Here is a 111,044-nt window from a genome sequence, read left to right as displayed (position 1 = left end):
TCGCGCTCGACGTAGAGGCGCTCGAGCGCCCGACGCTGGCCGTCGGACGGCGGGACCGCCACGAAGGCCGACCAGAGCTTCAGGACGAAGAAGCTCGGGTGCAGCGGGTGGGCGACGCAGGCGTCGACGACCGCCTCGGGCCGGTAGCGGTCGCGCCGCGCGAAGAGCTCCTTCTCGCCGTCGTCGTGCCGGGCGGGATCGAAGCGGAAGTCCTCGTAGCCCCGGTCGGGGTGGTAGGAGGACGCGTAGCCGGTGAGCCCGCGCGCCGCCTCCCGCACGTCGCGCTCGGTGTAGGCGCCGCGGTCGGGGCCGAGGGCGTAGAGCTCCATGAGCTCCCGCGCGTAGTTCTCGTTCGGCCGGCCTCGCTGGTTGTCGTCGCCGTCCAGCCGCACGAGCATCGCGCCGTCGCCGGTGACCGCGAGCAGCAGGTCCCGGAACGAGCCGCGGCCCACGCGACGGAAGAGGTCGACGTGCTCGCGCATGAGGGGCCACGAGCCGACGAGCTCGTCCGAGACGCCGAACCAGTCGTGGAAGAGCAGCGCGAGGCGCTCGAGGAACGGCTGGTCGGAGCGGACCATGCGATCGAGCCAGACGAGGTGGTCGTACGGGAAGCGCGCCGGATCGATCGGCTCGCCGAGCTCCGTGACGGGCTCCGGCCCGACGAGGCGCGCGGGGCCGGTGACGCGCGTGAGCGCCGCGACGGCGCCCTCGAGGCCGAGCGCGGCGAACGCCGGGGCCTGCCCGCGCAGGGGGCCGAAGCCGGCGCGCCAGAGCAGCCGCTCGGCCTGCCGGGGACCGAAGGGCCCGCGGTAGCGCTGCACGCCCTCCGGGACCGGGTCGCCGGACGGCGGCGGGACGTCCGGCGGGGGCGGAGGCGGCGGGGGGTCGGGCAGTCCCGGGACCGGCGTTCCCGCCGGCAGGGTGGGAACGCCCTTCGCGGGAGGCGACGGCGCGGGGGCGCTCGGCGTCGGCTTCGCGGGCGTGGACGGCCTCGGCTTCGGCTTCGGACGAGCGGGCTTCGGGCGTGGCCGCCGGGGCTTGGGCGCCGGGCGGCAGACGCGCTGCCGACGCCCGCGGACCCGGCGGGTCCGGCACCGGCGGGCGCGGCGGGAGGGGGTCGCGCGCCGCCGCCGGCGCGGCTTCGTCTTCGTGGCCATCGCGGCGCGACGGTAGGTCCGAGCGCGCCTCGGTCGCATCGGGGAGGTCCCCATGCGACACCGGGCACTGGACGGACGACCGGCGACGCCGCCCGCCGGTGTCCGCTCGCGGGCGACCGCCGGGCGCGTCCCGCTCGCGACGCCCGCCCGCCCGCCGCGGCGCGGGACCGCCGCGCGACCACGAGCCGTGCGCCGCGACGACCGCGAGCGGCGGACCCCGGTCGCGGGCCCTGCGCCTCCCTCGGCCTGCGAGGATCCGCCTTCGATGTCGCCCCGGCTCGCCCCGTCCCCGGTCCTCCGGCGCCTGCTCGCGGTCGCGCTCGGCGCCGCGCTCGTCGTAGCCCTCGCCGTCGCCGCGCTCGGCGGGCGCGCCGCCGCGCAGGACGAGCCGGTCGAGCGCTTCCCCGAGGGATCGTGCAGCCGCGCCGCGGTCCGCTTCGGCGTCGTGGTGCCCGACGGCGGCGAGGGCGGTCGCGCCGCGGCGCAGCGGCTGGCCACCGACCTCGGCGAGCTCCTCGCCTGTCCGGTCGAGCTCGTCCTGCGGCGGGACCCCGGCGAGCTCGTCGCCGGTCTCGCGCTGCACCAGATCGACCTCGCCCAGCTCGACCCCGAGGCGCTCGTCGTCGCCAACCGGGTGGCCGGGATCGGGCCGATCGTCGCCTACGGCACGGGACTCGGCGAGCCCGCGCGGGGGTCGGCGGCCCGCATCTGGGTGACCCGCGACGGGGCCCGCCGGCTCGCCGACCTCCGCGGGGGGCGGGTCGCGCTCGGCGTCCCCGGAACGGCGGGCGGCGACCTGCTGCCGCGCCGCGCCCTGCAGGCGGCCGGGCTGCGGGCCGGCGCGGTGACCGGTGCCGGCGACGTCCGGCTCGCACCGCCCGCGACCACCGACGCCGAGGCGCTGGCGCGCGTTCGCCGGGGGCGCGTCGACGCCGCCGTGACCACGGGCCCGGTCGCCGACGCCGACGCGCGGGGCCTGCGCGCCGCCTGGAGCTCGCCGCCGCTCCTTGGCGACGTGCTCGCCGCCCGGCCCGGGCTGCCCAGCGCGCTGCGGCGCCGGCTCGGGGCGGCCCTGCGAGCGCTCAGCGGCGTCTCGCTGCTCCCCCTCGCGCGTCGGGCCGGCATCGACCAGCCGACCGGTCTCGTCAGCGTGCCGCTGGACCTCTACGGCCCGATCGCGGACGCCCTGGACCACCTCACCGCCGCCGGCCTGCGGCCCTAGGGCGCGCCGGCTCAGCCGTCGCCGTCGGCGCGCAGCAGCGCGAGCACGGCGAGGACGCGGCGGTGGTCGCCGGACGACGCCGGCAGGTCGAGCTTGCCGAGGATGCTCGTGACGTGCTTCTCGACCGCCCCGTCGGTCACCACGAGCGCCTCGGCGATGCCGCGGTTCGAGCGGCCCTCCGCCATGAGCCGCAGGACCTCCTGTTCCCGCGGCGTGAGCGTCGCGAGCGGATCGTCCGCACCGCTGCCCGCGCGCCGCCGGACGACGAGCTGGGCGACGACCTCGGGGTCCAGCGCCGTCCCGCCGCCCGCGACCCGCTCGCACGCGCGCACGAACTCGCCCGGCTCGGCCACGCGGTCCTTCAGGAGGTAGCCGATCCCGCCGCGGCCGTCGGCCAGCAGCTCGGCGGCGTAGGTCCGCTCGACGTACTGCGAGAGGACGAGCACCGGCTGCTCGGGCCGCCGGGCGCGCAGCTCGAGCGCGGCGCGGACGCCCTCGTCGGTCTGGGTCGGCGGCAGGCGCACGTCGAGCAGCGCGAGGTCGGGCTCCAGCGCCGTGCCGCGGCGCACGATCTCCTCCGCGGTCTCGACCGCCGCCACGACCTCGTGGCCGTGGTCGCGCAGCAGGCGGGTCAGCCCGTCGCGCAGCAGGGCGTGGTCTTCGGCGATCAGGACGCGCACGGCGGGAGCTTCATGGCAGGCAGGGGATCGTCGCCCGCAGCACGGTCGGACCGCCGGCGGGGCTCGTGACCTCGAGCATGCCATCGACGGCGGCGACGCGGTCCCGCAACCCGGCGAGCCCGCCGCCCGGGGCGACGACGGCCCCACCGGCGCCGTCGTCGCGGATCTCCACCTGCAGGATCCGCTCCGTCCCGCGGACCGTCACGGAGCAGGCCGTCGCGCCGGCGTGCTTGGCGGCGTTCGTCAGGGCTTCGGAGACGACGAAGTACGCGGCCGTCTCGGCGCTGGCCGGCGGACGACGCTCGAGCGCCACGTCGAGCGCCACCGGCAGCGGCGAGCGCGTCGCCAGGGCGGTCAGCGCCGCGTCGAGCCCGCGGTCGGCGAGCACCGAGGGCGCGATGCCGCGCACGAGGTCGCGCATCTCGGCCAGCGCGCGACGCGCCTCGTCGCGCGCGCCGCGGACGAGCTCGCGCGCCTTCTCGGGGTCCTCCTCCAGCCGCTCCTCCGCCATGCCGAGGTCCATGGCCACCGCGACCATCCGCGCCTGGGCGCCGTCGTGGAGGTCGCGCTCGATCCGCTTCAGCTCGGCGGTCGCCGCGTCGACGGCTCCGGCGCGGGTCTCCTCGAGGTGGCTCACGCGGCGCTGCAGCTCGACGCGCTCGTCCCCCAGCAGCGCGCGCTCCAGCGCGAGCGAGACGATCGTCGCGCCGCGGCAGAGGCCGTAGACCGGGACGATCGCGACGAGGCCCAGCGGGATGCCGAGCAGCGCCGACGGCAGCGCGTCGACGTGCGACCCGGGGATCGCGAAGACGTCGACGCCGTCGGGCACCGCCCAGTACCAGAGCGGCAGCGTCAGCAGCCCGAGCGGCAGCGCCCAGAGGCTCGAGGCGACGAACGCCGCCACGGAGACGGGGAACTGCAGCACGAGGTAGGCGAGGTCCTTCCAGCGCCGGGCGTCGCCGGCCATCGCCTGCGCGGCGCCGAGCCAGCCCGCGCCCCGCACCGGGCGGTAGGCCCCGCGGATGGGCTCGGGATCGACGATCAGCGCCCGCCGCCGCTCGATCTCGGCGCACCAGCGCAGGACCTCGCTGGAGAGCATCGCGATCGGGATGCCAACGATGAGCACCAGCAGGCCGATCGAGAGCGAGAAGAGGGTCACCGCGATGCTGAAGAACGCGGTGCCGGTCGCCATCCCGAGGAGGAGGTAGGCGAGATCGCGCCAGGCGCGGTCGGCGTGCGGCCGCAGGCGGCGCCCGGCGGCGGCGAGCCGCTCGTCGATCGTGGGCGGGTCGGGGTCGAGGGCCATGGTCGTCGCGGTGGGCGGGTCGGGCGGGGAGGCCATGCCCCCACGGTGCCGAGCATCGCACGCGCTGTCGCTGCGGCGCCCCTGCGAGTCGGGGTGGGGTTCTCCCCCGGGTCGGCGCGGTCCGCGGCGGCGCCTCGCGTGCGGGCGTGCCGGTGTCGGCGCGGGCGCGCTCCCGGTCGCGGGATAGCGTAGGCGTCGTGAGCGCGACCGACCCGCCCCTGCCCTTCGGCCTCTACCAGTTCGAGGTCTACGCGAAGGGGCTCGGGGCCGAGCGCCCGGAGCTCGCCACGACCTTCGACGCGCTGCAGGAGCAGGCGCGCGCGGAGCTCCCCGAGGCCGCGTACGCGTACGTGGCGGGCGGCGCGGGCGAGGAGCGCACGATGCGCGACAACCGCGCGGCGTTCGACCGCCACCGCCTGCTGCCGCGGCTGCTCGGGGAGGTCGCCCAGCGGGACCTGCGCACCACCGTCTGCGACACGCAGCTCAACGGCCCGGTGATCCTCGGGCCGGTCGGCGTGCTGTCGATCGTGCACCCCGACGGCGAGCTCGCCGTCGCGCGCGCGGCGAACGAGCTCGGCGTCTGCCACGTGCTCTCCAACGCCGCCTCGACGACGATCGAGGACGTGGCGGACGCCTGCCCCGACGCGCCGCGCTGGTTCCAGCTCTACCCGCCGAACGACCCGGAGGTCCGCCGGAGCCTCGTGCGCCGTGCGGAGGCCGCCGGCAACGAGGCGATCGTCGTGACCCTCGACACGCTCACGATGCCGTGGCGCCCGCGCGACATCGCGCAGGCGTACCTGCCGTTCCTCGTCGGCGAGGGGATCGCGAACTACCTCGCCGACCCCGCGTTCCGGGCGAAGCTCGAGCGGACGCCGGAGGAGGACCCGCAGGGGGCCGTCGGCATGTGGGCGCAGACGTTCCCGAACCCCGGCATGACCTGGTCGGACTTCGCGGCGCTGCGCGAGGAGACGTCGCTGCCCCTGATCGCCAAGGGGGTCCTGCACCCCGACGACGCGCGGCGCGCGGTCGACCTCGGCGCCGACGGGGTCGTCGTGTCCAACCACGGCGGACGGCAGGTCGACGGCTCCGTGGCGTCGCTGGATCAGCTCCCCGACGTCGTGGCCGCCGTGCCGGACGAGACGGCGGTCCTGCTGGACAGCGGCGTGCGGACCGGCTCGGACGTCCTGAAGGCGCTCGCGCTCGGGGCTCGGGCGGTGCTCGTCGCGCGGCCGTGGGTCTGGGGTCTCGGCCTGCGCGGCCAGGACGGCGTGCGCGAGGTCGTGCGGTCGCTGCTGGCCGACGTCGACCTGACGCTGGCGATGTGCGGCCGCGCCTCGCTGGAGGACGCCGCGTCCCTGCTGGCACCCGGCCACGACCGCGACTGACCAGCCGACGCGCGGGGCCGCGCACGGTCGTGCGATAGCGTCCGGCCCCCGTAGGTACCAGCGGGTACCGCCGATTTCGAGGAGCACCGATGCAGGCCCAGCAGATCACCGAGCTCACCGGTCCGGACACCGCGCTGACGCTCGCCGACCTGGACGAGCCGACGGCGCCGCTGCAGGGCGGCGAGGGCGTGATCATCGACGTTCGCGCGGCCGGGGTGTCGTTCCCGGAGCTCCTGCAGTCCCGCGGCGAGTACCAGTTCAAGGCGCCCCTCCCGTTCGTGCCCGGCAGCGAGGTCGCGGGCGTCGTGCGGACCGCGCCGGAGGGGTCCGGCTTCGCGCCCGGCGACCGGGTGGCCGCCTTCACGTTCCTGGGAGGGTGGGCCGAGGTCGCCGCGGCGCAGCCGGCGATGACCTTCCCCATCCCGGACTCCTGGTCCTTCGCGCAGGGCGCCGCGCTGATCCTGAACTACCACACGGCCTACTTCTCGCTCGTGACGCGCGGACGCGTGCAGTCCGGCGACTGGGTCCTCGTCCAGGGCGCGGCGGGCGGCGTGGGCACCGCGACGCTGCAGGTCGCCAAGGGCCTCGGCGCGCGGACGGTCGCCGTCGTGTCCAGCGACGCGAAGGCCGAGGTGGCCCGTGCCGCCGGCGCCGACGTCGTGGTCCGCAGCGACGGCCCGTGGAAGGACGAGGTGCTCGACGCCACCGATGGCGGCGTCGACGTCGTCATCGACCCGGTCGGCGGCGATCGCTTCACCGACAGCCTCCGGTCGCTGCGACGCGCCGGGCGCCTCGTCGTCGTCGGCTTCACCGGCGGGGAGATCCCGACGGTGAAGGTCAACCGCCTGCTGCTGCGCAACACGGAGGTCATCGGCGCCGCATGGGGCGAGTGGTTCTTCGCCGAGCCGTCGATCGGGCCGCGGATCGGCGCCGCCCTGCAGCCGCTGATCGACTCCGGGGCGATCGACCCGCCGGTCGGGGCGACGTTCGGGCTCGCCGACGCCGCCGAGGCGCTGCGGACGCTCGACGAGCGGCGCGCGACCGGCAAGGTCGTCCTCGAGCTCGGCTGACCGCGCAGCGACCGCGGTCGCTGGCGGCGCTAGCGCCGGCGGCCGCGGATGCGGACGCTGCGGCGCCGAACCGCACGCGAGCCGTCGGCCTGACGGACCGCGACCTCGAGGGTCGCCGCCGTCGCGCCGCGCACCGCGCGCACCGCCGCGCGGGTCGTCCCGTTGCGCGGCCGCAGGCGCAGGCTCGTCGCGCCCGCGGCCAGCTGCCGATCCTGCCGCGCGACGGTCACCGTCCGCAGCCGGCCGTTGCGCCGCACGCGCGCCTTCAGCACCGCCGTCACCGCGACGGGGCCCGCCGCGGTCAGGCGCACCCGCAAGCCGTCCTGCAGGAGCGCCGTGCTGGAGATCGCGCTCGCCGCCGTCAGGCCGAGCAGCGCCGGGTCGACCGGCGCGGGGCCGCCGCCGGTCGGCCGCGCGGTCCGGAACGGGCCGGAGATCTCGTAGACCGCGCCGACGCCGCCGGCGCGCTGCGAGCCGAAGTACATCCGCGACCCGTCCGGGGAGAACGCCACGCCGGTGATCTCGCTCTCCAGCTCGCTGGGCAGGAAGTGCTCGCGGCCCGTGAGCTTGCAGAAGCGCGCGACCTCGCCCTCCGGCGTGATGAGGCAGACGTCCATCGCGTCGGGGTCGTTGTCGTAGCTGTCCTCGCAGACGTAGACGTCGCCGGAGCGCGAGACGGTGACGTTGTCGACGCCCTGCAGCGGCGAGCCCGGCGCGTCCGCGCGCCGGTAGAGGATCGAGATCCGCTGCGTCGTCGTGTCCAGCGCGTGGATCGTCTCGTCGCCCGTCGTGGCGACGTAGACCGTGCCGGCGTCGAACCAGATGCCCTCCGCGCGCTCGAACCGCGTCGCGCCGGCGACCTGGTCGCGAGTCGCCCTCCCCCGTGCCGCCGGATCGGGCAGCGGCGTCCAGGACACGCTGCCCTCGCCGCCGGTCCCGGTGACGGTCGCGACCTCCAGCCGGCCCTGGGACAGGTCGGGGTAGTGGTCGGGGACGAACCGGTAGAGGCAGCCGTCACCGCGGTCCTCGGTGAGGTAGACGTGCTCGTGGACCGGATCCACGCAGGCGGCCTCGTGCTTGAAGACGCCCATCGCCGGGCGGACGACCGGCTGCGTGCGCCCGGTCGGGTCGCACTCCCAGACCCGGCCCTCGTCGACCTCCTCGCAGGACAGCCAGGTGCCCCAGGGCGTCGGGCCGCCGGCGCAGTTCGTCGACGTGCCGGTGAGGATCCCGTAGGCGTCGACGATCCGGCCGTCCTTCGCGTAGCGGATGGCGGACGCGCCGCCGATGAGGGGCACCTCGCTGTTGACGACCTGGATCCAGCCGCCGTCGGGCGTCGGGAACGTCGCGCTGCCGTCGGGGAAGAGCGGCAGGACGTAGCTCGTGCCGGGGACCGGCTGCAGGCTGCGCGCGACGACCCGCGAGCGGAAGCCCTTCGGCAGCCGCACGCCGTTGGCGTCGGGCGCCAGCAGCGGGCCGTACGGCCCCGCGCCGGTCTGCGCCGAGGCCGCCGTCGCCGTGGCCGAGCGCCAGAACGCGGACCCGAAGCCCGCCGCGAGCGTCGCGGCGCCCGCGGCGAGGAGCGCCTCGCGCCGACGGAGCGTCGCCGTCATCGGCCCCGGCCTCGGAAGATCCGGGCCGCCCGCGACGCGGTGCTCGGCAGCGCCTTGCGCGCGAGGCGCTCGGTCCGGAAGGGGCCGCGCAGCAGGACGGCACCCGGATCGGTCGACTCGGGGCTGTCCACGCCGAGCCGGATCCAGAGGACGCCCTTGCGGCGCGCCCGGACGGTCGTGGCCACGCGCGGGCCGTCGGCGTCGCTCGCGCAGGCCAGCGCGCGGTCGCCGGTCGGCCGGCCGCGGAACGCCGTGACGGTCGTCGCGCCGCCCGCGACGGCCAGCGCGTAGCGCCCGGCCTTGCGGATCCGCACCGTGCGCCAGACGGCGGCCTGCGAGAGGCAGCGGGGCTGGGCCGGGTCGCCGCCGACGAGCGTCGCGCCGCGCAGCGCGACCGACGAGGGACGCCCGAGGCGGATCGACGGGGCCGCGGCCGGCTCGAGGCCGCGCGGTGCCTCCGCGAGCCGGACGGTGCTCTGCGCGAGGGTCGTGACGACGTCCTCCGGCGCGTCGCCGTCGCGCCACCCGACCTGCACGAGCACGGCTTGGCCGGCGCCCACGACGGCCGTCGCGCCGGCCGCCTCGTCGCCGCGGCTGCCGTCCCCGACGGTCTCGCGCCCGGCGCAGGTCGTCGGCTCCGTCGTCACGTCGCGGCGCCCGGCGGGCTGGACGTAGAGCGCCAGGTCGGGCACCGCCGTGCTCATGCTCGGCGCGGCCTCGACGGTGATCCGGCGAGCCGCGTCGGCGGCCGGGACGATCGCCCAGGCGGTCCGGGCGAAGCTCCGCGGACCGAGGCATCGCGGCGCGGCGTCCGGCCCCGCGCCGTCGAGGCGCAGCACGCGCTGCCGCGCCGCGACGGGGCCGTTCTCGGCGGTGACCGGCTCGAAGCTCAGGGCGCCCGCGGCGTCGTCGCCGGGGACGGCCGCGCCGGCGACCGCCGGCACGGCGAGCGCCGCCAGCGTGGCGGCGGTCGGGATCAGGACGGTCGTCCTCATGGGGCGCTCCGGGTCGTCGTCGTACGGGTGCCGGCGCGGGAGCGCGCGCGGCGGGCGCGGGCCTCGGCCGCCTCCCGGCGGCGCGTCGCGTCGCGCTGGGCCGCCCGGGCCACCGCGTCGCGGCGGCGGGCCAGGGCGCTGCCGGCGGGCGCCGGCGCGTCGGCGGGATCCTCGCCGAGGATCCGCGCGCCGCGGATCCCGCTGCGCGTCGCCTGCTCGAGCCGGTTCTCGCCGGTCCGCTGGACGAACGTCGCGAGCGTCCGCGACGGCGCGCGGTCCTTGCGGATGTCGGACACGCGGTACTCCACGCGCAGCTCCCGCGCGTCGGCCCGGGCGATCGCCCAGCCGTGCAGCGCGCCCTCGAGGAAGGAGATGTGCGGGTTGACCGTGCGGATCACCGGCGCCGCGATCCCGTTGAGGCTCTCCGGGATCCCCGACGAGGTGACGGAGCCGCCGATGTACTCCGTGGCCACCGAGCGTCCCTGGTGGACGAGGTGGTTGGCCATGTAGATGTGGATGTCGCCGGTGAGGAAGGCGACGTCGTCGATCCGCTTGCTGGCGAGGTGCGTGAGGATCTCGGTCCGGTCGGCCGGGTAGCCGTCCCACTGGTCGGGGTTGACCGTGAGGCCTTCCGCGCCGGTCAGCACGACGCCGAGCGGGGCGATCATGTCGGGGTTGCCGACGAGCTTCCAGCGCGACGGGCTCGTCTGCAGCCGCGCCTTGAGCCACTCCATCTGGCGACGCCCGAGGATCGTGGGCGGGCTCACGGGCCGGCCCTCCTCGCTCGTGCGGTACTGGCGCTCGTCGAGCATGAGCAGCTCGGCGGTGCGTCCCAGGCGCAGGCCGCGGTAGACCCGCTGGCGGTCCCCCGCGATCCCCAGCCGCGGCAGCCACTCCGTGTGGACGCGGTAGCCCGCCGCGCGCTGCTGGCGCGATGGCGCGGGGTCGCCGTCGGTGTAGTCGTTCTCGACCTCGTGGTCGTCCCAGGTGTGGACGACGGGGTGCAGCCGATGCAGCTCGCGCAGGCCCGGGTCGCTGCGGTACAGGCGGAGCTTCGCCCGGTAGCTCGCGAGGTCGTTCGACGCGGGATCGACGTAGCCGGGACGGTTCAGGCGCGAGGACTGGTCGTTCTTCGTCTCGTCGTACTCGTACGTGTAGTCGCCGAGGAACGCGTAGAGGTCGAGGTCGTGCGTCAGCGCGTCGTGGTGCGCGTTGAAGAACCCCGTCGGCAGCTTCTGGCAGCTCGAGAACCCGAGCGCGATCGCGGTGGCGCTGTCGGCCGGCGGGGTCGTCTTCGTGCGGCCCACCGGCGAGACGTCGTCGGCGGACTGCCAGGCGTACCAGTAGTGGCGGGCCGGCTCGAGGCCGTCGATCCGGGCCTTCAGCGTGTGGTCGACCGCCGCGGAGGTCGGCACGACCGTCGTGGCGACGACCTGGCGCAGCTCCGCGTCGCGGGCGACGACGAGCCGCGCGGCGCTGCGGGGGCGGTCGGTCCGCAGCCTGCTCCAGAACGTCACCGCGGTCGGGCCCGGCTCGCCGGACGCGACGCCGTCGGCGAACCGGCCGCGCCCGAGCGTGCGCGCCCCGCCGCCCGGCAGGAGGCGGGCGTGCGCCGGGGTCGTCCAGGCGAAGGTCGCGGCGAGCGCGGTCCCCGTCCCCGCGACGACGAGCTCGCGACGGCTGCTGCCCCGCGTCATCGGCCGCTCCGGGCACGGTCGGCGCGCAGGGCGCGCTCGGCGGCGCCGCCGCGGGCGCGGCGCTCGAGGTCGCGGGTCGCGGCGCGATCGATCCGGGCGGCGCGCGCGGCGAGCGGGGTGCCGGGCGCGACCGGCGCACGGGCCGGGTCCTCGCGGAACGCCCGGTCGCTGGCCCGGGTCGCCCCGGCCACCTGGGTCACGCGGTTCTCGCCGCGATCCTGGCGGAAGCGGGCGAGCGTCCGGCTCGGGGCGCCGCTGACGACGGAGTCGCTGGCGCGGAACTCGATCTCCAGCCGCTGGTCCGAGGCGCGCGCGACGGCCCAGCCGTGGTGCAGGCCGTCGAGGAACCTGATGTGCGGGTTGATCCCCCGGACGACCGACGCCGTCGTGCCCTCGAGGACGTCGAGGCCCGGCGAGGTCACCGAGCCGCCCATGTACTCCGTCGCCACCGATCGACCGCCGATCATGAGGTCGTTGGCCATGAACATGTGGACGTCGCCGGTGAGCAGCGCCACGTCGTCGATCCGGCTGGCGACGAGGTGCTGCAGGACCTCGGTCCGCTCGTGGGGGTAGCCGCCCCAGCCGTCGAAGTTGATCGGGTCCACCAGCCCCTCGCCCGTCGGGTTGAGCCCGAGCGGGGCGAAGAGGTCGGGGTTGCCGAGGAGCTTCCAGCTCGCGTCGGTCGTCGCGAGGCGCCCCTTCAGCCACTCCATCTGCCGGCGGCCGAGGATCGAGCGGCCGACGACCGCGACGTCGCGGTACTGGCGCTCGTCCAGCATGAGGAGCTCGACGGTCCGTCCGAGACGCAGCCCGCGAAAGAGCCGGAAGCGGTCGCCCGGCACCGCGATCCGCGGCATCCACTCGAAGGACGCGCGGTAGCCCGCGTTGCGCTGCTGCGCCGACGGCGACGGCTGGCCGTCGGTGTAGTTGTCGGCGACCTCGTGGTCGTCCCAGGTGTGGATCACCGGGTGCAGCCGGTGGAGCTCCCGGAGCGCCGCGTCGGCGCGATAGAGCCGCAGCTTGTCGCGATACGTCCGCAGGTCGACGGAGGCGAAGTCGACCCCGCCCTTGCCGCGCAGGTCGCCGTAGTCGCCGAACGCGTACTCGTACGTGTAGTCGCCGAGCTGGACGTAGAGGTCGAGGTCCTGCGCCGCCGCGTCCGCGTGCGCGTTGAAGAAGCCGTGCGGGTAGCTCTGGCAGGACGAGAAGCCGACGGCGACGGCCTGGCGGCTGTCGGCGGGCGGCGCGGTCTTCGTGCGTCCGACCGGCGAGACGTCGTCGGCGGACTGCCACGCGTACCAGTAGTGGCGGCTCGGCTGCAGGCCGCCGACACGGGCCTTCAGCGTGTGGTCGACCGCCGAGGAGGTCGGCACGAGCGTCGTGGCGACGACGTCGCGCAGGCCCTCGTCGGTCGCCACGACGAGCCGCGCGGCGCTGCGTGGCCGGTCGGTCCGCAGGCGCCCCCAGAAGGTCACCGCGCTCGGCCCCGGCTCCCCGGACGCGACGCCGTCGGCGAAGCGGCCGCGTCCGAGCCCCCGGACCTTGCCGGTGGCCAGCAGCCGGGCGTGGGCAGGGGTGGTGAGCGCACCGGCGGCGCCGAGCGCGAGCAGACCGGCGCCGGTGGCGACGAGCTCGCGCCGGGTGGCACCGGAGCGGGGACGTGATGAGCGATCCATGGAGGGCAGCGGCGCGGGACCTCGCGCCACCGACGGCGGAGTCTCCCCGCCGGCCAAGTTACAGGGGTGAACGTTCCGTTGCCGAGCTTTTGCGCGCCACCGCCGGAACGGCCGCCCGGTGCCCGCCCGCCGGCGGGTCGTAGGCTCCGCGTCGTGAGCGACGGCCCCGCGTCACGCCCCGAGAGCCGGTGGACCGCCGGACCGCTGCGGAGCGCCGCGGTCGTCGGGCTGCTGCTGGTGGCCGTCGTCCTCGTCGTCGGGGGGCTGCGGGCGCGCGACGACGACGACGGCGGTCCGCGGCCCGGCTCGCGCGCCGGCAGCGGGCAGACGCTGCAGCTCGTCGCGCTCGGCGACTCGCTGAGCCGCGGCGTGCAGCCCGGCGAGCGGGGCCAGCGGATCACGGGCGAGGGCTACCCGCGCCAGCTCGCGACGCTCCTGCGCCGCCGCGGCGTGCCGGTCGAGCTCGTGGAGGCCGGGTGCGGCGGCGCCACCGCCGCCAGCGCGCTCGTCGGCGGGCGGTGCGCCCCGGCGGGGCCGGTGCCCTACGCCAACGACGCGCCCGCGACGAGCCAGGTCGCCTGGGCCGTGCGGCACGTCCGCAGCCGGGACGCCGCCCCGACCCTCGTGACCCTCGACCTCGGCAGCAACGACGTCCTGCGCTGCGTCTCGCCGGACGCCGCGCGCGTCCGCGCGTGCCTGCGGGCGACCGGGCCCGGCCTGCGCCGGCGGCTGCGGGAGATCGCCCAGCGGATCGCCGCCGCCGCCGGGCCGGACACGGTGCTCGTGGCCGCCACGGTCTACGACCCGTTCGTTGCGCTGCTGCGCGGCGGGGCGCTCGACACGGCCGGGCTGCGCGCCGCGGTCGCCACCGTCGACCGCTTCGTGATGCGCGAGCTGAACCCCGCGATCCGGCGGACGTTCACCGCTCAGGGCTGGCTCGTCGCGGAGGTCGGACCGGCGATGGGCACCGACGGCACGCGCGGCCCCGCCGACGTGGACCGGGTCGACGCGATCTGCGACCTGACCTGGATGTGCGCGCGCGCCGACGTCCACCTCAACCGGGAGGGGTACCTGCGCGCCGCCCGGGTCTTCGAGCGGACCGCGCGCCGGTCCGTCGAGGCGCTGCGGCTGACGACCCGCTGAGCCGACGCCCGTCCCGCGGCCGGGCTGCCCGCCGCGGCCCGGACGGTCTCCGACGTCGGGCTCAGGCGTCCAGGCGGACGCGCAGCGCATCGGCGGCGCGCCCGGCGAGCGCCCCACCCACGACGACGCCGGGGACGAGCGGCAGCATCGCCCACGCGTCGATGGCCGCGGGCGACAGGACGACGAGCTCCGCCGACGCCGCGGCTCCCAGCAGGGCACCCACGACCGCGCCCGCCGCGAGCGCGAGCGCGAGCGCCGCGGCCGGCGGCAGCAGGAGCGCGAGCACCGCGCGCACCGGATCGGACGCCGTCGCCCGCCACGCGCGCCGCGCGGCGGTGCGCGGACCGACGTCGTCGTGCAGCGCGATCGCCGGCCAGAGGCTCAGCCGGGTCGCCCCGACGACGAGCAGGACGAGGCCGACGACGAGCACGACGGCGTGGAGCTGGAAGCGCACGCCGCCGGCCAGCGACGCGAGCAGCGCGAGCAGGAGGACCGCGGCGCCGAGCGCCCAGAGCTGGACGACGAGCACGACGAACGCCAGCGGCCACGCGCGCCACGCGTCGCGCACCGCGCCGGCCGGCGAGGCGCGCCGGACGTGCGGCCCGCCGGCGACGAGCGCGGCGGCCACCACGGCCGCGACGGCGGTGGCCACGACGAGCGCCAGCAGCAGCAGCGAGCGGATCCCGTCGCCGTCCGGCCGCGCGATGAGCACGTCGCGGCCGTCGCGCGGCCCGCCGACGAGCAGCCCCTGGAGCGCGACGTCGCCCCCCGTCCGCAGGACCCAGTCGGCGGCCAGGACGAGCGGCAGGAGCGGGAGGAGCAGCGCGGCGACCGGCGCGAGCGTCGCCACCGGCGAGCGGCGCAGGTCCGCCAGGCCGCGCCGGAGCGGCAGGAGCAGGCTGAACGTCGTCGCGGGCGCGTCGGAGCGGCCGGCGCGGCCGGCGGTCGGGCTCGTGGCGGGCGGGGCGGACACCGACGGGGACGCTACCGGCGTCCAGGCCTTCCCGGACGACGGCTGGACGTCCGCCCGGGGAGGGGGCGCGCGCCGCCCGGCTCGCGTCCGGAGGCCCACTACCCTTGCGCGAGTGCCGCGCGAGCGTTCAGGCACGGCCTCGCGCCGACGACCGGCCGCCCGCACGGCGGCCGCCCTGGCCGTGCTCTGCGCCCTCGTCGTCGCCGCCTGCGGCGGCGACGACGGCGACGACCCACGGGCCCTGCACCTCGTGTCGCTCGGCGACTCGCTCGCCGTCGGCGTCCAGCCGGGCCTGCTCGGCGGCGGTCGCGAGACGCGTCAGGGATACCCGCGCCAGCTCGCGGACCTCCTCCGCGACGACGGGACCCCCGTCGTCCTGCACGAGCTCGGGTGCGGCGGGGCCACGTCCGCGTCGCTGCTGGCCGGCGGACGCGACTGCGCCCCGGAGCGCGACACGCCCTACGCGAACGAGGACCCCACGACGTCGCAGGCCTCCCACGCGATCGGGCTCCTGTCGCGCCTCGGCGACCGCCGCCGGGCCGTGCTGCTGGACATCGGCGGCAACGACGTCGGCGACTGCCTGCGGGACGGGCGCGTCGACCCGGCGTGCCTGCGCCGCGTGGGCGCCGCGCTGCGCGAGAACCTCGACGAGCTGCTCGGCCGGCTGCGCGACGTCGCCCCGGACGTCCCGATCGGCGTCCTGACGCTCTACGACCCCCTCCTGGGCCTCTGGGACGAGCATCCCGACGCGCGCCCCGCCCTGCGCCGGCTGCACGTGCTCTTCCTCCGCACGATCGATCGGACGATCGTCGACGTCACCCGTCGCCACGGGGCGACCGTCGTGGACCTCGCCGATGCGATGCACCAGTACGCGCCCTTCCGCCCCACCGACCGACGCCGCCCGCAGGCGGTCGCCGCCATCTGCGACCTGACGTGGATGTGCGTGCGCCCGCCGCGGACGCCGGACATCCACCTGCGCCGCGAGGGCTACCGCCTGGCCGCCGAGGTGGCCCGGCGGGCCCTCGGCGGCGCCCTGCGCAGCTCCCTGACCGTGCCCTCCTCCGTCACCGCCGCCGCCGCGCGGCCCGCGCCCCGGCCGTGATCGGGCTCCTCACCCGGATCCTCGACGGCGCCCGGCATCGGGTCGGCCTCCAGCTGTCGCTCTCGGCGCTCGTCTGCTTCCTCGCGCCCGCGATCCTCCTGGCGGCGCTCGGCGAGCTCGAGCAGCGCGTCCTGAGCTGGGTCCTCTACGGCGTCGCGCTCGCCTACCTGCTGACCTGCCTGCTGATGGTCGTGGAGGCGAACCTCGCCGTCCGCCGCCGCGCCCGCGAACGGCCCGCGGCCCCCCGGGACGGCTGGGCGCCGACCGTGACGATGATCGTCGCCGCGTACCTGCCCAACGAGCAGGAGATCATCGAGCAGACCCTGCGCCACCTCTGTCACGAGGCCGGCGTGCCGGCCGAGCGGCTGCAGGTCTTGCTGGCCTACAACACGCCGGAGGACCTGCCGGGGATCGAGGACCGGCTGCGCGCGCTGGCGGCCGCGACGCCGCAGCTCGACGTCCTGCGGGTGCCGGGCAGCACGTCGAAGGCGCAGAACATCATGGGCGCCCTCCCCCACGCTCGGGGCGAGGTCACGGTCATCCTCGACGCCGACCACCACCTCGAGCCCGGCGCGGCCGACCTCGCGGTCCGCTGGCTCGACGCCGGCTACGACGTCGTCCAGGGCCGCTGCGTCATCCGCAACGCCCGGCGCAACCTCCTCACGCGGATCGTCGCCGCCGAGTTCGAGGTCATCTACGGCATCAGCCACGCCGGCCGGTCCCTGCTCACCGACACGGCGATCTTCGGCGGGGCCAACGGCTGGTGGCGCACCGACGTGCTGCGCGCGCTGGGCGTCGACCACCGGATGCTCACCGAGGACATCGACGTCTCGATCCGCGCGCTGCTCTCAGGCCGCCGCCTCGTGCACGAGCGCGACATCGTCTCCACCGAGCTCGCGCCGACGACGTTCGCCGCCTGGTGGAAGCAGCGCACGCGGTGGGCCCAGGGCTGGTTCCAGGTGACGCTGCGCCACACCGCCGACGTCCGCCGGTCCCGGGTGCTCTCCCCCGCCGTGCGGATCTACTGGCTCATCCTCCTCGTGTGGCGGGAGATGTTCCCGATCGTCTCGCTGCAGATCTTCACCGTCCTGGCGGCGCAGGCCCTCATCGGCGTCCCCTTCGGCGGCATCCGCGACCCCTTCCTCATCACCTCGACGGTCGTGACGGTCCTCAGCGGCGTCGGCCTCGCGCTCGCGGGCGCGCGCGTGATGTCCGACACCGCCCGGCGGGACCTCGGGTGGGGCTGGATGCTCGCGTACGCCGTGCTCACGGCCCCCTATACGATCCTGCGCAACGCGGTCGCCCAGGCCGCGATGGTGCGGGAGATCGTCGGCGACCGCCGCTGGATGGTGACCCGCCGCGACCAGGCCGTCCGTCGCGGCCCGTCGCCGGGGGACCGGCCGCCGGGCGGCGGGACCCGCGACGGGCTCCGGGGCACGGCCGCACGCACCGAACCCGTGTCACCCGCGGCCGGCGGCCGCAGCGCGAAGACCACATGAACTCAGGATCCGCACCCCCAGCCCGGCCTCGCCGCGCGCTCCTCGTCGCGCTCGGCGCGAGCCTCGCCCTCGGCGGGCCCCTGGTCGTGGGCCCCGCGTCCGCGGCGACGCGCACCGCGCTCACCGGCCCCGACGACGCGCTCGTCGAGCTCGACGGCGGCTACGACGCCTGGAGCGGGACCGTCCCGATCCCGCCGCGCTGGCGGACGGTCGGCGGGACCCTCCGCCTGCGGTGGCGCGCGTCGCCCCAGCTCGTGGCGCCCTCGGCGCTGCAGGTGCGCATCGGCGGGCGGATCCTCGGCTCGGTCCCGCTGAGCCCCGGCGCCGGGGGCGTGACGGTGCGCCTGCCGCCCCAGCGCGTCCCGCGCGGCGTCTCGAGCGTCCCGCTGACGCTCGTGGCGCGGATGGCCACCCGCGCCGACCGCTGCCCCCCGCCGGACGACCCGAGCGCGTGGCTGCAGCTCGAGCGCAGCTCCGCGCTGACCGTCGACGGCGCGGGCTCGGCCGCGGCGCCCGCGCTGCGGACGCTGCCCGGCGCGCTCCTGACCGGCGTGGGACGGCAGCGCTCGCAGCTGCTGATCCGCTTCGGCTCCCCGGTGACGCCCGCGCTGCTGCGCGCGGCGACGGTCGCGGCCGGCGAGGTCGACGCGTCCGGTGACGCCCGCGGCGTGCGGATCCGCGCCGCGCTGCCCGGGACGGCCGTCCGGCGCCGCCCGGGCGAGGCCGCGATCGAGCTCGTCGCCGCCCCGGGCCCGCTCACGATCCGCACGCGCACCGTCGGGGCGGACCGGTCGCCGGTCGTCCGCCTGCAGGGCCCCGAGGACGAGCTGCTGCGCGCGGCCGGCGCGCTGCGGCGCAGCGTCGCCCGGCGCCTCTCCGGCACGGTCGCCGACGCGTCCCGCCTGCCGGCCGTCACCCCGACCGCGCGACCGACGTTCCCGCGCCGGATCCGCTTGCCCGACGGCAGCGCCACGGGCCTCGACGGCCAGCAGGTGTCGCTGCCCTTCGACATCCCGGTCCACCTCGAGGCGCTCCGCGGCGCCCGCCTCCGGCTCGCCGCGACGTACCAGGCGCCCGCCGGGGGCCAGGCGACCGTCGCGATCAACGGCCGCGCGATCGCCAGCGAGTCGCTGCACGCGTCGGGCCCGAGCCGCCTCTACGTCGAGGAGGAGCTCGCGGGGCGCGGTCCCGCGACCCTGCGCGCCGACCTCCGGGCCGGCGAGAACGTCGTGACGGTCAGCACCCGTCTCACGCGCCCGCGGGCCCTGCGCTGCGCCCCGGCCGACGCCGAGGGCCGGCTGCAGGTCACCGACTTCGGATCGGTCAGCCTGCTCACCCGCGCCCGCCCGGTCAGCGCGACGCTCAGCGTCTTCCCGTTCCCCCTGAACCGGCGCTCGGGCTGGTCCGGGACGACGGTCCAGCTGCCCGAGCGCCCGACCGAGGCCGAGCTCGGCGCCGTGCTCGGCACGCTCGCCGAGGCGCGTCGCGTCACCGGCGAGCTCGTCCTGCCGGCGTTCCGGCTCGGCGGCGACGTGCCGGACGGCAGCGCGCTCGTCCTCGCGCGGCCCGGCCGGGTCCCCGAGGAGCTCGTGAAGGACGTCCCCGGTCCGAAGGACGCCGGCGTCCTGGCCGCGCGCAAGGACGGAGACGCGGTGCGGATCCTCGCGATCGGCGCGAAGGCCCTCGTGCCGCTCGCCAACGGCTACCGGGTCGGGAAGGTCCGCGGCCGCGTGGTCGAGTCGCTGAACGCCGACGACGCGGCGATCCGCGTCGGGGACGCCGAGGCCGTGACCGCCGTCCAGCGCGGCCCCGTGCCGTGGCGCTGGCCGCTGCTCATCATCGGCCTGGCGATCCTCGGCATCGCCGTCGTGGCCCTGCGCGGCGCGCTCGTCCGCTTGCGGCGTCGCACCGACGGCGCGGTCCCGCCGAGCGACGAGCCCGGAGGCGGCGAGGGTGAGCGCCGGAGCGACTGATCCGGCGCGGGCGGCCGCGGCGACGCGGCCGCTCGGGCCCGACGACGCGGCGCCGGTGCTCCCGGACGCCGCCACCGCCAGGAAGGCCGCCGCGGCGAAGAAGGCGGCGGCCGCGAAGCGGCGCAAGGCCGGCCGCCTGCAGGAGCTCGACGCGATCCGCGCGCTGATGTTCCTCGTCGTGACGTTCCACGCCTACCAGGCGTCGGGCGGCGAGACGAGCCAGTACGCGCTGCGGGACTTCTCGACCGCCGGCATGCTCGTCGGCAACATCGACGTGCTGCTGCCGGTGTTCTTCCTGCTCTCCGGCTTCGCGATCTACTACCAGATGGTCGGGGCGCTGCTGCTCGGCCGGTCGCTGCCGCCGAGCGCGGCGTTCCTCGTGGCCCGGGCGCTGCGCCTGCTGCCGGTCTACGTCGTCGTGTTCCTCGTCGTGTGGTTCTGGCGCTACGGCGGCGGCAGCGCGCAGTGGCTCGACGTGCTCTGGGGCCTGACGCTCATGCAGTCCTGGAGCACCGAGCACATCTTCCGCACGATCGATCCGGGCTGGTACCTCAGCGTGGAGTGGCAGTTCGCCGTCTTCACCGCCCTGGCGATCCTCCCGTGGCTGCGGCTCGTCGGCCGCTGGCCGCTGCGCAGCCGGCTCGTCGGGGTGCTCGTGCCCCCGCTGGCCCTCATCGGCCTGACGATCTGGTGGAAGTCCTCGCTCCACGCCCACGGCGTGCCGCGCACGGAGTGGGGCAGCTGGTTCGCCCCGCCGGCGTGGGCCGCGCTCTACGGGCTCGGCATGCTGCTCGGCCTCGCGCTGCTGCTCCGCGAGCCGCTGCGCTGGCGCTGCCCGAAGCCGGTGCCGACCCTCATCTTCGTCATCGCCAGCGCCTGGCTCGTCTGGATCCAGTCGCTGCGCGGCGACTCGTCGTTCGCGACGCTCTGGTACTTCGAGCTCGGCGCGCTCGGCTGCCTCGGCTGGATGGTCGCCATCGTCACCGCGGACCCCGACGGGCGGGTGCGGCGGCTCCTGCGCTCGCCGCTCGTGCAGCTGCTGGCGGCGGCGTCGTTCAGCACGTACCTCGTCCACGCGCCGATCCTGCGCTCGATGGCCGCGCGCGACATCCTCCCGATGGACGTGCCGGAGCTGTGGCCCTACTCGACGGCCGCGATCGTGATCCTGTCCCTCGGCGTCGGCGTCCTGGCGTTCCGCTGGATCGAGCAGCCGCTCGCGTCCCTCGATCGCCTGCTGCAGCCGCGCCTGCGCCACGAGCTGAAGATCGCCCGCGCGACCGCGGCGACGATCGAGCCCGGGTCCCCGCTGCCCGACGTCACCGTCCGGCTGCGCGACGGCTCGCCGTTCCCGCTGCGGACGCTCGGGTCCCGCCGGCCGGCGCTCCTGCTCGTCCACCCCGCCGAGCCGGTCCCCGAGGGCGACCCCGCGCTGCGCGGGCTCGGCCCCGCGCTGCGCGCGATCGACGGCGCGCGGTCGGCGGCGGCGGGTCTCGACGTGGGGCTCGCGACGCTGTCGCCGCGGCTGCCGCCCTCGACCGACGCCGGCGCGCCGCCGCACCCGCCCGGGGTCCCGGTCGACGACGTGGGGCAGATCACGCGGCTCGAGGACCCCGAGGCCCGCGCCGCGCGGGCCCTCGGCGTGCGGACGGTCCGCACGGCGGTCGGCGTCCACCAGCCGGAGATCGTCCTGCTCGCGATCGACGACGCGGGACGGGTGAGCGCCGTGCTGCGCGACGAGGACCCGCACCGCCTCCTGCGCGCCGGGCTCGAGGCGCTGCGCCCGCCCGCGGCGCCCGCCCGCCCGGCGGTCGCCCCCCGCCCCTCCCCGGCCACCTGAGCCGGCCCGGTCCCAGGCGACTCGAGTCACCGAGGACCGGAATCCCGTCCCCAAACGACTCGAGTCACCCAGGACCGGAATCCCGTCCCCAAACGACTCGAGTCACCCAGGACCGGAATCCCCTCCCCAGACGACTCGAGTCACCCAGGACCGGAATCCCCTCCCCAAACGACTCGAGTCACCCAGGACGGGCGGGTGAGGGCACCGGCCGGATGCGGGAGGATGCGGCGGTGCCTGCCGCGGACCCGGAGATCGTCGAGCTCGACACGCCGCGCGGACCGGCGCGCGTCCACGTGCACGCCGTCGCGACGCCCCGGGCCTGGCTCCTGCTCGGCCACGGCGCGGGCGGTGGCGTGCACGCTCCCGACCTGCGGACGTCGGCCGGTGCGGCGCTCGATCGGGGGATCGGCGTCGGGCTGGTCGAGCAGCCCTACCGCGTCGCCGGCCGGCGCTCGCCGCCGCGGCCGCCGGCGCTCGACGAGGCCTGGCTGGCGATCGTCGCCGGCCTCCGGTCGGGCCCGATCGGCGACGCGCCCCTAGTCCTCGGCGGCCGCTCCTCGGGGGCCCGGGTGGCCTGCCGCACCGCGACGGCGACGGGCGCCGTCGGCGTCCTCTGCCTCGCGTTCCCGCTCGAGCCGCCGCGCCGGTCCTCCCCCGCGCCGAGCCGCCTGCCGGAGCTCGAGCAGCCCACGGTGCCGGTGCTCGTCGTCCAGGGCGAACGGGACCCGTACGGCATGCCGCCCGCCGCGCCGGGCCGGACGGTCGTGCCCGTCCGGGGCGACCACGGCCTGAAGCCCGAGCAGGGCCGGATCGGCGAGGTCGTCGGCGGCTGGCTCGACGACCTGCTCGCCTGACGCCGCCTGCCGGCTCAGACCTCGGTCGCGTCCGCCGGGGCGTCCATGACGACGCCCTCGCGCAACGCGCGCAGCGCGGCCTTGCGCTGCTCCTTCGGCGCCCGGTCGAGCATGAGGACCCCGTCGAGGTGGTCGATCTCGTGCTGCAGGCGCCGCGCGTAGGGCCCCTTCGCCTCGATCGTCAGCTCGCGTCCGCTGAGGTCCAGCGCGCGGACGCGCACCGCCACGGGCCGCTCGACGTCGACCCACACGCCCTCGAGCGACAGGCAGCCCTCGCTGGCGACGTCGGTCTCCTCGCTCTGCCACTCGAGGCTCGGGTTGACGAGCGTGATCGCGTCCCCCGCGCCGTCCTCGCCCTCGCGCAGGACGACGTAGCGGCGCATGATCCCGGCCTGCGTCGCGGCGAGGCCGACGCCCAGGGCGGCGTCCATGATCGCGATCAGGCGGCCCGCCTCGGCGACGAGCTCCCCGTCGATGTCGGCGGGGTCGATCGGCTGGGCGACCGTGCGCAGGGCCGGATCGCCCCACTGGCGCACCTGCTGCAGCGCCTGCCGGCGCCGCTCCCAGGTCTCCTCCGAGATCTCGCGCTGCGCCATCGTCAGACGAGGGCCGGGACGGCGTCGACGGCGGTCGGGCGGACGAGGCCCCGCTCGTGCAGGACCTTCGCGAGCTGGATCGTGTTCGTCGCCGCGCCCTTGCGCAGGTTGTCGCCGACGACGAAGAGGTCGAGCGCCTGCGGGTTGCCGGGATCGCGGCGGATCCGCCCGACGAGCACGTCCGGGCGGCCGTCGGCCTCGGTGGCCAGCGGGTAGACCGCCGCGGCCGGATCGTCACGGACCTCGACGCCGGGCGCAGCCGCCAGCAGCTCCCGCGCGCGCTCGGGGGACAGCGGCTCGCGCGTCTCGACGTTGCAGGTCTCGGAGTGCCCGTTGAGGACCGGGACGCGCACGCAGGTCGCCGACACCCGGATCGTCGGGTCGCCGAGGATCTTGCGCGTCTCGTTGATGAGCTTGTGCTCCTCGTCGGTGTGGTCGTCGACGAACGAGCCGGCGTGCGGCAGCGCGTTGAACGCGATCTGGTGCGCGTAGCTGCGCGGGGCGGGCACCGCGGTCCCCTCGAGGACCGCGCGGGTCTCCTCGAGCAGCTCGTCGACGGCCGCCTTGCCGGTGCCGGAGACCGCCTGGTACGTCGAGACGACGAGGCGCTCGATCCCGGCGGCCTGCTGGAGCGGTCGCAGGGCGACCATGAGCTGCATCGTCGAGCAGTTCGGGTTGGCGACGATCCCCTTGTGCTCGTCGAGCGCCTCGGGGTTCACCTCGGCGACGACGAGCGGGACGTCGTCGTGCATCCGCCACGCCGAGCTGTTGTCGACGACGACGGCGCCCGCGGCGACGAACCGCGGCGCCCACTCGCGGCTGGTGGACCCACCGGCGCTGAACACGGCGAGGTCGAAGCCCTGGATCGTCTCCTCGGTCAGCGGCTGGACCTCGAGCCCGCGCAGCGTCGTGCCGGCGGAGCGGGCGGAGGCGAACGGCACGATCTCGCGGATCGGCAGGCCCTCGCCGGCGGGCGGGAAGCCCGCGCGACCCTCGCGGACCGCGGCGAGCGCCTGGCGGTCGTCGCCGTCGCGCTTCACGCCGAGCTCGTCGAGGAGGACGCCACCGACCTGGCCGGTGGCGCCGACGACGGCGATGCGGTACCCGCTGCTGGCGCTCATGCCCCAAGGGTACGACGCCCCGGCGTCCGGCCGCCGCGTCGCGCCTCCGCGCCACGCGCCCGACCCGGGATGCCGCGACGCGACGCGCCGCGCCCCGCGCCATCACCGCCCGGCGCGGGTCGACCCCGGCGTCACCGGGCCGCGAGCTCGGCCGCGCGCGCGGCCACCCGCTCGGTGAGCCCGGCGAGGACCTCCAGCAGGCGCTCGTGCTCGCCGGCCGGGAGCGCCATCGCGTCCCCGATCGCGACGGGCACCGCGGCGGCGCGCGTGCGCAGCGCATCGCCCGCCTCGGTCAGCGCGATGAGGACCGACCGCTCGTCGTCGGGCCGGCGGGTGCGCTCGACGAGGCCCGCCGCCTCGAGCCGCTTCAGCAGCGGCGACAGGGTGCCGTAGTCCAGGCGGAGCGCGGTGCCGAGCTCCCCGACCGGCACCGCCCCGCGCTCCCACAGGACGAGGAGCACGAGGTACTGCGGGTACGTGATCCCGAGCGGCTCCAGCAACGGGCGGTAGAGCTGGGTGACCGCGCGGGACGCGGCGTAGAGCGAGAAGCAGAGCTGGTCGTCGAGGCGCTGCGACGTGGTGGCGGGATCGGGGGCGGCCATGGCGGTCTTCCGCGGACGGTAGCAGTGGGACCCGATCTCATCGCCGACAATTACATTGCGCACAATTTTATTGTGCGATAGCTTCCCTAGGGCACCGCACCTCCCAGACCCCGGAGCACCGACATGACCAGCGCCACCGATCCGACCGTCGTCCTCGAGCCGGCCGCCGCCGCGTTCGCCCGCGACACCGCCACCCCGCCGTTCCTCTTCCAGCTCCCCGTCGCCGAGGGCCGCGAGACCGTCGAGGGCGTTCAGGCCGAGCCGCCGTTCGTGCCCGACGCCGACAGCGAGGACCTCCGCGTCGACAGCGGGCACGGGGAGATCCCGGTCCGCGTCCTGCGGCCCCGCGGCGCGACCGGCCCGCTGCCGGTCGTCCTCTACGTCCACGGTGCCGGCTGGGTCTTCGGCAGCCGCCACACGCACGACCGCCTCGCCCGCGAGCTCGCCGTCGGCACGGGCGCCGCCGTCGTCCTGCCGGACTACGATCGCGCCCCGGACGTCCGCTTCCCGGTGCCGCTCGAGCAGTCCTACGGCGTGGCGCGCTGGATCGTCGCCAACGCCGCCGAGCAGGGCTTCGACGCCTCGCGGCTCGCGGTCGCCGGCGACTCCGTCGGCGGGAACATGACCGCGGCGATCACGCTCCTGGCCAAGCAGCGCGGCGAGCTCGACCTCGCGGCGCAGGTGCTCTTCTACCCGGTCACCGACGCGTCGTTCGACACGCCCTCGTACCACCAGTTCGCGGAGGGCTACTTCCTGCGCCGCGACGGGATGCAGTGGTTCTGGGACCAGTACACGACCGACGAGGCCGAGCGGGCGCAGAGCATCGCCTCGCCGCTGCGCGCGACGGACGAGGAGCTCGCGGGGCTGCCGCCGGCGCTCGTCATCACCGGCGAGGCCGACGTGCTGCGCGACGAGGGCGAGCGGTACGCGGCGCGGCTGCGCGAGGCCGGGGTCGCGGTGACGGCGACCCGCTACGCGGGCATCATCCACGACTTCGTCATGCTCGACGCGCTGCGCGGCACGGCCGCCGCCGAGGCCGCGATCCGCCAGGCGGTCGACTTCCTCTCCGGCGCGCTCGGGACCCGCGAGCGCTGAGGCGCGCGGGCCGGTCGCGGGCCGCCGAGCGCCCCGCGGCGTCGACGCGCCCGAGGTCGCCGGTGTTCCGCGCCGGCCGCTCAGCGGAACTCGCCGAAGGGCTGCTCGGGACGGATCGTGTCCTCCCCGGTCAGCCCGAAGGCGGCGTGCAGCGCGCGCACGGCCTCCGGCACGCGGTCGCCGGCCACGACGCAGCTGATCTTGATCGGCGACGTGGAGATCATCTCGATGTTGATCCCCTCCTCGCCGAGCACGGTGAAGACCTTCGCCGCGACGCCCGGGTGGGTCTTCATCCCGGCGCCGACGATCGAGACCTTGCCCATCTCGCCGTCCGTGCGGACCTCGGCGATGCCGAGCTCCTGCGCGAGCGGGGCGAGCGCCTCCTCGGCGGCGCGGACGTCGTCGCGGGGGACCGTGAACGACATGTCGGCGCGCGCGGCGTGGGGGTGGGTGGCGGGAACGGACTTCAGCGGCTCGTTCTGGATGATCATGTCGACGTTCACCTCGGCCGTCGCCAGGGCGCTGGCGATCCGGCCGGCGGCACCGGGGGTGTCGGGCACGCCGACGAGGGTGATCCGGGCCTCGACCGTCGAGTGGGTGACGGCGGTGATCAGCGGGTTCTCCACGCTCTTCTCCTGGTGCTCCTGGGCCTCGGTCTCCGACACGACCCACGTGCCGTCGCCTTCCTCGAAGCTCGACCGGCAGTGGATGCGGACGCCGTGGTTGCGCGCGTACTCGACGCTGCGCAGCTGCAGGACGCCGGCACCGGACGCCGACATCTCGAGCATCTCCTCGAACGAGACGACGTCGAGCTTGCGGGCGTGCGGCTCGATCCGCGGGTCGGACGTGAAGACGCCCGGCACGTCGGTGTAGATCTCGCAGACGTCGGCGCCGACCGCGGCCGCCAGCGCGACGGCGGTGGTGTCCGAGCCGCCGCGGCCGAGGGTCGTGACGTCCTTCGCGGTCGAGACCCCCTGGAAGCCCGCGACGAGGACGATCCGGTCCTGGTCCAGCGCCTCGAGGATCCGGTCGGCGCGGACGTCGAGGATCCGCGCCTTCGTGTGCGAGGTGTCGGTGACGATCCCCGCCTGCGACCCGGTCAGCGAGATCGCCTGGTGCCCGAGGTCGTTGATCGCCATCGCCGCCAGCGCGCAGCTCACGCGCTCGCCGGTCGAGAGGAGCATGTCCATCTCGCGCGGCGCCGGCCGCTCGCTGATCTCGAACGCGTCGGCGATCAGGCGGTCGGTCTCCTTGCCGCGAGCGGAGAGGACGACGACGACCCGCTGGCCGGCCTCGCGCTTGCGCACGATCCGCGCGGCGGCCCGCTTGATCCGCTCGGCGTCGGCGACCGACGTGCCGCCGAACTTCATCACCACGGTGCTCGGTCCGCTGCTCATGCGCGCGGCTGATCCTACGGGCTGCGGCGTTCGGCGGCCCTCACGGTCGACGCGCGCGGCCGACCGCGGCGACGCGCGCGCGGCGTTCCGCGCCCCGCCCCCTCCGGAGGAGGCGGGACGGCACGCGATCGGCGACGCCGCGCGCGTCCCCGGTCAGGCCGCGTAGAGCGCCGGCTGCTCGACCTTCGGGGCGGCCTGGGCGATCCGCACCGTCAGCGTGCGCAGGTCCGGCAGGTGCGGCGCGAGCGCGGGCTTGCCGCTCGTCACGAGCCCGACGGCGAGCTCGCGCCGCGGATCGGCCCAGCCGAGGACGTTCGTGAACCCGAGGTGCCCGAACGCCATCTCGGTGTCGGGCCCGTAGAGGCTCAGCTGCTTGGCGCCGAGCATGTAGCCCGACGCGTGCCGCAGCGGCGCCACGAGCGACAGGTCGACCTCGTGGTGGGAGCGCTCGATGATCGCCCGCCGGATCGTCCGGGGCTCGAGGATCCGCACGCCGTCGAGCTCGCCGCCGGCGCGCAGCAGGTCGAAGAACCGCGAGAGCTCGTTCGCGGTCGAGACGACGTTGCCCGCCGGCACGATCGCGCGGAGGAACCGCGGGTCGTTCGAGATCTCGGTCACGGCGTCGAGCGGCAGCCCGAGCGCGCGGTCCAGGACGGTGGAGAGCGGCGGCAGCGGCGGCGGGCCGGTCGGCGAGGCGAGCCCGACGGCGTCGAGGTCCTGCGGCGCGACGCCGTAGTTCGTCCAGCGGAACCCGAGCGGGTCGAGGAGCTCCTCCTGCAGGACCTGGCGGAGGTCCTTGCCCGTGACCCGGTGGACGATCTCGCCGAGGACGAAGCCGCCGGAGACCGCGTGGTAGGCGAGGCGAGACCCCGGCCGCGTGCGGACCATCGCGTCGGCGATCTCGCCGAGGAGGAACGCGCGGTCGCCGATCCGCTCGAGATCGATCGCCTCCTTGCGGATGTTCGGGATGCCCGCCCGGTGCGACAGGACGTGGTCGATCGTGATCCGGTGCTTGCCCCGTCCGGCGAACTCCGGCACGTACTCCGCGACGCGGTCGCCGATGTGCAGGACGCCGCGCTCGTCGAGCAGGTGCACGACCGTCGCCGTGATCGCCTTCGACGCGCTGAAGATGCAGTAGGGGACGTCGGGCGTCGCCGGCATCCGGTCCGCCTCGGGCACGTCGGACCCGGGACCGCCGCCCCGCGCCCAGCCGATCGAGCGATCCAGGACGACCCGGCCCTCGCGCCGCACGCAGAGCCCGATGGCGGGATGGACGCCGTGGCGGTAGAGGCGCTCGACGGCGTCCCAGATCCGCTCGACGCCCTCCGTCGTCATCCCCGCGGACGCGGGGTCCTCCTCGTGCGCGGACCGGTGCACGAGCGGCGCCAGGTCGCGCGGGACGCGGATCCGCCGCAGCGGATCGGGGCCGATCGGCGACCGCGGCAGGCGGAGCGGGAGCAGCGGCGGCGTCGGCAGCACGCGCGCAGCCTACGCCGTGGTAGGTCGGCGCGCGAGCGGGTCGGGTGCGGCGCGCGTCAGATCGTGCGTCGGCCGGCGAAGGCCCGGCCGAGGGTGACCTCGTCGGCGTGCTCGAGATCCGCTCCGACGGGCAGGCCCGACGCCAACCGGGTGACGGTGACGTCGGGGCTGCGCCGGCGCAGCTCGGCGGAGATGTGCAGCGCCGTCGCCTCGCCCGCGGTCGTCGGGTTCGTCGCGACGACGACCTCGCGCACCGGCGGGGTCGCGTCGACGGGCGGCGGCTGGTCCGGGTCGCCGGCGGCGACGCGGCGGTAGAGCTCCTCGAGCCGCAGGTCGCGGGGGCCGACGCCGTCGACCGGCGAGAGCGCGCCTCCGAGCACGTGGTAGCGGCCGCGGTACTCGTGGGTGCGCTCGATCGGCAGGACGTCGGCGGGTCCCTCGACGACGCAGAGCAGGCCGGGATCGCGGCGCGCGTCGCGGCAGACCTCGCACAGCTCGCCCTCCGCGAGGTTGAAGCAGATCGAGCACTCGCCGATCCGCTCCTTCACCTCCACGAGCGCGTGGGCGAGCGCCCGTGCCTCCTCCTCCGACCGCGTGAGGACGTGGTACGTCAGGCGCTGCGCCGTCCGCGGCCCGATGCCGGGCAGGCGGGCGAAGGCCGCGGAGAGGCGCTCGATCGGAGCCGGTTGCACGCAGGGCAGGGTCGCAGACCGCCCGGCGGGGCCGGTCCTCGCGGGACGGCGTCCCGCGCGGACTGCCTACATCCCGGGGAGACCGCCGAGGCCGAGCGCCCCGAGGTCCATGCCACCGGTGACGCCGCCGAGGCGCTTCTCCGCCAGCTCCTGCGCCTGCCGGATGGCCTCGTTGAAGCCGGCCGTCAGGGTGTCCTGCAGCATGTCGGCGTCCTCCGGGTCGATCGCGTCGGGATCGATCGTCACCGCGCGCACCTCGAGGCCGCCGGTGATCTTGATCGTCACCATGCCGCCGCCGGCGGTGACGTCGATCTCCTCGTCCTTCAGCCGCTCCTGCGCGGCAGCCATCTCCTGCTGCATGCGCTGGACCTGCTTCATCATCTGCTGCATGTTCGGCTGACGCACGATCAGGCTCCGTCTCCGTTGGGGGTGGCGGCCGCACCGCCGGGCTCGCCGATCTCCTCGGCGTCGAACTGCTGGACGACCCGCCGCAGGACCTCATCCTCCGGCAGCGGCTCCTCGACGGCCACGGCGACCTCGGCGCGCTCCTCGGCGCGCACCTGCACGGCGATGCCGTGGAGCTCGCGGATCGCGTCCGCGATCCCGCTCCGCACGTCGTCGCGGTTGAGGAGGTTCGCCGCGCTCGTGGCGCCCTGCGGCACGCCGAGCACGAGCTGGCCGTCGCCGAGGCTCACCGTCGAGGCCTTCGCGAGCGCGAACGCCGCGGGCCGCGAGAGGCTCTCGCCGATCTGCGGCAGCAGCTCGTCGATGTCGGACGGCGCGATCGCCGTCGCCACGGCCCCGGCGTGCCCGCCGTGCGTGGCGGCCGGCGCCTGGACGGCCGGGCCGGCGTGACCCTGGACCGCGGCGTGGGTCGCCGGCGGCGGCTGGTGCGCGGGTCCGCCGCCGGGGGTCGTCACCGGTCCGCCGGCCGACGACGCGCCCCAGTCAGCGGAGGGGGCGGCCGACGGCGACGGCGTGCCGCCATCGGGGGACGGCGCGGACGCGGGGGACGCCGGCTGCGACGACGCCCCGTGGCCGCTGGACGGCCCGGCGGTCGGCGACGCGCCCTGCGGCGGGGTGCCCCAGTCGTCCGGCGTCCCGCTCCCGGCGGACGTCGCGCCGCCGCGCGGAGGCGCGCTCGCGGCCTGGGGCGGTCCCTGGGGCGGTCGCCCCGAGGCGTCGGACGACCCCGTCGACGGGGCTCCTCGCTCTCCGCCGACGGCGGCACCCGCGGCCGCGGGCCGCGCGTCCCAGTCGCCCGCCGGGGCAGGACGCGGCGTGGGCGGCGCCGGGTTCGGCGGCGGGGGCCCCGGGATCGGTTCGGGACCGGGCGTGGGCGGCGCCGGGTCGGGCGACGGCGGACCGGGGATCGGCTCGGGACCCGGTGTCGGCGGCGCCGGATCGGGCGAGGGCGGACCCGGGATCGGTCCCGGACCGGGCGTGGGCGGTGCCGGGACGCCGCCCGCGGGCGGGGCCGGCGCGGCGGCGGGCGGCGCGGGCAGCGACCCCGAGGCAGACTGCTCCAGCCGCGCGATCCGGGCGGCCAGCGCCTTCGTCTGCGGGTCGATCTGCGGCAGCGCCGCCCGCACGAGCAGCAGCTCGAGCTGGGTGCGCGGGTCGGCGCCGTCGCGCACCGCCGCGAGCGCCGCTGCGACGAGGTCGAGGATCCGGATGACGGTCGCCCCCGGCAGCCGCTGCGCCTGCTCGATCGTCCGGCGGTCGCGGTCGTCGGTGATCCGCAGCTCCGCGGGCAGGTCGCCGGTCATGCGCACGAGCAGCAGCGCGCGGGCGTGGCTCTCGAGGTCGCGGGTGACCTGCGTCAGGTCGCGGCCCTGTGCGGCGAGCTCGGCCGCGACCTGGATCGCGAGCGCCCCGTCGCCGGCGGCGATCGCGTCGACGGCGCGGAAGAGGAGCTCCGCGTCGGCGACGCCGAGGACCGAGAGGACGTCCTGGTTCGTGATCTGCTCGCCGGCGTACGTGACGAGCTGCTCGAGCGTGCCGAGCGCGTCGCGGAACGAGCCGGTCGCGTGCCGGGCGACGAGCGCGGTCGCCTCGGGGTCGATCGCGATGCCCTCCTGGACCGCCACGCGATCCAGGACCCGCTGCAGCTGGTCGGGCGTCGGCCGGTGGAAGTCGAACCGGTGGCACCGGTCGACGACCGTCGGCAGGACCTTGTTCGCCTCGGTCGTGGCGAGGACGAAGATCGTGCGCGGCGGCGGCTCCTCGAGCGTCTTGAGGAACGCGTTCCAGGCCGCCGACGAGAGCATGTGCGCCTCGTCGAGGATGTAGACCTTGCTGCGCCCGCCGACCGGGGCGAACGCGACGGCGTCGCGCAGCTCGCGGATGTCGTCGACCGAGTTGTTCGAGGCCGCGTCCATCTCGACGACGTCGATCGACGTCGCGTCGGCGATCGAGCGGCAGGCCTCGCACTTCCCGCACGGATGCGTCGTGGGCCCCACGACCCGCTCGGCCGGCGGCAGGTCCGGGTCGCCCTGGCAGTTCAGGCAGGCGGCGAGGATCTTCGCCATCGACGTCTTGCCGGTCCCGCGGCTGCCGACGAAGAGGTAGGCGTGGTGCACCTTGCCCTGGTCGATGGCGTTGCGCAGGGTGCGCACCACGTGCTCCTGGCCGACGACGTCGTCGAAGCTCCGGGGGCGGTGGCGGCGGTAGAGCGAGGGTCCGGACACGCCCCACCGAGTCTAGGGCCTGCCCCGGTGGTGGCGCGGGAGCCCCACGCCCACCGCCCGCGGCCCGTTCCGACGCGCACGCGCGGTGCCCCGGGCGTCGCCTCGTCCCCGGCCCGCCGGGCGCGACGCCCGGCGCATGGCCCGCCGACCTCGAGCGTCACGTGCATCGACGCGCTCCACCAGGCGCCGTGGGACGCATCGCGCCGGCGGGGCGTGCGGTGGGCGACGTGCGCGGCCCGTTGCGACGTCCGCGACGTGCGACGCCGCACCGACGTGCGGCGCACGCGACGTCGGTCGGGCGTTGCCGCAAGCGACGCGCGGCGCAGCGCGGTGCCGAGAGCGTCTCGGTGGCGTGGCGATCCTGCGCCGATCGCGCCGCCCGGGCGTGCCGGCGGCGACCCTGCCCGGGATGGCGCACGACGAGCCCGACCCGCTGCGCGCCCCGCCCGCGCTGCGCGGCGACCACGGACTGGCGTGGCTGGCGGCCCGCCAGGCGGGCGTGGCGTCGACCGCCCAGGCCGCGGCGTGCGGGCTCGGGCGCGGAGCGGTGACGCGCCGCGTCGCGCGCGGGTCGTTGCATCGCGTCGACCGGGGGGTGGTCGCCGTCGGGCACGCCGGACTGGGGTACGAGGGCCGCGCGATGGCCGCCGTCCTGGCCCGGGCCCCGGGCGCCGCGATCGGCCTGCGCAGCGCGTGGCGGATGCTCGGCATCGTCCCGCCGGGGATCGTCGTCCCGGACGTCATCGACGTGGTGGTCGCCGGGCGCAACCCCGGCCGGGGCGGCGGGACCGTCCGCCTGCACCGCACCGCTCGATGGCTTCCCGGCGACGTGCGCCGGATCGGACCGGTGCCGGTCACCAGCCCCGCGCGGACGGTGCTCGACGCCGCCCTCGTCGAGCCGGACGACGTCCTGGAGCGTCTCGTCGCCCAAGCGCTGCGCCGGCGCCTGACCACCGTCGAGCAGCTCCGCGCGCGGGCGCTCGCCGAGCCGGGACGGCGCGGAACGGGGCGCCTGCTCGGCGTGCTGGCCGACGGCCCGGCGTTCGATCGCTCGGTGGCGGAGCGGCTGACGCTCGAGCTCGTCCGCCGCGCCCGGCTCGCCGAGCCCCGGCTGAACCAGCGGATCGGACCGTGGGAGGTCGACCTGCTGTGGCGGCGTGAGCGGGTGGTGGGCGAGTTCGACAGCTACCGCTTCCACCAGGATCGCCACGCGTTCCGGAAGGACCGCCGCAAGCTCGCCGCCCTCCAGCTGGAGGGCTACCGCGTCGTGACCGTGATCTGGGAGGACCTCCACGACCACCGAGAGGCGCTGGCGGCGCTCCTCGCCCGCTTCGTCGCGCCGCGATAGTCGGTCCGTGCCTGACGCGTCGCCTCCCCCGACGGAGGGGGCATGAGCCGCACGCCGCACGAGGGAGGTGCGCCGAGCGACGCGCCCGGGGCACGGCAAGGCAGGCGACGCCCGGCGCACGGGCGTCGGCGGCGTCGCGGCCGGTCAGCCGCCGAGCTCGTCCTGCAGGCGCGCGAACGCCGCGCGCAGGCGCGAGACCTCGGACTCCAGCGAGGCGACGCGCCCGCGCAGCGCCTGCAGCTCGCTCTCGAGCACGGCGTTCCCGGCTGCGCCCGACGAGCCGCCCCCGACGCTGCTCGGCGCGTGCGCGGAGGACGAGCGGATCGGCGAAGGCGACGCCGTACCGCCTCCAGCTCCGCCGCCGGCCACGACTCCGGTGCCGGCCGTGGCGCCGGTGCCGGCCTCGGCTCCGGTGCCGGGCGACGAGCGCGCACCGGCCGTCGGCTCCCGCTCCCGGTCGTCCGGCGCCACCGGACCCGCCTCCGCTCCCCCGGTCCGTGCGGAGCCGGTCGTCGCGCCGGTCGCGGCGGTCCCCGTCGACGCGGCGGTCCCCGGCCCGGCCGCGCCCCCGAGCAGCGAGGCGCCCCCGGCGTCCTCCTCCCCGCCGAGCAGCTGGCGGTAGCGGACCTCCTTCTGGCCCGGGCGGCGCTCGAGCCGCTCGGCGAACCCGCGGTCGATGAGCGCCGCGAGCGTCGCCTCGATCTCGTCGACGCCGCCGAAGCGGTGCAGTCGCTCGGTCCGGGTCCGCAGTTCGCCGGGGGTCTGGGGTCCGCGGAGCAGGAGCACGGTGAGGACCGCCTGGGCCGCTGGGTCGAGGCCGAGCGTGTCGGCGAGCAGGTGGCGGTACTTCGGGGCCCGGCTGCCGGGCCCCGACGCGCTCCGCGTCCAGCGCCGGCGCCCGAGCTCCTCGAGCGCATGGCGGATGACCCGCTCGTCGTAGTCGACGACCGGATCGCGGTTCGTCGACTGGTTGCAGGCGCTGCGCAGCGCGTTGAGCGTCAGCGGATAGGTGTCCGGCGTCGTCCGCTGCTTCTCCATCAGGGCACCGAGAACGCGGATCTGGACGGCATCGGGTCGCACGCGCCGCAGCGTACCCGCGGCAGTGGGCGACGGCGCCCTCCGGTACCGTCGCCCGCCGATGGCACGCGCCCGGTCGATCGGCCTGCACCTCGTGGCCGCCGCAGGGCTGGGCGTCGCGATCTGGCTGCTGCTCGGGCGCACGGCGTTCGTGAACTACGACAGCGCCTGGTCGCTGAACTGGATGCGCGAGCTGCTCGCCGAGAGCCGGCGGCCGGACCTCGAGCGGCTCTTCTCCCCCACCCCGCACCCGCTGAGCGACGCGTTCTCCGGGCTGCTCGTGCCGCTGAGCGACGCCGGGAGCGGCGCGGTCGGCCGGGGCGCCGAGACGGCGCTCGTCGTCTCCGCCCTCTTCTGGCTCGGCGCGCTCGGGGTCGTGACGTTCCGCCTCGGCGCCGCGTGGTTCGGCACCGCGGCCGGCGTCGTGGCGGCGGTCCTCGTGCTCACCCGCGAGCCGGTCCTCTCCTACGGGCTGCGCACGTACCTCGACCTGCCCTACGCGGTCTTCCTGCTCCTCGCGCTGCTGGCCGAGACACGCCGTCCTCGCAACGGGGTCGCGACGCTCGCCTGGATCACGCTCGCGGGGCTGCTGCGCCCGGAGGCCTGGCTCCTCGCCGGCGCCTACGTCACGTACCTCCTCGTCCACGAGGTCCGGACGGCGTCGCCGCCGAGCGCGGAGCCCGGAGGCCGCGACGAGCGCCACGAGGACGGGCGCTACGCGGCGAAGCCCGCCGCCGATCCGGTGCGCGACGCGCTGCTGGCCCCAACGCCCCGCGAGCGCGTCGCGGGGTGGCTCGCACGGCTGGATCGCCGCCGGACCGCGCTGCTGCTCGCGCTCGCCGCGGTCGCGCCGCTCGGCTGGCTCGTCGAGGGCCTCGTGCTCGCCGGCGACCCGCTGCAGGCGCTGACGGGCACGCAGCAGAACGCCGCCGACCTCGACCGCGTGACCGGGCTCGGGTCGGCCGTGACGGTCATGCCGCGACGCCTCGGCGAGATCGTCCGGGAGCCCGTCCTGCTCGCCGCCGCCGGCGGCGCGCTGCTGTCACTCGCGTTCCTGCGCCGCCGCGCGCTGCTCGGCGCGGCCGCCGGCGTCGCCGCGGCGGTCGCGTTCTTCGTCCTCGCCGCCGCGGGGCTGCCGCTGCTGACGCGCTACCTCGTCTTCCCGGGGACGATCCTCATCCTCTTCGCCGCGGCGGGGCTGCTCGGCTGGCGGCGGCTCGAGGCCGACCACCCCTGGCGCCGGCGGTGGCAGGCGTTCGCGACGGTCTGCGTCGTCGCGTTCGTCGCCTTCACGCCGAGCCAGGTCGATCGCGTCGACCGGCTGCAGGACGCGCTCGCGTTGCAGCAGCGGGTGATCGGCGACCTGCGGACGGTGACCGGCGAGGTCCTGCGCCCGGTGCTGGCGCTCGACCGCTGCGCCCCGACGTCCGGGCCCGACGTCGGGACGTCGACGCGGGCCGGCGCCGGGCTGCCCGTCGACGTCGCCCTGCCGAACCATCGCGCGGTCCCGCAGGTGCTGCTGTGGCTCGGCGATCCCGTGCGGACCCCGACGAGCGACGACGACGGGCGCCCGAGCGTCGCCTCGCGCGTCGACGGCCGGGCGGCGACGGTGACGCTCCTGCCGGCCGACGAGCGCGTCGCGCGCGGGTTCATCCTCGACCGCGCCGACCGCGGACGCGGGCTGCCCGCTCCGCCCGCCGGGGCGCGCCTCGCCGGCGTCCTCGGATCCTGGCGCGTGTACGGGCGGGAGCCGCGGTGCACGGCGCTGCTGCGCGAGCGCCTGGCAGCGCTGCGCTGACGCGTCGACCGGCGCGCCGCGAGCCGCGTGGAGCGAGCGTCGACCGCGGAGCGCCCATCCGGACGGCAGGCGCCACAGAGGGGGTCCGGCGTGGAACCCCCGCCGACCGGGCGGACGCCGCAGGGGGAGCCCCGGCGTGGACCGCCAGCCGGCCGGGACGACGCCGCAACGGGGCCGGGCGCGGAACGCCAGCCGTCCCGGGGGCCGCAGGAGCGCCGCACCAGCGCGCAGCGGGACCGCGCAAGAGGGTGCACCCGCGGAGTCAACCCGCCGCCGACGACTCCGGCGCAGACGTCCGGGCGCCCACCGACGATCGCTTAAGGCTGCTTCCTTCCGGACCTGACCTGGTTCACGGGCCGGCGTCGCCCGGGGCCCACGCCATCGACGCCGTCGACGGCGGGTTCACCCCGCGGATGCCGGCCGATCGTACCCGAGGGCCCGCGACCACCGCCGCGCGCCCGTCCCGGGAGACGGGTCAGTGCGGGGTGTCGTCGGTGGACATCATGTGGAAGATGGCCCGCACGACGTAGAGGATGCCCGGCGCGATCGAGATCAGCGCGATCGCGATGAGGATCGGCGAGTCCACGATGACCGCGACCGTGAACAGGACGATGACGACGAGCGCCGCCCCGATGATCTGCATCAGGAACTTGTTGGCGGTCGGGGCGCCCTCGGGATCGAGGTCGACCGGGGCGTCGTAGTCCTGCTGAGAGGGAGTGGCGCTCATGACCCCACCATCTTGGACCATCGAGCCGTCGCCGAGCGTCGCGCCCGGCTACCATGCTCGTCCCGAGGACGTATAGCTCAGTTGGTTAGAGCGCTCGCTTCACACGCGAGAGGTCACTGGTTCGAGTCCAGTTACGTCCACTGCACGCGGAGCCCCCGCAAGCCCCGGCACCCGATGCCGCCGGGGATTCCGGCCCGCCCTTGCCGAGCGACGGCACCGCTGCTACAGCGGAGCCCGCTCCAGCACCGACCGCCGGCGCTGCGCCCATCCCGCGCCCATCGGGCGCGCACGCTGCGCCCATCGTCGAGCTCGCGTTCGACCGCCGCGCCGAGGACGCCGCCCGGGCGCTCGCGGACCGCGTCGGCGGCGCGCCCTTCGAGGCGCTCAGCGACAACGAGCAGGAGGCGTTCCTCGGCGACGCGCGCGCAGCCCTCGAGGCCGCCGGCGTCCGGCAGCTCCTGGACCGCGCGGGCGGCTACCGCTTCCCCCAGCCGTTCACGGTGCCGTACAGCCGGGACGAGCTGTTCTACGTCGCCTACTACGGCACGCGGCCCGGCGGCCGCGAGTTCCTCGGCGGCGCCCACCTGCGCGCCGCAGGCGTCGTCGACGCCAGCGTCGCCGCGCTGCTGCTCGGCATCGAGCCCGACGAGCGCGACCTCATCCGGTCCGTCACCCGCGTCGCCCCGGAGCTCGCCGCCTTCCTCGAGGACGAGCACCTCGAGGTCTTCCTCGAGCCCGACCAGCTCCACTGGCTCGTCGAGCGCGCCGCAGGGGTTCGTCGATGAGCCGCCACCCCGCACGGGAACTGACGCACCAGGCGAGCACGGCGGACGCGTGCCTGTCCCGCGCCGTGAACCTGGTGAAGAAGGCCGAGGGTCAGCGCGACCGTGCGCACCTCGCGCTCGCGCTGATTGAGCGGGAGCTCGCCGCGGGCCGCGTCGTCAACGCCCGGCAGATCGCCCGGCGCGAGCTCGCTCGGCAGGCCCCCGCTCGTGGGACCTACCCGAACACCTCGACGCCCCGGGAGGGCGCATGAGCACCGACGCCTACAAGACCGCGTACCTGCTGCTCCGATGCGAGCCGTGGACGGACCCCAACCTGGCCGGGCTCTCGTCCGACGCGATGGTGATCGCCGCCGCGACGGGGCGCCAGCCGACCTGGACGCCGTCCGACATGGCGGACCTCTCCCGCTGCTACGTCACGCGGATGCTCGCCCCACAGGAGTGGTGGCCGGCGATGGACAGCATCCTCCCGGAGTTCGAGCGGGTCGTCGCGGAGCGGTACCCGGAAGCGCCGGCTCAGGCGCGCGAGCGTGCCCATCAGGTCGTCGCTGGCCTGCGAGAGCGGATCGAGTCGTTCGCCGCCGCGCTGCGGCAGGAGGAGGGACGCCGTGCCGACGCCTGAGCTGTGCGCCTGCGGCCACTACGACCGCGAGCACACCTACAACGCCGACTACGACCTGACCTCGTGCTCGGGCAACACCTGGGCCTACCCGGACGACGCCGAGGGCGACGGCGACGGGGTCGAGGTCCGCTGCCAGTGCTCCGGCTTCGCCCCGCGGCAGGAGGAGAAGGCCGATGGGCGCTGACGACACGGACCGGGCCTACGCCCTCGCGGCGGACGTCCCGCTGTCCCAGGCGCGCCGGACGATGCGCAGCCACTCCGAGCACGACCAGGTCTTCGCTGCCAGCGAGCGGCCGTTCGCCGTGACGATCTGTGCGCACCGCGACGCGCCGACGATGGCGTTCGACGTCGAGTTCGACCGCGGTCCGGTTCGCCAGACGAACGGCAACCTCCGGTTCCACCGCAACGTGACGATCGCCGAGATGGTCGAGCACATCGAGCGGTGCCAGGCCGCGCTCAACGAGGCGCGCTACATGCACGGCGACGACCCCGCACGTGGGGCGAAGGACGGTGGGTCGTGAGGGCCTCGACCGTCACCTGCCACCGCGGCGCGCTGACCGCGGCGCAGCGCCGGCTCCTTGCGCTCGCCGACGAGCGGCTGCTGGCCGTCGTCTGGGCGTCCGCCGAGCACGACGACCCGATCCGCGGCCCGAAGCCGTGGTACGCGCTCACCGGATCGGTGCTGCCGAGGTCGCTCCACACGCTCTGGCTCGCGGGGCTCATCGCCATCGACCGGCGAGCAACGGTGCTTCTCGCCGAGGCTGGCCTGCGGGTCGCCCGCGCGCGCCTGACCCCGGACGGCGGGCGCGCGATGAACGACCCCGCCCATGGATCGAACCAGGGGGCGACGACGTGACGACCGTGACCCGGGACCTGTTGATCCGGGCCGCCAGCCTCGGCCTGACGGTCACCGAAACCACCCCGCCGATGGTCACCGGCAGCGTCAGCGCCGCCGGCCCGATCGTGCTCGACCGGCCGGTGCCGCTGACGCGCCGCCAGGACATCGCGGTGGCGATCGAGGCGTGCGTCTCGGTACTTCGCCGGCCGAGCGAGCCCGCGGTCGAGGAGCCGATGACCCTGTTCGGAGCCGCAGCATGAACACCGACGAGCAGCGGCTCCTCGCCGCCGTTGAGGCCGGCCGGATCGAGGTCGTCTGGACCCGTGACCCCGACGGCCGGGGCGGCTACTTCTGGGCGATCCCCGGCGCGAGCGTCCGGCGGCAGCGGGCGCTCAGCAGCTTGTGGCTCCGGGGTGCCGTGGAGCTCGGGAGGTCGTACTCGTCGGTCCGCAAGCCGATCGTGCTTGCCACCGCGTCCGGGCGGGAGGCCCAGCGATGAGCGGTCGCTACAGCCTCGACTACGTCCGCGAGAAGTACGGCGTCCCGGTGAAGCGCGGCCAGCGCGTCCGCGTGAGCAAGGGCCGCGGCGCAGAGGGCGTCGTCACGTCGGGCGACGCCCAGTACGTCCGCGTGCGCCTCGACGGCGAGAAGCGCTCGGGCCGGTACCACCCGCTCGATCTCGACTACGGCGACGGCGTCGCACCGCAGGACCGCCTGGACGCGCACAACGCCGCGATCGACGCGTGGAACGCGCGCCTCCGGGCCGCTGGTTCCGGGCGCTCCCAGGACACCACCGAGCCGGAGGCCGACCGTGGCTGATCCGTCCCGCCGCGGCGCGCCCGAGCGCGAGCGCGGCCCTGCCGACCTCGACCGCGCGCCCGACCGCGCGAAGCCCGGGCCGCCGCCGGCGCCCGCGCCGCGCCGTCCGGGCGCCGCCCCGACGACCGGGGACACGAAGGAGACGAAGGAGGGCCACGGTGCCCATCGCTGACGTGCCGCGGCCGCGCGGCGTCGACCGCCTGCCGGTCGACCATCGCGGCTACCCCGTCCCGTGGTTCGCCGCGTGGCTCGACGAGGACGACAACGAGGTGCCGCCCGGCCAGGGCAAGCCCGAGTTCCGCGTCGTCGGGTCCGACCGCCTGTACCGGGCGCTCACGCTCGCGCGCTGCTGGATCTGCGGCCTCCCGACCGCCCGCGACGTCGCGTTCGTCGCCGGCCCGATGTGCGCGATCAACCGCACCAGCGCCGAGCCGCCGTCGCACGTCGAATGCGCCGACTACGCGGCCCGCGTCTGCCCGTTCCTCACGCACCCGAAGGCGACACGCCGCGAGGCGAACATGCCCGCCGGCGAGGATCCGCCCGGGATCATGCTGCGCCGCAACCCGGGCGTCGCGCTCGTCTGGATCACGCGCCGCAACGCGTGGCGCCTGCGACGCACCGGCGACGGCGGCGTCCTCTGCGACATCGGCGAGCCGACCGAGACCCGGTGGTACCACGCCGGCCAGCCCGCGACGCGCGCCCAGGTCGACGCGTCGATCGAGGAGGGCCTGCCCGAGCTCGAGAAGCACGTCCGCGGCACCAACGAGCGGCTCGAGCTCGCGCGGCTCATCCACCGCGCCTCGCGCCACCTCCCGAAGGACTCCGCCGCGTGAGCCAGCGCACCCTCACGGTCACGCTCGAGGGCGTCTCGGCCGAGTGCCTCGCGTGCCGCTGGACGGCGACGTCGCGCAACGCGCAGGCGATCGCCGCGAAGCACCACGACGCGACCAGCCACGCCGTCCGGGTCACGAAGCACGAGACGCTCGTCTACGGCGACGCGTCGGCGCCGGCGGCCGGCCAGACCTCCCTGATCGGCGGCGAGGCGTGAGCACGCGCATCCGCAACGCGAAGGGCGAGCTGCTCGAGGAGGGCTGGCAGCGCCAGGTGATCCAGCTCGCCCGCCTCGGCGGCTGGCGGTTCTTCCACGCGCCGTCGAACCGGCCCGGGCGCCGCACCGGCCGCCCGCAGGCGATGGACCCCGAGTGCGTCGGCTTCCCCGACCTGATGCTCGTCCGCGGCAGCGAGACGCTGTTCCGCGAGCTCAAGACCGACAAGGGGCGCCTCGGGCCCGGCCAGCAGGACTGGCTCGACGTCCTCGCCGCAGCGGGTCACGACGCCGCCGTCTGGCGGCCGCGCGATCTAGACGTCGTGCGCGAACGGCTTCTCCGCCCGCGCCCCCGTCGTCCCCGGAGCGAGCCGTGAGCGCTCGCCCCGCCGCCCAGACCGCCGTGCTCCTCGCGCTGCTCGACCTCGAGCGCGCCGCGGAGCACGTCGGCAACCCGAACGTCCACACCGTCGCCGCCGTCCTCGAGCGCGCCCGCCGTCGCCCCGGCGGCGCGCTCGCGGGCTACAGCGACGTCAACCGACTCAGGAAGGAGGGGCTCGTGATCGAGCCTCGTCTCCGCCGGCTCCCGATGCCGGGCCACCTGCAGCTCTCCGAGCGCGGCCGCGTCGAGCTCAGAGGTGGCCGGTGAGCGTCCAGGCGATCTCCTACGTCCTCGACCACAGCGAGGCCCGCGGCAGCGACCGCCTCGTGCTCATCGCGCTCGCGAACCACGCCGGCGCCGAGCACGCCGAGTGCTGGCCGTCGGTGCCGCTGATCGCGTCCGAGGCGCGCGTCAGCGAGCGCACCGCGCAGTACGCGCTCCGAGCGCTCGAGAAGCACGGTCGCATCGAGCGCAAGGGCACCGGGCCGCAGGGCCAGACGCGCTGGCGGGTCGTGCTGGACGCCGCCGCCGACACCGCGCCGCCCGCGGACGACGAGCCCGCCGCCGGTGCAGACCCTGCACCCCAGGAGGAGCCCGCAGACGGTGCAGAAGCTGCACCCGGTGCAGATTCTGCGGGGGCGCAAGATGCGACCGAAGGGGTGCAAACCACTGCACCTGGGGGTGCAGACGTCTGCACCCGAACCGTCAAGAACCGTCAGGAGAACCGTCAGACCGCCGCCACGGACGCGAGCGCGACCGCGCCGGCGCGCGACGCCGACGAGCGCCCGAAGCTCACCGAGCCGCAGCCCGACGATCCCGACGACCTCGAGCAGCTCGTCACCGCCGCCGCCTCGTCGCTCGCGACGCTCTGGCTCAGCGCCGAGATCGAGAACTGGATCGGCGAGATCCGCCACCAGGTCCGCCTGCACCTCGACGCCGCCCGGGCGACCGACTGGACCGCCGTCCCCACGTTCCTCACCGAGCAGCGCGAGAAGGGACGCCTGAAGGCCCGCAAGCCGCCCGCCGCCGTCCGGTACGTCCTACGCCAGGACCAGCCCATCCAGCAGCGGCCCGCGACGCCCGCCCCCACGAACGGCGCCCGCCGCCGCCACGCGGCACCCGCGACCCGCGTCGTCCTCCCGCACCCGACCGAGCCCGCCAGCGCCGCCTGGGCGCAGCTTCGCGACGTGCTCCCGGACATGGCCCCCGAGTGGGAGATCCTCGTCGACCTCACCTCGCCCGTCGACGTCCAGGGCACGACCCTCCAGGTCACCGCCGAGCCCGTCAACGCCCCCTGGATCCGCGACCGGCTCGTGTCGATGCTCGACCGCGCCGCCCGGAAGCACGACCTCGGCACCGTCGCCTGGGTCGACCCGCCGCTCGCCGCGAGGAGCGCCGCATGACCCCCGCCGACCAGCGCACCGCCGCGCTCGCCATCGCGAACGAGCGCCGCGCCCGCGCCGCCGCCGTCCGTCGCCGCGTCCACGACCGCGAGCTCTCCGTAACCGACGTTCTCGAGCACGACGACCTCCTCGACCAGGCCCGCACCCTCCGCGTCGCCACCCTGCTGCGCGCCGCCCCGTACGTCGGCCCGGACCGCGCCCAGCGGATCCTGCGCCGCGCCCGCGTGGACGGCGACCTCCGCCTCGGCGACCTCGAGCACCGCCCCCACGCCCGAGCACGCCTCGCCGACGCCTACGTCGCCCTGCAGCCCCCGAGCAGCCGGAGCGCAGCATGACCGCCGTCGACCCCCGGCTCATCGACGAGCTCGAGCGCCTCGGCCTCCCGCTGCGCGTCGTGCTCGACGTCCACGCCCGCCTCGAGGCCGGCGCAGCCGAGTACGGCGAGGCCAGCTTCGACCGCACCCTCGACGACCTCCTGACCGAGGTCGCCGAGGAGTTCCTCGACGCGATCGGCTGGACCACGATCGCGCTCGCCCGCCTCCGGCCCCTCGCAGCGTCCCCGGACCAGCCTCCGAGCCGCCCCGACGCCGCGGGCCTCGACGCCCTCACCCTGCAAGCCGAACTCGACGAGCTCTGCCGCTCCGCCTCCGGCCTCGCCCGCCGCTGCGAGCGCCTCATCACCCAGGCCGCCGCGATCAAGGACCGCCCGTGAGCCGCGGACAGCGCACCCTCGCCTGCATCGACTGCGGCACCACCTGGGAGTGGCGCGGCCAGGTCCGCCGCGACGTCCGCTGTCCCGCCTGCCGCCTCCTCGCCCAGCGCCGCGCCGAGATCCAGCAGCACCTCGAGCAGCTCGTCACCACCGACCACGGCGCCCGCATCGCCGCCGTCGCCCTCGCCGCCGCCTCCCGCGCCCAGGCCGGCCACCCCGGCCGCCCCGGCTCCGCGACCCTCGCCCACGCCATCCACGCCGTCGCCCGCTCCGGAGCCGTCGACGAAGCCACCCGCCAGGCACGTCTGCTCGACGTCGCCTCCGCCGCCGTCCTCTGGGCGGCCGAGATCGCAGGAGCCCTCGATGGCTGAGACGCAGTCCCTGCAGGCGCTCAACGTCGCCTGGGCCGCCCGAGCCCGCGTCAAGACCGGACGGCAGCGCCTCATCGCCGGAGAGCTCGCGCTCGCCCACATCCTCGCCGACCCGCCCGCCGATGACATCGTCGCGCAGCTCCAACGCGTCGAGCTCGCCCGCGTCCTCGTCTGGCTCCCCCGCGTCGGCGACGCGACCGCCGCCCGCATCCTCGAGGCCGCCCGCGTGCTGCCCACCGCGCGCATCCACGCGCTCACCACCGCCCAGCGCGTCGCGATCGCACGCGCCACAGACGTCTACCGGCCGGAGCGCCCATGACCAACCGCCTGATGATCGAGGCGTACCTCGAGCGCGTCGACCAGGTCGCCGCCACCGTCGGCCTCACGCGCACCCAGATCGCCGAGCAGGCGCCCCTGCCGACCGACCGGCTCATGCGCGTCCTCGACGGCCACGCCTGGCCGTGCCCGCGCGAGCAGCGCGCGATCGCGACCACCCTCGGCGTGCTGCCGCAGCAGCTCATCCCCGACCCCTCCGAGGTCGGCTGATGGAGGCCGTGCTGCATGGAGGGCCGCTCGACGGCCAGTGGTTCCGGACCCTCGATCACCCCGTCCTCCACATCCCCTACATCGTCGAGTCGACGCAGCCGAGGCGTGTCGGCGAGCCGCCCGTCGCGTGGTTCGAGATCGCGACGTACCGGCAGGCCGAGAAGCCGCGACTCGGCCACTCCGTCCGCTTCGTCCACGAGCCGAGCGCCTGATGCTCTGGGCCTGCGCCGACTGCGGCCGCGAGACACGCCACCGGAAGTGGTGCGAGCGCTGCGCCGCCGAGCACAAGCGGCTCGACGCCCGCCCTCGCGCCAGCCGCGACTACCGCGGCACGAAGCGTCACGCCGACCTGCGCCGCCAGGCGTGGGACGACCACGGCGGCGTCTGCGGCCGCTGCGGCCAGCCCATCGACCCCGACGGCCCGTGGGACCTCGGCCACGTCGTCCCGCACGCCGCCGGCGGCCGCCTCGAGCGATCCAACGTCCGACCCGAACACGTCATGTGCAACCGGAGCAACCGATGACCCATCCCGCCAGCGTCCACGTGCTGCAGTTCTTCGAGCACGAGCACCTGCCGCCCCACCTCGCGGCCGTCTCGCGCCCCTTCCACGGCCTCGCGCACGCCCTCGTCGACGAGCACCAGCTCGACGGCCCCGAGCTCACCGTCGCGCTGCGGAAGCTCCTCGAGGCGAAGGACGCCGCCGTCCGCGCCCGGATCCTCCGGTTCGAACGGTGGGCGCACGAGAGCGACGCCGCCGCGGGCCGGGTCACCGACGCCCTGCGCCAGACGGGCGCCGGAGACGGGCCGCGGGGGGGCGAGGGGGGCCTCGGCATCACGGCGACGGCCGATTCCGCAGCTACCCGGGGCCCTGGCGCTGAGAAAAACGCCGCAGAAAATCGCGAGTCCGGCTTCCCGGGGGCCCCCGATGCTGGCTGACCTGCTGCCCTACCTCGTCGGCGGCGCCCTGGCCGCGGCGGGCATCGCGGCCGGCGGCTACCTCGGCGAACGCCACCACCGCCGGCGCCTCGAGCGCGCGGTCGACCGCGTCGGTCCGACGCCCGCGACCGCACCGGGCGACGACGGGTTCGAGGACGACCTCGACGCCGTGTTCGAGACGGCGACCATCGCGACGCCGTTCGCCGACGCCGGCCCCCTCGAGCTGCACCGCTGCGTCGCCTGCGCCCGCGCGGGCTACGCCGCGCCCGAGGTGATCGACGACCAGGGGCGGCACGAGGGCCCCGACGGCTTCCCGTGCGCGGGCCCGATCGAGGTGACGCCGCTCGGCGCAGCTCCGCGGCAGAAGGGAGACAGCGATGCCCGCTGACTGGCGGCAGCACCACGCCGACGAGGCGGAGAAGGCGCTGACCTTCGAGCCGCTGCGGAACGCGATGAAGGAGTTCGCGATGAACATGGGCTTCGCGCTCGACGGCCCGCCGGAGTTCGGGCTCATGAAGGTCGCGAGCATCGCGGCGCAGGCTGCGCGAGCGCACGCCCTCGGCTTCGACCCCGAACTGCTGCGACTGAGCGCAGACGAGGCCGACGAACACCTGCTCGCCATCGCCCGCCTGGCGGCCGAGCGTGGAGTGCCCGTCTGGGTCATCGACCCCGAGCAGCGGCAGAACCAGGGGGCGAACGATGCGGCTGACTGAGGCCCAGCAGCGCACGATCTGGCTCTGGCGCCTGAACTCGCGCGGCACGACGCCCGACGCCTACGCGCTGCACGAGAGCGAGATGATCGACGCGGGGATCACCGAGACCGGCCGGGGCGCGCGGATGATCTCCAACGGCCTGATCCGCCGCGGGCTCGCTGTCGAGCACAGCCACGACGGGGGTCTGCTCCTGCTCCTCACGCCCGCAGGCGTAGACGTCCTGGACCGGCTCGTCGGCTACCGCACTAAGCGGCAGGACGACGTCGTCTGGTGCGCCTGCAAGCCCTTCGGGCCGGTCCACGCCTACGAGCCCGGCGAGTCCTGCTCGCCGAACGACCCGGCGCCGCGCCTGGGCGACGACGTGGAGATCCGGAGCGGTGACTACCACGGGCGGCGCGGCGGCTACGACGGGGTCGAGGACGCCACCGGCGAGCACCGCGTCTACCTCGATAGCGCCGTCGTCGGGGACCCGCCGGTGCTGTGCGATCGAGTCCGGCTCGTCGACCCGGCCGACCGCCGGAGGCGCCCCGCTCGTGGGGCGGAGGGGGGCGCGTGACGACGGCCGCCGCACGGCGCGCGCCGCGGGGCGTGCGGGTCACGCCGGTCGCGTGGCGGCTCGGGGAGCCGGGCCCGGGGCAGCTCGAGGTCGTCGAGCGCGTCCAGGCGGACGGGACGTCGCGGTTCACGGTGCGTCGGCTCGGGTGGGTCTTCGGCCCCGTCTCGCGGGAGTGGGAGCCCGAGCCCATGCCCGCCGACCAGGACGCGTGGTTCCTCGAGCGGAGCCGCTTCAAGGAGTGGACGGACGCGGTCCACGCGGCGATCTCGTCGCGGTGCGCCGAGGCGTGGGCGCGGCGGTCCGACGTCGAGCGGCACGTCGTCGGAGGGCTGCACGAGGGCAACGGGGTGTTCCTCCCGGTCTGCTCGTGCGGCTGGGCCGGCCAGCGAACGGACATCGTCGCGTCCCTCGAAGGGCAGCGGCGCGAGCACCGGCAGGAGGTGCAGCAGCATGGCGGCTGAGAAGCGCGTCCACGGCATCCGGAAGGAGATCGTGCGCCTGGCGGTGCCCGTCACCGAGCTCAGACCGTTCGCGCGCAACGCGCGGCGCGGCCGTGTGCCGGAGATCGTCGCGTCGCTCGAGGCCCATGGCCAGTACCGGCCGGTCGTCGCGCGGAAGAGCACCGGCGAGGTCCTCGCCGGGAACCACACGCTCGCCGCGGTCCTCGAGCTGGGGTGGACGCACGTCGCGGCGACGTGGGTCGACGTCGACGACGACCAGGCCGCCCGGATCGTCCTCGTCGACAACCGGACCAACGACGTCGCCGGCTACGACGACCAGGCGCTCGCGTCGCTGCTCGAGGACCTCGCCGACACCGACCGCGAGCTCGAGGGGACCGGCTTCGACCGCGACGCCCTCGACCGGCTGCTCGACAAGGTCGCCGGCGCGAAGCCGGCGCCCGAGCCCGAGCCGCTGCCGGAGCCGGCGGTCTACGGCGTCGCGGTCGCCGTCGGGACCGAGGAGCAGCGGTCCGAGCTGATCGCCCGTCTCGAGGAGTGGGGCTACGAGCCGCGCCGCGTGAACGGCACGTGGAGCACGCAGGAGAGCTGACCCGGTGCCCGCCGCCTCGAAGTTCGACGACGTCGCGCCGGAGATCCTGCGCAACCTGCAGGCGTGCCTGCCGCCGGACGTGGCGTGCGAGCTCGCGGGCGTCGCGCGGTCGACCTTCTACGACTGGCTGAAGCGCGGCCGCGAGGCGAAGTCGGGGAAGTACCGGCAGTTCGCGCTCGACGTCGAGCAGGCGAAGGCGTCGGCGGAGAGCCGCCTCGTCGCGTCGATCGCGGCGGCCGCGACGAACAGGGAGAAGCCGGACGTGAAGGCGGCCATGTTCCTGCTCGAGCGGATGCACCCCGCGCGGTGGGCGCGCCCGGGCGTCGCCGCCCGCCCCGCTGCCCCGCCGGCGGCGGCGGGCAGCGAGCCCGACGACGACGGGTGGGACCTGGACAACGTCACGCCGCTGCGCGGGGCGGGGTGATCGGTGGCGACCGTTTCGGCCGCGCACCGCCCGGCCGACGGGGGGCCGCTCGAGCCGCTCACCGTCCCGCACTTCGCCGCGTTCTGCTCGCGGCTGACGCTCCCGCCGAAGGCGAAGGCCGAGCGGCGGCGCGGCGAACCGCGAGCGACGCGGCCCGCGCCGCAGCCGCTGCTGATCGAGCCGTTCCAGAAGACGATCGTCACGCCGATGTTCGACGGCGTCGCGGAGACGTTCGTCGTCCTGCCGAAGGGCAACGCGAAGAGCATGCTGAGCGCCGCGCTGGCGCTCTACCACCTGTGCTTCGTCGACGAGGCCGAGGTGTTCGTGCTCGCGGCGTCGATGGGCCAGGCGCGGCGCCTGCTGAACATGGCCGCCGGCATCGTGCGGCGCTCGCCGGTGCTGCGCCGGCACCTCGACCTGAAGCTCGGCTCGTTCGAGATCCGCGCCAAGCGCGACGGCGGCTACCTGAAGGTCCTCTCGTCGGACCCGGACACCGTCGACGGGATCGGGCCGACGCTCTGCATCTGCGACGAGCTGCACCGGTGGCCGACGCTCGAGGCGTACGTCCTGGCGAAGGAGGGCCTCGACAAGCGCGGCGGGCAGATCATCGCGATCTCGACCGCCGGCGAGGACGAGAACAGCGCGTTCGGCCGGATGCGCAAGACCGCGCTCGAGCACCTGCAGGTCCGCGACGGGGCGTTCAAGTACGCGCCGGCGCCGTCGGGCGAGTTCGTGTGGCTCGAGTGGTCCCTCGACCCGGCCGACGACCTCACGGACTTCGAGCTCGTCAAGACCGCGAACCCGCTGAAGCAGATCACCGTCGAGAGCCTGCGGGCCCGCTACGAGTCGCCGGGCACCCGGCTGGCGTGGTGGGCGCGGTTCGTGTGCGGGATCTGGACCCGCGACGACGAGGCCGCGATCTCGGCGATGCTCTGGGCGCCGTGCCAGGTCGACCACTGCCGGATCCCGGACGGCGCGGAGGACGTCGTCATCGGCGTCGACTTCGGGTGGCGGCGCGACACGACCGCGCTCGTCCCTGTCTGGGGGCTGCACGACGACCCGCTCACCGTCCGCGTCGACGAGCGGCTGAAGATCCTGACGCCGCCCGGCGAGGGGAAGTCGCTCTCCACCGACGAGGTGTGGGCCGAGATCCGGACCCTATCGGCGATCTGGCCGAAGGCGACGTTCGTCATCGACCCGAACGCCGAGGGCGAGCACGTCGGCCAGCGGATCGAGAACGAGTTGCGCCACAAGGTCGTGCTCCAGGCGCAGGACCCCTCTCCGATGGCCGACGCCGCGTCGCTCGTGATGGAGCTCGTGCGCGAGCGCCGCATCGACCACCCCGGCCACCTCGAGTACTCCAGCCACGTCCTCGCCGCCTACCTGAAGTCGGTGGGCGCCAGCAAGCAGCGCTTCGTGAAGAAGACCGACACCGCGTCGCCGATCGACGCGCTGATCGCCACCGCCCAGGCCGTCCGCCGGCTGAAGGTCGTCGCCGACGACCCCGGGCCCGTCAGGCCGTTCGTCATCAACCGATAGGAGCCCCATGCTCACCGCCCTCATCGTCCTCGCCGTCCTTCTCGCCGCCGCGATCGCCGCCGGCGTCTGGCTGCTCTGGCCGATCCCGATCCGCAAGCTCGTCGTCGTCTCGATCGCCGACGACCCCGGCGCCATCGAGGGCATCCTCGTGCGCCGCCACGGCCCGTACCTCGCGCTCGATCGCGCCATCTACCTCCAGCCCAGCGGGGTCCGCGACCCGTTCGAGGGCCGCGCCTACGTGCCGCGCGGCCGCGTCCTCGCGATCCACGAGAAGCCGCCCGAGGTCGCGGCGCCCGTCGCGCCGAGCGCCGCGCCCGCCCGTACCGAACGGCCCTGACCACCCCGCCGGCCGGGCGCCCGCCCGCGCGCCGCCGACCCTGCGGCGCATGGCGGTCTTCGCGTCCGGTGGCGGCTACGTCTGGCCCGACGGCTCGGTCCAGAGCCTCTCGCCGCCGTCGCAGCCGCTCGGCGCGCTCGTCAACGGGTCGGTGCAGCTCATCGGCGACCGGCCGCTGAGCTTCTCGCGCCTCTACCGCACGCAGCCGTGGGTCGCGGCCGCCGTCCACCTCCTGCAGCGGCAGGCCGCGCGCCTGCCGCTGCACACGTTCCTGCCATCCGGCGGCGACGCCGCCTACAACCGCAAGCGGACGCGCGACCACCCGCTCGCGATGCTGCTCGCCGCGCCGGCGCTGCGCCGCGCGCCGATCGACTTCAAGAGCGAGCTCATGCTCGGCCTCGCGGTCCAGGGCAACCACCTCGAGCGGATCGTTCGGATCGCCGGCGAGCCCGTCGGGCTCGAGCGGATCGACTGGCGCACCGTCAAGCCGCTGCTCTCCACCGACGGGATGACCGTCGTCGCGTGGGAGATCACGCCGTTCGGCGGCGGCCCGGCCGAGATCCTCGTCCCGGAGGACGTCATCCACTTCCGGTGGCCGTCGCCGGACGGGCCGCTCGGCGTGTCGCCGCTGCAGCAGCTCGGCGTGACGATCCGGTCCGAGGACGCCGCGCAGCGCTACGCCGCCAGCTCGCTGCGCCACGGCGGGATGCGGGGCGTCGCGATCCGCATCGCCCCCGACTTCGCCAAGGACACCGAGATCCGCGAGACCGTCCGGCAGGAGGTCTTCGACCACTCCGGCCCGGACCGCGCACACCGCCCGTTCGTGCTCGGCGGCATCGAGTCCGTCGACACCCTCCCGGTGCAGACCGCCGTCGAGGCGGAGCTCATCAACCAGCGGAAGGTCAACCGCGAGGAGATCGCCGCCGTCTACGGCGTGCCGCCCGTCCTCATCGGCGACCTCACCCACGCGACCTACAGCAACGTCGCCGAGATGCACGGGATGCTCTACGTCACCGTCATCGGCCCGTGGCTGTCGCTGATCGCCGAGCAGCTCCACGCCCAGCTCGTGCGCCCCGAGATGCGGTGGTCGATCGACGGCGTGTGGGCGGAGTGGTCGCTCGACGAGGTGCTGAAGGGCGACACGAAGGCCCGGATGGAGGCGTACCTCATCGGGCTGCGCGCCGGCGCGCTGACGATCAACGACATCCGGCGCAAGGAGAACCTGCCGCCGTTCGATGATCGGCGCGCCGACGAGCCGCTGATCCAGACGAACAACGTCGCGCCGCTGTCCACGATCGGCAACGAGACGGAGGGCCAGCAGTCCTCCCAGGCGAAGGCGCTCGAGGCGATCGCGTCCGGCGCCGCCGGCGTCCCGGCAGCGAAGGCGATCAACGCCCTGGCGAAGGCGCTCGCCGAGCACCCCGAGCTCGCGACCGCGTAGGTCGCGCCCGTACCGAACGGGCACCGGCCCGCCGCCGGCCGGGCGCCCGGGGGTCTGCGTCGCATCGTCGCCGGCGTGCCCCGGGCGCTGACCGACACCGTCGAGACCAAGCACGCCGACGCCGCGATCGAGATCAAGGCCGACGGCGACAAGCCGGGCCGGTTCTCCGCGCTCGCCGCGGTCTTCGGGAACATCGACAGCCACGGCGACGTGATGGTGAAGGGGGCGTTCGAGCGCACCCTGAAGGAGCGCGGCTACCCGAAGCTCGTCTGGTCGCACGACCGGTACGTGCCGCCGATCGGCGTCATCGAGAACGCCGAGGAGACCGACGCCGGGCTCCTCGTCGAGGGCCGGTTCTTCGTCGCCGACGACGAGCCGCACGAGATCGCGCGGCAGGTCTACACCGCCATGAAGGCGGTCGGCGGCGACGGCAAGCCGGGCCTCGCCGACTTCTCGTTCGGCTGCCGCGTGAAGGCCGCCCGCTGGACCGAGGTCGACCCGGACACGCTCGAGCCCGAGCTGCAGTGGACCGGCGGCCAGATCCGCGAGATCACCGACGTGACGCTCTGGGAGGTCGGCCCCTGCCTCGTCGGGGCCAACCAGCAGGCCGGTCTGCTCTCCCTGAAGTCGCTCGCCGACGAGCTCGGCGTCACGCCCGCCGACCTGCGCAAGGCGCTCGGCGACGTCCGCGGCGAGCAGCCCGCCAAGACGGACGCGCCCACCCCCTCTTCCGACCGGAAGCCGGACGCCGACGGCGTCTGGACCGACCGCAAGCACGCGACCCGCGTCGCGCAACTGCTCGCCGCTCGACCCACCACCCACCCCAGCGAGGACTGATGCCGCAGCTGAAGGACGTCGAGGCTCGGATCGCCGAGCTTCGCAAGCAGGAGCCCGTCGCCGCGAAGGCGTACACCGACGCCGCCGCCGCGTTCGAGGCCAGCGACGCCGACCCCACCGACTCGAGCTCGCCGCAGTTCAAGGCGCTCGACGAGGCCGGGAAGGCCGTCGACAAGCTCAAGAGCGACATCGCGTCGGCGACGCAGGTGTTCGCGACCCTGAAGGGCGGCCAGCTCACGCCGGGTTCCGACCCGACGCAGGGCGACCCGCTCGAGAAGCAGCGCGGCGACGACATTCTCGGTCGGCGCGTCCAGGCGCTGAAGAACGCCTCGCTCGGTCTGCGGATCCTCGAGGGCGACACGTACAAGGGGCTGCGCGAGAGTGGTCTCCTGACGGGCGAGGCGCAGTTCGGCGCCAAGGAGCTCGGCAAGGCGTACGACCGCGACGAGGTCAAGGCGCTCATCAGCCTCGGCTCGCAGACGGGCGGCTACGCGAACCTCGTTACGCCCGACCGGCTGCCGCTCGTGGACCTCGTCCCGAACCGGCCCCGGCGGATGATCGACCTGATCTCCAAGGGCACGACGGACTCGAAGTCGATCGAGTACCCCGTCGTCGTCGCGCGCGGCATGGCCGCCGGGTACGTCCCGGACCCGACGACCGCGGCCGCCATCGGCTCCGGCGACCCGGCCGTCACGCCGACGCAGGCCGGCCTGAAGCCCGAGACGTCGCTGACGTTCGACCTGCGCACCGCGACGGTCCGCACGCTCGCGACGTGGATCCCGGTCCACCGGAACATGATGGAGGACGCCCCGTTCCTCCAGTCGATGATCGACGCGTACCTGCGCGACGAGCTCGATCAGCGGATCGAGAGCGACATCGCGACGGGTTCCGGCTCCGGCGAGATCTTCCGCGGCATCCTGAACACGTCCGGGATCGGCTCGCAGGCGATCGGGTCGGACTCGATCATCGACGCCGCCCACAAGGCGATGACGCTGATCCGGCTGCAGTACGAGGAGCCGACGGCGTTCGCGATCCACCCGTCGACGTGGGAGACGATCCGGCTCCTGCGCGACGAGGCGGGCGGCGCGGCCGGCACCGGCGCCTACCTGTTCGGACCGCCGTCGCAGGCCGGCGACGCGACGCTCTGGGGCAAGCCCGTGATCCCGACGACCGCGATCCCCGTCGGGACCGTGCTCGCCGGCGACTTCTCGAAGGCGATGCTCTGGCTGCGCACCGGCATGCGCGTCCTCGCGTCGGACTCGCACGCCGACTACTTCACCCGGAACCTCGTCGCGATCCTCGCCGAGATCCGGGCCGCGTTCGGCGTCATCAAGCCGCTCGCCTTCGCCAAGGCGTCCTGATCTACCACCCCATCGGGCCGCGGCCGCCTCGGCGTCCGCGGCCCGTCACGTCTCGAGGAGCACCCGCAGATGGCACCGATCGTGACCGGCAGCGACGACCGCGAGCTGCCCGTCGCCGACAAGACCGGCGACTACTTCAACCCGACCACCCTCCACCGCGCGCAGATCATCCGCGGCGAGGTCATCCCGCCCGGCTACGAGCCCGCCGCCGACGTCGAGACCGACGGCCTGGGCGTCGACGACGCGCGGCTGCAGGCGGCGATCGCCGCCGAGCAGAAGGCGACCGCGGAGGCGCGCGCGGAGGCCGAGAAGGCCACCGCGGCCGCGAAGGCCGCCGCGGAGGAGAAGGCCGAGCTCGAGAAGAGCAAGGACCAGGAGATCGCGGACCTGCGCAAGCAGCTCGCCGACGCCGAGAAGAAGGCCGCGGCCGCCGCGAAGAAGCCGGCCGGCGGGGCCGCCGCCTCCTGAGCCGTCTCGTGCCGCTCCCGCCCATCCCCGACGACGAGCTCGAGGCGGAACAGCGCCGCCTCGCGTCGGTCGACGACCTCAAGGCGTACCTGCGGGCGGGAGGCGGCACGATCCCCGACGGGAGCTTCGAGCTCTGGCTCGACTCTGCGTCGGACAGGCTCAACGGGCACCGGCAGTTCTACCCCTCCGGGCCGTCGACCCGGACGTTCCGAGTCGGCGGCTCCTACGCCCGCCTGTCCGACCTGCGGCTGACGGAGGAGCACACCGTGGTCGCCGACGGCGTCGAGCTCGGGCCCGGTGACCTGCGGTTCCTCTGGCTCACCCGCCCCGTCGTGCAGCCCGCGCATGCCGTCGTGCTGAACCGCCCCGTCGGGCAGCTCGAGGTCACCGGACACTGGGGCTTCGCGGAGCCGCCGTCCGGCATCGTCGACGCCTGCCTGTTCTGGGCGTCCCGCGCGTTCAACGTCAACCAGGGCCGCGGCTCGGACGTCTTCGTCGACGGCACCACCGGTGAGACGCGCCAGTACTTCGCGCGCACCCCGTCCTACGTCCTCGCCGCGCTGCAGGACTACCGCGTCCCGAGCCTCTGACCGTGGCCGAGATGCGCATCAGCTCGAGCGGGCCGACGTGGCGGCCGGAGGTCACGATCGCCGCGCTGCGCGACGCGACCCCGAAGGTCGAGCCCGCGATCCGCGCGGCCGGCGACCGGCAGGCGCAGCGGATCCGGTCGAAGATCCACAGCCGCTCCGGGGCGCTGGCCGGCGCGGTCCGCGTCACCGTCCGTCGCCGCGCGACCGGCTACGTCATGACCGTCGGCCCGACCGGCGGCAGCGTGACCGCCCGGCACGCCGGCGGCCGCCGCACGACGACGAAGCCGTTCCACGGCAGCTTCGTCGAGCACGGCACCGGCGAGCGCGGCCCGACCGGGCGGCGCATCGCCCCGAGCCGCCGCGGCCTCGTGCCGGTCGCCGGCGGCGCACGCATGCCGTCCGGCCGCGGCCAGGCGCCGCAGCGGCCGTTCGGCCGGGCCCGCGAGGAGTACGACGCCGGCCCGAGCCGCCAGCTCGACGGGCAGGTCCGACGGATCCTCGACCAGGCGCTCCTGACGGCCGTGCGCCGGGGGTACCGATGAGCACCTTCGTCGAGCTCGAGGACGGCCTGTTCGCGCTCGTCCAGGAGATCCGGGACGAGCACCCCCAGCTCCACGGCCCGCCGGCGCGGCTCTGGGGCAAGACGCACGTCTCGCTGCTGCCGGCGATCTGGATCGACCTGCAGCCCGAGAGCGAGGTCAACGACAGCGCCTCGCTCGCCGGCTGCTCCGTCGCCGACGACGTCCGCGTCGCGATCCGCATCGCCGTCGACACCGCCGCCGAGGGCACCGGCCAGGACGCCCACCACCTCGGCGGCTACGTCGACCCCGTCCTCGGGCTCGTCGACCGCGCGATGAACGAGAGCAAGGACCGGTTCGGCGGCGGCGTCTACCTCGCCCGCCGCCTGCGGTTCAGCTTCGAGCTCGCGTCGCTCGGCACCACGCAGGCCCAGACCCTCGTCATCCCGCTGCTCCTGCAGTGGCAGCACGACACCCCGACCGCCTGACCAGGAGGCCCCGATGCCGCCCAGCACCCCCCGCAAGCCCACCGCCGACACCGCGGCGACCGACGCCGCCGCGGCGCCGCCCGACGTCGCGACGTCGCCCGCGCCCGCCGCGCCGCCGACGTCCGCCGACGACGTCGACGCCCGTACCGAACGGGCGCCGGGCGAGGACCCCGCCATCGCTGCGGCGATCGCGTCCTACAAGCGCAACGAGCAGCGCCGCTCGGCGCTGCGCCCCGTGACGACCAACCAGGAGTCCTGACCACATGCCCCGCTGGCTCGGCCTCGCCCTCGACCCGACTCCCGGCGGGTCCACCCTCGACGTTCTCGCCGACCCCGGCCCGATTGACATCCCGGACCCCACGACCTGGATCCCGATCGAGAACGCGCAGCCCAACAAGGGCTTCACCGACTCCGACACGAACAACCTCGGCTACGGCACCCGCGGCGCGTCCGCGCCGCTGCCGTTCCGGGCTCGGCCGACGTTCACGTTCCAGACGGACCTGTTCTCGAAGGCGGCGAAGCTGCTCGTCGCCGCGGGGCTCGGGAAGGTCGGCACGCCGACCGGAACGGCCCCGGCGCCGATCAAGACGCCCGTCTCGCCCGCCGACTCCGGCGGGCAGCTCCCCGGCCTCATCGCGTGGCTCGTCCGCGACGGCCAGACCGACCGGCTCTCGGGGCTCTGGGTCGACTCGTTCACCGTCACCGTCCAGGGCGCCGTCCCGACGCTGCAGGTCACGATGAGCGCGCTCTACCAGGAGACGGTGGAGACGCCCGGGAGCCTGCCGACCGCCAGCTACGTCGGCTACGGCGTCGACCAGAAGTACTCGGGCGTCATGTTCAAGGTGCTGCAGGGCGCCTCGAACGCCGAGGTCGCCGTCGACTGCGTCGCGAACTTCGCGTTCACGTACAACAACAACCTCGAGGACGACGAGGACGTCATCTACTGCCGCGGCGAGAACGTCCTCACCGAGCTCGTCGGCGGCCGCTACCGCCGCCGGCAGTGGCCCGGCCGGCACGCCCTCGGCGAGCAGTCGCTCACCGGCACCATCGGGTTCGGCACCACCCGGCAGGACATCGAGGAGCGACAGCTCTTCGCGACCGCCGAGCGCGTCGTCGCGGAGTTCCACGAGAACCCGCTCGGCACTACGCCCCCGTCGGACCGGCTCCTGCGGATCGTCATCCCGCAGCAGGTCATCACCGGCGGCGACGGCGCCGACGCGTACAGCCGCACCGCGCCGATCAAGTCGTCCTACGAGTGGGGCGGCTTCATCGACCCGACCACGGGCGCCGACGTCGTCGCCGAGTTCGTCGACACGGCCGCGCTGACGATCGCCGCCTGAGCCGATGAGCGTCCGCGCCGCCGCGGCCGCGCAGCGCCCCCGCATGGCGCGGGCGCTGCGCAAGGTCGAAGAGGCCCGCCGCGAGCTGGCGAAGGTCGCCGACGGCGTCCACGCGGAGGTCCTCGCCGAGATCCGCATCACCCATCCCGACCAGGTCGACGAACTCGCCGACCTGCTGCGCGGCGAAGCGGCCCAGCGGCCGCTCGCCGTGCTCGTGACCACCCCACCCACCACACCGGCCGACCACGCCGGAGAGGAGGCACCCCATGCCCCGAAGCATCTTCGACGCTGACGACCGCCAGAAGGAACGCAACGACGTCGGGCTGAAGCTCGACGGCGTCCGCTACCCGCCGGCGCGCCGCACGAACGCCGTGACGCGCGCGCTCCGCGACCTCGACCGTGAAGAGGAGCGCCTCGAGCTGCAGCTCGAGGACGTCCGCCAGCAGGTCACGATCTCGCGGCTGATCGCGAAGAGCGCGCAGGCCGCCCGCGACGGCGAGTGGGAGCGCGTCGACGCGCTGGAGAACGAGCTCGCCGAGGTGCGCGGCAGCCTCGACGAGGAGAAGATCGCCGAGCTCCAGAACGAGATGGAGGCGCTCGGGTTCCGCCGCATCGCCTTGCTCCTCGACAAGGCCGACGACGGCACGGCCATCACCGCCGAGCAGCTCGCGGACCGTCTCGACGTCGAGGACGCCGTCGAGCTCACCGCCTACCTGATGCGCGTCGGCCGCCGCCGCGAAGCCGAGCGGCAGGAGGACCCGACGGACCCTACTGGCGGGGCCTCGCGCTCCTGAAGGTCCACACGGGCATGAGCCGGGCCGAGTACGACACCTACGACGACGCGGAGACCGCCGCGCTGATCGCTGCCGTGCGCGAGGTCCAGGCCGCGGAGCGGGGCTCGGGTGACTGAGTCCCGCACCCTCACGACCCGGCACGTCACGGAGCTCATCACCCGCGGCGAGCAGAAGCTCCTGGCGTCCAGCCGCGCCCAGGCGCGCGCCGACCAGATCCGCGAACGCCAGCAGGTCCGTCTGGCCGCGCGGATGCAGACCGTCGACCGGCTGCAGGAGGAGGTCGCCCGCTCCGCGGACGCGATGGCCAAGGCCGGCCAGACGAGCTCGGCCCGGCACATCGCCGCCGTCGAGCGGCTGCAGCGCGCGCAGGAGCGCCTGCAGCGCGAGGTCGCCGAGTCCGCCAACGCCTTCCAGCGTTCCGGCGCGGCGGCCGCCACCGCCGGCCGCCACATCGACGCGTACGAACGCCAGCAGCGGCAGGCCGCAGCCGCTGGCGACCGGCTCGCCGGCTCGCAGCACCGCGTCGCGACGTCCGCGCGCACCGCCGACGCTGCCCTGACCGGGTCCGCCGCGGCCGCGCGCGCGTCGACCGCGGCGTACGGCACCGCCGCCGCCGGCGCCGGGCGCCTCGCGCGCACCGCGCAGGCCACCGGCGCGGTCCTCGGCGGCGGCGCCGCGTTCGGGCTCGCGAGCCTCGCGAAGAACGCCCTGGACTTCGAGCAGCAGATGGCGACGGTCCGCGCGACGGTCGGCGGGTCCAAGCAGGACTTCAACGACCTGTCGGACCTGGCGATCAAGCTCGGCGCCGACACGAAGTTCTCGGCGTCCGAGAGCGCCGTCGCGATGGACATCCTCGCGAAGGCCGGGTTCAACACCCGGCAGGTCATGGCAGCGTTGCCGGGAACGCTCGCGCTCGCCGCGGCGTCCGGCGCCGACCTCGCGACCGCCACAGACATCCAGGCGTCCTCGATGCGCGCCTTCAACCTCGAGGTCGAGCAGGCTGGCCACGTCGCGGACGTCCTCTCGCTCACCGCCAACAAGAGCGCGGTAGGCGTCACGGACGTCGGCGAAGCCCTGAAGTACGTCGCACCGGTCGCACAGACCGCCGGTCAGAGCTTCGAGGACATCGCCGCGGCGATCGGCATCCTCGGAAACAGCGGAATCAAGGGATCCCAGGCCGGTACCACCCTGAACGCCGCGATCCTCAGACTCATCAAGCCCACGAAGGCAGCCGAGGCGGCGTTGCACAGCCTCGGCACGTCCAGCAAGGAGCTCTACGGCCCGAACGGCCTTCGGCCGCTCCCGGACATCCTCGCCGAGCTCGTCGCCGGCGCGGAGAAGCTCCCGAAGGCCGAGGGACTCCGAGCGCTCACCACGATCTTCGGCCGCGAGCCGCTGCCGGGCCTCACGACCCTCGTCGACAAGGGCGCCCCGGCGCTGCGGAAGTTCTCCGCCGAGCTCGAGAACAGCGACGGCGCCGCGAAGCGCGTCTCCAAGACGATGCAGGAGAACACGAAGGACGCCGCCGAGCAGTTCTTCGGCGCCCTCGAGTCCGGCGCGATCCAGATCCAGCGCCGGTTCTCCCCGACCATCCAGCGGGCGTTCAACGACGCGTCGAAGCAGATCGGCGACTTCGCCGACAACGACGAAGCCGTCGACGAGGTCGCCGACACGATCGGCAACGCCGCCGAGGCCATGCTGCACCTCGGCGAGGCGACGCTCCCCCTGATCCGCGCGGGCGCCGGCGCGCTGAAGCTCTTCGCCGACCTGCCCGACGAGGTCCAGAAGTCGGTCCTGACGTTCGGGCTGCTGACGATCGCCTCCCGGAAGCTCGCCGGCTCCTCCGCGCTCGCGGGCCTCACGGGCGCGTTCAGCCGCACCCGGAAGGAGATGGCGCTCACCCGCGCCGAGGCCGCGGCGACGGCCGCCTCGATGGGCGGCGCGTCCGCGGCGGCCGGCGTCTCCGGCGCGCTCGGCGCGGGCCGCGTCGGACGGGCGACGAAGACCGACGTCGCGGTCGGCCGGACCACCAGCGGTGCGTACATGATGGGCGCGGTCCCGTTCGGCGACCTCTCCGGGACCGCCCGCCAGCAGGCCGTCCTCGCGCGGCGGCAGGCCGCCGCCGCGCAGCGCCTCGCGACCGAGCAGACCCGCCTCTCCCGCGCGCTCGCCGCCAGCCGCGCCACGATCGGCCGCGCCCGCGTGCCCGGCGGCCGCGCGACCGGGCTCGCCGGCGCCGGCGGCGCGCTGATCGGCGGCGCCCTCGGCGGCGGCGACCCGTTCACCGGCGCCGCGTCCGGCGCTGCCGCCGGCGCGATGGCGGGGCCCTGGGGCGCCCTCGCCGGCGCGCTCGGCGGCGCCGCGGCGTCGGCGATCGTCGACGACCTCACGAAGGCCGGCACGAAGCGCGTGGAGCGCGCCGCGCAGCGATACGCCGACGCGATCCGCTCCAGCACGGAGCGCGGGATGGACGCTGGGCTGAAGCGCCGCCCGGCCAGCCGGGTCGCGCAGGCGGTCGAGGCGGCCAACGACGCGTCCGCGAAGGGTGGCCTCGAGGCCGCCCGGGCGAACGTGAACCTCGGCCGGGAGTTCGTCGCCGGCCTGAAGGGGAACCGGTACCAGAGCGCGAGCTCGATCATGGGGCGCTTCAACGCGCAGCTCGGCGGTGCGCGTGGCGTCGGCTCGCAAGAGGAGGCGGCTCGGCAGATGCTCGAGTACGCCCGCGGCCTAGAGAAGGGCGGTCGCGTCGCGCAGGACACCGTCCAGAAGCTCGCGCGGCGGCTGAAGCGCGACTGGGGCATCGTCGTCGAGGGCGCTGACGAGGCCGGCGGCGACGCGGCTCGGGCGATCGACAGGCGCCTCAGCGACCGGAAGGCGATCGGCGGCGCGCAGAAGCTCGCCGACCGTCTCGCCGACACGTTCGCTGATCTCCCGCGCGTCACGGTGCGATCGGTGCCGGGCGCCGTCGCGGTCCTCGGCACGCAGCTCGATCGGCTCGAGAAGGTCGCGAAGGCGAAGAACGTCCCGAAGGGCATGAAGGAGGCCGCCGAGCGGGAGCTCCCGGGCCTGCGGCGCGAGTACGACCGCCAGCTCAGCCGCATGGCGCGCCGGCTCGGCATCTCGAAGGACCAGGCCCGGAGCTGGGCCGACGACGTCACCACGGCAACGCGGCGTTCGAAGCGCGGAGGCGAAGACGTCCGGACGCTCACGAACGCGGTCGACAGCCTGAATCGCCGGATGGCGTCCGGGAAGCAGGTCGCCAAGGAGTTCGGCGACCTGCTCGGCGGGCTGGGGGCCAAGCTCGACCAGAAGACGCTGGACGCGTTCGGTGCCCTGATCGCGACCCCGAACCGGCAGCTCGACCTGTCGAAGCGACGGGGCGGCGCGATTCGTCGCTACCAGGGCGGCGGGCTCGTGCCGGCGTGGATCTCGTCGGGCGAGGAGCTCGAGTTCCCCGATGGCCGCTCGGGCATCGTCCCCGGACCGCGCGTGGCCGCCGACAACGTCTTCGCGATGCTCCCCGAGCGCACGAAGGTCTGGACGGAGGACTCCCAGATCAAGCGGGCGATGGGCATCCCCGTCGACGTCGAGAACCAGGTCCCGCACTTCGCGACCGGGGGCATCGCGACCGCGGTCCGCTCGGCGCGGGGCGTCGGGCTGCGCGGCGAGCGCCTCGTCACGGCCGTCGCCGTCGCCGGCCCGGAGAGCAACTACGTCCTGACGGCCCGGCTGAACAACCCCGGCGTCGAGGACTCCCGCGGCCTCTGGCAGATCAACACGCTCGCGCACCCGAAGTGGGCTGGCCGGAACCTCTACAACCCCGACGTCAACGCGCAGGCGATGCGCGAGATCAGCTCGGGCGGCTCGAACTGGAAGCCGTGGTCGGCCTACTCGTCGGGGCGGTACCGGTCGTTCCTCGGCCGCGCGCGGGCGGCCGTCGGCAGCACCACCGGGTCCACGTCGTCCAACGGCTCCGACGGCACCAGCGACACGACGACGCGCGCGGTGCCCGTGCGCTACAGCCGCTCCCGCAGCCGCGCCGGGCTGCTCGACAACGCGGCGTCGGTCGGCATCGACACCGTCCAGCGGTACGGGTCGCTCTACGCCGCCCGCCGGTACGGGCTCACGCCGCTCACCGCCGCGCTCCGGGACGCCGCCGCCAGCGAGGAGTACTTCCGCGAGATCGAGACGAAGGCGAAGACGGGCTCGTCGACCTCGAGCAGCGCGTCGGGCGGCATCGGCGGGCGCGGCCGGATGAACTGGCCGACCGCGAGCCGGTCGATCACGTCGCGGTTCGGCAGCCGCGCGTCCCCGGGCGGTCGCGGGTCGACGAACCACGACGGCATCGACATCGGCGTCCCGACCGGGACCGCCGTGTTCGCCGCGGCGCGCGGGCAGGTCGCGCAGGCCGGCACGAACGGCGGCTACGGCACCTACGTCGGCCTGGACCACCGCAACGGCTACTACAGCTTCTACGGGCACCTCTCGCGCGCGCTCGTGCGCCGCGGCCAGGTCGTCAACTCGGGGGCGAAGATCGGCCTGTCCGGGAACACCGGGACGAGCACGGGCCCGCACCTGCACTTCGGGATCCACCGCAACGGGACGCGCGTGAACCCGCTGTCGATGCTCGGCAAGAACTTCCGCCGCGGCGGCGCCGCGCGCGCGTTCCGCACCGGCGGCCGCGCGTTCGCCCAGGGCGTCACGTCCGGCTACGGCGCCGGCCTGGGCCGGTACAGCATGGCCGGCGTCGACGACGCGCTCGGCGCGCTGCGTCGCCGCGACGTCACGCTGAAGTCGGCGACCGGCCAGCGGCTCCTGGCGCAGCTCGACGCGTCGCTGAGCGAGGCGTCGAACGGGCGGCTCGAGCAGCTTCGGCGTCAGCTCCTGCGCGAGGTGCGCAAGGGCGGCGACAAGAAGGCCGTGGACCGGATGCGCGGCGCGCTCGACGCGATCACCGCGCAGCTCGCCGGCCGGATCGAGGAGAACATCCTCGGCGTCGCGGAGGGCGCCGCGAAGCGCGAGCGCGCGCAGCAGAAGCGCCGCACGGCCGCCGCGATCGAGGGCGTCGACGACAGCTCGCTCGCCGGGCTGAACCTGAACGCGTCGCTGGCCGCCGAGACGATCGCCACCTCGAAGGACGACCGGGCGAAGCTCGTGCAGGCGCGCGAGCGGGCGAAGGCGCAGGCCGCTCGGGCGAAGACGCAGGCCGACCGCGAGACGTTCCTTGAGCAGGCTCAGCGTGCCCGCGACGCGATCGAGGAGCTCGACGACCGCGTCGACGACGCCAAGGTCACGATGGCGCAGGCCGCCCGCGAGCGGCCGCGCGTCGCCGCGCAGGAGCGCATCGCCACCACCGACCTCGCGATCGCGCGAGCGACGCTGACCGACGACCCCGCCGACGACCGCGCGGCGAACCAGACGCGAGAGAGGATCATCGCCGAGGAGCTCGACAAGGCCAAGGCGCGCGGCGACGAGCAGGCGCAGATCGAACTGATCGGCGAGCTGCGCAGCGTCCGCGACGCGCTGAAGGAGAACACCGACGCCCAGCGCGAGCAGTCCGAGCGCCTCGACGCCCTCCGGGACCTCGAGAAGGAACGCGTCGACCGCCTCGCACGCGTCGAACAGGGCCTGATGAACGAGACGCACTTCCTGGGCCGGCTCGCTGCGTCGCTGGACGTCGAACTCGGCAACCGCGCGGCGACCGGCTTCGCGACCCCCGGCACCGTCTCGACCCCCGGAGGCTGGTGACGATGGCCGTCAACGAGCTGTGGATCCTCGACGCCGAGCGTGCGCTCGTTCTGCCGCGCTCCGGCACGCGGACCGGCGTGACCGTCCAAGCCCAGCAGGTTCCGGCGCCGCCCGGCCGCCGACTGCTCATGGAGACCGACGAGGGATCCGTCGCCGTCACGCGGGCCCGAGACAACTTCGAGGTGACGCTGAGCCTGGTCCTGGCGCCCCAGCACGACGCGCACACCGACGTCTCCTACGACTTCGGGTCGCTGCCGCCAGAGGCCGCCGGAGAGGGCGACCTGCCGGGCTGGGAGGGCACCGTCCGCAACGTCGATCTCAACGGGTCGCAGATCGTGCCGATCGTGTCCGACATCGCCGACGCGATCGCGGAGCTCGACCGTGGAGGCCGTACGCTCACGTGGGCCACCGACTACGGGCAGCGCGCGACGTGCGACGTCGTCGCCGCGGAGATCGCCGAGCCAATCCCGTGGGACGACCTGCAGCTCGTCGCCCAGGTCTCGCGCCTCACGCTGAAGTTCACGTGCCGTCCGTACTGGCGCGGCCAGGAGCGGCTGCTGGCGACCGCCGAGCGGCTCTCTGGTCGCCGCCTCGTCGTGCTCGACGACCTGCAGGTCCCAGGCGACGTCGACGCGCTCGCGCGCATCGAGTTCAGCGGGACCGGCGCCGCGCAGGACGGCCTGCTCTACGGCATCGACCGGCCCGACGCCGCGACGCGCGCCACCGGCGTCCAGATCGCGTGCTCGACCCGAGTCACGCCTGGCGGCGTCGAGGCCCACACCGGCTCCGTCAGCCCGCAGACCGTCAATCGCGCCCCGTCGCCCGGCGGCACCCCGGGCGGCACGTGGGAGACGCTGTTCTCGCTGCGCAGCACCCTCGGCGTCCCGATCGAGGTGTCGGGCCGATTCCGCGTCTTCGTGCGCGTCGCGTGCTTCGCCGGCGAGCAGCTCTCGCTGCGGCTGCGGTGGACCGCCGGCGCGATCGAGGGCGGCCTGACGACGAACCCCGTCTGGCGGTCCTCGCCGGAGACGTGGTGGGAGTTCGCTGACCTGGGCGTCGTGAACATCGACCCCGCCCTCGGCCAGCTCGACGGCGTCGTGGAGCGCCTCGGCCCCTACGGGCAGTGGACGTGGTCGGACATCATCCTCCTCGTCCCCGCGCACCGACAGGCTGTCGCGTGGTCCTCCGGCTCGCCGGTCGACACCGACACCGTCATCGCTGCCGACCGGATGGACGGCACCGGGCCCGTCGCCTACTCGACCGCGCCGACCGGCGGCCAGTGGGATCCGTTCGGTCCCGGGGCGTGGTCCCGAGGCGGTGGCTACGCCTCCCGATCCAGCACCGCGCCGGCGGCCGCGGTCGCGCAGCAGATCCCGTCGGTCGAGTGCCAGGTCACCGCGCTCATGAACTGCCGGCCCGCGCCGGCGTGGAACACGAACGGGCTCATCTACGGCCTGGCGATCGGGAACGGGGTCGGCATCCAGCGGCTCGTTGGAGACGGCGCCTCTTCGGGGTGGGCCGTCGCGCTCGCGCTCGTCTACGCCATCGACGGGCCCAAGATGCGCTGCTACGTCGTGCAAGGCACCAACGTCACGATGGTCGGCCAGGGCAACGTCGGCAGCAACGTGCCGCTGCTCGCCGGCCGTCTCGTCTTCGACGGTCAGACCGCCCGGGCGACGCTCTCCTCGACGGAGATCAGCTTCCAGCACCCGCTCGCGCCGCCGTCCGGCACGAAGCACGCGGCCGTCTTCAGCCAGACGTTCGCGCTGCCCGGAGACGGCGCCGCATGCGAGGTCGCCTTCGACGACTTCGCGGTCTTCGGGAAGGGCGACGCTGACCACGTGCTCTACCCCGCGCGGACCGCGACGATCACCTCCGACGAGTCCACCCGCGTCACCTCGGCCGGCTTCGGCGGAGCGATCGCGAACATGGACGGGGACCGCCCGCTGCTGCCGCCGTCCACCCGTGCGGGCCGTCCCGTGCGTGTCGTCGCCGGCATCTGCCGCGGCGACTGGCGCGCCGGCCGCGACACCTCGCCGACGGACCAGCTCACCGTGGCGGTCCACGCGACCCCCCGGTGGCTGGCGCTCCCGCGCGGCGAGGTGCTGCCCCCGACCGCCGACATGTCCGGGCTGCTGCCCGACGACGACCTGCTGCCGGACGACGACCTGCTGCCCGGCGACGACGAGGAGATCTGAGCGATGGCGACCGACCTGCCGCCCTTCGGCTGGCGCAACAAGGACGACGGGCCGCCCAATACGCCGCTGAACAAGAACAACCTCGAGGAGGCCCGGCGCACGGCGGCGGAGTGGGCGGTCTCGGCAGCCCGCGTCGTCAACGAGGCGCCGGTTCGCCCCGACGCGCTCTACGGCGCCGCCTACGACGGCACCGGCGACCAGGTCACCGCGATCAACGCCGCGCTGCAGCTCGCCGCCACGGCGAACACCGGCGGCGAGGTGCTCCTGCGCCGCGGCGCGTGGCGCCTGGGCGCCGGCACGCTCGCGATCCCCAACGGCGTCGACCTGCGCGGCGAGTCGCTCGGCGGAACCCGCATCCTCGTCCCCGCCGACCGCACGAGCGACGACTACGCCGTGACGATCGCCGGCGGCGACCGCCGCGGCGGGCTGCGCGATCTCACGCTGCAGGGCCCGGGCCCCACCGCCGTCACGCCCGGCAGCGCCGGCGCCGCGATGAACGGCGCCTGGATCGGCGACAACGGCATCGTCGACCGCGTCCGCGTGGAGCGGTTCCGCGCCGGCCTGACGATCGTCGGCAACCACCAGAAGGTGCTGGGCGGCACCGTCTCGACGAACAACCACATCAACCTCTACTGGGGGCCGAACGGCACATCGTTCGGCGACCAGCTCGTCTCGGGCGTCGAGCTCACCGGCGCCGCGCTCGCGTCGATCGCCGTCCACCCCACGAACACCATCGACAGCGCGACGCTGCACGCGACGCACCTCGGCTGGGCGCCGTACGGGCTGCTGCGCCTCGCCGGCACCGGCAAGTCGTTCGTCACGTCGACCACCTTCGACGACGTCCCGATCGAGCAGATCGGCAACGGCTTCATCTACGACGAGGACCGCGCGACCGGCGGCCACGACATCCGCGCGAACGTCTGGACCGGCGCGAGCGGGGGGACGTGGAACTCGTCGCGCCGCGACGCCGCGCGCCCGTGGGACTACGGCATCGACGTCGGCCCGTTCTACGACCTCATCCTCGACATCGGCTACCTCGGGTTCTGGGAGCCCGGCAACCTCGGCTGCATCCGAGCGCAGAGCTGGACCGCTTCCGAGGTCCGCCAGGCCGCCAACGTCATCCCCCGGATCCTCGCGACCAGCAAGCCGCTGATCGCCGCCTCGACGTTCGTGCGCGGCGTCACGTTCCACGCCGAGGCCGGCCGCCGCTACCGCGCCGCGAAGGTCTCCGGCGGCGCCGTGCAGCGCTACGACCTGCTGCACCAGGGTTCCGGCGGCGACAACGTGTGGAAGCCGCCCGCCGCCTCGGGGTTCGTCCCGGTCGGCGTCGCCGCGCACGACGCCGCGAACAACACGTTCGTGCTCGTCGCCGAGGGCGGCGAGCACCCCGTCAAGTACGCCGGCACCGCGCCGGCCGTCGGCACCAGCGTCCGGGCGTCCGCAACCACCCCCGGCGCCGTCGCGCGCGCCGTCGACGAGAGCTCGAGCCCCGCCGTCGGCGTCACGACCGAGAACCCCGACACCACGAACGGCCGCGCGATGGTCCGCTTCACCGGGCTCGGCGCCCCGGGCGGCGGCGCCCCGTCGACCGCGTCGCCGGCCGTCCTCGGCGTCGCGAAGCTCTCCGCCGACGCCGCGGACCCGGCGAACCCCGTCGTCGTCACGCCGCGGACGCTGCAGCAGCTCGCCGTCAGCCGGATCTTCTTCGCCGGCCACAGCGGGATGGAGGGCTACGGCCTGACCCCGAAGGCCGCCCGGTTCGCGTCGAAACTCTCCGCTGCGCTGCACGCCGAGGAGGTCACCGTCGGCAAGACCGGCGCCTGCATCGCGATCGACGACTCCCCCACCCTCGACGGCTCCTGGGTCTTCCAGGGCGGCTGGGCGACCGTCTGGCACTCCCTGCGACCGTGGCGCTACGACGGCGTCAACCGCGCGATGCGCCAGGAGCCGCCATACATTCCGCTCGCCCCGGTCTGCGTCTTCTTCTACGGCGGCAACGACCTCGGCTACGTCTCCTCGAGCATCGCCAACACGAACAAGCTGATCCTCGAGGCCGAGCGCTCGTGCGTCGCCCGGGCGCGCTCCGGCGCGCTGTTCCCGGCCACCGATGCGACGGTCACCTACTCGGGCACCTGGTCGACGGAGTACCAGGTCGGCTACGGCACCGACAACTCCCTGCGCCGCTCGACGTCCGTCGGCGCCGGCGCGTCGATCGCCGTCCCGTCGACGTTCCCGGGCGGCGACATCGACGTCTTCCTCGTCATCCGCGGCCAGAGCGGCGCGTGCGACGTCGCCGTCGACGGCGCCGCGCACGGCACCTGGGACGGCCGGTCGACGGGGCGCGGCATCGGCACGATCCACGGCGCCACGCGCGCCACCGGCAGCGTCTACCGGATCACGGGCCTCGCGCCCGGCGCGCACACGGTCACGCTGACCGTCACCGCGCTGGGCTCCGGCGGCTCCGTCGACTTCGACTCGTGGTCGATCGCCGCCCCGGAGCCGCCGCTCGTGCTGCTCATGGAGCACCCGGTCTTCCCGGGCCTGCCCGCCACCCAGGTCGGCGGGCTCTACAGCCCCGTCACCGCGTCCGACATCGCGGCGATGAACAACGTGCACCGGGCGCTGGCGGCCGAGTACTCCGACGGGTCGGTGCGATCCGTCTCGTTCGACGCGGCGCTCGCGGCCGCCGGCGCCGCCGGCGCGTCGACGACCCCGAAGTCCGCGTTCACGTCCGACGGCAGCCACCCCAACGAGCGCGGGCACGCGATCGTCGCGCAGCGGCTCCTCGAGGAGATCGCCGCCGCGCCGCCACGCACCCTCGGCCTCGCCAATCAGCAGGCCCACGGCCTCGTCTGGCGGCCGATTCGCGCGACCGGCTCCGGCCAGCTCGACCAGGGCGACCCGCTGTTCGCCGCCAACTACGGGCCCGCCGGGTTCGCCGGCACCTCCGGCGGCGCGGCCGCGAAGACCCGCGACGGCATGGTCGTGCTGCGCGGCATCGTCAAGCGCGGGTCGTCCGGCGGCAGCGCCGACGAGCCGATGTTCACGCTCCCGATCGGGATGCGCCCCGCCGCGCAGCTCTCGCCGACCACGAACGTCACGTCCCCGACGGGCGTGCCGGCCGCGGTCTCGGCGCTGCGGATCGACACCGACGGGTCGGTCCGGTGGCGGTCGGGCACGAACACGAACGGGATCGTCCTCGACGGCGTGACGTTCCCCGCCGACGGCTGATGCTCACCGTCGAACGGCACCTGAGGCACCCCAACGGCGACGTCGAGCTCGCGCTGCGCGTCACCGGCCCGCTGCCGGCCGGCGCGCTGGACGCCGCCGGCGGCACCGTAGAGCACCACGGCGACGACCTCGTCGTCTCGTGGCGCTGGACGCACGGGATGGCGCCGATCGACGAACTCGACGCGTGTGCCCGCCACCTGCGGCGCGAACTCGAGCGGTGGGCGGCCCGCTACACCGCCGGCCCCGTCCACGTCACCGATCCCGGGACCGACATCTGATGGCGATCGCCGACCTCATCGGAACCGAGCTCGCCGAGCTCTCCCGCGTCAGCGTTCTGCGCGTCGAGCATCCCGACGGGTTCTCCACCCGCCTCGGCGACCGCGAACCGAACGACAACGTCGCATCGGACCTCACGTGGTCCAACGCCGTCCCCGGCGGCCACCGGGACCTCTCCTGCAGCCTGCTGCGCAACATCCGCCACCAGGGCCGCGAAGGACTCCTGCACCGCGTCGTGCTGCACGGCGCCGGCAGCGAGACGCTCTTCGACGGTCGCCTGCACGCCATGCCCCGCTCCAGCGACGGCGGCGGCCGCCTCACGCCGCAGGCCGCCGGCTGGCAAGCCGCGCTCACCGACGACGAGACGGCGACCGCGATGTTCCGCGACCGCGAACTGGCCCGCTGGGGCCAGATCACCGCCGACCGCCGCGCCTACGCCGCGGACTCCTACAAGGTCAGCGACGGCTCGACCGGGTGGCACTCCTCCGTCGGCCCAACGATCGACATCGCGGCGTCCTCCTACGCCTGGGGCTCCAACGCCGGTCGCCCCTACATCGCGTCGATGTACGACGCCGGGCCGGGCGCCCGCGTCCGTCGCTTCCGCGCGCGCATGGCGCGCCTCTCGTCCCGCAGCCTGCAGGGCTCCCCATGGGTCTTCCAGTGGCTCGCGGCCAACGCTCCCGACTTCCTCACCGACACCGCGTACGGGCTGGACCTCAACACGATCGCCGACGGCTCCGTCGTCCACATCCAGCCAGACGGACCGCCCCGACGGTTCCTCGAGCTCGGCGCGCTCTACCCCACCGCACCCGCCGGCAGCGTCGACGACGGCGAGTACGGGTTCCACCTCCACTCGCCGTGCATCGACACCGACCACGGGATGCCCGAGCACCCCGGCGCAGGCGTCCTGCCCGACGGCCAGGACATGACCGGCCTGCTGGTCTCGGACATGCTCAGCCACACCCTCGGGACCTACCTCCCGAAGAACATCCGTTGGACCACCGGCACCGGCGGCACGATCGAGCCGACCTCCACCCCGATCGCGCACGTCTGGCTCTCGGACCCCACGACCGTCGCCGACATCGTCACACGTCTGGACGCCTTCGAAGGACGCGACTGGGCCGTCTGGGACGACGGCTGGTTCCACTACCCCGAGAACCGCGTCGGTCGGACCTGGGTCGCCTGGACGAACTCCACGTCGCGCGCCGACACGCCGCTCTCCCTCAGCCCCGAGGGCGACACGATCGACGGTCGCTACTACACGGGCATCGTCGTCTCGTTCACCGACTTCGCCGGCCGCCCCGGAACGGTCGGTCCGCTCGACTCCAACGCCGAGATCAAGACCGACCAGCTCCGCGCGACCGACGTCACGAACCCGGCCGTCGCGACCGGCACCCGACGCCTACGGCACCTCCAGCTCTCCGCGCCCGTCAGCCACATCGGCGCGATCGCGCTCGGGATGGTCGCCCTCGCGCAGTCCAACCAGCTCACCCGCAAGGGCACCGCCGTCAAGCGCGCCGTCATCCGCGACGAGACCGGCAAGCAGCACCCCTACTACGCGATCCGCGCCGGCCACTACCTCCGCATCGCCGACGTCGGAGGTCCACCCCGAAAGATCGTCGAGTGCGTCTACAACGACGCGGAGCGCAGCGTCACGATGTCGCTGGACAACCCGCGCGACCGGCTGACGCTCTTCCTCGAGCGGTACGCCGCGAGCCTCTCCTCCATCGGCATCGGCTAGCGCGGGACGGCGCCCGTACCGAACGACCGCCGCCCCGCGCCCGCGCGCGGCCGCGCGCCGCCCGCCCGGACGATCGCCGCCGATGAGCTCTCGTCCCGCCGTCCACGACCGCCGTCCGTGAGTGCGCGCTCGGCTGCCGTCCAGCTCGACGATCGACCGGGTCGAGTCCCTGCTCCTGCGGTGGATCGCTCCGGGCGTCGGGATCTTCCTCATGACCATCCTCGGGCTGGCGCTCGACAGCCGCAACCCGTTCGCGTGGGCGGCCGCGACGACGCTCGTGACGCTCCGCGTCGCGGTGAAGCTGCGCGACGGCGACGACTCCCCCCCGTCGATCGACCCGCCACCTACGCGCGGGTCTTCTGGATCGGCGCCCTGACCTCGGCGTTCTCCTACGCCCTGACGATCGCGACCGGCCTGTGACCCCCTCCCCCACCGTTCGACGCGCCCGCGGCCAGCTCGTCCTCATCGGCGCGGTCGTCGTCGCGATCGTGCTCGGGATCGCCTCGGTCTTCTACACCCGCGAGACCGATCAGAGCGGCCGCGAGCGCGAGGACGAGACCACCATCGCCCGCGGCTACCAGCGGTGCCTGCAGAACGCGCCCGTCGCGACCGCGGTGAACCTCCTCGTCGACCAGGACCCGAGCGTCGGCAAGCAGCTCCGCGCGCTCGTCCCGGCCACGTCGCTGACCGACGAGGGCCGCCTCCCGGTCCCGAGCTGCCGTGCGACCTACCCCCGCGGCCCCGAGCTCGCGAAGAAGTACCCCGACGTCGCCCCGACCACCACCACGCCCAGGAGCCGCCCGTGAGCCTCTCCCACCGCCGCGCGCTGCTCGGCGCGATCGTCTCGCTCGTCGCCGTCCTCGCCGCGATCGCCCTCGGCGTCGCCACCGACGACGGTGCGCCGCCGCCCGCCACGACCTCGAGCGTCGTCACGCTCCCGCTCGCGCCGTCCGCGATCGCCGACCCCGGCCAGCCCGACGCGGTCACCGTGCCGAGCCAGGCGCTCGAGCAGGCCGCCCGCGCAACCGAGGACCACCGCGGCTCGCGCAGCGAGAACCCGCCGGGCGTCTCCGCGGGCGAGCTCGACGCCGGCCGCGAGCAGCAGGAGGACCTCGTCCAGCGCGACGACCTCCCGAACGTCACGCCGCTCGCCGCGCCGTCGCAGCGCGGCTGCCGCTCGACGTTCGTCCGCAACGCGAGCTCGCGCCGCGGCGTGAAGCCCCGCCTCTTCGTCGTCCACTACACCGTCTCGGCGAACCGGCCGGGCTGGGACGACGTCAACGCGATCGTCGGCCTGTTCAACACGCCGAGCTTCGCCGCGAGCTCGAGCTACGTGATCGACGACGAGGCGCACTGCGCCTACATCGTCCGCGAGAGCGACAAGCCGTGGACGCAGGCCGGGTTCAACCCGGTGAGCATCAGCGTCGAGATGATCGCCACGGGTCGCGAGGGGCGCCTCACGTCGGCGGCCGGCATGCGCCGCCTGGGGCAGGTCATCAGCGACTCCACCCGCCGGTGGGGCATCCCGCTGCAGCGCGGTGCCGTCTCCGGCTGCACCGTCACCCGCGCCGGGATCGTCGACCACCGCCAGCTCGGGAGCTGCGGCGGCGGCCACGTCGACATCAGCCCCTACTCGCTCGCGCCCGTCATCGCGGCGGCGAAGGCCGCGCGCGCCGGCGGCACCCAGCCGTCGGCGCGGTCCGTGCTCACGAAGGCCGAGCGCACGAACGTCGACGAGCTGCAGAAGCGACGCCTCATCGCCCGCCGGAACGGCGGATGGACGAAGATCGCCGCGTTCCACAACCAGCGCGCCGAGGCCGCGAAGGCGTGGCTTCGCGCTCGGCTGAAGACCATCGCGTCGGGCACCACGAACCACCGCCCCGCCCGGCGCGCCTACATCGCCGCCGTCATCGGCTGACGTACGGGCGCCCGGCTACCCCGCCGGGCGCCCGTACGCGCTGATCCTGCCGCGGGCCAGCCCCGCGGCGTCGGCGATCTGCTGATGCGTCGGCGCGACGTCCATCGCGAGCGCGGCGCGGATCCGCGCGTCGCGGCGCTCGCGCACCGCGGCGGCCTGCGCCTCGAGCTCGGCGAGCTCGACGGCATCGGCGTGGATCTCCTCGAGGACCGGGCCGACGATCTTCGGGTCTGGGGTGGGGCGGCGCGCCATGCGTCAAGTATTACAACTTCATGGTTGCATTGCAACGCGCGGTGTGCAATACTGACGTTGTCAGCGAGAGCAAGAGCCAAGGCGCTCCACGACGACGGAACCCCAGGCCGGTACCAGCCTTGTTCCGCTAGTCGAGAAAGGAGGTAAGGCCCACATGGAGCTCGCACTGACCCTCGCTCTCCTCGTCATCCTGGTCGACAGGCTGTCGAGGTAGCGAAACAAGAAGCGCCCCGGGGATGGCCCCCCGGGGCGCTTCGCCGCTTGCGCGGCGGAGACGAGACCTACGGCCTCGCACTGACCGCCACCAGTGTAGCCCCTCGGCCCGCCAGCGCGGCGGCCCGGGCTAGTCGACGGGATCCGTGCAGCGCTTCGACTCGGCCGCCAACTCGAGACGGGCGGCCTCCTTCAGCTCGTCGTTCAGGGTTCCGCGGTCGATCATCTCGAAGCTCACATCTTCCCAACGACCCAACGCGGCCGACACGACCCCCTCGCACCCAGCCTTCGGTGCCCCTTCGAGGAACGGCCGGAGCCGCAGGCCGTATCCGTCAGTGGCAGGGAACTTGTACGAGGTGAGCGTGTCGATGAACGCCCGGCCGACCCGACGGCCGGCGGCCGCGAGCGCCCTCGCGTCACCCGGTCGCTCGTCCGCGATGGTGAGCAGGAGCACTCGGGCGTCAGCGAGAGCACGACGAGCCTCCGGACCGTCGGAGATGCCGCCCTCCCCCGTCTCGATGCGGTCCGTCTCGCGGGCCCGGACCTCCTCCCAGTGGGCGGCGCCCTTCGAAGCTGGCCCACCGGGGGATGTACCACAGCCGCTGAGCGAAGCACCGGCAGCGAGGGCGACGAGCACGGCGTAGGAGCGCATGAGGGGCGAGCCTACCCGCGCCGACCCCCTCCACGCCGGCGAGCCGATACCCCCGGTCGCGACGCATTGCAACCCAGCGTTCACCTAGGCGCGACAGCCCAGCGATCGGCGAGCGTGAGACGCGGGTGCAGGCTGTCGGAGCGTCAACCAGGTGACGGGCGGCGGCGAGGACGCCGCGATGTGGCTTGCGCTGGCCGCGTTCGCGCGGGGCTGGCGCCCGGAGGTCACCGAGGAGTCGTCGCGCCGCGCCCTCGACTCGATCGAGGCTGCGGCCGCTCGGGCGCTGGATCGGCCGGCCCCAGCGCCTCCGCCAGCCGCTCGGCACCGGCGTCTCGGCCCGGCGGACTACCGCCCACGCCGCCGCGTCCGGCGGCGCCCGCTGCGCTGACGGCGATTTCGCGCAGGAGGTCGAGCGCCTCGTCGAGCTTGCGCTCGAGTTCATCGATGCGGGCGCGCGCTTCGGCCGGCGCGAACGCCTCGAGCAGCTCACGGACGTGCTGGTCATCCGCACGCGATTGCCGCCGCCCGCGTCGCGGATCACCGGTTCCGCGGCGAAGCCACTCGGGGTCGACATCGAGAGCGTCGGCCAGGCGCTTCAACGTGCCCGGGCGCGGACGGCTCTTGTGCGCTTCGTAGAGCGCGAGCTGACTCGGGCTGACACGCGCCGCCGCGGCGAGGTCGCGCTGGCTGAGCCCTTCCGCATCGCGGGCGAGTGCGATGCGGTCGCCCAGCGCAAGCGCCCGTGTCGCTCCCTCGTCTGGGGCATCGGACTCGGACGCCATCGGTCGAACGTACGGCGCTGCATCGGCCAGGCATCGGCCTCCGATTGTATTACCCCGATTGCGCACCGTTATCGCATCGGTTACGCTCTGTATGTGCCGAACGCAAGAGCGACGCCGCAGGCGCCGAAGCGCAGCCGCCCGATCGTGGTCCGCCTGACCGAGGACGAGCACGACCGGATCGCCGCCGCGGCGCTGCGGGAGCACAGAACCGTCTCGGGGCAGGTGCGCCACTACGTCGCGCGCGGCCTCGGGAACCACGAAGCCCCCGCGCCGTTGGAGCCGGCCGGGGGCACGACCCACCAGGAGTAGACCCTGATGAGCACCACCACGATCTCAGAACCGCCGGACCCCGTCCCCAGGAGGGACGCCGCCGGCGTCTACCCCTCCCCCGCGAAGCTGATCGTCCCGCGTGCCGTGCCGGTGTACGCCGGCGCGATCGCCGCGGCGGTCGTGTTCGCGGACGCGGCCGAGCTCGACGCCTTCAAGCGCGGGCGGGCCGCGGCCGCCGCGGCCGCGCACGGGGTCGGTCGCCTGCACCGCGAGGCGCTCGCGGCCGCCGGATGGCGCCTCGCGCTCGAGCCGGACGGCGGGACCTACACCGTGGACGCGGTCTGATGCCGTCGGTGTCGCCTGGGGCGTCGCACCTGCTCGTGGTCGTCGCCGTCGTCACCGCGCTCCTGGCCCGCGTGGCCATCCGAGAGCTCGCGCGCGCCGCGGGCCGCACCCGTCTCGCGCGGGGCGCCCGCCGGTGGTGGCTGAACTTGCGGTTCGCCGCGAGGCTCGGTGCTCCCGACGACTCCCTCCCGAGAAGGGGGGCGGTCGTAGACGGCTGCCGGCTGGGCTGGGTCGACGACCCGCCCGGCCGGTGGTCGGTGCTCGAGCTGGATCCCCTGCCCGCTGACCGGTCGGGCAGCGCTGAGCGGGCCGCGGTGGCGGGAGGCCACCGCGGCGCCGCGCCAGCGCTGGCCAGGAGAGCGGCATGACCTGCGTGGCCTGGATCGTCGCGGTCCTCGCCGTGCTGGCCGGGCCCGTCTACGTCTTCGGCTGGCCGGGCCTGGCGCTCGGCGTGCCGTGCGCGGCGTCGCTGGCGGTCGTCGGCCTGTCGCGCGAGACGGTGCGCCGCGACGCGCGGTACCGCGCGCGCCGGTCGCTCGACGTCGAGCGCGAGCTGCAGAAGCTGCTCGTCCGTCACGGACGCGAGGGCCGCTGACGTGGGCGAGGTCATCCCGATCGGCGAGGCGGCGGCGCGCCGCGCGTCCCGGACCGGCGCCCCGGCGTCGACCGGGCCGCTCACGGCCGCCGACGTCGCCGCGGCCGCCGCGGCCGGGAAGCGGCTCTACAGCGCCCGCGAGATCCGCCGCCTCCTCGGCGGCCGCTCCGCGGACTCGCTGCGCCGCGACCGCAAGGCCGGGATGCCCTCCTACCCCATCGGCGTCGGACCGAACGCCGAGCACCGCTACCTGCTGGACCGCTGCCTCGAGTTCTACGCCCGGCGCGGCACCCCGATCGCCCCGCCCCCGGCTGACCACGACGCGGGGGACCACCCCGACACCCACGTCGCATGATCGAGCGCTACACCCTGAAGAACGGCGCCACGCGCTGGCGCGCCCGCGAGTGGGACCCGCTCCGCCGCCGCTACGTCAACGTCTCGTCCGGCCACACGTCCGAGCGTGCCGCGAAGAAGTCGCACCGCGAATGGGTCGCCGCCGGCGGCATGAAGACCCTGCTGCGGGCGCGCTCCCGGATCACGCTCGCCGAGATCCACGAGCGGTGGCTCGAGCTCGCCGAGCTCAGCGACTCCACCCGCGCCGTCTACCGCAACGACACGAAGCGCTTCGTCGAGAAGTACGGCCGGCTCCGGCCCGGCGCCGTCGAGCGCGTCGTCGCGCTCGAGTGGAAGAAGCAGCGGCCCCGCGACGTCGCCGCGCTGTCGGCGATGTGGAGCTGGGCGACCGCGGCCGAGCTGATCCCCGGCGACCACAACCCGTGGGCCGGCCTCGTCCAGAAGCAGGCCGGCCGGGACCTCGAGCCCGGCTGGCTCCTGATGCCCGACGTCGTCCGGCTCCTGGCGCTCCCGCCCGTCGTGCTCGCCGGCACCTACGGCACCGTCTGGACCGCCGTGATCGGCGTCGCCGCGTTCGTCGGCCTGCGCCCCGGTGAGATCGCCGGCCTCCGCTGGGACGATCTGCGCCCCGACGAGGGCCTGATCCACGTCCAGCGCCAGTACAACGGCAAGACCCGCACGTTCACGCTGCCGAAGCACGGCCACAAGCGCTTCGTCGCCTACCCCGCGCAGGCGCGCGCGCTCGTCGACGCGATGCCGCGCATGCACGACGAGCGCGTCTTCAACGGCGTCCGCGGCGGCGTCCTCTCCCCGGGCGTCCGCGATCGCGCGTGGCACCCGATCCGGGCGGCGTTCGGCCGCCCCGACATGGACCTCTACGAGCTTCGTCACTTCTGCGCGACCTGGCTTCGCGAGGAGGGCGCCTCGGCGTCCGACGTCGCCGAGCAGCTCGGCCACCAGGACGGCGGGAAGCTCGTGCTCAAGACGTACGGCCACCCCCGCGCGAACCCGGCGCTGAACCGGATCCGCGCGCTGATGGAGGCCGTGCCCACCAACGACGCCCAGGAGGCGACGGCGTGAGCATCACCAAGGCGGGCCTCGGAGGCCCGAGCAAGCGGATCACGGTCACCCCGACCGAGCAGCCGAACACCCAGCCGGCCGAGCCCGCGCGCGACCCCGCGCCGACGAAGCGCGAGAAGGAGCCGGTGCCCGCGTGAGCCCGATCGACTACCGCGTCGGGGACCGCGTCGAGGGCGAGGTCCTCGGCTTCCGGCAGTGGCGCGTCTCGCCGATGCTTGAGCTGCGGTCGGCGTCCGGCAGCGACGTCTGGACGCCGGGCACGAACACAGCCCGCTGCCGCGAGCTCGCGCGCCATGCCCAGTACCGCGCCGATCTGGACGAGCAGGGTCGCGACCCGAGTGCAGCACGTGCGCTTCTCGCCCTCCTCGTGGAGGAAGGTCCGGCCGAGCACCCGTGCCCCGCGCCGGCCGGCGTCGATTGCGACTGCGGGCTGTACGCGCTCCACGAGCCGGAGTGGTGGTACGGCGAGGGCGGCAGGTGGGGCGGGTTCGTGTCGCTCTCCTCCGACGACCCGGATTACGTCTCCGGGCTCGTCGTCGGCTGGGGTGCCGTCGAGGTCCACCACGAGGGCTGGCGCGCCGAGTACGCGCGGGTCGCAGCGATCGCTGTCCCGTCGACCGTCGCAGCCCGCCGCACCGCCGTCCTGGCGCGCGCGGTCGCCGCCGACTACGGCGTGCCGACCGTGCCGCAGGACGACCTGCAACGGATCGCCGGCGAGTTCGGCAGGCCCGTCCCGGAAGAGCACCGCCCGGAGCGACCGCAGCGCCGTCTCGAGTACGGCATCCTCAACTCGCCCGGTGTCGGGGGCTTCGCCCTCTCGTCGCGCACGGGGTCGCTCTCGCCGATCATGCAGATGCGGCAGGCGATCGACGCCCAGGCCACGGCGGCGATCAAAGCCCGGGCCGCGGTGGCCCTGCTCGGCCGCTCGATCGACGTGGAGAAGCCGGAGGAGCCGACGAAGGCCGCGGGCCCGGAGGTGCCGGCGCCGGTCGCGAAGGCGCGCCGCGCGCGCCCGCGCTACGACCCGCGCCACTTCGTGTCGAAGCGGAAGGGCGGCCACCGGTGACGGACCAGCACGACGCCTCCGAGCTTCGCCGGTGGGCCGACCGAACCGACCTCGTCCGCGACGAGGCGCTCGCCGAGATCGGGTCGATCGCTGCTGAGTGCGCCGCCGCGACCGCCGCCGGCGACGGCACCATCGAGCGTCTGGCGCGCGGCGACGACGCCGTCGAGCGGCTCGCTCGCGCGGCCGGCATGAGCGTCGCCGACGCGACCGAAGCGCTCCACGGGCCCGCCGCTGCGCCCATCCTGCGCCCAACAGCCCCCGGAAACGCCGATCCCAGGGGGGTCCGTGACCAAGTACGTCCATCGCTCGAGCGCCCCGCGACCGCGGGGCGTTCGTCGTTCCGAGGGGTCGATCGACGCGGCCGGCGCGGTCCGCGACGCCACGCTCGGGCGACGAGGATCACCGGGCATGGCCCTCGCAGCTGTCCCGCGCGGGCCGGGGTGAGCACCCGGCGGCCTCGCGCCGGATCGGGCCCGGGCCACGATGCGGCTCGGGGCCGCTCAGCCCCGGGCCATCGCCTCGCGCAGCGCGTCCGCCCCGCGGTCCACGACGGGCGTGCCGTGCGAGGGCAGGAGGTGGCGGAACGGCGCCTCGAGCAGCCGCGCGAGCCCCGCGCGCAGGCCCCGGCGGACCTCGTCGGGGTCGTCGCCGAGCAGGCCCTCGGGCGGGACGTCTAGGCCCTGCTCCTGCTCGATCAGCGCGTCCGCGAGCAGCACCGTGCCGCCGGCGAGGTCGGCCCGCAGCGCGTACTCGTCCGGGCACAGCGCGCCGATCCGCACCGCCCGGACGCCGGGGGCGACCTCGTCGCCGTCGCCGTAGGGCGTGAACTCCAGCTCGCGGCCGATCCGCTCGCGCGCCTCGACCGGGGCGAGGATCCCGATCCCGAGCGCGTCGGCGATCCGCGGCGCGTCCCGGCGGTGCAGCCCGGTCGTCAGGACGATCGCGCGGGGCGGCTCGTCGGCGTCGCGGAAGGCGTCCAGGCCCTCCTCCGGCAGCAGCGGGTCGACGAGGACGCCGGCCGGCACGATCCAGGCCGAGCCGACCTCCTGCCCGATGGTGTCGCGGTGCGCGGTCCAGTGGCGGACGCCGGGAACGATCTCCTGCATGCCGCCCGTCTACCCACGGGGCCGTGGAGGCTCCCGCGGCGAGACGTCCGGCTCAGCGCGCACGGCGATCGACCGCGACCTGCGAGCCCGCCGTGCGCTTGGCGACGTGCTTCAGCTCGGCCGCGACGTCGGCGACGGCCTTCACCGCCCGCGGGTGGTCCGCCGACCAGCGCGCGACGCCGATCGACACCGAGAGGAGGCCGTCGACGACCTCGTTGCCCTGCCGGTCGCGCGTGACGATCGTGCCCCGAGCGGCGTCCTCGGGGTCGTGGAAGCCCGGCACCATCGCGTCGAACCGCGCCACGGCGTCGTGCGCGAGCGGCACGACGACGTCGACCGGCGCCACGACCGCGAAGTCGTCGCCGCCGATGTGGCCGATGACCGTGTCCGTCGCGTCGACGGCGTCGGCGGCCTGGTCGAGCACGGCCGCGAGGCCGCGGATCACCTCGTCGCCGCGGACGTACCCGTAGCGGTCGTTGAAGGGCTTGAAGTGGTCGATGTCGGCGTGGAGGAAGCCGAACGCGACGCCCGCCTCGAGCCGCTGCTCCACCGCGCGCGTGAGCAGGACGTTGCCCGGGAGGCCGGTCAGCGGGCTCACGCCGCCGAGCAGGATCCGGCGGCGCGTGGCGGTGAGGATCCGGGCCTGCAGCTCGTCGACCTCGAACGGCTTGCCGACGTAGTCGTCGGCGCCGGCGGTGAGCAGCGCGAGCACCGTCTCCGGCTGGCGGTCGCCGGTGACCGCGATCACCGGCGTCAGGGCGGTGCGGTGGTCGGCCTGCAGCCGGGCGAGGACCTCGAACCCGTCGATCGGGGTCATGTGGAGGTCCAGGAGGACGACGTCGGGCCGCTGCGCGGCGACGACCGACGACGCCTCGCGGCCGTCGTGCAGGACGTCGCACGCGAAGCCGCGCGCGCCGAGCACCCGCGTGATCATCCGCGCGGCGAGCGGGTCGTCGTCGACGACGAGCACGCGCACGCGCTCCGGCGTGACCGCACCGGTCGCGCGCAGCGAGGGGACCGTCCCCCGCGCGATGCCCGACGACGTGACGGCCGTTCCCGGCATCTCAGGGCCGTCGCTCCGGGGACGCGGCGAGCACGCCGCGGATCCGCGTGAGCAGCCCGGTGGCGTCGAACGGCTTCTCGATCAGCGGGTGGTGCTGGCCGTCCGGCGGCCGCGCGACGAGCTCGTCGCTGTAGCCGCTCATGAGCAGCACCCGCGTCCCGGGGCGGAGCTCGACGACGCGCTCGGCGAGCTCCGTCCCGAGCATGCCGGGCATGATCACGTCGGTGAGCACGAGGTCGAGCGCCTGGTCCGGGTCGCGGACGACCTCGAGCGCCCGCGCGCCGTTCTCGGTCGCCACGACCTGGTAGCCGGCCCGCTCGAGGATCCGGCGGGCGATCTGGCGCCCGCTCGGCTCGTCCTCGACGAGCAGGATCGTCTCGCCGCGCGACCCGGGTCGCGCGTCGTCGGACGGCGGCTGGCTCGTCGCCGCCGCGCCGAGCGCCGGGAGCTCGACGTGCACGGCGGTGCCCGCGCCGAGCTCCGACTCCAGCCGGACCCGCCCCTCGTGGTGCGTGGCGATGCCGTACACGGTCGCGAGCCCGAGCCCCGTCCCCGCGCCCTCGGGCTTCGTCGTGAAGAACGGCTCCATCGCCCTTTCGAGGACCTGGGGCGTCATCCCGGCGCCCGTGTCGGCGACGGACAGCACGACGAGCTCCGCCCCGTGATCGTCGACGGTGCGGTGGGTGGAGATCGTCAGCGTGCCGCCGCCGGGCATCGCGTCGCGCGCGTTGACGGCGAGGTTGAAGAGCACCTGCTCCATCTGCCCGCGGTCGGCGCGCACCGTCGGCACGTCGTCGCCGAGCTCGATCCGCATCGTGATGTGCTCGCCGAGCGCGCGACGCAGCAGCGTCTCCACGCCGTGCACGACGTCGCGCAGGTCGAGGACCTCGGGCGCGGTGACCTCGCGCCGACCGAAGATGAGGAGCTGGCGGGTGAGCGCGGCACCGCGCTGCGCCGCCTCGCGGATCTGCTCGACGTCGTTGGCGAGCTCGGGCCGGTCCTCGAGCTCGTCGCGGACGAAGCCGGCGTAGTTGATGATCACGCCGAGGAGGTTGTTGAAGTCGTGGGCGACGCCGCCGGCGAGCTGCCCGAGGCTCTCGAGCCGCTGGGCCTGCGCCTCGCGCGCCTGGCGGCGCATCTGCTCGCGCTCGCGCTCCGCCGCCAGCCGCTCGGAGATGTCGCGCACCGCGGCCCACGCCAGCATCCCGGCGTCGGTGCGGGTGCTCGACAGCGAGATCTCGGCCGGGAACTCCGTCCCGTCCCGCCGCCGCCCGGAGAGCTGCAGCCCGGCGCCCATGGGGCGCGTCTTCGGATCGTGGAAGTACCCGTGGCGGTGCCCGCTGTGCGTGCCGCGGAAGCGCTCGGGGATGAGCGTCTCGATGGGCACGCCGACCAGTCCGCCCGCCTCGTAGCCGAAGAGCTGCTCGGCCTGGACGTTCGCCAGCAGGATCGTGCCGTTCGGCGTGACCCCCACGACGGCGTCCGGCAGCGCCTCGAGGAACTGCTCGAAGTCGGCGACGCCGACCTGGACGCGCTCGCGGATCTCGTCGGTCGCCTCCTCAGCGTGCCCGACCCGTCCCGGGCCGGGCGGGGCGCCGCCCTCGAAGGGCGCGCCGGTCGCGGTTCCGGCGGCGACGTCCCCGGGGTCCCCGTCCCCCGCCCCACGTCCCTCGGGGAACACCCCGTCGCCGACATCGGCGGAGGACCAGGACGCGGAACCCATGTCGCACTCATCGGTCGCCCTCCCGCGCGGCTTGACCTCCGGACCGGGGTGAATCGCGCCGTGGTCCGCGGCCTCCCCCGGTCGACGGACCCGCGCCATCCGCCGACCGGGGGAGGCGCCGCCGATTCGCGGTGCGCCGGACCGCCCGGCGTCCAACGAACGTCGAACGACGCTGCGCTACGACGTTCGTCCAGGTCGACGCGCGCGCCCGGTGGTCGGCCGGACGCGACGAACGGCGATGCCGGCGCGACGAGCGGCAGCGTCGCGGTTGCCTGGGTCGCCCGCGGGGACGCTCAGGGCGCGACGCGCTGCACGACCTCGAACCCCAGGACGGCGGAGCCGTGCGCGACGGGCTTCTCCCCGCGGTCGGCGGCCGCCTGCGCGTGGCCCCGGGTGAACGACGCGCTGGAGACCCAGGCCTGGAAGGCCTCCTCGCTCTCCCAGCGCGTGTAGACGAAGTACCGCGTCTCACCCGCGACGGGACGCAGCAGCTCGTAGCCCTCGAACCCCGGCTGCTGCTCGACCTCGCCGACGCGGTTGGCGAACCGCTCCTCCAGCTCGGCGGCGCGGTCGGGGGCGACCTCGATCGCGTTGATCTTCACGACGGACACGGTTCCTCCAGGGTTCGGGTGCCCTCATCCTGCCACGCCGGCGGCACCGCGGCACCCGCGGGCCGGCCGGCGCGAACGCACCGCTGGACCGGAGCGCCCAGCGGCGGTCGCGGCGGCGGACCGGAGGGCGCGCCACCGCGACCGGTCGCCATCAGCTGCTGGAGCCGCCCGCGCGCTCGCGCGCGTCGTCGTCCGCGCCCTGCTCGCGCGAGGGCCGCAGCTCGGACTGGCACGCCGCGCTCGCCTTGCGGAAGGTCGCGTCGTCGCGGTCGACGTCGTCGGGGTCGAAGATCGGCCCGTTCCCCGAGAAGTCCGGGTCCGGCAGGTCGTAGCCGTTCTTCCGCACGCAGGTGACGTACGCCCGGACGCGCTTGCGGTCCTCGGCGCTGTCCATGTTCGGCCGCCGGCCGCCCATGCCCCCGCGCCCGTTCATCGATGCGCCGCCGCACTCCTGCAGGGCCTTCTGGAACTTCTCGCGATCGGCGCTGCTCATCCCGCCGCCGGGCGGCGTCGGGCTGGTCCGGGTGCGACCGGCGCCGTCCCCGGGCAGCCCGCCACCGGGCGGCCCGTCGGGCGGTCCGCCGCTCGGACCGCCGGCGCCGTCCGGCGGGCCGTAGCCGCCCGGACCGCCCCCGCCGTCAGCAGGGCCCCCGGAGCCACCGCCGGCGCCGGCGGGACGCTCGGGCAGCTCGACGCCCTTCTCCTTCAGGCACGCCTGGATCTTCGCGCGATCGCGGTTGCCCTCCGCCGTCGTGCCCGAGCCGCCGGAGCTCTCGTCTCCACCACCACAGGCCGTCAGGCCCGCGGTCGCGCCCACGCACAGCACGAGCGCCAGCGCCCGCGTCGCGCGTCCTGGGACCGACGCCCAGACGTCAGTGCTTCCGTCCCGCCTCATGTCTGCTCTCCTCGTTCTGCTTCCGATGTCGCCGACAGCCGTCGGCGGCCTCCCGGCCGGCGCCCGCAGCGACCGGACCGCCGACCGCGTGGCCGGTCGAGGGTCCGCCGCCGCGGCGCGGGTACCGCCGCTCATCCACCGTCGAACAGCTCGTCCACGGCCGATCCGCCGCCGCCCGAGCCCGAGGCCCCTGCGTCCGACCCGCCCGAGCTCGTCGAGCCGCCGGCGCGCGAGGCGCCGCCTCCGGACGCGCCGCCACGACCACCCCCGAACGGCGCCACGGTGGTCAGGCCGGGCGCGGTCGCCTGGACGGCCGTCGCGGACACCGACCCGTCGCTGCGGCTCGTCCCCTGGACGATCACCGTGTCGCCGGGGTGCACGCCGCCGACGCTGGAGTGCGAGAGCCGCTGGACCTCGGCCTGGCTGCCGACCCGCACCTCGACGGTCTCGCCGTCCGAGGTCGTGACGTACAGCCGCGAGCCCTTGACGTTGGCGACCTCACCGACGGTCGTTCCGCTCGCGGCGTCGCCGCCGGTCGCGCCCGACGCCTCGCTTCCCCCGCCGGTCGCCGCGGCGCCGACCGCCGCGCCGCCTCCACCCATCCCGGGCGGGCCGCCCCGGGCCCCCATCCGGGCGCTGAGACCGCCGCCTCCGCCGTCGTCGGCCCCCTTCTGGACCTGCACGCCGACGAGGAAGCCGACGCCGAGCAGCAGGACCGCGATCAGGCCCAGCGGCAGCGGCCGCAGCCAGGCGTCCCGGCGGCTCGGCCGGGCGCGCAGGTCGTCGGCGAGCGAGGCCTCGTCCTCCCACTCGTCGGGCAGGTCGAGCTCGGTCGTCTCGGGATCGTGCAACTGGGAGTCACTCATAACGCAGGGCCTCGATCGGGCGCAGCCGCGCAGCGCGGCCCGCCGGGTAGGTGCCGAAGAACAGGCCGCACAGCGCCGAGGCGCCGAAGGCCAGGAGGACGGAGGAGCCGACGACGTCCGGCTGAACGCCCGCGATCTCGATCCGACTGACGAGCAGCCCGACGATCACGCCGAGCAACCCGCCGATCATCGAGACGAGGACCGCCTCGGTCAGGAACTGGGCGAGGATGTCGCCGCGGCGCGCGCCGACCGCCTTGCGGATGCCGATCTCCCGCGTGCGCTCGGTGACGGAGACGAGCATGATGTTCATCACGCCGATCCCCCCGACGAGCAGCGAGATCGCGGCCACCGCGCCGAGCAGGGTCGTGAAGACCCCGGTCGTCGAGCTCGACGCCTCGAGGATCGATCCCTGGTTGACGACCTGGAACCCGGAGGAGCTGCCGGAGGCCGGGCCGTCGGACGCGCTTCGTCGCCGGCCGCCTCCCCCACCGACGCCGCCCGCCGCGGGCCCGCTCGCCGACGACGCGGACGAGACGGCCGACGACGAGGTGTCGATGTCCTGGCGGCGGTTGAGGATGTCGGTGACCTCCGCCTGCGCCTGGTCGATACCCGTCTCGTCGGTCGCCTGGACCGTGATCTGGCTGATCGTGCCGTAGCCGGCGAGCGCATCCTGCACGGCGGTGTACGGCGCGATGACGATGTCGTCCTGGTTCGTCGACCCGCTGGCGCCCTTCGACGCGGTGATTCCGACGATCCGGAAGGCGATGCCGTTGATCCGCACGCTCGAGCCGACGCTGATCCCGAGGTTCTGGACCACCGTCGGACCGACCACGGCGACCCGCTCGCGGTCGTGCACCTCCTCCTCGCTGATCGAGTCGCCGTCGGCGACCTGGTAGTCGGAGGCCGTCAGGTACGCGGGATCGGTCCCGATCATCTGCGACGGCTGGTAGCTCGTCTCGCCCGACACGAGCGTCGCCGAGGAGACGCGGACGACCGGCGAGGCCGACTTCACGTGCGGAGCGAGCTCGTCGTCGCCGAGCGCCTCGACGTCAGCCTCCGTGAGGGTCAACGAGGAGGACGCGGACGATCCCGGGCCGCCACGCGCGCCGGGCGCGGACACCATCAGCACGTTCGTGCCGAGGGAGCGGATGCTCGCCTGGACCTCCTGCTTGGAGCCGTTGCCGACGGCCACGAGGACGATCACCGACCCGACGCCGATCATCATCCCGAGGATCGTCAGCGCGGACCGGAGCGGGTTCGCGGTGATGCCGGCCGCGGCGGTCCGCGTGATCTCGCGCAGGTTCATGCGACCGCTCCGGGACCGTCGGGGCCCGCCTCGGCGAGGTGCCCGGCGGCAACCTTCTCCACCTCCTCGTTGCGGCGGTCGACGCGGATCTCTCCGTCGGCCAGCTCGATCACCCGCTTGGCGCGGCCCGCGACCTCGTCCTCGTGCGTGATCAGGACGATCGTGCGTCCGGCCTCTCGCAGGTGGTCGAAGATCTGCAGCACCTCCTCAGTGGTGCGCGAGTCGAGGTTGCCGGTCGGCTCGTCGGCGAGCACGAGCGCGGGATCGGTGACGATCGCGCGCGCCACGGCGACGCGCTGCTGCTGACCGCCCGAGAGCTCCGCCGGCGTGTGATCCAACCGGGCCCCCATTCCGACGGCCCGCAACGCGCCGGCGGCACGCCGATGCCGCTCGGTGCGCGAGAGACCGGCATAGGCCAGCGGGAGCGCGACGTTGTCGAGCGCGCTCGTGCGCGGGATCAGGTTGAACGCCTGGAACACGAAGCCGATCCGGCGGTTGCGCAGCAGCGCCAGCGCGTCGTCGTCGAGCGTCGCCACGTCGACCCCGTCGAGCTGGTAGCGGCCCTGGCTCGGCGCGTCGAGGCAGCCGAGGATGTGCATCAGCGTGCTCTTCCCCGATCCTGAGGAGCCGATGATCGCCACGTGCTCGCCGCGCTCGACGCGCAGCGAGACATCCCGCAGGGCGTGGACCTGCAGGTCGGGCGTCGGCGAGTACGTGCGCCAGACCCGACGGATGTCGATCACCGGCCTGCGGCGACGGGAACCACTCGCCGACGGCGGGGCTCCAGTGCGGCCCGAGGGCACGGCGCTGGCCCCGGTCGCCCCGGCGTCGCCCTCGCCGGCGGTCGTCCCTGCGCGGCTCACGGGCGCCCCCCTCCGGACGGCGGACCGCCCATGCCGCCGCCGAAGCCACCGCCGCCGCCGCCGAACCCACCGCCGCCGCCGAAGCCACCGCCACCGCCCATCCCGCCGCTCCGGCCGCCGGTGCTCGAGCTCGAGCTCGAGAGGCTGGGCAGCAGCACCTGGCTCCCCTCCTCGAGGCCGCTGGTGACCTGGGTCCGACTGTCACCGACGACGCCCGTCGAGACCTGGACCTGCTCGTCCTTGCCGCCCGTGCGGACGGTGACGCGCGCGCGCTGCCCGGAGCCCGTGACCGCCTCCGACGGGACGCTGACGCCGCTGGAGGACTGCTCGATGACGACCTCGGCCGAGGCCGTCATCCCGGACCGGATCCCGTCGGCGGTCTGGTTGAGCTTCATCCGGACCGGGTAGGAGACGACGCCGTCGCTGCTGGAGGGCAACGTCCCGACCTCGGTCACGACCGCGGCGATCTGGGCGTCGTCGAGCGCGGTGACGGTGACCGTCGCCGCCTGCCCCTTCTTGAGCTTGCCGATGTCCGACTCGCCGAAGGAGACCTCGAGCTCGAGGTGACTGAGGTTCGTGATCGTCGCGAAGCCGGCCGAGCTGCTCGACGTCGAGGAGCCCGAGCTCGCCCCGCCTCCGGCCGCAGCCCCCCCGCCCGCGGTGCTCGCCGACGACCCGCTCGAATCGCCGGAGCTGCTCGACGACGAGGACGAGGAGCCCGTCACGCTGTCGCCGACCGACCCGTCGAGCGACGCGATCGTGCCGTCGAACGGTGCGCGGAGGATCGTGTCGTTGAGATCCTGACGGGCGTCCTGGAGGTCGAGCTTGGCCTGACGCACGGCGACCTTCGCCGAGGCCACCGACGTCGCGGACGTCGTCCCCGCGCTGGAGCCGGAGGCGCCGCCGCCGGACCCGCCGGGCATGCCGCTCGATCCGCCGGAGCCGCCCGAGATGCCGCCGCTCCCCCTTCCGCCGGATCCGCTTCGCCCCGATCCTGCACCGGCCGAGGAGCTTTCGGCCTGCCCGGACGAGCTGCTGCTCGAGGAGCCCTTGGCGCCCGAGCTCGACGGCCCCTTGGACGACGAGCCACTGGTGCCGGAGGCGGGCTCCTCGTCGGTGGTCGTGGTCGGCGTCGTGGTCGTCGGGGTGGTGGCCGTGGTGCCCGTCGAGGGCGTGGTGGTGGTCGTCGTCGACGGAGTCGCGGTGGTCGCCGTCGAGCTCTGTCGGGTCGAGGCCACCAGCGGCGAGGCCACTGTCGGGGCGGGCGATGCGGCGCTCGTCGACGCGGCGGAGGGCGCATCCGACGCCGTGCTCACCGTGCCCGCGACCTCGGCTTCCGCCGCGGAGGCGCCGGACGACGACCGGCGGCCGAGGCGGCGGTCGGACCGCAGCGAGACCGTCTGCAGCGTGGTCGTCGATCCTCCGTAGGAGACGGTCGTGGCGGCGGTCGAGCTCGCGCTCGCCGTCGTCGTGGTGGCGGTGCTCACGCTCGCCGTGGTGGAGGAGCCGCTCTCCTCGGCCTGGTCGAGCGCCTCCTCGGCCTCCTCGAGGGCCGCCTTCGCCTTGGCGACCGCGATCCGCTGGCTCGTGTCGCCGATCCGGGCGATCGCCTGGCCCTCGACGACCTTCTGCCCCTGACGCACGTAGACCCGCTTGACGGTGCCTGAGGTCCCGAAACTCAGCGTCGTCTGCTGGGCCGGCTCGAGGTTGCCGCTGGCGGAGACCGTGGACTGGACCACCCCCTTGCGGGCGACGGCGATCCGCTGGCCGGCCGTCGTCCCGCCGTCGTCGGCGCCGACGCTGATCGCACCGACGACGAGGACCCCGCCGGTGGCGAGCGCGAGGGCGAGGATCGACGGCGTGACCGACAGCGAACGAGGACGCGGCATGAGCTCCAGGGGTCTGCGACAGGACGGACGGTGGCCGTCCGGGCCGGTCCCGTCCCCCGACGTCGACCCGGCCCGGACGACCGTCCGGCTACGACCCGCGGACGGGGTCGCCGGCGATCCTCGTGCGCGTTCCGGAGAAGTCCCTCAGGTGCTCCTGAGAGAGCCCTGAGAGCCCCCGCCGACCGCCGCGATCGGCTCCGCCGGACCGTCGACCCGCCCCCACGGACGCAGGACCGAAGCGACCGGCAGCCGGTCAGGAGGCGGAGCGCCACTGCAGGGCGCCGAGGACGATGAGCCGCAGCTGGTCCTCGGCCACGCCGCGGATCTCGTCCTCGAGGTCGGGCCGACCCGGCGGGACGTCGAGCAGCTGCTCGACGGCCGAGACGGCGGCGGCGACGATGAGGTCGGCGATCATCTGGAGGTCGGCCGTCGCGCGCTCGCGCAGGACGGGGTAGCGCGCGAGGTCGGTGGCCAGCTGGCTCGAGAAGAGCCGGATCTCCTGGCGGATCGCCGAGCGCAGCGGCGCGGTGCCGCCCGAGCGCTCCCGCGCGATGAAGCGGAAGTGCGCGCGCTGGCCGTGCACGTGCTCGACGAGCGTCGCGACCGCCGCCCGGATCTCGTCGCCGGGCTCGGTGGCGGCGGCCCGGCGGACGCGCAGCATCTCGCGCAGCGCGCGGAACGACTCGTCGACGAGGACGAGGCCGAGGTCCTCCATCGACTCGAAGTGGCGATAGAAGGCCGTCGGGGTGATGCCCGCGGAGCGGGCCACCTCGCGCAGGCTGATCGCGCCGAACGCCTGGTCCTCGAGGCGCTCGAGCGTCGCGTCCAGCAGCGCCTGCCGCGTCCGGGCCTTGCGCTCCTGGCGCGTCAGGGAGGCGCCCGCGACGGGGACGCCCGGCTCCGGGACGAGCGGCGCCCGGTCGTCGGCCGGGCGTGCGGACGCGCGTCGCGCGCGGTCGCCGTCGCCGCCGGAGGACCGGCGGGGCCGATCGCTCGATCGTGGTGTGCGCGATGTCACCGACATGGAGGGTACGGCGCACTTGACGGCCGTGGTCCGACATCCTAGCTTGTGCACAGTTGTTCACCGAACACTTGTGCACCGAAACGTCGCCATGACCTCGACCGCCGCACCCGACCGCCCCGCCACCCAGCCTCGCGCCCCGCGACGCCGCGCCCTGGCCGAGCGCCTCCTCGACACGCCGCTGGCCGACGCGCTGGCCGGCCCGCACACCGTCGACCACTACCTCGAGATCCTCCGCCCGGACTGGGCCGTCAAGCGCGTCCGGGGCGAGATCCTCGACGTTCGCCACCAGAACGAGGACAGCGTCACGCTGACCCTGCGCCCGACCGTGACCTGGCCGGGCTTCCAGGCCGGCCAGCACGTGGAGCTCTCCGTCGACGTCGACGGCGTGCGACACCGCCGCTGCTACTCGCCGTCGGGCTCCGCCGACCATCGGACGCGCACCGTCGAGCTGACGATCCGCGTCCATCCGCAGGGCGTCGTCTCGCGTCACCTGAAGGCGCACGCGCGTCGCGGGATGTTCGTCGGCCTGTCGCTCCCCCGGGGCGAGGAGTTCGTCCTGCCGACCCCCCGCCCGCGCCGCGTGGTCCTCATCAGCGGCGGAAGTGGGATCACACCCGTGCTCTCGATGCTCCGGACGCTGACCGACGAGGGGCACCGGGGCGAGATCGTCTTCCTGCACTACGTCCGCGGGCCGCGCGAGCTCCTGCACGCCGACGACCTGGCCGCGATCGAGGCCGCGCACGACAACGTGACCGTCCTGCGCGTCGCGACCCGCGAGGCGGGCGAGCTGCCCACGGGCTGGCTCTCCGGGCGCTTCGGCCCCGAGCACCTGCGCCGGGCGCTGCCCGAGGACGCTGACGCGGCAGCCTTCGTCTGCGGCCCCGGCGCCCTCGTGGAGTCCGTGCGCGAGGCCTTTCGCGAGGGCGGCCTGACGACGCCGCTGCGCTACGAGCACTTCGCGCCGCCCGAGCTGCCGGAGATGGACCCCGACCAGCTCGGCACCGTGACCTTCGCCGCGAGCGACCAGCAGGTCGAGGGCGACGGCCGGCCCCTGCTCGAGCAGGCCGAGGCGGCCGGCCTGCGCCCGGAGCACGGGTGCCGGATGGGCATCTGCATGTCCTGCAAGTGCCGCCTGCAGCACGGCCAGGTCCGCGACACGCTGACCGGCGAGATCCACGGCACGCCCGGCGCGGAGATCCGGATCTGCGTCGCCGCCGCCGTCGGCGACGTGACCGTCGAGCTCTGACCGCGACCGCCCCGTTCCGGCCCCGTCGCCACCACCTTTCCCGCACGCACGACTCCCCCGGAGGACCGCCATGAGCACCACCGCCGCCCCGAACGACCACGAGCCGCGCTTCGTCCCGGCGCTGGACCCGGACACGCCGCTCTCGCCGAGCGCCCCGGACGGCGAGGCCGACACGACCGCCGGCTCCCACCTGCCCCCGCGCGAGGAGCGTCGCCGCATCGATCCGAGCCGGCGCGTCGCGAACCCGCCGCTGCGGGCCGTCCCCCACCTCAGCCAGGAGGACCTCGACGCCTTCGGCCGCGAGATGGAGGCGATCCGCGACAAGCACGTCCGCGACCTCGGCCAGCAGGACGCCGACTACATCCGCGGGATCATCCGCGCGCAGCGCCGGCTGGAGATCGGCGGCCGCGCCGCCCTCGAGCTCTCCTTCCTCCCGCCGCTCTGGCTCGCCGGGGTCGCCGCGCTGTCCGCGTCGAAGATCCTCGACAACATGGAGATCGGCCACAACGTCATGCACGGCCAGTACGACTGGATGCAGGACGAGGAGCTCAACGGCCGGACCTTCGAGTGGGACACCGCCTGCCCGGCGGACCAGTGGCGCCACAGCCACAACTACATGCACCACACCCACACGAACATCGTGGGCAAGGACCGCGACGTCGGCTACGGCATCCTCCGCATGAGCGAGGACCAGGAGTGGGAGCCGTACTTCCTCGGCAACCCGGTCTACGCGACGCTGCTCGCGCTGCTCTTCGAGTACGGCGTGGCCCTCCACGACCTGGAGACCGAGGACCTCCGCGACGGCTCCTGGGACCTCAAGGCGCGGATCCCGATGCTCCAGGCGATCTGGGGCAAGGTCCGCAGGCAGGCGGCCAAGGACTACCTGCTGTTCCCGGCGCTCGCGGGGCCGTTCTTCCCGCTCGTGCTCGCGGGCAACGCGAGCGCGAACCTCGTGCGCAACCTCTGGACGTTCTCGATCATCTTCTGCGGCCACTTCCCCGACGGCGTCGAGGAGTTCACCGTCGAGGAGACCGCGAACGAGACCCGCGGCGGGTGGTACGTGCGCCAGCTGCTGGGCTCGTCGAACCTCGACGGGGGCCGACTGTTCCACGTCATGTCGGGGAACCTGAGCTTCCAGATCGAGCACCACCTGTTCCCCGACATCCCCGCCTGGCGCTACGCGCAGATGTCCGAGGACGTGCGCGAGGCCTGCGAGCGCTACGGCCTGCAGTACAACAGCGGGCCGCTGCCGACCCAGCTCTGGAGCGTCGCGCGGAAGATCGCCCGGCTCGCGGTCCCCACCGAGGAGGAGGCCGACGCGTACCTCGCCTCGGACCGCGCGAGCGCGATCGGCCGCTTCGTCGTCAGCGCGCTGCGAGCGGCGGGTCGCGGCGCCGGGCAGCTCGCCGCCGCCGTCCGCTGAGCCTCGATCGACGCCGAGCGCCGCCCGACCGGTCGGGCCGACCCCTCCGCCGATCGGTGGAGGGGTCGGCCCGTACGGCGGCGCACGCGACGTCCGGCCACGGCGTCCGCGGACCGCGGTGGTATCCCGCTGGTGAATGAGGGGTTTCACTCATGAACTTTTCGCGCTGCGGGGGTGGTCAAGCCCGAGAGGAGCGGCTACCCTTCCCCTCCACCCATTCGGCGTAGGACATTCGTTGAACTCGGCTTGCTCTCGGACCGTCGATGGGGTTCCGGGGCCGGCCACCGCCATGCGCTCCACCAGCTCCAGCTCTCCTTCGACGCTGGCCGCGGAGGCCGTCGCCGGTCCGCACGGCTTCGCGCGTCAATCAGTGCAGCCAGTGCCCCATGCGCTCGACGTCCGGGAGCGCGAGGCCGCGCCCGCGCCCGCGCCTGCGCACGCGCAGGACCTCGCGGCGCAGGCCGCGATCCGACACCGCCGCAACCGGCGAGGGCGCACGCGCCAGGTCGTCCTCGTCGTCGGCGACGCGCTCGCCGTCGGCCTGCCCGTGGCGGTCTTCGTCGCCGCGCAGTGGCCCTCGGCGCTGCGGCTCCCGCTGATCCCGTTGCTCGTCGCTGCGATCTTCAGCGCGACGATGCACCTCTACGGGCTGTACCCGCGGCACCCGCGGTACATCACGACGTCGACGCTCAACGAGATCCCGAAGACCTTCCACGCGACGCTCCTGGCGGCGATCCTCTCCGGCTTCCTCCTGCGCGCGCTCGGCGCGCCGCACCTCGGCTCGCTGCTCGGGCTGATGATGGCGTCCGGGATCGTGCTGCTGCCGACGATCCGCGTCGCCATCCGCCACGGCCTCACCGGCCTGCTCGGGGCCGAGCGCGTGCTGCTCATCGGCACGGGCTCGGTGACGCCGGCCGCCGTGCGCTCGCTCCTGCTCCGTCGCGACATCGAGGTCGTCGACCACCTGCCCGTCCCCGCGACCTGGCAGGGCGAGGGCGACGCCTGGCAGCTGGACCCCGACGGCGTGCTCGCCCGCACCGTGAGCGACGAGCGCGTGGACCGGATCCTCCTCTCCACGCGGGACCTGCGCGCGACGACGGTCGCCGAGTTCCTCGCGTGGTCGCGGGTCTGGCACGTGAGCCTCACCGTGCTGCCCGAGCACTTCGACGTCGTCGGCGTCGGCGCCACGATCGACCAGGTCGACGGCGCGACCGTCGTGTCGCTCCAGCCGCCGGCGCTCTCGGGGACCGCGCAGGTCATGAAGCGGGCGATGGACATCGCCGGCGCCGGCTTCGGGCTCGTGCTGCTCTCGCCGCTGATGCTCGCCGTCGCGATCGCGGTGCGGCTGGACTCGCCGGGCGGTGCGCTGTTCCGTCAGGAGCGCGTCGGGCGCGGCGGGCGCTCGTTCACGCTCGTGAAGTTCCGCTCGATGGTGACCGACGCCGACGCGCTCACCGAGCAGCTCATGGCGCACAGCCACGACCCGAACTGGCTGCAGATCGAGGACGACCCGCGCGTGACCCGCGTCGGTCGCTTCATCCGCAAGACGAGCCTCGACGAGCTGCCGCAGCTCTGGAACGTCCTCGTCGGCGACATGAGCCTCGTCGGTCCGCGCCCGCTCTCGGTGCGGGACGACGCGCGCGTCCGCGGCTGGGAGCGGGGACGCCTCGGGCTCACGCCCGGCCTCACCGGTCTCTGGCAGGTGCTCGGCCGCAAGACGGTGCCGTTCGAGGAGATGGTGAAGCTCGACCACCTCTACGTCAGCAACTGGTCGCTCTGGGGCGACATCAAGCTCCTCCTGCAGACGCTGCCCGCGGTCATCGCCGCGCGCGGCGCCCGCTGAGCGCCGCCCACCCCGGTCCGCCGGCTCGTCCGCCGGGGTCGAGGAACCCGGCGGCGGCGACTACCCTCCTGGGCATGCCCAGCCCGCTGGAGACCCGCAAGGACCTCGTCCAGGAGGCGGTCGAGTCGGGCGCGTCCCACGTCGGCCGGATCGCCACGATCGTCACCGGGGCCGTCCGGGACGTCGCGCGCGAGATCGGCTCCTTCGCGACCGACCTGTTCGAGCTGCGGGAGGCGCAGCGACGCGCCCTGCGCGACCACGAGCGCGAGGTCGATCTCGACGCGGACGCCGGGCCGGTCGCCGAGGACCCGGTCGGCCACGGCCGCTAGGGCGCGCCGTGTTCCCGAAGGAGGTCCAGGCGGCCGGCGGCGTGATCGTCGCGAACGGCCGGATCGCGGTCGTCCACCGGCCGTACCGCGAGGACTGGTCGCTGCCGAAGGGCAAGCTCGACCCGGGCGAGACGTTCGAGCACGCGGCGGTCCGCGAGATCGAGGAGGAGACCGGGCTCCACGTCGACCTCGGCGACGAGCTGGCCCCCGTGCGGTACGCGGATCACCGGGGCCGGCCGAAGGTCGTCCGCTACTGGCTCATGACCGCGACGGGCGGCGCCTTCGCCGCCAACGACGAGGTCGACGAGCTCCGCTGGCTCGCGCCGGCCGAGGCGATCGCGCTCCTGACCTACGAGAACGACCACGAGGTCGTCCGGGAGGCGGCGCGACGGCTGGAGCTGGCCGCACCCGACGAGCGGCCGTCCAGCGCGTGATCGACCTGCACTGCCACATCCTGCCCGGGATCGACGACGGGCCCGAGGAGCTCGTCGAGAGCCTCGAGATGGCCCGCCGCCACGTGGCGGCCGGGGTCGACACGGTGATCGCCACCCCGCACGTCAGCTGGGACCACCGCAACACCGCGGAGGGCATCGCCGAGGCGACGGCGCGCCTCCAGCGCGCCCTCGACGTCGAGCAGATCCCGCTGCGGGTGCTCGCCGGCGCCGAGGTCGCGCTCACCCGGGCCGTCGAGCTGCCCCACGAGGAGCTCCAGGCGCTGACGCTCGGCGGCGGCCCCTGGCTGCTGCTCGAAGCGCCGATCGCGCTGGACGCGCCCGGGACCGACGCGCTCGTGGAGGTCGTTCGCGACCACGGGGTCGAGGTCCTCCTGGCCCACCCGGAGCGCTGCGCGTCGTTCCACTCCGACCCCGAGCTGCTGGCGCGGCTCGTCGACGCCGGCTGCACCGCTCAGGTGACGGCCGGAGCGCTCGTCGGGTCCTTCGGCCGGACGGTGCAGGCGCTCGCCCGCCGGTTCGTCGAACAGGGGCACGTCCACGTCGTGGCCTCCGACGCCCACGACCCCGAGCGGCGCGCCCCCGGGCTCCTCGAGCCGCTCGTCGCGGGGGGCTACGGCGAGCTCGCCCAGTGGATGACGGCCGACGTCCCGCGGGCCCTGCTCGTCGGCGGCGAGGTCCCCGAGCGCCCGCTGCCGGCGGGCGAGCCCCGTGGCGCCCGGCGCGGCCTGCTGCGCCGCCGCAGGGGATAACGGGCCGAACCTCGACCCGGGGTCGAGGGCGGGGCGTCGATATCCCTCAGGGGGCGGAGGTGCCCTCGCGGCCGTACTGGTCCTGCAGCCGCACGACGTCGTCGAGCTCGGGCGTGGAGACCTCGAAGAAGGCCGAGTCCTCGAGCGCCTCGACCGTGTGGACCTGCCCCGGGGGGTTGCGCCAGGTCGCGCCGGCCTCGATCACGGTCTCCGTCAGCGAGTCGACGTCGGGCCCCTGCCAGAGCCGCATCCGGCCCGAGAGCAGGTAGGAGGTCTCGTCCTTCTCGTGGTGGAACTGCAGCGAGAGCCGGTGCGTCGCGTTGACCTTGATGATCTTGCCCGCGTACCGCTCGGTGTGGGCGAACCAGATCTCCTCGCCCCAGGGCTTGGCGACGCGCCTGGGCAGCCCGGGCGCGGCGCCGAGATCGGGCGAGGACGCGGAGGTCGTCATGCAGCGCATTCTGGCCCGCGGACGCGGCCCCGCCAACGGCGAGGACCGGCTTGCACCCGGGTGGTCCGCGGGTCGTGGGTCAGTGCCCGACGGGGCGCAGCGCGCTGGCGGACGTGCGCTCGGCGCGCGTGCGGAGTCGGCCGTCGCGACGGTCCAGTCGGTGCCCCCAAGAGGTGAAGGCGGCGGCGACGACGACGTTCAGGACGAGCCACGCCGCGACGATGAGGAGCACGAGCGTCATGCGTCCCCGGTCGGTCCCATCCGGCTGCGACCTGATCTCGACCGCCGCGGGTGGACGATCGTACGAGCCGGCGGGGAGGCCGCTCACCCACCGGCCCGCGCGAGCGCCACCTCGTGCTCGCCGTCCCCGACCGTCACCCGCAGCACGCGACCGCCGATCCAGGCGGCGGCCGACGCCAGCGGGGACGTGGCGGTCACCGCCTCGACGGCGCCGGCGGCCGCGGCCGTCCCGTCGACGGTCAGCGTCGGCGACGCGCCCCGCTCGAGCGGGCGGGCGCCGGTGGCGGCGCCGTCCCACAGCTCGACGACGCCGGCGCCGGTCGTGCGCACCCGCAGCGTCCCGCCGCGCCACGCGACCGAGGCGATCGGCGCGCTGCTCGAGCGCACGCGGGCGCGACCGTAGTCCTGGGCGATCTCGGTGCCGCCGCGCAGGCCGCCGCCGGCCGTGAGCACGCCCCAGCCGTAGTCGCGCGAGGGATGCTGCTTCCAGACCCAGACCATCCCGCCCGCGCCCAGGGCGTCGAGCTGGTCGAGCGTCGCCTCGCGGTCGCGCTCCCAGTCGCCGCCGATCGTCCCGGCGGCGCCCGGCAGCTCGGTCGGGGCCAGGGCGGCGCCGTAGCGCTCCGCCTCGTCCCGGGCGCGCGCGAAGCTCGCGGCGATCCGCGCCGGCGTCCCGGAGCCGTTGCGCCCGTTGTAGACGTCGGTGTAGACGTGGGGGCCGTAGACGAGGCCGGGGTCGTCGCTGAAGCGCGCCGCCGACGGGTCGTCGTCGGTGTGGGTGCGCGTCGCGGACCCCTCGAACCAGATCGGCCCGTCGTAGCCGGATGTGCGCAGGCGCTCGATCGCCCGCCGGTAGAAGGGCCACAGCCGCTCGCGGTAGAACGTCGCCACGTCGGAGGGCTGCAGCGACGCGCGGACGGGGTCCACCGGCTCGTTGAAGAGCTCGATCCCGGCGAGGGCCGGCCCGAGGTCCTCCCCCACGTCGGCGAGGGCCACGAGCGCGTCGCCGTAGTGCGCCTGCAGCGTCCGGCCGGTGCCCGGGACCGTCGCGTCGTCGAAGAACGCCCGCGCCGCCGCCCGCGCCGCCGCGCTGCCGTAGTAGTCGTGATCGGTCGAGCCGCCGGCCGTCGAGGCGCCACCCGTCAGCTGCGCCCAGCGGGGCGCGCCGTCGCGCTCGTCGCGCGTCGGGCCGAGCCCCGCGCCGTAGCGGTCCTGGTGGAGGTCGAGCAGGACGTGGATCCCGCGGTCCGCGAACCGCCCCGCCGCACGGCGGACCTCGTCGAGGTACGCCGCGTCGACGGCGCCCGGCTGCGGGACGATGCGCGACCAGGAGACGGCGAGCCGCACGACGGTGAAGCCGAGGGCCCGGGCCTGCTCGGCGTCGCGGTCGGTGACCGGGACCGTCCCGTGCGCGCCGCCGTAGTCGACGAGCGCGTTGACGTTCGCGCCCCGCAGGAACGCCTGTCGTCCGTCCGCGGTGCGCAGCACCGCGCGGTCGCCGTCGCGGGCGACCCCGAGGCGATCGCCGGACGTCAGCGGCGTCGCGGCCGACGGCGGCGGGTCGGGCGGCGCCGGCGGCGTGCTGCCGCCGCCTCCCCCGCCCAGGCCGAGGAGGCCGAGGATCGAGGCGAGCAGTCCCAGGAGCGCACCCATCGAGCACGTGAGCCTACGTCTCCGGCGTTGCGCTTCCGATCGGCGGATCGTCCGATGCTGACAGGCCGCCGGCCTGGACGCCGTCAGTCGCGCGAGCGTGCGCGCTCGCGGCCGCGCGCGGGGTACAGCGCCGGATGCAGCGCCCCGACCACGACGACCGCGGCGACCCCGACGACGATGAGCGCCACCGGGAGCGGCAGCGGCAGCACGAACTCGCGATCCACGTGCGGGGCCAGCAGCGGGAGGAGCGGCAGAAGGAGGCTCGTCACGACGGCCACGACGACCGCACCGGCGTGCACGGCACGTCCCAGCCGCAGGACGAGGCCGTCGATCCCGGACGGGGCGACGCGTCGGGCGGAGTCTTGGGCAGCGGTGTACATCGTTTCTCCCCTCGGGCGGCACTCTATGCGGTCCGGAGGTCGGCGTACACCGGTGTCCGTCGAACGCGCCCGTCGCCCGCGCGGGCCCGCTCGCCCGACCCCTACCCGGCGGGGACGGCCCGCATGCTCCCGGCGCGCTCGACCCCACCGGGCGCCCGGGCCCGGGGTCGGAACGCGTCGGGCCCCGCCCGTCGCGGCACCGGCGCGGCGCTGCTCAGCCCGTGGGCGGAGCGGCCCGCGACCGCGCGGCCCACCGGTCGACGAGCAGCGCGGCGACGAGCAGCCAGCCGAGGCCGAGCAGGTACCCGCCGAGCACGTCGCTCAGCGCGTGGGCGCGGATCGCGATCCGGGAGGGACCCATGAGCAGCAGCACGAGTCCCGCCGCGGCGACGAGGTCCGGCGCGCGCCGGCGCACCCCGAGCAGCACGAGCGCGCCGAGGTACGTCGTCGCCCAGGCGACGTGGCCGCTCGGATAGCTGCCGACGTGGTGGAACGCCGCGTCGATCTGCGGGATCGGGCTCGGGCCGAACGCCGCCTTGAGGACGTCGGCCCAGAGCGTGCCCGCGGTCGCCAGCACGACGAGCGCCGCCGCCCGGACGCCGAGGCGGCGGCGGACCGCCCAGGCCGTCAGGACGAGCAGCGCCGTCGCCGGAACGGGGGTGCCGACCTCCGAGAGGAGCATCGAGACGTGCCACGCCTGGTGCTCGAGGCCGCCGTTCGGTCCGATGCGGCGCGCGAGGAGGAAGAGCTCGCCGGGCAGCGCGCCGATCCAGTGGTGCCAGGCGACCGGCAGCGCGATCGCGGCGAGCAGCGCGATCGCCAGCGCCAGCACGAGGCCGCGGCGTCCCGGCGCGATCAGGGGCGGCTCGGCGCGGGCGGCGGTCGTCGGCGGATCGGGCACGTGCGGAGGGACCCTACGCGCCACCCGCGCCGAGCACGAGCGTCGGGGTGCGCCGTCGCGGGAGCGCCCGCCGCTGCCCGACCGCGCGACGGCCTCCCCGGCCGCGCCATCGCCGGCCGGCGGCGTCGTCGTGGCGGCGGCGCACCCGCGGGCTTCCGCGCGGCGCCTCCGGCCCCTCGCGGCGGCGGCCGGGTCAGCCGGCGCGCTCGGGCGCGTGCATCGCGCGCATCGCGGCGGCGACCTGCGCCCGCGGCAGTGGCTCGTCGCGGCGGGAGACGAGCCACATCGTGGCGAACGCCAGCGGGACGGAGACGACCGCCGGCTGGGAGAGCAGCGACTCCTCCATCGCCTCGCCGCCCGCGAGCGCCGCGACGATCCCGGCGCTCGCCACCGCGCCGCCGGCGAGCATCCCGGCGAGGGCGCCGCGCGGGGTCAGGCCCGTCCACCAGATGCCGAGCAGCAGCAGCGGGCAGAACGTCGACGCCGCCAGCGCGAACGACCACGAGACGAGGATCGTGATGTCGAGCCCTCGCGCCGCGATCGCCAGGAGCGCCGGCACGACGATCGCCGCCAGCGCTGACACCCGGAAGCGGCGCCGGCGCAGCGCGGCCGGATCCTCCGTCGCCGGATCGAGGGTCGGCGTCGACGGACCCCGCGCGAGCGGCGCGGACCGCCGGCCGCCGGCCGCCGCGCCCCGGCGCAGGCGCGGCAGCAGGTCGTAGGCGACGGTCCCGGCGGTGGAGACGAGGAGGCCCGAGGCCGTCGAGACGAAGGCCGCGAACGCGCCGGCGGCGACGACCGCCACGAGCGTGCGCCCCGTCGCGTCGTCGAACACCGCCTCGGGCAGGCGCAGCACGACGAGGTCGGTCTGGCCGGTGACGTAGAGCTCCGGCACGAGCACCCGCCCGAGCAGGCCGTAGACGACCGGGAAGAGGTAGAAGACGCCGAGCAGGCCGAGCACCCGCACCGTCGTGTGGCGCGCGGCCGACCCGGTCGCGTTCGTGTAGAAGCGGACGAGGATGTGGGGCAGCCCCATCGTCCCGAGGAACGTCGCGACGAGCAGCGAGTAGAGGAAGAGCGGGCTGCCGCGCCCCTCGCCGCCGGCGGGCCGCGCCCACTCCTGGCCGGTCTTCGCGGTGATCCCCTCGGCGACGGGCAGCGTCGCGCGCGGCGGCAGCACGAGCGCGCCGGCCGGCAGCCGCGCCGCGTCGCCCGCCGGGACGACGCGGACCGCCCCGACGCGCTCCGGGGGCGCGCCCTCGCGCGCGCGACCCGCGTCCGGGACGGCGCGCGCGAGGGCCGGCGCGTCCCGCAGCTCCTCGTCGGCGACGACGCGCACGCGGACCGTCCGGGGGAAGACGACGGTCGTCGGCTCGGCGAGGCGGATGGTGAGGCCGCGGTCCCCGACCGTGGGCAGCTCGCGACCGAGCAGGGCCGCGCGCTCGGGCAGGCCGCCGAGGTGGACGACCATGAGGCAGGCGGGCAGGCTGATCGCGACGATCTTCACCCAGTACTGGAACGCCTGGACGTACGTCACGGCCCGCATGCCGCCGAGCGCGACGCTGCCGACGACGACCGCCGCCGCGAGCACGATCCCGGCGGTGTAGGGCACGTCGGCGACCTCGCCGAGCACGAGTCCCGCGCCGCGCAGCTGCGGCACGACGTACAGCACCCCGATCGCCAGGACGATGAGCGACGCGACCGTCCGCAGGCCGCGGTCGCCGAGCCGGACCTCCACGAAGTCGGGCAGCGTGTACGCCCCGGAGCGGCGCAGCGGCGCGGCGACGAACAGCAGCAGCGCCAGGTACCCGGCGGTGAACCCGACCGGCAGCCAGAGCGCCGCGAGGCCGGAGCGCATCGTCAGGCCGGCGACGCCGAGGAACGACGCGGCCGAGAGGTACTCGCCCGAGATCGCCGCCGCGTTCCACCACGGGGTGACCGCCCGGCTGGCGACGAAGAGGTCCGACGTCGTGCGCGCCCACCGGACCCCCCAGGCGCCGATGCCCAGGGCGCCGGTGGTGACGGCGACGATCGCGCCGATCGCGAGCATCAGCGGCGGGAGCCCGGCGCGTCCGGCGGACCGGGCTCGGGCTCCTCGTCCTCGGCGACGAGCGCGAGGAACGCCTCGTCCAGAGCGTCGGCGCGACGGACGTAGAGCCAGGCGAGCGCGACGAGCAGCGGGTAGGGGGTCAGCAGCAGGAGCACCGGCCACGGCACGCCGAGCCAGGCGTCGTCGTCCAGCGCGGGCAGCGCGAGCGCGACGAGCGGCAGCGCCGCGAGCAGCCCGCCGCCGGCGAGCGCCGCGACGCCCGCGAGCGACAGGTGCGCCCGGCGCAGGCGATCGAGGAAGAGCTGCGCGTGCGGCGTCGCCTCGTCGAGCTCGCGACGCGCCACGGCGGGCGCGCTGCCCGGCGGTCGGGCTGCCCGGCCGGGACCGCCGCGCCAGGCCGGCGGGCGTCGGGCCCGGCGCCGGCTCACACCCGCAACCTCCGGCGCAGCTCCGCGACCTGCCGACGGGCGACCGGGACCTCGTGCCCGCCCGGGAAGCGGAGGGTCGCCGTGCCGCCGAGCTGCGGGTCCAGCTCGGTGGCCCGCTCGAGGTTCACCACGTACCCGCGGTGCACCCGGACGAAGCCGTGGGCGGCCCACCGCTGCTCGAGGTCCCCGAGGCGCGCGCGCAGCAGGAAGCGCCCCTCCTCCGTGTGGATCCGGACGTAGTCGCCGTTGGCCTCGAGGAAGAGGATCGTGCTGCGGCGGACGAGCCGCGTCCCGCCCCCGCGGAGGTTGTCGACCGGCACGAGGTCGCCGCCGGCGTCGGGCTCGCCCGAGGCCCGTCCGGCGACCGACGGCTCCTCCCCGGCGGGCGCCGCGGGCGGTGGCGCCGCGGTCGGCCGCGTGCGGGCGGCGACCCGCTCCAGGGCCCGCTGGAGCCGGCTCGCCGCGACGGGCTTCAGCAGGTAGTCGACCGCGTCGAGCTCGAACGCCTCGACCGCGGCCTCCTCGTAGGCGGTGACGAAGACGACGGCCGGCGGACGGGCGAAGCGCCGCAGGACCCGCGCGAGCTGCACGCCGTCGAGGCCGGGCATGCGGACGTCGAGGAACAGCGCGTCGAGGCCGTCGGCCTCGGCGGTCACGAGCTCGAGCGCCTCGGCGCCCCCGGCCGCGGTCCGGACGTCGCGCACGAGGGGCGAGGCCCGCAGGAGCCGCTCGAGGTCCTCGCGGGCGGGCGCCTCGTCGTCGACGGCGAGCACGCGGAGGGCCGCGGCGTCGCTCATCGCGCGCCCTCGGCCGCCATCTGCGCCCGGACCTCGGCGCGGAACTTCGGGACGGCCATCGTGACGGTCGTCCCGTGCTGCGGATCGCCGCTCACGCGCAGACCGTATCCGTCGCCGAACGACGCGCGCAGGCGCACGTCGACGTTGCGCAGACCGATCCCGCCGCGGCCCGCGCCGGCGAGCACGGAGCGCGCCGTCTCCGCGTCGAGGCCCGGCCCGTCGTCGAGGATCCGCAGCACGACGTCGCGGTCGGCGTCGACGCCGCTGATCGTCACGGTCCCGGGCCCGCCGTCGGCGCGCTGCTCGACGCCGTGGCGGACGGCGTTCTCCACGAGCGGCTGCAGCGAGAGCACCGGGACGGCGGCCTGCAGCGCCTCGGGGGCGACCTCGACGCGCACGCGCAGCCGGTCGCGGAAGCGGGCCTGCTCGAGCCGCAGGTACTTCTCGACGTAGTGCAGCTCGTCGGCGAGCGTCACGTAGCTGCGCTGCTCCCGGAAGGCGTAGCGCGTGAAGGCCGCGAACTCCGTCAGGAGCTCGCGCGCCTCGTCGGGGTCGGTGTGGATGAGCGACGCGATCGCGGCCATCGCGTTGTAGACGAAGTGCGGCGAGATCTGCGCGCGGAGCGCCTTGAGCTCGGCGGTCGAGGCCCGCTCCTCGCGCTCGGCGAGCACGGAGAGGCCGACCTGGGCGGAGACGAGCGACGCGGTCTCCCCTACGACCCGCGCGTCCTCCGCGCGCACGCGCCCGGGCGGGAAGAGCGCCAGCAGCGTCCCGACGCGCTCGTCCCCGACGCGCAGCGGGGCGAGCACCCCGGCGTGCGTGACGTGCCTGCCGCGGTCGCCGTCGTCGCGCAGGTCCAGCACGCGGACCCGGTCGCCGGCGTCGCCGACCTCGTCCCGCAGGCCGGACGGCAGCGGCTCGCCGGCCGTCAGCGGCGCGTCGCCGTCGACCGCGAGCACGACCTCGGCGTCGAGCAGGGCGACGGCCGGTGCCTGGGCGAGCGCCCGCACGTGGCGGACCGTCCGCTGCGCCGTGCGCGAGGTGAGCCCGCGCCGCAGCTCGGGCAGCATCGCCGCCGTGTGGTGCAGGGCCTCCCGCATGGCCTCGTCGCCGGGCTCGAGCAGGCGGCGGTCGTGGCGCGCCAGGCGCAGCAGCGCGAGCGCCGACACGGTCAGCGCGATCCCCAGCAGCATTCCCAGGACGACCGCCACGACTCCTCGCGGCGATCCTACGCGCCGTCCCCCGCCGCGCGCACCCGTCGGCCTGCGCGCCGGCGTGTGCGCCCGGTCACACGAGCGCCGGATCGGTCGCCGCTCGACGCCTTCGAAGCGCCGTTCGTCGCGGCCGTCGCCCCGACAGGCGCACGCCCCGGACGACGAGCGGCTCCCGGTGCACGGTGACGCCATGACCGACCACCAGCCCGCGGCCGCGTCGCCCCCCGGCGCCGCGCCCCCGCCCGACGCGACGTCCGAGCCGACCTGGCAGCGGGTCGAGCGGACCGCCGCCTTCCAGGAGCTCGTCGCCCGCAAGCGCCGCTGGGTGCGCCCCGCCACCGCGTTCTTCCTCGTCTGGTTCCTCGCGTTCGTCCTCGCCGCCGGCTATGCGCCGGACTGGATGGGCGGCGAGTTCCTCGTCGACGGGCTGACCGTCGGCTACGTCTTCGCGCTGACGCAGTTCGCGATGACCTTCGGCCTCGCGATCGCCTACGTCCGGCGCTCGCGCGACGTCTTCGACCCGCTGCGGGAGCAGGCGCTGCGCGAGGGCGGCGACGGCGGGCTCGGCGTCCCGGCCGGCGGCGGGCCGGTCGGCGACGACGGGGGCGCGGTCTCCCCGACCCGGCCGGAGGCGGTCCGATGAGCCGGCTGGCCACCGCCGACGGCGTCAACTGGGTCGCCGTCGGGATCTTCGCGATCGTCCTGGGCATCACCCTCGGCATCACGTGGTGGGCGAGCAAGCGCACCACCTCCAGCGCGGAGTTCTTCACCGCCGGGCGCGGCATCACCGGCGTCCAGAACGGCTTCGCGATCGCCGGCGACTACATGTCGGCCGCGTCGTTCCTCGGCATCGCCGGGCTGATCTTCCTCTTCGGCTTCGACGGCTTCCTCTACTCCGTCGGCTTCCTCGTCGCGTTCCTCACCGTGCTCTTCCTGCTCGCCGAGCGGATGCGCAACTCGGGCAAGTTCACGATCGCCGACGTCCTCGCCTTCCGGCTGCGCCAGCGCCCCGCGCGCGCCGCCGCCGCGTCGGGCACGCTCACGGTCGCGTCGCTCTACCTCATCGCGCAGATGGTCGGCGCCGGCGTCCTCATCCAGGCGCTGATGGGGATCAGCTTCCAGCTCGCCGTGCTGCTCACCGGCGTCTTCATGCTGAGCTACGTGATCCTCGGCGGGATGCTCGCGACGACCTGGGTCCAGATCGTCAAGGCCGTCCTGCTCATGACCGCGACGACGATCCTCACGATCCTCGTGGTGATCAAGGTCGGCGGCAACCCGCTGAGCCTCTTCACCGACGCGCGGGACAACCACCCCGACCCCGCCAACTACCTCTCGCCCGGGCTGAAGTACACGAACCCGATCGACACGGTGTCGCTCGGCCTCGGGCTCGTGCTCGGCACCGCCGGCCTGCCGCACATCCTCGTGCGCTTCTTCACCGTCCCGACGGCGAAGGCCGCGCGCACCTCGGTGGTCTGGGCGATCGGGCTGATCGGCGCCTTCTACCTCATGACCACGGCGCTGGGCTTCGGCGCGCGCGCCCTGCTCGGCTCCGCGCCGCTGGAGAGCGGGCAGATCGATCCGGCGGGCAACCTCGCGGCGCCGCGGCTGGCGGAGTTCATCGGCGGCGGCGCGGACACCGTCGGGGGCGAGCTGGCCCTCGCGATCGTCGCGGCCGTCGCGTTCGCGACGATCCTCGCGGTCGTCGCCGGGCTCGTGATCTCGGCCTCCGGCGCCGTCGCCCACGACGTCTGGAACGGGATCGTCAAGCGCGGGAAGGCGAGCGACAAGGAGGAGCTGTGGGCGGGTCGCGTCGCGGCGCTGGGCGTCGGCGTCATCGCGATCGCCATCGCCGTGATCGGCGGCGAGGGCCTGAACGTCTCGTTCATGGTCGGCCTCGCGTTCGCGGTCGCCGCGTCGGCGAACTTCCCCGCGCTGCTGCTGGCCCTGACGTGGAAGCGCTTCAACACCGCGGGCGCGGTCACCGGCGTGGCCTTCGGCATCGTCTCGGCGATCTTCCTCATCATCGTCAGCCCGGGCGTGTGGCCGGGGCCGGACGGGTCGACGGGCCTGAACGACTCGGGCTCGCCGATCGGCTGGACGCTCGGCAACCCGGGCATCGTGTCGATCCCGCTCGGCTTCCTCGGCTGCTGGCTCGGCACCGTCCTGTCGAAGGACGAGTCCTCCGGGGAGCGGTTCGAGGAGCTGCAGGTCCGCGCCGAGACCGGTCTCGGCGCCGAGGAGGCGGTGGCGCATTGAGCGCCGCCCCGAGCGGCCGTCCGGTCCGCGTCGCGCGCGGGCCGGAGGCCGGGGCCGACGGGCCGTCCGCCGACGAGCGGATCGCGACGGAGCGTCGCAGCGACGCTCCGTCGACCGACCCGGGCGGATGCCGCGACGACGTTCCGGGAACCGCTCCCGGAGGTCGCCGCGGCGGTCTGCGAGCCGGCCCGGAGCCCGGCGACGGTGACGCGCCCCGGTGGGCGGGGCGCCGGGCCGGCGCCCCGCGGTGTCCGGCCTCAGCTGCCGAAGGCGTACTCGACGGCCTTCTCCGCGTTGCGCAGGAGGATCGAGACCTTCGACACCGTGGCCGAGGAGGCCGTCGTGTCGGTGGCGCTGGAGATCGTCCGGAACGTCGCGTCGAGGATCAGCGCGGCGTCGAGGTTCGCCTTCTTCGCCTGCGCGTCGGCGGGGGCGGGGTTGACGCCCGCGCCGTCGGCGATGGCGGTCTTCACGGCGCCCCAGGTGGTGGCGCCGGCGGGCAGCACCTCGGTGCCGTCACCCTTGCGGATCGCGGAGGTCGTCGTGACCGCGGCGGCGTCGTTCAGCGTGACGTCGCCATCGCCGCTCGGCGTGATGTAGACGGTCGTGTAGTCCCCGCGGTAGTTGCCGGCGCGCCGGGTCGCCTCGTCGCCGCCCGTGCTGTTCTCGAAGAGCCCGCCGCGGTAGTAGATCTCGACGCCGAGCACGGCCTTGCCGGTCTGCGTGTACTTGACCTCCTTGAGCGTCGACAGCGAGGTGCCGCGCGCGATCGGCAGGCGCACGCCGGCGACGCCGGTCTTCGCGTCGATCTTCACGCCCGCGTCGGAGAACGAGATCGTGCTCCCGTCGTCGGTCGTGTCGTACCAGGGGGTGAACCCGAAGAGCTGCGCGGTCTGGGAGGTCACCTTCTTCGGGTCGAAGCTCGCGCCGGCCGGACCGGCTGGGCCCTGGGCGCCGGTCGCGCCGCGCGCGCCCTGAGGACCGGCGGGGCCGGCCGGACCGGTCGCGCCGGCGCCGCCCTTGGCGCGGATGAGGTTCTGCGTCCCCCGGCTCAGGTCGCCGAGGGGGATCGAGCGCGACTTGATGTCGCTGCCGGTGAGCGACCCGTTCTTGATGTCGGCGCCGGTGATCGAGCTGTTCTTGATCTGGCTGCCGGTGATGAGCCGGGCAGCGGTGGCGGCGGAGCCGCTGAGCAGCACCGCCACCACGGCGGCCACCAGCACGACCCGCAGGTTCTTCGTGGACACGATCGGTCCTCCTACCTCTCCAGGGGGGCTGGAACAGGGGCCGCGCCGGTGCCCCCCGGGCTCGCGTGCAAGCGCCGGCGCGCCACCGACCGTACGCCCGCGAGGCGATACCCGTACGGGATCGTTCGCCGATCGGCGACGGCCTCTCGGCGGTCGGCGGCGGCACGCTGGCCACCGCGGCGGACGCGTCACAACGAACGATCGATGCGAGGCCTCCGCGCGTGCGAGTAACCAACCGAACCGCGGCGCGGCATCGTGGCGCGACCCCGGCGCTCCGGTCGGTCCTCTCCCGTGCGGCCGCCCGTGCGACATTCGTCCACGAACGTCCGTTCACCGCGGATCGCGGCCGACGGGCCGCCGTCCGCGTGCCGTCGACCGGGCGCGCCGGCGCGCGCGACCGCGGCCTCCCGCGACCGTCGCGTTGCCCTTGCCGAGCGCCGGCGCGCCACCTTCCCCCGATCGGGGGCGCGTGGCCCCCGGCCGCGCGGATGCACCGCCCGAGCGCCCGATCCCGGGCGCGACCGGGTGTAGGTTCGAGGACGAGCGCGGTGGGTCCGCCGGAGCGGGCCCCGCGTGCGTCCACCCAGTCGGAGAGAGCGACCACGAGATGACGACGAAGAACGCGCGTGAGCTGACCGAGGCCTCCGTCGAGGCCCGCCTGGCCGAGCTGCTGCAGCAGGAGCGCTTCGCCCCCCAGGAGGCCTTCGCGGCGCAGGCCGAGATCACGGACCCGGAGATCCGGGCACGGGCCGCGGCGGACCCCACGGCCTACTGGGCCGAGCAGGCCGGGCGGCTGCGCTGGTCCCGCGCCTGGGACCAGGTCCTCGACAGCAGCGAGGCGCCGTTCTACCGCTGGTTCTCCGGGGGCACGATCAACGTCTCCGACAACTGCCTGGATCGCCACGTCGAGGCCGGGCGCGGCGACAAGGTCGCCTACCACTGGCACGGCGAGGAGGGCGAGACCCGCGACATCACCTACGCCTGGCTGCTGGAGCGGACGGCGCGGTTCGCCGGCGCGCTGCGCGAGCTCGGCGTCGGCAAGGGCGACGTCGTCGGGATCTACCTGCCGATGATCCCCGAGGTCGTGGTGGCGATGCTCGCCTGCACCCGGATCGGCGCCGTCCACAACGTCGTCTTCGGCGGCTTCTCCGCCGGCTCCGTCGCGGAGCGGATGGAGGTCTCGGGCGCGAAGGTCCTCGTCACCGCCGACGGCGCGCGGCGCAAGGGCAGGACCGCCCCGATCAAGCCGTCGGTCGACGAGCACATGGGCCCCGAGGCGGTGCCGTCGCTGCAGCGCGTCGTAGTCGTGCGCAACACGGGCATCGACGTGCCGATGACCGACGGGCGCGACGTGTGGTTCGACGAGGTCCTCGAGGCCGCCGACGCGGTCGACCCGGAGCCGATGGACGCCGAGGCGCCGCTGTTCATCCTCTACTCGTCGGGCTCGACGGCGAAGCCCAAGGGCATCCTCCACACCACCGGCGGCTACCTGACGGGCGCCTCGACGACCCACCGCCAGGTCTTCGACCTGCACGACGACGACGTCTACTTCTGCTCGGCCGACGTCGGCTGGATCACCGGCCACAGCTACATCGTCTACGGGCCGCTCGCCAACGGCGTGACGTCGGTGATGTACGAGGGCGCGCCGGACTACCCGCACAAGGGGATCTGGTGGGAGCTCTGCGAGCGGCGCGGGGTGACGAAGTTCTACACCGCCCCGACCGCGATCCGGGCGTGCATGAAGTGGGGCGTCGAGCACGTCGCACCGCACGACCTCTCCTCGCTGAAGCTCCTCGGATCGGTCGGCGAGCCGATCAACCCGAAGGCGTGGCTCTGGTACTGGCACGTCGTCGGCGGCGAGCGCTGCCCCGTCGTCGACACGTGGTGGCAGACGGAGACCGGCGCGATCGTCATCACGACGCTGCCCGGGCTCGACGCCGCGAAGCCCGGCTCGGCCGGCCTGCCGCTGCCGGGCTACGAGGTGCAGGTCCTCGACGCCGAGCAGGGCGGCGTCGTCGAGGAGGGCGAGGGCCTGCTGGCGATCCCGCGCCCGTGGCCGTCGATGCTGCGCACGCTGTACCAGGACCCCGATCGCTACGTCTCGACGTACTGGGACCGGTTCGGCCCCACGACGTACTTCGTCGGCGACTCCGCCCGCCGCGACGCCGACGGCTACACCTGGGTCATCGGGCGCGTCGACGACGTGATCAACGTCTCCGGCCACCGCCTGTCGACGGCGGAGGTCGAGTCCGCGATCGTCGCCCACCCGGCCGTCGCCGAGTCGGCGGTCGTGGCGAAGGCCGACGACCTGACCGGCCAGGCGATCGTCGCCTACGTGACGCTCCAGGGCGGCACGGACGCGAGCGCCGACGTCGAGGCCGAGATCAACGCGACGATCGCCGACCGGATCGGCAAGCTCGCCCGGCCGAAGCGGATCGTCTTCACCCAGGACCTGCCGAAGACGCGCTCGGGCAAGATCATGCGCCGCCTGCTGCGCGACATCGCCGAGGAGCGCGACCTCGGCGACACGACGACGCTCGCCGACCCGTCGGTCGTCGACCAGCTGCAGCAGCGCTGGCAGCAGGGCTGAGGCACGGGGACGAGCGGGGCCGGGAGCGCGCGGGAGGGGCGACCCACCCAGGTGCGCCCGCCCCCCTCCCGACGACTCGAGTCACCCAGGACCCGAATCCCGTCGCAAACGACTCGAGTCGCTCAGGACCGGGACCCCGTCCCAGACGACTCGAGTCACCGACCACAGGATGCTGGGGAACTGGTCGCCCGCCGGTCAGACCTCGACGAAGCGATCGACGACGGGACGTCCGTCCCACCCCCGGTCACGGGCGATCGCATGAACCTGCTGGCTCAGCCGACCCGGGTCTGCGAGCTGTGCCGCGGTCGCTCGAACGGTCAGCCATCCCATCGCCGCGAGCTCCGCGTCCCGGTCGGCGTCACGAAGCCTCCCCTGCGTGGTGTCGTGCCCGTCGGCGCCATCGCCCTCGAGCGCGAGACGCAGATGGCGGCATCCGAAGTCGACGATCCGCAACCCGCGGTCGGGCGTTCGGAGCTCGAGCTGGGGAACCCACGGACCGACCCGGAGCTCGTGCGCGATGAACCGCGCGAGGTCTCCACCCACCGGACCGTCGCCCAGGAGCGTCACCGCGAGCTCGGGATCGGCGCGTCGCAAGCACCGAGTCCCGGGGTGGGTCGGGGTGGCGCGGAGCGCCGCCCCCATCTCCGCCGGATCGAGCACCTTCCGATACTGCGCCTCGCGGAGGAGCCGGCGCAGGTGGCGCGGCGTGACTTCGGCGGCGACCTCGAGCAACGCCCGGGCAACCGTGAAGGAGGGGACGCCCATGATGGTCGTGTGCTCCGCCGGGTCCATCCGCAGCCGACGGTGCCCGCGAACACCCGGCAGGCGACTTCCCCGTCGGGCACCGACGACGGTGACATCGACCGCGGGTGGTGCGTAGTCGATGACCCCGGCCAGGCGGAGGGTCGTCCAGTGGCTCACGCGGTACCGCGGGTCCAGGAGCAGGACCTCGTCCAACGACGGAACCCGCAACGACGCGGTCGCCTGGGTCCGATCGGCGCCGACCCCG

General features: G+C 75.1%; 122 protein-coding genes, 1 tRNA gene and 1 other RNA gene (2 of these 124 running past the window's edge). 81 read left to right on the top strand and 43 right to left on the bottom strand.

Features of this window, described 5'->3' with window-relative positions:
* A protein-coding gene (locus tag SK069_RS06120) for a DUF1800 family protein (protein WP_319953313.1) crosses the window boundary here: on the bottom strand, positions 1-821 show its 5' portion. Its footprint begins 508 nt before the window's first position; only the first 821 of its 1,329 coding nucleotides appear in the window; it begins with the start codon at positions 819-821; its stop codon lies off the left edge, out of view.
* Between the two features lie 601 nt (positions 822-1,422).
* Between SK069_RS06120 and SK069_RS06115 the strand changes: the two genes are divergently transcribed.
* Complete coding sequence (locus SK069_RS06115; protein ID WP_319953312.1) at positions 1,423-2,379, top strand: phosphate/phosphite/phosphonate ABC transporter substrate-binding protein; 957 nt, start codon at positions 1,423-1,425, stop codon at positions 2,377-2,379.
* Positions 2,380-2,390: 11 nt separating this feature from the next.
* Here SK069_RS06115 and SK069_RS06110 read toward each other — a convergent pair whose 3' ends face one another.
* The gene (locus SK069_RS06110) at positions 2,391-3,059 is read right to left on the bottom strand and encodes a response regulator transcription factor (protein WP_319953311.1); all 669 of its coding nucleotides are present in this window, start codon (positions 3,057-3,059) and stop codon (positions 2,391-2,393) included.
* A 10-nt stretch (positions 3,060-3,069) separates the two neighbouring features.
* Positions 3,070-4,401, bottom strand: a complete 1,332-nt coding sequence (locus SK069_RS06105) for a sensor histidine kinase (RefSeq protein ID WP_319953310.1) — start codon at positions 4,399-4,401, stop codon at positions 3,070-3,072.
* A gap of 161 nt (positions 4,402-4,562) precedes the next feature.
* Here SK069_RS06105 and SK069_RS06100 point away from each other — a divergent pair, with 161 nt between their 5' ends.
* Positions 4,563-5,750 (top strand): alpha-hydroxy-acid oxidizing protein, encoded by a 1,188-nt coding sequence (locus tag SK069_RS06100; RefSeq protein ID WP_319953309.1) that lies wholly within the window; start codon positions 4,563-4,565, stop codon positions 5,748-5,750.
* An 89-nt stretch (positions 5,751-5,839) separates the two neighbouring features.
* Entirely contained in the window at positions 5,840-6,820 is a 981-nt protein-coding gene (locus SK069_RS06095; protein ID WP_319953308.1) for an NADPH:quinone oxidoreductase family protein, read from the top strand.
* A gap of 29 nt (positions 6,821-6,849) precedes the next feature.
* On the opposite strand, the gene SK069_RS06090 is transcribed toward SK069_RS06095, so the two are convergent.
* Genes SK069_RS06090 through SK069_RS06075 form a run of 4 tightly spaced genes read right to left on the bottom strand, consistent with a single transcriptional unit; the run spans position 6,850 to position 12,801 of the window.
* Entirely contained in the window at positions 6,850-8,433 is a 1,584-nt protein-coding gene (locus tag SK069_RS06090) for an alkaline phosphatase PhoX (protein WP_319953307.1), read from the bottom strand.
* Positions 8,430-9,428 carry a hypothetical protein gene (locus SK069_RS06085; protein ID WP_319953306.1) on the bottom strand — a complete coding sequence of 333 codons (999 nt, stop codon included), beginning with the start codon at positions 9,426-9,428 and terminating at the stop codon, positions 8,430-8,432. Before SK069_RS06085 ends, SK069_RS06090 begins: the two co-directional genes overlap by 4 nt.
* Positions 9,425-11,125, bottom strand: a complete 1,701-nt coding sequence (locus tag SK069_RS06080) for an alkaline phosphatase D family protein (RefSeq protein ID WP_319953305.1) — start codon at positions 11,123-11,125, stop codon at positions 9,425-9,427. The genes SK069_RS06085 and SK069_RS06080 overlap by 4 nt, the downstream gene beginning before the upstream one ends.
* Positions 11,122-12,801: an alkaline phosphatase D family protein gene (locus SK069_RS06075; protein ID WP_319953304.1), complete on the bottom strand. Its 1,680-nt coding sequence runs from the start codon at positions 12,799-12,801 to the stop codon at positions 11,122-11,124. Before SK069_RS06075 ends, SK069_RS06080 begins: the two co-directional genes overlap by 4 nt.
* Before the next feature lie 153 nt (positions 12,802-12,954).
* Here SK069_RS06075 and SK069_RS06070 point away from each other — a divergent pair, with 153 nt between their 5' ends.
* Positions 12,955-13,944 carry an SGNH/GDSL hydrolase family protein gene (locus SK069_RS06070; RefSeq protein WP_319953303.1) on the top strand — a complete coding sequence of 330 codons (990 nt, stop codon included), beginning with the start codon at positions 12,955-12,957 and terminating at the stop codon, positions 13,942-13,944.
* Between the two features lie 61 nt (positions 13,945-14,005).
* Here the strand turns inward: SK069_RS06070 and SK069_RS06065 are convergent, their stop codons facing one another.
* Positions 14,006-14,917, bottom strand: coding sequence for a hypothetical protein (locus tag SK069_RS06065; RefSeq protein WP_319953302.1), 912 nt, complete (start codon positions 14,915-14,917; stop codon positions 14,006-14,008).
* 112 nt (positions 14,918-15,029) lie between these two features.
* On the opposite strand from SK069_RS06065, the gene SK069_RS06060 reads away from it, so the two are divergent.
* The 5 genes from SK069_RS06060 (at position 15,030) to SK069_RS06040 (ending at position 22,182) form a co-directional block, all read left to right on the top strand.
* Positions 15,030-16,019, top strand: a complete 990-nt coding sequence (locus SK069_RS06060; protein ID WP_319953301.1) for an SGNH/GDSL hydrolase family protein — start codon at positions 15,030-15,032, stop codon at positions 16,017-16,019.
* A complete protein-coding gene (locus tag SK069_RS06055; RefSeq protein WP_319953300.1) occupies positions 16,016-17,518 on the top strand; it encodes a glycosyltransferase in 1,503 nt (500 codons plus the stop codon). Before SK069_RS06060 ends, SK069_RS06055 begins: the two co-directional genes overlap by 4 nt.
* Positions 17,515-19,491 (top strand): cellulose biosynthesis cyclic di-GMP-binding regulatory protein BcsB, encoded by a 1,977-nt coding sequence (locus tag SK069_RS06050; protein ID WP_319953299.1) that lies wholly within the window; start codon positions 17,515-17,517, stop codon positions 19,489-19,491. The genes SK069_RS06055 and SK069_RS06050 overlap by 4 nt, the downstream gene beginning before the upstream one ends.
* Positions 19,472-21,328 (top strand): acyltransferase family protein, encoded by a 1,857-nt coding sequence (locus SK069_RS06045; RefSeq protein WP_319953298.1) that lies wholly within the window; start codon positions 19,472-19,474, stop codon positions 21,326-21,328. The genes SK069_RS06050 and SK069_RS06045 overlap by 20 nt, the downstream gene beginning before the upstream one ends.
* Positions 21,329-21,540: 212 nt before the next feature.
* Positions 21,541-22,182 (top strand): alpha/beta hydrolase family protein, encoded by a 642-nt coding sequence (locus SK069_RS06040; RefSeq protein WP_406628254.1) that lies wholly within the window; start codon positions 21,541-21,543, stop codon positions 22,180-22,182.
* A gap of 14 nt (positions 22,183-22,196) precedes the next feature.
* Here SK069_RS06040 and def read toward each other — a convergent pair whose 3' ends face one another.
* The 3 genes from def to SK069_RS06025 all read right to left on the bottom strand — a co-directional run bounded on the left by def (position 22,197) and on the right by SK069_RS06025 (position 24,501).
* Positions 22,197-22,778 (bottom strand): peptide deformylase, encoded by a 582-nt coding sequence (def, locus tag SK069_RS06035; protein WP_319953296.1) that lies wholly within the window; start codon positions 22,776-22,778, stop codon positions 22,197-22,199.
* Between the two features lie 2 nt (positions 22,779-22,780).
* Entirely contained in the window at positions 22,781-23,899 is a 1,119-nt protein-coding gene (locus SK069_RS06030) for an aspartate-semialdehyde dehydrogenase (protein ID WP_319953295.1), read from the bottom strand.
* A gap of 131 nt (positions 23,900-24,030) precedes the next feature.
* Positions 24,031-24,501, bottom strand: a complete 471-nt coding sequence (locus SK069_RS06025; RefSeq protein ID WP_319953294.1) for a MarR family winged helix-turn-helix transcriptional regulator — start codon at positions 24,499-24,501, stop codon at positions 24,031-24,033.
* A gap of 123 nt (positions 24,502-24,624) precedes the next feature.
* On the opposite strand from SK069_RS06025, the gene SK069_RS06020 reads away from it, so the two are divergent.
* Positions 24,625-25,596 carry an alpha/beta hydrolase gene (locus SK069_RS06020; protein ID WP_319953293.1) on the top strand — a complete coding sequence of 324 codons (972 nt, stop codon included), beginning with the start codon at positions 24,625-24,627 and terminating at the stop codon, positions 25,594-25,596.
* 80 nt (positions 25,597-25,676) lie between these two features.
* Here the strand turns inward: SK069_RS06020 and SK069_RS06015 are convergent, their stop codons facing one another.
* The 5 genes from SK069_RS06015 to dnaX all read right to left on the bottom strand — a co-directional run bounded on the left by SK069_RS06015 (position 25,677) and on the right by dnaX (position 31,854).
* Complete coding sequence (locus SK069_RS06015) at positions 25,677-26,993, bottom strand: aspartate kinase (protein ID WP_319953292.1); 1,317 nt, start codon at positions 26,991-26,993, stop codon at positions 25,677-25,679.
* 153 nt (positions 26,994-27,146) lie between these two features.
* Positions 27,147-28,472, bottom strand: coding sequence for a serine hydrolase domain-containing protein (locus tag SK069_RS06010; RefSeq protein WP_319953291.1), 1,326 nt, complete (start codon positions 28,470-28,472; stop codon positions 27,147-27,149).
* A 56-nt stretch (positions 28,473-28,528) separates the two neighbouring features.
* A complete protein-coding gene (recR, locus tag SK069_RS06005; protein WP_319953290.1) occupies positions 28,529-29,164 on the bottom strand; it encodes a recombination mediator RecR in 636 nt (211 codons plus the stop codon).
* A 66-nt stretch (positions 29,165-29,230) separates the two neighbouring features.
* On the bottom strand, positions 29,231-29,569 hold the full coding sequence (locus tag SK069_RS06000; RefSeq protein ID WP_319953289.1) for a YbaB/EbfC family nucleoid-associated protein: 339 nt from the start codon (positions 29,567-29,569) through the stop codon (positions 29,231-29,233).
* Positions 29,570-29,571: 2 nt separating this feature from the next.
* The gene (gene dnaX / locus SK069_RS05995) at positions 29,572-31,854 is read right to left on the bottom strand and encodes a DNA polymerase III subunit gamma/tau (RefSeq protein ID WP_319953288.1); all 2,283 of its coding nucleotides are present in this window, start codon (positions 31,852-31,854) and stop codon (positions 29,572-29,574) included.
* Positions 31,855-32,206: 352 nt separating this feature from the next.
* On the opposite strand from dnaX, the gene SK069_RS05990 reads away from it, so the two are divergent.
* Positions 32,207-33,202 (top strand): type IV toxin-antitoxin system AbiEi family antitoxin domain-containing protein, encoded by a 996-nt coding sequence (locus SK069_RS05990; protein ID WP_319953287.1) that lies wholly within the window; start codon positions 32,207-32,209, stop codon positions 33,200-33,202.
* Positions 33,203-33,346: 144 nt separating this feature from the next.
* Here the strand turns inward: SK069_RS05990 and SK069_RS05985 are convergent, their stop codons facing one another.
* Entirely contained in the window at positions 33,347-34,282 is a 936-nt protein-coding gene (locus SK069_RS05985) for a YceH family protein (RefSeq protein WP_319953286.1), read from the bottom strand.
* A 58-nt stretch (positions 34,283-34,340) separates the two neighbouring features.
* Here SK069_RS05985 and SK069_RS05980 point away from each other — a divergent pair, with 58 nt between their 5' ends.
* Complete coding sequence (locus SK069_RS05980; protein ID WP_319953285.1) at positions 34,341-36,077, top strand: hypothetical protein; 1,737 nt, start codon at positions 34,341-34,343, stop codon at positions 36,075-36,077.
* 282 nt (positions 36,078-36,359) lie between these two features.
* Here SK069_RS05980 and ffs read toward each other — a convergent pair.
* Both ffs and SK069_RS05970 read right to left on the bottom strand, forming a co-directional pair.
* Positions 36,360-36,456: signal recognition particle sRNA small type (gene ffs, locus SK069_RS05975), an RNA gene on the bottom strand.
* 96 nt (positions 36,457-36,552) lie between these two features.
* Positions 36,553-36,804, bottom strand: coding sequence for a hypothetical protein (locus SK069_RS05970; RefSeq protein WP_319953284.1), 252 nt, complete (start codon positions 36,802-36,804; stop codon positions 36,553-36,555).
* Between the two features lie 66 nt (positions 36,805-36,870).
* Here SK069_RS05970 and SK069_RS05965 point away from each other — a divergent pair.
* The 51 genes from SK069_RS05965 (at position 36,871) to SK069_RS05715 (ending at position 72,828) form a co-directional block, all read left to right on the top strand.
* Positions 36,871-36,944, top strand: a tRNA-Val gene (locus SK069_RS05965).
* A 60-nt stretch (positions 36,945-37,004) separates the two neighbouring features.
* The gene (locus SK069_RS05960) at positions 37,005-37,589 is read left to right on the top strand and encodes a hypothetical protein (protein ID WP_319953283.1); all 585 of its coding nucleotides are present in this window, start codon (positions 37,005-37,007) and stop codon (positions 37,587-37,589) included.
* Entirely contained in the window at positions 37,586-37,840 is a 255-nt protein-coding gene (locus SK069_RS05955) for a hypothetical protein (protein ID WP_319953282.1), read from the top strand. Before SK069_RS05960 ends, SK069_RS05955 begins: the two co-directional genes overlap by 4 nt.
* Complete coding sequence (locus SK069_RS05950) at positions 37,837-38,208, top strand: hypothetical protein (RefSeq protein ID WP_319953281.1); 372 nt, start codon at positions 37,837-37,839, stop codon at positions 38,206-38,208. The genes SK069_RS05955 and SK069_RS05950 overlap by 4 nt, the downstream gene beginning before the upstream one ends.
* On the top strand, positions 38,195-38,392 hold the full coding sequence (locus SK069_RS05945) for a hypothetical protein (protein ID WP_319953280.1): 198 nt from the start codon (positions 38,195-38,197) through the stop codon (positions 38,390-38,392). Before SK069_RS05950 ends, SK069_RS05945 begins: the two co-directional genes overlap by 14 nt.
* Positions 38,382-38,729 (top strand): hypothetical protein, encoded by a 348-nt coding sequence (locus SK069_RS05940; RefSeq protein ID WP_319953279.1) that lies wholly within the window; start codon positions 38,382-38,384, stop codon positions 38,727-38,729. The genes SK069_RS05945 and SK069_RS05940 overlap by 11 nt, the downstream gene beginning before the upstream one ends.
* Positions 38,726-39,064 carry a hypothetical protein gene (locus SK069_RS05935; RefSeq protein WP_319953278.1) on the top strand — a complete coding sequence of 113 codons (339 nt, stop codon included), beginning with the start codon at positions 38,726-38,728 and terminating at the stop codon, positions 39,062-39,064. The genes SK069_RS05940 and SK069_RS05935 overlap by 4 nt, the downstream gene beginning before the upstream one ends.
* The gene (locus SK069_RS05930; protein WP_319953277.1) at positions 39,061-39,306 is read left to right on the top strand and encodes a hypothetical protein; all 246 of its coding nucleotides are present in this window, start codon (positions 39,061-39,063) and stop codon (positions 39,304-39,306) included. Before SK069_RS05935 ends, SK069_RS05930 begins: the two co-directional genes overlap by 4 nt.
* Entirely contained in the window at positions 39,303-39,545 is a 243-nt protein-coding gene (locus SK069_RS05925; protein WP_319953276.1) for a hypothetical protein, read from the top strand. The genes SK069_RS05930 and SK069_RS05925 overlap by 4 nt, the downstream gene beginning before the upstream one ends.
* Positions 39,542-39,865 carry a hypothetical protein gene (locus SK069_RS05920; protein ID WP_319953275.1) on the top strand — a complete coding sequence of 108 codons (324 nt, stop codon included), beginning with the start codon at positions 39,542-39,544 and terminating at the stop codon, positions 39,863-39,865. Before SK069_RS05925 ends, SK069_RS05920 begins: the two co-directional genes overlap by 4 nt.
* Positions 39,858-40,037 carry a hypothetical protein gene (locus SK069_RS05915; RefSeq protein ID WP_319953274.1) on the top strand — a complete coding sequence of 60 codons (180 nt, stop codon included), beginning with the start codon at positions 39,858-39,860 and terminating at the stop codon, positions 40,035-40,037. The genes SK069_RS05920 and SK069_RS05915 overlap by 8 nt, the downstream gene beginning before the upstream one ends.
* The gene (locus SK069_RS05910; protein ID WP_319953273.1) at positions 40,024-40,698 is read left to right on the top strand and encodes a hypothetical protein; all 675 of its coding nucleotides are present in this window, start codon (positions 40,024-40,026) and stop codon (positions 40,696-40,698) included. Before SK069_RS05915 ends, SK069_RS05910 begins: the two co-directional genes overlap by 14 nt.
* Entirely contained in the window at positions 40,695-40,913 is a 219-nt protein-coding gene (locus SK069_RS05905; RefSeq protein ID WP_319953272.1) for a hypothetical protein, read from the top strand. Before SK069_RS05910 ends, SK069_RS05905 begins: the two co-directional genes overlap by 4 nt.
* A complete protein-coding gene (locus SK069_RS05900; protein ID WP_319953271.1) occupies positions 40,910-41,287 on the top strand; it encodes a VRR-NUC domain-containing protein in 378 nt (125 codons plus the stop codon). The genes SK069_RS05905 and SK069_RS05900 overlap by 4 nt, the downstream gene beginning before the upstream one ends.
* On the top strand, positions 41,284-41,559 hold the full coding sequence (locus SK069_RS05895; RefSeq protein WP_319953270.1) for a hypothetical protein: 276 nt from the start codon (positions 41,284-41,286) through the stop codon (positions 41,557-41,559). The genes SK069_RS05900 and SK069_RS05895 overlap by 4 nt, the downstream gene beginning before the upstream one ends.
* Entirely contained in the window at positions 41,556-42,695 is a 1,140-nt protein-coding gene (locus SK069_RS05890) for a helix-turn-helix domain-containing protein (RefSeq protein ID WP_319953269.1), read from the top strand. The genes SK069_RS05895 and SK069_RS05890 overlap by 4 nt, the downstream gene beginning before the upstream one ends.
* A complete protein-coding gene (locus SK069_RS05885; protein WP_319953268.1) occupies positions 42,692-43,030 on the top strand; it encodes a hypothetical protein in 339 nt (112 codons plus the stop codon). The genes SK069_RS05890 and SK069_RS05885 overlap by 4 nt, the downstream gene beginning before the upstream one ends.
* On the top strand, positions 43,027-43,407 hold the full coding sequence (locus SK069_RS05880) for a hypothetical protein (RefSeq protein WP_319953267.1): 381 nt from the start codon (positions 43,027-43,029) through the stop codon (positions 43,405-43,407). Before SK069_RS05885 ends, SK069_RS05880 begins: the two co-directional genes overlap by 4 nt.
* On the top strand, positions 43,404-43,778 hold the full coding sequence (locus SK069_RS05875; protein ID WP_319953266.1) for an RING finger protein: 375 nt from the start codon (positions 43,404-43,406) through the stop codon (positions 43,776-43,778). The genes SK069_RS05880 and SK069_RS05875 overlap by 4 nt, the downstream gene beginning before the upstream one ends.
* Positions 43,771-44,097, top strand: a complete 327-nt coding sequence (locus tag SK069_RS05870; protein WP_319953265.1) for a hypothetical protein — start codon at positions 43,771-43,773, stop codon at positions 44,095-44,097. The genes SK069_RS05875 and SK069_RS05870 overlap by 8 nt, the downstream gene beginning before the upstream one ends.
* A complete protein-coding gene (locus SK069_RS05865; protein ID WP_319953264.1) occupies positions 44,094-44,324 on the top strand; it encodes a hypothetical protein in 231 nt (76 codons plus the stop codon). Before SK069_RS05870 ends, SK069_RS05865 begins: the two co-directional genes overlap by 4 nt.
* Positions 44,324-44,536 carry a hypothetical protein gene (locus tag SK069_RS05860; RefSeq protein ID WP_319953263.1) on the top strand — a complete coding sequence of 71 codons (213 nt, stop codon included), beginning with the start codon at positions 44,324-44,326 and terminating at the stop codon, positions 44,534-44,536. Before SK069_RS05865 ends, SK069_RS05860 begins: the two co-directional genes overlap by 1 nt.
* Entirely contained in the window at positions 44,536-44,847 is a 312-nt protein-coding gene (locus SK069_RS05855) for an HNH endonuclease (RefSeq protein ID WP_319953262.1), read from the top strand. The genes SK069_RS05860 and SK069_RS05855 overlap by 1 nt, the downstream gene beginning before the upstream one ends.
* On the top strand, positions 44,844-45,260 hold the full coding sequence (locus SK069_RS05850; protein WP_319953261.1) for a hypothetical protein: 417 nt from the start codon (positions 44,844-44,846) through the stop codon (positions 45,258-45,260). Before SK069_RS05855 ends, SK069_RS05850 begins: the two co-directional genes overlap by 4 nt.
* Positions 45,250-45,648 (top strand): hypothetical protein, encoded by a 399-nt coding sequence (locus SK069_RS05845; protein WP_319953260.1) that lies wholly within the window; start codon positions 45,250-45,252, stop codon positions 45,646-45,648. The genes SK069_RS05850 and SK069_RS05845 overlap by 11 nt, the downstream gene beginning before the upstream one ends.
* On the top strand, positions 45,638-45,973 hold the full coding sequence (locus SK069_RS05840; RefSeq protein WP_319953259.1) for a hypothetical protein: 336 nt from the start codon (positions 45,638-45,640) through the stop codon (positions 45,971-45,973). The genes SK069_RS05845 and SK069_RS05840 overlap by 11 nt, the downstream gene beginning before the upstream one ends.
* Positions 45,960-46,529, top strand: coding sequence for a hypothetical protein (locus tag SK069_RS05835; protein ID WP_319953258.1), 570 nt, complete (start codon positions 45,960-45,962; stop codon positions 46,527-46,529). Before SK069_RS05840 ends, SK069_RS05835 begins: the two co-directional genes overlap by 14 nt.
* A complete protein-coding gene (locus tag SK069_RS05830; RefSeq protein WP_319953257.1) occupies positions 46,526-46,990 on the top strand; it encodes a hypothetical protein in 465 nt (154 codons plus the stop codon). Before SK069_RS05835 ends, SK069_RS05830 begins: the two co-directional genes overlap by 4 nt.
* Entirely contained in the window at positions 46,980-47,579 is a 600-nt protein-coding gene (locus SK069_RS05825) for a ParB/RepB/Spo0J family partition protein (RefSeq protein WP_319953256.1), read from the top strand. The genes SK069_RS05830 and SK069_RS05825 overlap by 11 nt, the downstream gene beginning before the upstream one ends.
* A gap of 4 nt (positions 47,580-47,583) precedes the next feature.
* Positions 47,584-48,003 carry a hypothetical protein gene (locus tag SK069_RS05820; RefSeq protein ID WP_319953255.1) on the top strand — a complete coding sequence of 140 codons (420 nt, stop codon included), beginning with the start codon at positions 47,584-47,586 and terminating at the stop codon, positions 48,001-48,003.
* Positions 48,004-48,006: 3 nt separating this feature from the next.
* Complete coding sequence (locus tag SK069_RS05815) at positions 48,007-49,542, top strand: terminase large subunit domain-containing protein (protein ID WP_319953254.1); 1,536 nt, start codon at positions 48,007-48,009, stop codon at positions 49,540-49,542.
* A gap of 7 nt (positions 49,543-49,549) precedes the next feature.
* Entirely contained in the window at positions 49,550-49,879 is a 330-nt protein-coding gene (locus SK069_RS05810) for a hypothetical protein (protein ID WP_319953253.1), read from the top strand.
* Positions 49,880-49,928: 49 nt separating this feature from the next.
* A complete protein-coding gene (locus tag SK069_RS05805; RefSeq protein WP_319953252.1) occupies positions 49,929-51,320 on the top strand; it encodes a phage portal protein in 1,392 nt (463 codons plus the stop codon).
* 75 nt (positions 51,321-51,395) lie between these two features.
* On the top strand, positions 51,396-52,157 hold the full coding sequence (locus SK069_RS05800; protein ID WP_319953251.1) for an HK97 family phage prohead protease: 762 nt from the start codon (positions 51,396-51,398) through the stop codon (positions 52,155-52,157).
* Entirely contained in the window at positions 52,157-53,518 is a 1,362-nt protein-coding gene (locus tag SK069_RS05795) for a phage major capsid protein (protein ID WP_319953250.1), read from the top strand. The genes SK069_RS05800 and SK069_RS05795 overlap by 1 nt, the downstream gene beginning before the upstream one ends.
* Before the next feature lie 69 nt (positions 53,519-53,587).
* Positions 53,588-53,986 (top strand): hypothetical protein, encoded by a 399-nt coding sequence (locus tag SK069_RS05790; protein ID WP_319953249.1) that lies wholly within the window; start codon positions 53,588-53,590, stop codon positions 53,984-53,986.
* 8 nt (positions 53,987-53,994) lie between these two features.
* Positions 53,995-54,576: a hypothetical protein gene (locus SK069_RS05785; protein WP_319953248.1), complete on the top strand. Its 582-nt coding sequence runs from the start codon at positions 53,995-53,997 to the stop codon at positions 54,574-54,576.
* Between the two features lie 2 nt (positions 54,577-54,578).
* On the top strand, positions 54,579-55,118 hold the full coding sequence (locus SK069_RS05780; protein WP_319953247.1) for a hypothetical protein: 540 nt from the start codon (positions 54,579-54,581) through the stop codon (positions 55,116-55,118).
* Positions 55,115-55,582 carry a hypothetical protein gene (locus SK069_RS05775; protein WP_319953246.1) on the top strand — a complete coding sequence of 156 codons (468 nt, stop codon included), beginning with the start codon at positions 55,115-55,117 and terminating at the stop codon, positions 55,580-55,582. The genes SK069_RS05780 and SK069_RS05775 overlap by 4 nt, the downstream gene beginning before the upstream one ends.
* Positions 55,583-55,595: 13 nt before the next feature.
* Positions 55,596-55,841: a hypothetical protein gene (locus SK069_RS05770; RefSeq protein ID WP_319953245.1), complete on the top strand. Its 246-nt coding sequence runs from the start codon at positions 55,596-55,598 to the stop codon at positions 55,839-55,841.
* A 4-nt stretch (positions 55,842-55,845) separates the two neighbouring features.
* Positions 55,846-56,922 carry a hypothetical protein gene (locus SK069_RS05765; protein ID WP_319953244.1) on the top strand — a complete coding sequence of 359 codons (1,077 nt, stop codon included), beginning with the start codon at positions 55,846-55,848 and terminating at the stop codon, positions 56,920-56,922.
* 4 nt (positions 56,923-56,926) lie between these two features.
* Complete coding sequence (locus SK069_RS05760; RefSeq protein WP_319953243.1) at positions 56,927-57,214, top strand: hypothetical protein; 288 nt, start codon at positions 56,927-56,929, stop codon at positions 57,212-57,214.
* Complete coding sequence (locus tag SK069_RS05755; protein ID WP_319953242.1) at positions 57,189-57,716, top strand: hypothetical protein; 528 nt, start codon at positions 57,189-57,191, stop codon at positions 57,714-57,716. The genes SK069_RS05760 and SK069_RS05755 overlap by 26 nt, the downstream gene beginning before the upstream one ends.
* Positions 57,717-57,824: 108 nt before the next feature.
* Positions 57,825-63,464, top strand: coding sequence for a phage tail tape measure protein (locus SK069_RS05750; protein WP_319953241.1), 5,640 nt, complete (start codon positions 57,825-57,827; stop codon positions 63,462-63,464).
* A gap of 2 nt (positions 63,465-63,466) precedes the next feature.
* The gene (locus SK069_RS05745; RefSeq protein ID WP_319953240.1) at positions 63,467-65,662 is read left to right on the top strand and encodes a hypothetical protein; all 2,196 of its coding nucleotides are present in this window, start codon (positions 63,467-63,469) and stop codon (positions 65,660-65,662) included.
* Between the two features lie 3 nt (positions 65,663-65,665).
* Entirely contained in the window at positions 65,666-68,893 is a 3,228-nt protein-coding gene (locus tag SK069_RS05740; RefSeq protein WP_319953239.1) for a hypothetical protein, read from the top strand.
* Complete coding sequence (locus SK069_RS05735) at positions 68,893-69,171, top strand: hypothetical protein (RefSeq protein ID WP_319953238.1); 279 nt, start codon at positions 68,893-68,895, stop codon at positions 69,169-69,171. The genes SK069_RS05740 and SK069_RS05735 overlap by 1 nt, the downstream gene beginning before the upstream one ends.
* Positions 69,171-70,910, top strand: coding sequence for a hypothetical protein (locus SK069_RS05730; RefSeq protein ID WP_319953237.1), 1,740 nt, complete (start codon positions 69,171-69,173; stop codon positions 70,908-70,910). Before SK069_RS05735 ends, SK069_RS05730 begins: the two co-directional genes overlap by 1 nt.
* Before the next feature lie 121 nt (positions 70,911-71,031).
* A complete protein-coding gene (locus tag SK069_RS05725; protein WP_319953236.1) occupies positions 71,032-71,286 on the top strand; it encodes a hypothetical protein in 255 nt (84 codons plus the stop codon).
* Positions 71,287-71,326: 40 nt separating this feature from the next.
* A complete protein-coding gene (locus SK069_RS05720) occupies positions 71,327-71,716 on the top strand; it encodes a hypothetical protein (RefSeq protein WP_319953235.1) in 390 nt (129 codons plus the stop codon).
* Positions 71,713-72,828, top strand: coding sequence for a peptidoglycan recognition protein family protein (locus SK069_RS05715; protein WP_319953234.1), 1,116 nt, complete (start codon positions 71,713-71,715; stop codon positions 72,826-72,828). Before SK069_RS05720 ends, SK069_RS05715 begins: the two co-directional genes overlap by 4 nt.
* Before the next feature lie 15 nt (positions 72,829-72,843).
* On the opposite strand, the gene SK069_RS05710 is transcribed toward SK069_RS05715, so the two are convergent.
* From SK069_RS05710 to SK069_RS05700, 3 genes are all read right to left on the bottom strand, one after another.
* Positions 72,844-73,080, bottom strand: coding sequence for a hypothetical protein (locus tag SK069_RS05710; protein ID WP_319953233.1), 237 nt, complete (start codon positions 73,078-73,080; stop codon positions 72,844-72,846).
* 343 nt (positions 73,081-73,423) lie between these two features.
* On the bottom strand, positions 73,424-73,945 hold the full coding sequence (locus tag SK069_RS05705; RefSeq protein ID WP_319953232.1) for a hypothetical protein: 522 nt from the start codon (positions 73,943-73,945) through the stop codon (positions 73,424-73,426).
* A gap of 224 nt (positions 73,946-74,169) precedes the next feature.
* Positions 74,170-74,727: a helix-turn-helix domain-containing protein gene (locus tag SK069_RS05700; protein ID WP_319953231.1), complete on the bottom strand. Its 558-nt coding sequence runs from the start codon at positions 74,725-74,727 to the stop codon at positions 74,170-74,172.
* 93 nt (positions 74,728-74,820) lie between these two features.
* Here SK069_RS05700 and SK069_RS05695 point away from each other — a divergent pair, with 93 nt between their 5' ends.
* The 7 genes from SK069_RS05695 (at position 74,821) to SK069_RS05665 (ending at position 78,437) form a co-directional block, all read left to right on the top strand.
* A complete protein-coding gene (locus SK069_RS05695; protein WP_319953230.1) occupies positions 74,821-75,036 on the top strand; it encodes a hypothetical protein in 216 nt (71 codons plus the stop codon).
* A 6-nt stretch (positions 75,037-75,042) separates the two neighbouring features.
* Positions 75,043-75,342, top strand: a complete 300-nt coding sequence (locus SK069_RS05690; RefSeq protein ID WP_319953229.1) for a hypothetical protein — start codon at positions 75,043-75,045, stop codon at positions 75,340-75,342.
* A gap of 364 nt (positions 75,343-75,706) precedes the next feature.
* Positions 75,707-75,937: a hypothetical protein gene (locus SK069_RS05685; protein WP_319953228.1), complete on the top strand. Its 231-nt coding sequence runs from the start codon at positions 75,707-75,709 to the stop codon at positions 75,935-75,937.
* A gap of 1 nt (position 75,938) precedes the next feature.
* Positions 75,939-76,292 (top strand): hypothetical protein, encoded by a 354-nt coding sequence (locus SK069_RS05680; RefSeq protein WP_319953227.1) that lies wholly within the window; start codon positions 75,939-75,941, stop codon positions 76,290-76,292.
* Positions 76,289-77,371: a tyrosine-type recombinase/integrase gene (locus tag SK069_RS05675; RefSeq protein WP_319953226.1), complete on the top strand. Its 1,083-nt coding sequence runs from the start codon at positions 76,289-76,291 to the stop codon at positions 77,369-77,371. Before SK069_RS05680 ends, SK069_RS05675 begins: the two co-directional genes overlap by 4 nt.
* Positions 77,368-77,508, top strand: a complete 141-nt coding sequence (locus tag SK069_RS05670) for a hypothetical protein (protein WP_319953225.1) — start codon at positions 77,368-77,370, stop codon at positions 77,506-77,508. Before SK069_RS05675 ends, SK069_RS05670 begins: the two co-directional genes overlap by 4 nt.
* Positions 77,505-78,437 (top strand): hypothetical protein, encoded by a 933-nt coding sequence (locus SK069_RS05665; protein ID WP_319953224.1) that lies wholly within the window; start codon positions 77,505-77,507, stop codon positions 78,435-78,437. The genes SK069_RS05670 and SK069_RS05665 overlap by 4 nt, the downstream gene beginning before the upstream one ends.
* Before the next feature lie 500 nt (positions 78,438-78,937).
* On the opposite strand, the gene SK069_RS05660 is transcribed toward SK069_RS05665, so the two are convergent.
* From SK069_RS05660 to SK069_RS05620, 9 genes are all read right to left on the bottom strand, one after another.
* On the bottom strand, positions 78,938-79,543 hold the full coding sequence (locus tag SK069_RS05660; protein ID WP_319953223.1) for an MBL fold metallo-hydrolase: 606 nt from the start codon (positions 79,541-79,543) through the stop codon (positions 78,938-78,940).
* Positions 79,544-79,595: 52 nt separating this feature from the next.
* Positions 79,596-80,606, bottom strand: a complete 1,011-nt coding sequence (locus SK069_RS05655; RefSeq protein ID WP_319953222.1) for a response regulator — start codon at positions 80,604-80,606, stop codon at positions 79,596-79,598.
* 1 nt (position 80,607) lies between these two features.
* A complete protein-coding gene (locus tag SK069_RS05650) occupies positions 80,608-82,329 on the bottom strand; it encodes an ATP-binding protein (protein ID WP_319953221.1) in 1,722 nt (573 codons plus the stop codon).
* A gap of 293 nt (positions 82,330-82,622) precedes the next feature.
* Complete coding sequence (locus tag SK069_RS05645) at positions 82,623-82,940, bottom strand: antibiotic biosynthesis monooxygenase family protein (protein ID WP_319953220.1); 318 nt, start codon at positions 82,938-82,940, stop codon at positions 82,623-82,625.
* 151 nt (positions 82,941-83,091) lie between these two features.
* Positions 83,092-83,835: a hypothetical protein gene (locus SK069_RS05640; RefSeq protein WP_319953219.1), complete on the bottom strand. Its 744-nt coding sequence runs from the start codon at positions 83,833-83,835 to the stop codon at positions 83,092-83,094.
* A gap of 131 nt (positions 83,836-83,966) precedes the next feature.
* Positions 83,967-84,701 carry a hypothetical protein gene (locus tag SK069_RS05635; RefSeq protein WP_319953218.1) on the bottom strand — a complete coding sequence of 245 codons (735 nt, stop codon included), beginning with the start codon at positions 84,699-84,701 and terminating at the stop codon, positions 83,967-83,969.
* On the bottom strand, positions 84,694-86,007 hold the full coding sequence (locus SK069_RS05630) for an ABC transporter permease (protein ID WP_319953217.1): 1,314 nt from the start codon (positions 86,005-86,007) through the stop codon (positions 84,694-84,696). The genes SK069_RS05635 and SK069_RS05630 overlap by 8 nt, the downstream gene beginning before the upstream one ends.
* Positions 86,004-86,810, bottom strand: coding sequence for an ABC transporter ATP-binding protein (locus SK069_RS05625; RefSeq protein ID WP_406628263.1), 807 nt, complete (start codon positions 86,808-86,810; stop codon positions 86,004-86,006). Before SK069_RS05625 ends, SK069_RS05630 begins: the two co-directional genes overlap by 4 nt.
* Positions 86,811-86,866: 56 nt before the next feature.
* Positions 86,867-87,793: an efflux RND transporter periplasmic adaptor subunit gene (locus SK069_RS05620; protein ID WP_319953215.1), complete on the bottom strand. Its 927-nt coding sequence runs from the start codon at positions 87,791-87,793 to the stop codon at positions 86,867-86,869.
* Between SK069_RS05620 and SK069_RS05615 the strand changes: the two genes are divergently transcribed.
* Both SK069_RS05615 and SK069_RS05610 read left to right on the top strand, forming a co-directional pair.
* The gene (locus SK069_RS05615) at positions 87,792-88,298 is read left to right on the top strand and encodes a hypothetical protein (RefSeq protein WP_319953214.1); all 507 of its coding nucleotides are present in this window, start codon (positions 87,792-87,794) and stop codon (positions 88,296-88,298) included. The two genes, SK069_RS05620 and SK069_RS05615, sit on opposite strands and share 2 nt — an antisense overlap.
* 9 nt (positions 88,299-88,307) lie before the next feature.
* Positions 88,308-88,508 (top strand): hypothetical protein, encoded by a 201-nt coding sequence (locus SK069_RS05610; RefSeq protein WP_319953213.1) that lies wholly within the window; start codon positions 88,308-88,310, stop codon positions 88,506-88,508.
* A 504-nt stretch (positions 88,509-89,012) separates the two neighbouring features.
* Here the strand turns inward: SK069_RS05610 and SK069_RS05605 are convergent.
* A complete protein-coding gene (locus tag SK069_RS05605; RefSeq protein WP_319953212.1) occupies positions 89,013-89,783 on the bottom strand; it encodes a TetR family transcriptional regulator in 771 nt (256 codons plus the stop codon).
* Between the two features lie 88 nt (positions 89,784-89,871).
* On the opposite strand from SK069_RS05605, the gene SK069_RS05600 reads away from it, so the two are divergent.
* The 6 genes from SK069_RS05600 to SK069_RS05575 all read left to right on the top strand — a co-directional run bounded on the left by SK069_RS05600 (position 89,872) and on the right by SK069_RS05575 (position 95,828).
* Positions 89,872-91,029 (top strand): ferredoxin reductase, encoded by a 1,158-nt coding sequence (locus SK069_RS05600; RefSeq protein WP_319953211.1) that lies wholly within the window; start codon positions 89,872-89,874, stop codon positions 91,027-91,029.
* A 70-nt stretch (positions 91,030-91,099) separates the two neighbouring features.
* A complete protein-coding gene (locus SK069_RS05595; protein ID WP_319953210.1) occupies positions 91,100-92,452 on the top strand; it encodes a fatty acid desaturase family protein in 1,353 nt (450 codons plus the stop codon).
* 289 nt (positions 92,453-92,741) lie between these two features.
* Positions 92,742-94,295, top strand: a complete 1,554-nt coding sequence (locus SK069_RS05590) for a sugar transferase (protein WP_319953209.1) — start codon at positions 92,742-92,744, stop codon at positions 94,293-94,295.
* Between the two features lie 74 nt (positions 94,296-94,369).
* Positions 94,370-94,624, top strand: a complete 255-nt coding sequence (locus SK069_RS05585; protein WP_319953208.1) for a hypothetical protein — start codon at positions 94,370-94,372, stop codon at positions 94,622-94,624.
* A gap of 8 nt (positions 94,625-94,632) precedes the next feature.
* A complete protein-coding gene (locus SK069_RS05580; RefSeq protein WP_319953207.1) occupies positions 94,633-95,058 on the top strand; it encodes an NUDIX hydrolase in 426 nt (141 codons plus the stop codon).
* A complete protein-coding gene (locus tag SK069_RS05575; protein WP_319953206.1) occupies positions 95,055-95,828 on the top strand; it encodes a tyrosine-protein phosphatase in 774 nt (257 codons plus the stop codon). Before SK069_RS05580 ends, SK069_RS05575 begins: the two co-directional genes overlap by 4 nt.
* Before the next feature lie 46 nt (positions 95,829-95,874).
* On the opposite strand, the gene SK069_RS05570 is transcribed toward SK069_RS05575, so the two are convergent.
* The 9 genes from SK069_RS05570 to SK069_RS05530 form a co-directional block, all read right to left on the bottom strand.
* Complete coding sequence (locus SK069_RS05570; protein WP_319953205.1) at positions 95,875-96,279, bottom strand: cupin domain-containing protein; 405 nt, start codon at positions 96,277-96,279, stop codon at positions 95,875-95,877.
* A 79-nt stretch (positions 96,280-96,358) separates the two neighbouring features.
* Positions 96,359-96,520 carry a hypothetical protein gene (locus tag SK069_RS05565; RefSeq protein WP_319953204.1) on the bottom strand — a complete coding sequence of 54 codons (162 nt, stop codon included), beginning with the start codon at positions 96,518-96,520 and terminating at the stop codon, positions 96,359-96,361.
* An 83-nt stretch (positions 96,521-96,603) separates the two neighbouring features.
* Complete coding sequence (locus SK069_RS05560; RefSeq protein ID WP_319953203.1) at positions 96,604-98,172, bottom strand: glycoside hydrolase family 5 protein; 1,569 nt, start codon at positions 98,170-98,172, stop codon at positions 96,604-96,606.
* An 83-nt stretch (positions 98,173-98,255) separates the two neighbouring features.
* Positions 98,256-98,552 carry a hypothetical protein gene (locus SK069_RS05555; protein WP_319953202.1) on the bottom strand — a complete coding sequence of 99 codons (297 nt, stop codon included), beginning with the start codon at positions 98,550-98,552 and terminating at the stop codon, positions 98,256-98,258.
* A 214-nt stretch (positions 98,553-98,766) separates the two neighbouring features.
* Complete coding sequence (locus SK069_RS05550) at positions 98,767-99,453, bottom strand: phosphatase PAP2 family protein (RefSeq protein ID WP_319953201.1); 687 nt, start codon at positions 99,451-99,453, stop codon at positions 98,767-98,769.
* 193 nt (positions 99,454-99,646) lie between these two features.
* Positions 99,647-101,503 (bottom strand): sodium/solute symporter, encoded by a 1,857-nt coding sequence (locus tag SK069_RS05545; protein ID WP_319953200.1) that lies wholly within the window; start codon positions 101,501-101,503, stop codon positions 99,647-99,649.
* Complete coding sequence (locus SK069_RS05540; RefSeq protein WP_319953199.1) at positions 101,503-101,847, bottom strand: hypothetical protein; 345 nt, start codon at positions 101,845-101,847, stop codon at positions 101,503-101,505. Before SK069_RS05540 ends, SK069_RS05545 begins: the two co-directional genes overlap by 1 nt.
* Before the next feature lie 80 nt (positions 101,848-101,927).
* A complete protein-coding gene (locus tag SK069_RS05535) occupies positions 101,928-102,728 on the bottom strand; it encodes a LytR/AlgR family response regulator transcription factor (protein ID WP_319953198.1) in 801 nt (266 codons plus the stop codon).
* Positions 102,725-103,939 (bottom strand): sensor histidine kinase, encoded by a 1,215-nt coding sequence (locus SK069_RS05530; RefSeq protein WP_319953197.1) that lies wholly within the window; start codon positions 103,937-103,939, stop codon positions 102,725-102,727. Before SK069_RS05530 ends, SK069_RS05535 begins: the two co-directional genes overlap by 4 nt.
* A 193-nt stretch (positions 103,940-104,132) precedes the next feature.
* Here SK069_RS05530 and SK069_RS05525 point away from each other — a divergent pair, with 193 nt between their 5' ends.
* Together SK069_RS05525 and SK069_RS05520 are read left to right on the top strand one after the other, a co-directional pair.
* Entirely contained in the window at positions 104,133-104,585 is a 453-nt protein-coding gene (locus SK069_RS05525; protein WP_319953196.1) for a DUF485 domain-containing protein, read from the top strand.
* Complete coding sequence (locus tag SK069_RS05520; protein ID WP_319953195.1) at positions 104,582-106,198, top strand: solute symporter family protein; 1,617 nt, start codon at positions 104,582-104,584, stop codon at positions 106,196-106,198. Before SK069_RS05525 ends, SK069_RS05520 begins: the two co-directional genes overlap by 4 nt.
* Positions 106,199-106,455: 257 nt before the next feature.
* Here the strand turns inward: SK069_RS05520 and SK069_RS05515 are convergent, their stop codons facing one another.
* Positions 106,456-107,445 carry a hypothetical protein gene (locus tag SK069_RS05515; protein ID WP_319953194.1) on the bottom strand — a complete coding sequence of 330 codons (990 nt, stop codon included), beginning with the start codon at positions 107,443-107,445 and terminating at the stop codon, positions 106,456-106,458.
* A gap of 607 nt (positions 107,446-108,052) precedes the next feature.
* Here SK069_RS05515 and acs point away from each other — a divergent pair.
* On the top strand, positions 108,053-110,035 hold the full coding sequence (gene acs, locus SK069_RS05510) for an acetate--CoA ligase (protein WP_319953193.1): 1,983 nt from the start codon (positions 108,053-108,055) through the stop codon (positions 110,033-110,035).
* Between the two features lie 195 nt (positions 110,036-110,230).
* On the opposite strand, the gene SK069_RS05505 is transcribed toward acs, so the two are convergent.
* A protein-coding gene (locus tag SK069_RS05505) for a DUF559 domain-containing protein (protein ID WP_319953192.1) crosses the window boundary here: on the bottom strand, positions 110,231-111,044 show its 3' portion. The gene runs 56 nt beyond the window's last position; 814 of the gene's 870 nt are visible here — the last part of the coding sequence; its start codon lies off the right edge, out of view; its stop codon occupies positions 110,231-110,233.

The sequence above is a fragment of the Patulibacter brassicae genome (genome assembly GCF_033949425.1).
Lineage (GTDB): Bacteria > Actinomycetota > Thermoleophilia > Solirubrobacterales > Solirubrobacteraceae > Patulibacter > Patulibacter brassicae.
Note: the sequence above shows the minus strand (reverse complement) of the source record. Positions and strands in the feature narration are given on the sequence as shown.

Excerpts from the sequence above, each read along its gene's own strand:
- SK069_RS06115 (WP_319953312.1), top strand. The coding sequence starts at position 1,423 with ATGTCGCCCCGGCTCGCCCCGTCCCCGGTCCTCCGGCGCCTGCTCGCG.
- SK069_RS06105 (WP_319953310.1), bottom strand. The coding sequence starts at position 4,401 with ATGGCCTCCCCGCCCGACCCGCCCACCGCGACGACCATGGCCCTCGAC.
- SK069_RS06095 (WP_319953308.1), top strand. The coding sequence starts at position 5,840 with ATGCAGGCCCAGCAGATCACCGAGCTCACCGGTCCGGACACCGCGCTG.
- SK069_RS06090 (WP_319953307.1), bottom strand. The coding sequence starts at position 8,433 with ATGACGGCGACGCTCCGTCGGCGCGAGGCGCTCCTCGCCGCGGGCGCC.
- SK069_RS06085 (WP_319953306.1), bottom strand. The coding sequence starts at position 9,428 with ATGAGGACGACCGTCCTGATCCCGACCGCCGCCACGCTGGCGGCGCTC.
- SK069_RS06080 (WP_319953305.1), bottom strand. The coding sequence starts at position 11,125 with ATGACGCGGGGCAGCAGCCGTCGCGAGCTCGTCGTCGCGGGGACGGGG.
- SK069_RS06075 (WP_319953304.1), bottom strand. The coding sequence starts at position 12,801 with ATGGATCGCTCATCACGTCCCCGCTCCGGTGCCACCCGGCGCGAGCTC.
- SK069_RS06050 (WP_319953299.1), top strand. The coding sequence starts at position 17,515 with ATGAACTCAGGATCCGCACCCCCAGCCCGGCCTCGCCGCGCGCTCCTC.
- SK069_RS06040 (WP_406628254.1), top strand. The coding sequence starts at position 21,541 with ATGCGGGAGGATGCGGCGGTGCCTGCCGCGGACCCGGAGATCGTCGAG.
- def (WP_319953296.1), bottom strand. The coding sequence starts at position 22,778 with ATGGCGCAGCGCGAGATCTCGGAGGAGACCTGGGAGCGGCGCCGGCAG.
- SK069_RS06030 (WP_319953295.1), bottom strand. The coding sequence starts at position 23,899 with ATGAGCGCCAGCAGCGGGTACCGCATCGCCGTCGTCGGCGCCACCGGC.
- SK069_RS06025 (WP_319953294.1), bottom strand. The coding sequence starts at position 24,501 with ATGGCCGCCCCCGATCCCGCCACCACGTCGCAGCGCCTCGACGACCAG.
- SK069_RS06020 (WP_319953293.1), top strand. The coding sequence starts at position 24,625 with ATGACCAGCGCCACCGATCCGACCGTCGTCCTCGAGCCGGCCGCCGCC.
- SK069_RS06015 (WP_319953292.1), bottom strand. The coding sequence starts at position 26,993 with ATGAGCAGCGGACCGAGCACCGTGGTGATGAAGTTCGGCGGCACGTCG.
- SK069_RS05980 (WP_319953285.1), top strand. The coding sequence starts at position 34,341 with ATGGCACGCGCCCGGTCGATCGGCCTGCACCTCGTGGCCGCCGCAGGG.
- SK069_RS05970 (WP_319953284.1), bottom strand. The coding sequence starts at position 36,804 with ATGAGCGCCACTCCCTCTCAGCAGGACTACGACGCCCCGGTCGACCTC.
- SK069_RS05955 (WP_319953282.1), top strand. The coding sequence starts at position 37,586 with ATGAGCCGCCACCCCGCACGGGAACTGACGCACCAGGCGAGCACGGCG.
- SK069_RS05950 (WP_319953281.1), top strand. The coding sequence starts at position 37,837 with ATGAGCACCGACGCCTACAAGACCGCGTACCTGCTGCTCCGATGCGAG.
- SK069_RS05940 (WP_319953279.1), top strand. The coding sequence starts at position 38,382 with ATGGGCGCTGACGACACGGACCGGGCCTACGCCCTCGCGGCGGACGTC.
- SK069_RS05925 (WP_319953276.1), top strand. The coding sequence starts at position 39,303 with ATGAACACCGACGAGCAGCGGCTCCTCGCCGCCGTTGAGGCCGGCCGG.
- SK069_RS05920 (WP_319953275.1), top strand. The coding sequence starts at position 39,542 with ATGAGCGGTCGCTACAGCCTCGACTACGTCCGCGAGAAGTACGGCGTC.
- SK069_RS05885 (WP_319953268.1), top strand. The coding sequence starts at position 42,692 with ATGACCCCCGCCGACCAGCGCACCGCCGCGCTCGCCATCGCGAACGAG.
- SK069_RS05880 (WP_319953267.1), top strand. The coding sequence starts at position 43,027 with ATGACCGCCGTCGACCCCCGGCTCATCGACGAGCTCGAGCGCCTCGGC.
- SK069_RS05870 (WP_319953265.1), top strand. The coding sequence starts at position 43,771 with ATGGCTGAGACGCAGTCCCTGCAGGCGCTCAACGTCGCCTGGGCCGCC.
- SK069_RS05865 (WP_319953264.1), top strand. The coding sequence starts at position 44,094 with ATGACCAACCGCCTGATGATCGAGGCGTACCTCGAGCGCGTCGACCAG.
- SK069_RS05860 (WP_319953263.1), top strand. The coding sequence starts at position 44,324 with ATGGAGGCCGTGCTGCATGGAGGGCCGCTCGACGGCCAGTGGTTCCGG.
- SK069_RS05855 (WP_319953262.1), top strand. The coding sequence starts at position 44,536 with ATGCTCTGGGCCTGCGCCGACTGCGGCCGCGAGACACGCCACCGGAAG.
- SK069_RS05850 (WP_319953261.1), top strand. The coding sequence starts at position 44,844 with ATGACCCATCCCGCCAGCGTCCACGTGCTGCAGTTCTTCGAGCACGAG.
- SK069_RS05845 (WP_319953260.1), top strand. The coding sequence starts at position 45,250 with ATGCTGGCTGACCTGCTGCCCTACCTCGTCGGCGGCGCCCTGGCCGCG.
- SK069_RS05840 (WP_319953259.1), top strand. The coding sequence starts at position 45,638 with ATGCCCGCTGACTGGCGGCAGCACCACGCCGACGAGGCGGAGAAGGCG.
- SK069_RS05835 (WP_319953258.1), top strand. The coding sequence starts at position 45,960 with ATGCGGCTGACTGAGGCCCAGCAGCGCACGATCTGGCTCTGGCGCCTG.
- SK069_RS05825 (WP_319953256.1), top strand. The coding sequence starts at position 46,980 with ATGGCGGCTGAGAAGCGCGTCCACGGCATCCGGAAGGAGATCGTGCGC.
- SK069_RS05810 (WP_319953253.1), top strand. The coding sequence starts at position 49,550 with ATGCTCACCGCCCTCATCGTCCTCGCCGTCCTTCTCGCCGCCGCGATC.
- SK069_RS05805 (WP_319953252.1), top strand. The coding sequence starts at position 49,929 with ATGGCGGTCTTCGCGTCCGGTGGCGGCTACGTCTGGCCCGACGGCTCG.
- SK069_RS05795 (WP_319953250.1), top strand. The coding sequence starts at position 52,157 with ATGCCGCAGCTGAAGGACGTCGAGGCTCGGATCGCCGAGCTTCGCAAG.
- SK069_RS05790 (WP_319953249.1), top strand. The coding sequence starts at position 53,588 with ATGGCACCGATCGTGACCGGCAGCGACGACCGCGAGCTGCCCGTCGCC.
- SK069_RS05775 (WP_319953246.1), top strand. The coding sequence starts at position 55,115 with ATGAGCACCTTCGTCGAGCTCGAGGACGGCCTGTTCGCGCTCGTCCAG.
- SK069_RS05770 (WP_319953245.1), top strand. The coding sequence starts at position 55,596 with ATGCCGCCCAGCACCCCCCGCAAGCCCACCGCCGACACCGCGGCGACC.
- SK069_RS05765 (WP_319953244.1), top strand. The coding sequence starts at position 55,846 with ATGCCCCGCTGGCTCGGCCTCGCCCTCGACCCGACTCCCGGCGGGTCC.
- SK069_RS05760 (WP_319953243.1), top strand. The coding sequence starts at position 56,927 with ATGAGCGTCCGCGCCGCCGCGGCCGCGCAGCGCCCCCGCATGGCGCGG.
- SK069_RS05755 (WP_319953242.1), top strand. The coding sequence starts at position 57,189 with ATGCCCCGAAGCATCTTCGACGCTGACGACCGCCAGAAGGAACGCAAC.
- SK069_RS05745 (WP_319953240.1), top strand. The coding sequence starts at position 63,467 with ATGGCCGTCAACGAGCTGTGGATCCTCGACGCCGAGCGTGCGCTCGTT.
- SK069_RS05740 (WP_319953239.1), top strand. The coding sequence starts at position 65,666 with ATGGCGACCGACCTGCCGCCCTTCGGCTGGCGCAACAAGGACGACGGG.
- SK069_RS05735 (WP_319953238.1), top strand. The coding sequence starts at position 68,893 with ATGCTCACCGTCGAACGGCACCTGAGGCACCCCAACGGCGACGTCGAG.
- SK069_RS05730 (WP_319953237.1), top strand. The coding sequence starts at position 69,171 with ATGGCGATCGCCGACCTCATCGGAACCGAGCTCGCCGAGCTCTCCCGC.
- SK069_RS05710 (WP_319953233.1), bottom strand. The coding sequence starts at position 73,080 with ATGGCGCGCCGCCCCACCCCAGACCCGAAGATCGTCGGCCCGGTCCTC.
- SK069_RS05705 (WP_319953232.1), bottom strand. The coding sequence starts at position 73,945 with ATGCGCTCCTACGCCGTGCTCGTCGCCCTCGCTGCCGGTGCTTCGCTC.
- SK069_RS05700 (WP_319953231.1), bottom strand. The coding sequence starts at position 74,727 with ATGGCGTCCGAGTCCGATGCCCCAGACGAGGGAGCGACACGGGCGCTT.
- SK069_RS05690 (WP_319953229.1), top strand. The coding sequence starts at position 75,043 with ATGAGCACCACCACGATCTCAGAACCGCCGGACCCCGTCCCCAGGAGG.
- SK069_RS05685 (WP_319953228.1), top strand. The coding sequence starts at position 75,707 with ATGACCTGCGTGGCCTGGATCGTCGCGGTCCTCGCCGTGCTGGCCGGG.
- SK069_RS05675 (WP_319953226.1), top strand. The coding sequence starts at position 76,289 with ATGATCGAGCGCTACACCCTGAAGAACGGCGCCACGCGCTGGCGCGCC.
- SK069_RS05660 (WP_319953223.1), bottom strand. The coding sequence starts at position 79,543 with ATGCAGGAGATCGTTCCCGGCGTCCGCCACTGGACCGCGCACCGCGAC.
- SK069_RS05655 (WP_319953222.1), bottom strand. The coding sequence starts at position 80,606 with ATGCCGGGAACGGCCGTCACGTCGTCGGGCATCGCGCGGGGGACGGTC.
- SK069_RS05650 (WP_319953221.1), bottom strand. The coding sequence starts at position 82,329 with ATGGGTTCCGCGTCCTGGTCCTCCGCCGATGTCGGCGACGGGGTGTTC.
- SK069_RS05640 (WP_319953219.1), bottom strand. The coding sequence starts at position 83,835 with ATGAGGCGGGACGGAAGCACTGACGTCTGGGCGTCGGTCCCAGGACGC.
- SK069_RS05635 (WP_319953218.1), bottom strand. The coding sequence starts at position 84,701 with ATGAGTGACTCCCAGTTGCACGATCCCGAGACGACCGAGCTCGACCTG.
- SK069_RS05630 (WP_319953217.1), bottom strand. The coding sequence starts at position 86,007 with ATGAACCTGCGCGAGATCACGCGGACCGCCGCGGCCGGCATCACCGCG.
- SK069_RS05615 (WP_319953214.1), top strand. The coding sequence starts at position 87,792 with ATGCCGCTCGATCCGCCGGAGCCGCCCGAGATGCCGCCGCTCCCCCTT.
- SK069_RS05620 (WP_319953215.1), bottom strand. The coding sequence starts at position 87,793 with ATGCCCGGCGGGTCCGGCGGCGGCGCCTCCGGCTCCAGCGCGGGGACG.
- SK069_RS05605 (WP_319953212.1), bottom strand. The coding sequence starts at position 89,783 with ATGTCGGTGACATCGCGCACACCACGATCGAGCGATCGGCCCCGCCGG.
- SK069_RS05600 (WP_319953211.1), top strand. The coding sequence starts at position 89,872 with ATGACCTCGACCGCCGCACCCGACCGCCCCGCCACCCAGCCTCGCGCC.
- SK069_RS05595 (WP_319953210.1), top strand. The coding sequence starts at position 91,100 with ATGAGCACCACCGCCGCCCCGAACGACCACGAGCCGCGCTTCGTCCCG.
- SK069_RS05590 (WP_319953209.1), top strand. The coding sequence starts at position 92,742 with ATGCGCTCCACCAGCTCCAGCTCTCCTTCGACGCTGGCCGCGGAGGCC.
- SK069_RS05585 (WP_319953208.1), top strand. The coding sequence starts at position 94,370 with ATGCCCAGCCCGCTGGAGACCCGCAAGGACCTCGTCCAGGAGGCGGTC.
- SK069_RS05570 (WP_319953205.1), bottom strand. The coding sequence starts at position 96,279 with ATGACGACCTCCGCGTCCTCGCCCGATCTCGGCGCCGCGCCCGGGCTG.
- SK069_RS05565 (WP_319953204.1), bottom strand. The coding sequence starts at position 96,520 with ATGACGCTCGTGCTCCTCATCGTCGCGGCGTGGCTCGTCCTGAACGTC.
- SK069_RS05560 (WP_319953203.1), bottom strand. The coding sequence starts at position 98,172 with ATGGGTGCGCTCCTGGGACTGCTCGCCTCGATCCTCGGCCTCCTCGGC.
- SK069_RS05555 (WP_319953202.1), bottom strand. The coding sequence starts at position 98,552 with ATGTACACCGCTGCCCAAGACTCCGCCCGACGCGTCGCCCCGTCCGGG.
- SK069_RS05545 (WP_319953200.1), bottom strand. The coding sequence starts at position 101,503 with ATGCTCGCGATCGGCGCGATCGTCGCCGTCACCACCGGCGCCCTGGGC.
- SK069_RS05535 (WP_319953198.1), bottom strand. The coding sequence starts at position 102,728 with ATGAGCGACGCCGCGGCCCTCCGCGTGCTCGCCGTCGACGACGAGGCG.
- SK069_RS05525 (WP_319953196.1), top strand. The coding sequence starts at position 104,133 with ATGACCGACCACCAGCCCGCGGCCGCGTCGCCCCCCGGCGCCGCGCCC.
- SK069_RS05520 (WP_319953195.1), top strand. The coding sequence starts at position 104,582 with ATGAGCCGGCTGGCCACCGCCGACGGCGTCAACTGGGTCGCCGTCGGG.
- acs (WP_319953193.1), top strand. The coding sequence starts at position 108,053 with ATGACGACGAAGAACGCGCGTGAGCTGACCGAGGCCTCCGTCGAGGCC.